The 81,367-nt window shown below is 71.7% G+C and carries 58 protein-coding genes and 1 pseudogene; 28 read left to right on the top strand and 31 right to left on the bottom strand.

Features of this window, described 5'->3' with window-relative positions:
- Positions 1–680: 680 nt before the first annotated feature.
- Positions 681–1,496 carry a DUF3105 domain-containing protein gene (locus tag MXD61_RS09915; RefSeq protein ID WP_248812544.1) on the top strand — a complete coding sequence of 272 codons (816 nt, stop codon included), beginning with the start codon at positions 681–683 and terminating at the stop codon, positions 1,494–1,496.
- Between the two features lie 241 nt (positions 1,497–1,737).
- On the opposite strand, the gene dnaN is transcribed toward MXD61_RS09915, so the two are convergent.
- The 9 genes from dnaN to MXD61_RS09960 form a co-directional block, all read right to left on the bottom strand.
- Positions 1,738–2,961, bottom strand: a complete 1,224-nt coding sequence (dnaN, locus tag MXD61_RS09920) for a DNA polymerase III subunit beta (protein ID WP_248812545.1) — start codon at positions 2,959–2,961, stop codon at positions 1,738–1,740.
- 197 nt (positions 2,962–3,158) lie between these two features.
- The gene (locus MXD61_RS09925; RefSeq protein ID WP_248812546.1) at positions 3,159–4,232 is read right to left on the bottom strand and encodes an NDP-sugar synthase; all 1,074 of its coding nucleotides are present in this window, start codon (positions 4,230–4,232) and stop codon (positions 3,159–3,161) included.
- A 303-nt stretch (positions 4,233–4,535) separates the two neighbouring features.
- Positions 4,536–5,468: a glycosyltransferase family 2 protein gene (locus tag MXD61_RS09930; RefSeq protein WP_248812585.1), complete on the bottom strand. Its 933-nt coding sequence runs from the start codon at positions 5,466–5,468 to the stop codon at positions 4,536–4,538.
- A gap of 205 nt (positions 5,469–5,673) precedes the next feature.
- Positions 5,674–6,804, bottom strand: a complete 1,131-nt coding sequence (locus MXD61_RS09935; protein ID WP_248812547.1) for a glycosyltransferase family 1 protein — start codon at positions 6,802–6,804, stop codon at positions 5,674–5,676.
- Positions 6,805–6,886: 82 nt separating this feature from the next.
- Entirely contained in the window at positions 6,887–8,188 is a 1,302-nt protein-coding gene (locus MXD61_RS09940; RefSeq protein ID WP_248812548.1) for a glycosyltransferase family 1 protein, read from the bottom strand.
- A 116-nt stretch (positions 8,189–8,304) separates the two neighbouring features.
- On the bottom strand, positions 8,305–8,622 hold the full coding sequence (locus MXD61_RS09945; protein ID WP_248812549.1) for a hypothetical protein: 318 nt from the start codon (positions 8,620–8,622) through the stop codon (positions 8,305–8,307).
- 5 nt (positions 8,623–8,627) lie between these two features.
- Positions 8,628–9,341, bottom strand: coding sequence for a class I SAM-dependent methyltransferase (locus MXD61_RS09950; protein WP_163549044.1), 714 nt, complete (start codon positions 9,339–9,341; stop codon positions 8,628–8,630).
- Positions 9,338–10,576: a glycosyltransferase gene (locus tag MXD61_RS09955; protein ID WP_248812550.1), complete on the bottom strand. Its 1,239-nt coding sequence runs from the start codon at positions 10,574–10,576 to the stop codon at positions 9,338–9,340. The genes MXD61_RS09950 and MXD61_RS09955 overlap by 4 nt, the downstream gene beginning before the upstream one ends.
- A gap of 4 nt (positions 10,577–10,580) precedes the next feature.
- Positions 10,581–11,564, bottom strand: a complete 984-nt coding sequence (locus MXD61_RS09960; protein ID WP_248812551.1) for a glycosyltransferase family 2 protein — start codon at positions 11,562–11,564, stop codon at positions 10,581–10,583.
- A 311-nt stretch (positions 11,565–11,875) separates the two neighbouring features.
- Here MXD61_RS09960 and MXD61_RS09965 point away from each other — a divergent pair, with 311 nt between their 5' ends.
- From MXD61_RS09965 to MXD61_RS09980, 3 genes are all read left to right on the top strand, one after another.
- Positions 11,876–12,550: a DapH/DapD/GlmU-related protein gene (locus tag MXD61_RS09965; RefSeq protein WP_163549041.1), complete on the top strand. Its 675-nt coding sequence runs from the start codon at positions 11,876–11,878 to the stop codon at positions 12,548–12,550.
- A 192-nt stretch (positions 12,551–12,742) separates the two neighbouring features.
- Positions 12,743–14,887 (top strand): DUF2142 domain-containing protein, encoded by a 2,145-nt coding sequence (locus MXD61_RS27990; protein WP_285223216.1) that lies wholly within the window; start codon positions 12,743–12,745, stop codon positions 14,885–14,887.
- 753 nt (positions 14,888–15,640) lie between these two features.
- Positions 15,641–18,037 (top strand): WD40 repeat domain-containing serine/threonine protein kinase, encoded by a 2,397-nt coding sequence (locus tag MXD61_RS09980; RefSeq protein ID WP_374628722.1) that lies wholly within the window; start codon positions 15,641–15,643, stop codon positions 18,035–18,037.
- Positions 18,038–18,121: 84 nt separating this feature from the next.
- Here MXD61_RS09980 and MXD61_RS09985 read toward each other — a convergent pair whose 3' ends face one another.
- The gene (locus tag MXD61_RS09985; protein WP_248812552.1) at positions 18,122–20,371 is read right to left on the bottom strand and encodes a class I SAM-dependent methyltransferase; all 2,250 of its coding nucleotides are present in this window, start codon (positions 20,369–20,371) and stop codon (positions 18,122–18,124) included.
- On the bottom strand, positions 20,368–22,956 hold the full coding sequence (locus tag MXD61_RS09990; RefSeq protein ID WP_248812553.1) for a haloacid dehalogenase: 2,589 nt from the start codon (positions 22,954–22,956) through the stop codon (positions 20,368–20,370). Before MXD61_RS09990 ends, MXD61_RS09985 begins: the two co-directional genes overlap by 4 nt.
- A gap of 357 nt (positions 22,957–23,313) precedes the next feature.
- Here MXD61_RS09990 and MXD61_RS09995 point away from each other — a divergent pair, with 357 nt between their 5' ends.
- From MXD61_RS09995 to MXD61_RS10015, 5 genes and pseudogenes are all read left to right on the top strand, one after another.
- Positions 23,314–24,258, top strand: coding sequence for an ABC transporter permease (locus MXD61_RS09995; RefSeq protein ID WP_248812554.1), 945 nt, complete (start codon positions 23,314–23,316; stop codon positions 24,256–24,258).
- A gap of 387 nt (positions 24,259–24,645) precedes the next feature.
- Positions 24,646–25,818 (top strand): annotated as a pseudogene (locus MXD61_RS10000) (ABC transporter ATP-binding protein); the annotation flags it as partial.
- Positions 25,815–27,272, top strand: coding sequence for a glycosyltransferase (locus tag MXD61_RS10005; RefSeq protein ID WP_248812556.1), 1,458 nt, complete (start codon positions 25,815–25,817; stop codon positions 27,270–27,272). The pseudogene MXD61_RS10000 and the gene MXD61_RS10005, both read left to right, overlap by 4 nt.
- Positions 27,269–28,888, top strand: a complete 1,620-nt coding sequence (locus MXD61_RS10010) for a glycosyltransferase (RefSeq protein ID WP_374628724.1) — start codon at positions 27,269–27,271, stop codon at positions 28,886–28,888. The genes MXD61_RS10005 and MXD61_RS10010 overlap by 4 nt, the downstream gene beginning before the upstream one ends.
- Positions 28,889–28,901: 13 nt before the next feature.
- Positions 28,902–30,077, top strand: coding sequence for a glycosyltransferase family 1 protein (locus MXD61_RS10015; protein ID WP_248812557.1), 1,176 nt, complete (start codon positions 28,902–28,904; stop codon positions 30,075–30,077).
- A 1,743-nt stretch (positions 30,078–31,820) separates the two neighbouring features.
- Here the strand turns inward: MXD61_RS10015 and MXD61_RS10020 are convergent.
- The 3 genes from MXD61_RS10020 to MXD61_RS10030 form a co-directional block, all read right to left on the bottom strand.
- Positions 31,821–33,419, bottom strand: a complete 1,599-nt coding sequence (locus MXD61_RS10020; RefSeq protein ID WP_308222717.1) for a hypothetical protein — start codon at positions 33,417–33,419, stop codon at positions 31,821–31,823.
- Between the two features lie 258 nt (positions 33,420–33,677).
- A complete protein-coding gene (gene rfbD, locus MXD61_RS10025; RefSeq protein WP_248812558.1) occupies positions 33,678–34,586 on the bottom strand; it encodes a dTDP-4-dehydrorhamnose reductase in 909 nt (302 codons plus the stop codon).
- An 89-nt stretch (positions 34,587–34,675) separates the two neighbouring features.
- Positions 34,676–36,472, bottom strand: a complete 1,797-nt coding sequence (locus tag MXD61_RS10030) for an LCP family protein (RefSeq protein WP_374628726.1) — start codon at positions 36,470–36,472, stop codon at positions 34,676–34,678.
- A 261-nt stretch (positions 36,473–36,733) separates the two neighbouring features.
- Between MXD61_RS10030 and MXD61_RS10035 the strand changes: the two genes are divergently transcribed.
- Positions 36,734–37,813 carry a glucose-1-phosphate thymidylyltransferase gene (locus tag MXD61_RS10035; RefSeq protein ID WP_163548194.1) on the top strand — a complete coding sequence of 360 codons (1,080 nt, stop codon included), beginning with the start codon at positions 36,734–36,736 and terminating at the stop codon, positions 37,811–37,813.
- 41 nt (positions 37,814–37,854) lie between these two features.
- Here the strand turns inward: MXD61_RS10035 and MXD61_RS10040 are convergent, their stop codons facing one another.
- Entirely contained in the window at positions 37,855–39,786 is a 1,932-nt protein-coding gene (locus tag MXD61_RS10040; protein ID WP_248812559.1) for a glycosyltransferase family 39 protein, read from the bottom strand.
- A gap of 1,112 nt (positions 39,787–40,898) precedes the next feature.
- On the opposite strand from MXD61_RS10040, the gene MXD61_RS10045 reads away from it, so the two are divergent.
- The 3 genes from MXD61_RS10045 to MXD61_RS10055 all read left to right on the top strand — a co-directional run bounded on the left by MXD61_RS10045 (position 40,899) and on the right by MXD61_RS10055 (position 45,420).
- Positions 40,899–42,707, top strand: a complete 1,809-nt coding sequence (locus MXD61_RS10045; RefSeq protein WP_248812560.1) for an LCP family protein — start codon at positions 40,899–40,901, stop codon at positions 42,705–42,707.
- On the top strand, positions 42,704–43,693 hold the full coding sequence (locus MXD61_RS10050) for a TIGR03089 family protein (RefSeq protein WP_248812561.1): 990 nt from the start codon (positions 42,704–42,706) through the stop codon (positions 43,691–43,693). Before MXD61_RS10045 ends, MXD61_RS10050 begins: the two co-directional genes overlap by 4 nt.
- A gap of 254 nt (positions 43,694–43,947) precedes the next feature.
- The gene (locus MXD61_RS10055; RefSeq protein ID WP_308222718.1) at positions 43,948–45,420 is read left to right on the top strand and encodes a UDP-glucose/GDP-mannose dehydrogenase family protein; all 1,473 of its coding nucleotides are present in this window, start codon (positions 43,948–43,950) and stop codon (positions 45,418–45,420) included.
- On the opposite strand, the gene MXD61_RS10060 is transcribed toward MXD61_RS10055, so the two are convergent.
- Positions 45,361–45,987: a carbonic anhydrase gene (locus tag MXD61_RS10060; RefSeq protein WP_248812562.1), complete on the bottom strand. Its 627-nt coding sequence runs from the start codon at positions 45,985–45,987 to the stop codon at positions 45,361–45,363. The two genes, MXD61_RS10055 and MXD61_RS10060, sit on opposite strands and share 60 nt — an antisense overlap.
- Positions 45,988–46,326: 339 nt before the next feature.
- Here MXD61_RS10060 and MXD61_RS10065 point away from each other — a divergent pair, with 339 nt between their 5' ends.
- From MXD61_RS10065 to MXD61_RS10080, 4 genes are all read left to right on the top strand, one after another.
- Positions 46,327–46,836, top strand: coding sequence for a GtrA family protein (locus MXD61_RS10065; RefSeq protein WP_163548189.1), 510 nt, complete (start codon positions 46,327–46,329; stop codon positions 46,834–46,836).
- 319 nt (positions 46,837–47,155) lie between these two features.
- Entirely contained in the window at positions 47,156–48,565 is a 1,410-nt protein-coding gene (locus MXD61_RS10070; RefSeq protein ID WP_248812596.1) for a hypothetical protein, read from the top strand.
- A 1,261-nt stretch (positions 48,566–49,826) separates the two neighbouring features.
- The gene (locus tag MXD61_RS10075) at positions 49,827–50,684 is read left to right on the top strand and encodes a hypothetical protein (RefSeq protein WP_248812563.1); all 858 of its coding nucleotides are present in this window, start codon (positions 49,827–49,829) and stop codon (positions 50,682–50,684) included.
- An 84-nt stretch (positions 50,685–50,768) separates the two neighbouring features.
- Complete coding sequence (locus MXD61_RS10080; RefSeq protein ID WP_248812564.1) at positions 50,769–51,362, top strand: hypothetical protein; 594 nt, start codon at positions 50,769–50,771, stop codon at positions 51,360–51,362.
- 36 nt (positions 51,363–51,398) lie between these two features.
- On the opposite strand, the gene MXD61_RS10085 is transcribed toward MXD61_RS10080, so the two are convergent.
- Positions 51,399–51,962, bottom strand: coding sequence for a PH domain-containing protein (locus MXD61_RS10085; RefSeq protein WP_248812565.1), 564 nt, complete (start codon positions 51,960–51,962; stop codon positions 51,399–51,401).
- 140 nt (positions 51,963–52,102) lie between these two features.
- Positions 52,103–52,993 (bottom strand): biotin--[acetyl-CoA-carboxylase] ligase, encoded by an 891-nt coding sequence (locus tag MXD61_RS10090; protein ID WP_248812566.1) that lies wholly within the window; start codon positions 52,991–52,993, stop codon positions 52,103–52,105.
- 345 nt (positions 52,994–53,338) lie between these two features.
- Here MXD61_RS10090 and MXD61_RS10095 point away from each other — a divergent pair, with 345 nt between their 5' ends.
- From MXD61_RS10095 to MXD61_RS10110, 4 genes are all read left to right on the top strand, one after another.
- Positions 53,339–54,934 (top strand): acyl-CoA carboxylase subunit beta, encoded by a 1,596-nt coding sequence (locus MXD61_RS10095; protein ID WP_283097180.1) that lies wholly within the window; start codon positions 53,339–53,341, stop codon positions 54,932–54,934.
- Between the two features lie 170 nt (positions 54,935–55,104).
- Positions 55,105–55,272: an acyl-CoA carboxylase epsilon subunit gene (locus MXD61_RS10100; RefSeq protein WP_374628741.1), complete on the top strand. Its 168-nt coding sequence runs from the start codon at positions 55,105–55,107 to the stop codon at positions 55,270–55,272.
- Between the two features lie 115 nt (positions 55,273–55,387).
- The gene (locus tag MXD61_RS10105; RefSeq protein ID WP_248812569.1) at positions 55,388–57,151 is read left to right on the top strand and encodes a biotin carboxylase N-terminal domain-containing protein; all 1,764 of its coding nucleotides are present in this window, start codon (positions 55,388–55,390) and stop codon (positions 57,149–57,151) included.
- A gap of 60 nt (positions 57,152–57,211) precedes the next feature.
- Positions 57,212–57,628 carry a DUF5313 family protein gene (locus MXD61_RS10110; RefSeq protein ID WP_248812570.1) on the top strand — a complete coding sequence of 139 codons (417 nt, stop codon included), beginning with the start codon at positions 57,212–57,214 and terminating at the stop codon, positions 57,626–57,628.
- Between the two features lie 19 nt (positions 57,629–57,647).
- On the opposite strand, the gene MXD61_RS10115 is transcribed toward MXD61_RS10110, so the two are convergent.
- Together MXD61_RS10115 and MXD61_RS10120 are read right to left on the bottom strand one after the other, a co-directional pair.
- Complete coding sequence (locus MXD61_RS10115) at positions 57,648–58,952, bottom strand: HNH endonuclease signature motif containing protein (RefSeq protein WP_248812591.1); 1,305 nt, start codon at positions 58,950–58,952, stop codon at positions 57,648–57,650.
- Positions 58,953–59,500: 548 nt separating this feature from the next.
- The gene (locus tag MXD61_RS10120) at positions 59,501–60,982 is read right to left on the bottom strand and encodes an NAD(P)H-quinone dehydrogenase (protein WP_248812571.1); all 1,482 of its coding nucleotides are present in this window, start codon (positions 60,980–60,982) and stop codon (positions 59,501–59,503) included.
- A gap of 191 nt (positions 60,983–61,173) precedes the next feature.
- Here MXD61_RS10120 and MXD61_RS10125 point away from each other — a divergent pair, with 191 nt between their 5' ends.
- On the top strand, positions 61,174–61,614 hold the full coding sequence (locus tag MXD61_RS10125) for a gamma-glutamylcyclotransferase (RefSeq protein ID WP_163547987.1): 441 nt from the start codon (positions 61,174–61,176) through the stop codon (positions 61,612–61,614).
- A 37-nt stretch (positions 61,615–61,651) separates the two neighbouring features.
- Here the strand turns inward: MXD61_RS10125 and MXD61_RS10130 are convergent, their stop codons facing one another.
- The 4 genes from MXD61_RS10130 to MXD61_RS10145 all read right to left on the bottom strand — a co-directional run bounded on the left by MXD61_RS10130 (position 61,652) and on the right by MXD61_RS10145 (position 66,785).
- Entirely contained in the window at positions 61,652–62,890 is a 1,239-nt protein-coding gene (locus tag MXD61_RS10130) for an amidohydrolase (protein ID WP_374628733.1), read from the bottom strand.
- Positions 62,891–62,932: 42 nt separating this feature from the next.
- Positions 62,933–64,168 (bottom strand): glutamate--cysteine ligase, encoded by a 1,236-nt coding sequence (locus MXD61_RS10135; protein WP_248812572.1) that lies wholly within the window; start codon positions 64,166–64,168, stop codon positions 62,933–62,935.
- A 111-nt stretch (positions 64,169–64,279) separates the two neighbouring features.
- Positions 64,280–66,199 (bottom strand): aspartate--tRNA ligase, encoded by a 1,920-nt coding sequence (gene aspS, locus MXD61_RS10140; protein ID WP_248812573.1) that lies wholly within the window; start codon positions 66,197–66,199, stop codon positions 64,280–64,282.
- 190 nt (positions 66,200–66,389) lie between these two features.
- Positions 66,390–66,785 carry a hypothetical protein gene (locus MXD61_RS10145; protein ID WP_248812574.1) on the bottom strand — a complete coding sequence of 132 codons (396 nt, stop codon included), beginning with the start codon at positions 66,783–66,785 and terminating at the stop codon, positions 66,390–66,392.
- A 197-nt stretch (positions 66,786–66,982) separates the two neighbouring features.
- Between MXD61_RS10145 and MXD61_RS10150 the strand changes: the two genes are divergently transcribed.
- Positions 66,983–67,480, top strand: coding sequence for a hypothetical protein (locus tag MXD61_RS10150; protein ID WP_248812593.1), 498 nt, complete (start codon positions 66,983–66,985; stop codon positions 67,478–67,480).
- Between the two features lie 179 nt (positions 67,481–67,659).
- Positions 67,660–69,486: a phospho-sugar mutase gene (locus tag MXD61_RS10155; RefSeq protein WP_248812575.1), complete on the top strand. Its 1,827-nt coding sequence runs from the start codon at positions 67,660–67,662 to the stop codon at positions 69,484–69,486.
- Between the two features lie 74 nt (positions 69,487–69,560).
- Here MXD61_RS10155 and MXD61_RS10160 read toward each other — a convergent pair whose 3' ends face one another.
- Both MXD61_RS10160 and upp read right to left on the bottom strand, forming a co-directional pair.
- The gene (locus MXD61_RS10160; protein ID WP_248812576.1) at positions 69,561–70,367 is read right to left on the bottom strand and encodes a methylenetetrahydrofolate reductase; all 807 of its coding nucleotides are present in this window, start codon (positions 70,365–70,367) and stop codon (positions 69,561–69,563) included.
- A 169-nt stretch (positions 70,368–70,536) separates the two neighbouring features.
- Positions 70,537–71,175 carry a uracil phosphoribosyltransferase gene (gene upp, locus MXD61_RS10165; RefSeq protein ID WP_248812577.1) on the bottom strand — a complete coding sequence of 213 codons (639 nt, stop codon included), beginning with the start codon at positions 71,173–71,175 and terminating at the stop codon, positions 70,537–70,539.
- Positions 71,176–71,236: 61 nt separating this feature from the next.
- Between upp and deoC the strand changes: the two genes are divergently transcribed.
- Positions 71,237–71,989: a deoxyribose-phosphate aldolase gene (gene deoC, locus MXD61_RS10170; protein WP_374628736.1), complete on the top strand. Its 753-nt coding sequence runs from the start codon at positions 71,237–71,239 to the stop codon at positions 71,987–71,989.
- 147 nt (positions 71,990–72,136) lie between these two features.
- On the opposite strand, the gene MXD61_RS10175 is transcribed toward deoC, so the two are convergent.
- The 3 genes from MXD61_RS10175 to MXD61_RS10185 form a co-directional block, all read right to left on the bottom strand.
- Positions 72,137–72,718, bottom strand: a complete 582-nt coding sequence (locus MXD61_RS10175; protein WP_308222719.1) for a DNA-3-methyladenine glycosylase I — start codon at positions 72,716–72,718, stop codon at positions 72,137–72,139.
- Positions 72,715–73,860: an adenosine deaminase gene (locus tag MXD61_RS10180; protein ID WP_248812578.1), complete on the bottom strand. Its 1,146-nt coding sequence runs from the start codon at positions 73,858–73,860 to the stop codon at positions 72,715–72,717. The genes MXD61_RS10175 and MXD61_RS10180 overlap by 4 nt, the downstream gene beginning before the upstream one ends.
- 122 nt (positions 73,861–73,982) lie before the next feature.
- A complete protein-coding gene (locus MXD61_RS10185; RefSeq protein WP_248812579.1) occupies positions 73,983–74,417 on the bottom strand; it encodes a cytidine deaminase in 435 nt (144 codons plus the stop codon).
- 187 nt (positions 74,418–74,604) lie between these two features.
- On the opposite strand from MXD61_RS10185, the gene MXD61_RS10190 reads away from it, so the two are divergent.
- The 3 genes from MXD61_RS10190 (at position 74,605) to MXD61_RS10200 (ending at position 80,395) form a co-directional block, all read left to right on the top strand.
- The gene (locus MXD61_RS10190) at positions 74,605–77,259 is read left to right on the top strand and encodes a serine/threonine-protein kinase (protein ID WP_248812580.1); all 2,655 of its coding nucleotides are present in this window, start codon (positions 74,605–74,607) and stop codon (positions 77,257–77,259) included.
- Between the two features lie 93 nt (positions 77,260–77,352).
- The gene (locus MXD61_RS10195) at positions 77,353–79,437 is read left to right on the top strand and encodes a serine/threonine-protein kinase (RefSeq protein ID WP_248812581.1); all 2,085 of its coding nucleotides are present in this window, start codon (positions 77,353–77,355) and stop codon (positions 79,435–79,437) included.
- A 694-nt stretch (positions 79,438–80,131) separates the two neighbouring features.
- Entirely contained in the window at positions 80,132–80,395 is a 264-nt protein-coding gene (locus MXD61_RS10200; protein WP_248812582.1) for an SCO4848 family membrane protein, read from the top strand.
- Here MXD61_RS10200 and MXD61_RS10205 read toward each other — a convergent pair.
- Together MXD61_RS10205 and MXD61_RS10210 are read right to left on the bottom strand one after the other, a co-directional pair.
- Complete coding sequence (locus MXD61_RS10205) at positions 80,368–80,736, bottom strand: hypothetical protein (protein ID WP_248812583.1); 369 nt, start codon at positions 80,734–80,736, stop codon at positions 80,368–80,370. The two genes, MXD61_RS10200 and MXD61_RS10205, sit on opposite strands and share 28 nt — an antisense overlap.
- Before the next feature lie 377 nt (positions 80,737–81,113).
- A partial coding sequence (locus tag MXD61_RS10210) for a hypothetical protein (protein WP_248812584.1) occupies positions 81,114–81,367 on the bottom strand: 254 nt, incomplete at its 5' end.

The raw sequence follows: 81,367 nt of genomic DNA on the forward strand, positions 1-81,367 counted from the left end.
ACCTCCCCACCTCCCCACCGCACCGCCGGCCGCACCGCCGATTTCTTCACCAAGTCTCGACAGTGTTGGATCACGGACATTCTGACGTCCGATATGAACCAAATAAGCGTTTAGTGCGCCTCGGTGGCGGATGGCCGCCGCTTTGACGTGCCCAGATCGCGGCCAAGATCACGAGATGCCGAGGCTTCTTCAAGGATTTCGACCTCCCACGCCTAACAAGCCTCGGCATGCGACCGAACAACCCTCGGCACGCGGCCTCGCCAGTGAACGCACCCACCACGAGTGGCCGAACAGTAACCATCGGACGGCAACATTCCGACGAACCCCACCGGACGGCAACGGCCGGACGGTGGTGACCAGGCGACAACGGCCAAGCAGCGGCCGCCGGACAGCGGTGGGGTCCGGCGGCCGCCGGGCAGCGGCGACCGGGCAGCGGCGACCGGGCAGCGGCGACCGGGCAGCGGCGACCGGGCAGCGGGCGGGCAGGCAGTGGGCGGGCAGGCAGTGGGCGGGCGGTGATGGGGTCCGACGGGGCGACAGAGGGGCGATGGAATTGGTATGAAATGTTCGTATTCTGGACTTACCGTGTGCAGCCGAAGCAGGTGTTCCGGGTGTCGGCCCGCGGGTCGGATGCATCCTGACGGTGATAACTGGTTCGACACTTCGTAGGATCAGCCACCGTGGGGAAGAAGAGCACCGAACGCAACGCCCGACTCGAGCAGCTGCGCCGCGAGCAGAAGCGCAAGGCACGCCAGCGGGCACTGCTGATCTACGGCACCACGGGTGTCGTGGTGATCGCGCTCCTGGTCGGTATCGTGATCTACTCGATCGCCGACTCGAACGCGAAGAGCAAGACCCACAAGGTGGGTTACGTGGCGGGCGGGTCGTCCGCGGCGGTCGCCGCCGGCTGCACCGGCACGGTCAACGATGCGTCGCAGGGCTCCGCGCACGTCTCCACGACCGTGAACTACAAGGTCTCCCCGCCGTCGTCGGGCAGCCACAACCCGGACCCGCTGCCGGATGGCATCTCCTTCTACAACCCGGCCTCCGGCATCCCGACCGAGCGTGCGGTGCACAACCTCGAGCACGGGTTCGTCGTGGGCTGGTACGACACGAGCCTGCCCGCCGCACAGGTGGAGAAGCTGCGCTCGCTGGCCAAGGATGCCGGCCCGCGGTTCATCGGCGTGCCCTGGACCAGGGGCGCGTTCCCGGACGGCAAGCACTTCGTCCTGACCGGCTGGGACCGCACCCAGCGGTGCACGACCGTGTCCGCGGATGTCATCAAGCAGTTCGTCGACAAGCACGCCAACCCGAGCCTTGACGGCGCGACCTGGGACTCCCCGACCGCTCCCGAGTCCGGTGCGGCCGGCGGCACCCTGGACGTCTCCGCGGACGGCCCGCTGACCGCGGCCGCCGCCGGCTCGGCGGCCTCGGGCGACGCGGCGACCTCAGGTGCCGGCACCACGACGACCGCACCGACCACCCCCGCCCCCTGACCTCCACCCCGCGGGACACCCGTCCTTCGGGACCTCCACCGCACACAGCACGTCCACCCTCAGGACGTCCACCCCTCAGGACATCCACCGCACGAGACCAGGGCGTCCACCGCACGGGACCTCGACCCTCAGGACATCCACCGCACGAGACCAGGGCGTCCACCGCACGGGACCTCGACCCTCAGGACGTCCACCGCACGGGACGTCCGCTCTCCGCGGCGTCCGGAGCAGCGCCCGCCGCTTAGGAGGGCGAGGTTGAAGAGGGCGAGGTTGAGGGGGGCGGCACGGGCTGGGGGTCGGTGCGGATGGGCATGAGCAGGTAGCGGAAGGCGCCGCCGCCCGGGCGGCCGTCGGGGTCGCCCGGGACCTTTCCGGTGAGGACGGCGGGACGGGCGTAGGCCTGGGCCGGGTCGGTGTCGACGAAGCCGATCGTCGACTCGTCGTCCTCGATGGCGCTGAGGCCGTCCAGCAGGTAGGTGGGGTTGAACAGGACCGACAGTTCGGGGCCGGTGTAGTCGACCGGAATGATCTCGCGGCCCTGCGCGCCGGTGCCGTCACCGGCCTCGGCGACGATCTGACCGTCGCTGACTGTGAAGCGCAGCGGGGCGGTGCGGGTGGCGACGACGGCGACCCGGCGGACGGCGGCGGCCAGCGTCGCCGTCGCGGCGGTCAGCGTGTACGCGGCGGTCTCGGGCAGCAGCTTGCGGTAGTTGGGGAAGGCGCCTTCGATGAGCCGGACGATGGTCTGGCGGCCGGCGGCGGCGAGTCCGAGCCGGGCGCCCGCCGGGTCGGCCAGATCGAGGCCGACCACGATCCGGGACGCGGAGGTGGGGCTGCGGGCGACCTCGGCGAGCACCTTCGCCGAGACGTGGGCCAGGGCCCAGGGGTCCTCGACGGTCGGCTGCCAGCTGATGCCGCGTACGGCGAGCCGGTAGCGGTCGGTGGCGGCGAGTGTCAGGCCACGGCCGGAGATCTCCAGCCGGATCGCCGTGAGCACGGGGACGGTCTCGTCGCGGGCGGCGGCCGGGGCGACCTGACCGATGGCAGCGGCGAAACCGAGGGTGTCGACCTCACCGATCGGGGTGGGGAAGCTCGGCAGTTCGGGATAGTCGGCGACATCCATCAACGGGACGGTGAACCGCACGCTGCCGCAGCGCAGCACCATCCGCTCGCCCTCCACCGCCACCGTGATGATGGCCGCGGGCAGACTGCGCACGATGTCGGCGAGCAGCCGGCCGGGCACCAGCACCCGGCCGGCCTGCGCGACGTCGGCCGCGACCGGCGCCCGCACGGCGACCTCGGTGTCGAAGGCGCAGACCCGAAGGCCCGGGGTGGCCGAGGTGGCATCCGCCTCCAGCAGCAGGCCGGCCAAAGCGTTCGGGGCCTGGCCGGGACGGCTGGGCAGGTGCCGCGCGGCCCAGCCGGTCGCGTCGGCGAACACGTCGCGTTCCACGCTGAACCTCATGGGCCGATTGTCCTCGTCACAGCGCGGAAATCGCCGCATTCACCGGCCGGTGTCCGTGTTCTGCGTACCAGCAGGCGCTTTGGACAACATCCGGACCACGCCCACAGGCGCCGGCGGGCCAGGCGGGCCAGGCGGGCCAGGCAGTCAGGTGGGTCAGGCAGTCGGCTCGGCTCGGGTGGTCGGGTCGGCTTGGTGCGTCAGGTGCGGTCCGAGCTGAACCGGACGGCTCCGGCGGCGAGTCGCGCGCCGGGGAACACGCGGGCGCCGGCACGCAGTTCGTTACCCGCCTCGACGACGGCACCGTCGCCCACGACCACACCGTCAAGCACCACACCGGCGCCGACGACGGCGGCGCGGCCGATGACGCTGTCGCGGACCGAGGCGCCCGCCTCGATGACGGCCCCGTCGAACAGCACCGCGCCGTCGACCGCGGCGCCGGCACCCACCCGGGCACCCGCGCCCACGGTGGCACCGCCGCTGATCTTGGCGTCGGGTGCGACGACCGCGCCCTCGAGGACGAGGCAGTCACCGATCGGGCCGGGCAGCGCCGAGGAGACCATCCGGCCGGTGACCAGGTCGCGGCTGCCCTGGACGAACGCGGCGGGGGTGCCCAGATCCAGCCAGTAGGTGCTGTCCGGGTAGCCGAACACCGGGGTGCCGGCGGCCAGCAGGCCGGGGAAGGTCTCGCGTTCGACCGAGACGGGTCGACCGACCGGGATCGCGTCGATCACCGACCGGCGGAACACGTAGCATCCGGCGTTGATCAGATTGGTGGGCGGGTCGGGCGTCTTCTCCAGGAAGGCGATCACCCGTCCGGCGTCGTCCGTCGGCACGACACCGAAGGCTCGCGGGTCGACGACCTTGGTCAGGTGCAGGGTGACCGCCGCGTCCGTCTCGGTGTGCCGGCTGACCAGCGCCGTGATGTCCAGACCGGACAGGATGTCGCCGTTGAAGATCACGACGGGCTCGTCCGGGTCGCCGCGCAGCCGTTCGGCGACGTTGCGGATCGCGCCGCCCGTGCCCATCGGCTCGGTCTCGGTGACGTACTCAAGCCGCAGGCCGTGGGCCGATCCGTCGCCGAAGTACTGCTCGAACACCTCCGCGCGATAGGAGGTGGCCAGCACGACCCGGTCGATTCCCGCGTCACGCGCACGGGCCAGCATGTGCGCGGTGACCGGCACCCCCGCCACCGGCAACATCGGCTTGGGAGCCGACATCGTGAGTGGGCGTAGACGGGTCCCCTGACCGCCGACAAGCATCACTGCGTCCATGCAGCGCAGTGTCGCAGAACACGGGGGTAGCCCATAAAGGGAGCCGGAAGCGCGCACCCGACCGACAGCTCACGGTAACCCTGACAGTGCGTTTCGTATATTCTCGGTGTCCGCACGTCAGGGCGTTCAACACCGATACATCATGATCCGCCCGGTTTCACGTGAGATCCGCGCAGACCACGACATACGCTGCACAACCCGCATTCGCCGTGACGCGAACCTCACGCTCGGCCAGACTCCCCCGGGACCGGGTGTGTCGCGAGCGGCGGGACCAGCGAGCGGCGGGATCAGCGAGCGGCGGGATCAGCGGCCGGCGGTAGAGCCGGCGGTGGGGCCGCTGGAGGGAAGCAGGCCGGCGGAGCGGGTGGCCCGGGCGCCGGCGCTGTCCTTGGCGAAGGCGAGCACCAGCAGCAGGCGCAGGCCCAGCCCCACTCCGAGCAGCAGCCGCAGCGGGGCCCTGGCCGGGCCGGGGTACTGCCGGGAGAGGTAGCGGAACATGCTGCGGTGATGGGCCAGCACCATCCGCCGGGACGATCGTTTCGTCGAGTGCCCGCCCAGGTGCTCCACCACGGCGGACGGCACGTACACCGACTCCCAGGCGGCCGTCCCGAGGCGCTGCCCGAGGTCGACGTCCTCCATGAACATGAAGTAGGACTCGTCGAAGCCCCGGACGGCCTCGAACGCCTCGCGGCGCAGCAACTGGCAGGAGCCGGACAGCCAGCCGGCGCTCATCTCCCGGGGGGCGCCCCGCTCCCGGCGGTAGGAGACCGTCCAGGGGTTCGTCGGCCAGCACCAGCCGAGCAGCGCGTGGCCGATGCCGCGGCCCAGTGAGGGCAGGTTACGGGCGGACGGGTAGAGCGCCCCGTCGGGGTTGGTGATGCCGGGGCCGAACGCCCCGCCGCGGGGCCACCGCTCGGCGGCGGCGATCAGTTCGTCGAGGGCGCCCGGCGAGAACGCGATGTCCGCGTTGGAGATGACCAGCCACGGCCCGGGAGCCCCCCGGGCACCACGGTTGATCGCGCTGCCGTACCCGAGGTTGCGCCCGGGCCGCACCAGTTCGACGCGCTCACGGTCGCCGGCGGCACGGGTGCCCGCGTCCAGCTGGGGGGAGTTGTCGACGATGACGACCTCGACGGGCCGGCTGGTGGCCTTCTCCAGGGTGTCGAGGAACGGCCCGATGATCTCCCCGGAGTGGTAGGTCACGACCACGACCCGGATCTCCGGCCCCACATCCATGCGCACGCCCGCCCGTCTCACCGACCCGCCTGACCGGCGCCCCACGCCCGCTGCCGAGCCGTCGCGGTCCTCACGCGGCCCGAGGGCGCCGCCAGCGGCCAGGATGCCGGGCGACGGGTACGCCACAAAGACCGTAGCGCGGCCTTTGTGACCTCCCTTGCGCCGGGGGTGGCGGTTTCCCGCCGGCACCCGAGCGCGACCAGCCTCAGCGTTCGGCGACGGCCCGGGCGTAGCTGGCCAGGTGTGCCTCTGCGCTGGCCGCCCAGGTGAACTCCCGGGACCGGGCGAGGCCGGCCCGGCCGAGCACACCACGGCGCTCGGCGTCGTCGAGCAGGGCGCCCATCTCCCGGGCGATGGAGTCCGGGTCCGGCTGGGTGTAGGCGACCGCGTCGCCGCCGACCTCCGGCAGGGACAGCCGCGGCGTGGTCAGCACCGGGGAGCCGCACGCCATCGCCTCGAGTACGGGCAGGCCGAAGCCCTCGCCGTGGGAGGGGTAGGCGACCAGCGTCGCCCCGCCGAGGTAGCCCGGCAGATCGGAGAAGCGCAGGTAGCCGGGGCGGATCACGCGCAGGTGGCTTGGCACGGAGGCGACGGCGGCATCGACGTCGTCGTCCCAGCCGGAGCCGCCGGCGAGCACGAGCGCGGGTGGTTCGTCCCGCCAGTGCACCGCCTCGGCCCAGCCACGGATCAGGTTCGGGACGTTCTTGCGCGGCTCGAGCATGCCGAGGAACGCCACGTAACGGGAGTCCCCGAGGCCGAGGCGGCGGCGCACCCGCAGCCGGTCCTCCTCGGTCGGCGGGTGGAAGGTCGACGTGTCGACGCCGTGGTAGGCGACGTCGGTGGTCGTCGACTCGGCGTCGAGCACCCGGACGAGCTCGTCCCGGGTCGCCTTCGACGGCACGATGATCCGGCCCGCGCGACGCACCGCGGTACGCATCGCGGAGCGGAAGAACGTGCCCTTCACCGCGGTGTGCATATCCGGCTCGGTGAAGAACGTGACGTCGTGGATCGTCACGCACACCGGCTGGTGTGCCCGCAGCGGCATGGTGTAGTGCGGCGAGTGGATGACGGCGGCGCCGACCTGTTCCGCCACCAGTGGCAGGCCGGTCTGTTCCCACGCCAGCCGCGCTGGCCGGTGGGCGATGGCCGCTGGCCCGGACAGAACGGTGGCATGAGGCGCCATCCGGCTGTACCGTTCCTCATCCGACCGCTGGCAGACCAGCGCCATGTCCGCACCGGCCGCGCCCAGCGCCGCGACCAGCCCGTCGACATAACGCCCCACGCCACCACGGTCTGCCGGGACCGAAGTCGCGTCGACGAGCACCCGGGGTCCCACGGCGCTCCTTCCCTGACGCGCCACCCTGGTAGGGGCGGCGGATCGCTTCACGGTGACCGCTTGCTACTCAACGGGGGCAACACTACGCCGGCCCGTCGTCGGCGACGGACACGGCAGGTGAACCGCAGACTCGACGGTAGAGCGCCCACGTTTCCCGCGCTGCCGCATTCCAGGTAAACATCTGGGCTCGGGCCTGTCCGGTGCTCGACAGCCGGGCCCGCAGCGCCGGGTCGCCGACGAGCCGGCGCACCGCGGCGGCCAGGGCCGCGACGTCGCCGATCCCGGTCACCAGCGCGGCCGGGCCGGCCACCTCGACCAGCGCCGGCGTGGTGGAGACGATCACCGGCACGCCGTGCGCCATCGCCTCCACCACGGGCAGGCCGAATCCCTCCGAGCGGCTCGGTGCGAGCAGCGCTCCGGCCCGCGACAGGACCACCGCGAGATCCTCGTCACTGATCCGCCCGAGAGTGCGGACCCGGTCGCCACCAAGGCCGAGCCGCGCCGCCTCGGAGCGCACGTCCAGCCCGCCCCAGCCGGGCGCCCCGACATGCACCAGCGGCAGGCCGGGATCATCGGGATGACACAGGGCGGCGAGCGCGGTGTCGAGTCCCTTGCGCGGCTCGCAGGTGGCCAGGGTCAGCAGGTACCCGCCGGCCGGCGGCAGGCCCAGCCGCATCGCCCGGGCCTCCGCGTCCGCCGGGACCCGCACGACCGCTTCGGTGACGCCCTCCCCGATCACGTGCAGGCGCTGCGGGTCCAGCGGCAGGTGCCGGGAGATCTCCGCGGCCACGGCCAGGGTCGGCACGACCACCGCGTCGGCCAGCCGCGCCGCCCGCTCGCCCATCTGCCGGTGCCAGCGCGCGCCGTGTGCGGTCAACGTCTCAGGATGGGTCCAGGGCACCGCGTCGTGGATCGTGACGACCAGCCGGGGCCGGGGCCGAGCCCGCTCGAGGGAGTCCGCCAGCGTGCCCAGCAGTGACCGCCGAATCCGCCGTGCCGCCGCGCTCGGCTCCGCGCCGGACCCGCCACCGGCGGGCCCACCGCGCATCCGCTCGGCGGCCAGCCGGACGGCCTGACCGCTGGTGCCACCGGCCGGCGGGAGCAGCAGCGTCGGCGCGTGCAGGACGTCCACCCCGCGGGGCGCGGGACCCACACCACGGGACCAGGTCGCGGCCAGCGCCCGCCTGGGCAGCGGCAACCGCATCGGCCCGAGCACCCCGGGTAGCGCCGCGGCGTCGAACCCCCGGTGCGCCGCGCACCAGCCGGCCACCACGTCCGGGGGCTGCGCCGTCCGGGCGAGCGCGGCGGCGAGCTCAGCGCTGTACCGCCCGGTTCCTCCCGGCACGGGAGCGAGCAGTTGCTCGACCACAAAGCCCACACGCACGGTTCACAGTCTGCCCGCGTCCGGTCGCCCTGTCGGGACGACCCCCCTGCGACTACCCACCGTCGCGACCATCCGCCGCGCCGCTTCCGACCGCCGCGCCGCTTCCGACCGCCGTGCTACTTCCGACCGCCGCGCACCGCGCCGATCACCATCAGCACGCAGAACAGTCCGCCGATCGCGTAGCCCCACCAGCGCTCACCGAACGTCGCGGTGGCGGCGCCCATACCGAACACGACCAGACCGAACACCAGCACCGTCATGAAGACGGCCAGGAACCGCTGCGCCACCCGCGAGGACGACGGCGGTGGCGGACCGGTGCGCGGTGGCAGCGGGGCGGCGGAACGTTTCCGGCTCGGTGGTGTGCGCCGCGGGCCCTCGCCGGACGAGGACGAGGACGGGGACGGGGACGGATCGTCGGTGCGTCGGGCTGCCATGGACGTCAGCTCGCGCGCTTGCGGGCGTGGGTGAGCACCACGCTGCCCGCGTCGTCGGGTGTCCGCCGGTCGGCCAGCGCGATGGCCGGGGAGAGCACCGCCGCCGCGTTCCACCCGGCCCGTCCACCTCGGGCGGACAGCGTCAGGTAGAGCCGCTGGGCCCGCTCGCCGCGGAACATGTACGTCTGGCGGACGACGTCCATCCCCGCGTCGTCGAGCAGGCCGCGCAGGACCTTGCCCGGGTAGAGGTGCTTGACGTGGTAGCGGGCCCGGTGCCGTTCGAGCAGCTCCGGCCACTGCGCCGAGCCGGTCAGCGCGTCCGCCGACATCACCAGGTCGCCGCCGGGGCGCAGCACCCGGGACATCTCGGCGAGGGCGGCCGGGCCGTCGTCGAAGTGCTCGATGGCGCACACCGACATGATCACGTCGAAGGTGGCGTCCGCGAACGGCAGTGCGAGCGCGTCCCCCTCGACCAGCCCGGGGTGCCCGCGCAGGCGCCGGCCGAACTCCAGCTTGTGCCGGGCCAGGTCCAGGCAGACCGCGCGGGCGCCACGCCGGACGGCCTGCCCGGCCCAGTAACCGTCACCGCCGGCCACGTCCAGCACGGTGCGCCCGGCGAGCTCGCCCGCCCAGGACAGCAGCGTGCCCACCTCACGCCGGCGCATCACGTGGACCTGATGGCCCACATAGGCGAGGGCGTCGTCTCGTACGGGACTCACCGGTCCACCTTTCCATCACGATGTTCGGTTTCGCCGGCGAGGGCGGCGAGCGTCACGTCCAGGTACCGGGCCCAGGCGGCCGGCACGTCCGGCGGTGCGACCTTGGCGCGCAGGTCAGCGAGCACACCTGGCGCGTAGAGCCGGCGTAGTGCCTCGGCGAGCGCCTCGGCGTCGTCCGGCGGGACGAGCAGGCCGTCCACCCCGTCGCGGACGGAGCTCGCGAGCGTCCCCACCGTGGTCGCGATGACCGGCAGCCCGTGCAGCCGGGCGAGATCGACGTTCTGGGACGCGGTACCCGCCCGATACGGCAGCACCAGCGCGTCGGCGGCGGCGAACAACGCCGGGACGTCCGCGGCGTCGACATAGCCGGCCCGCAGATCCACCCGGTCGGTCAGACCCAGCTCGCCGATCAGGCTCTCGGTGGCCGCCACATCCCCCCAGAACTCACCGGCCACGGTCAACCGCACATCGCGGGGCCCGGCCGCGAGCGCCCGCAGCAGCACGTCGAGCCCCTTGTACGGCCGCACCAGCCCGAAGAACAACAACCGCCGGGACGTCTCGCCGCCCCCGCCCTCCGGCTCGAGGACGGCGTCCGCCGGACGGCGGCGGGTGGGCGAGGACCACAGATGCGGGGCCATCTCGGCGGTCACCACCGGGACGTCGGCGAGTTCGGCGGCGAGCTCGGCCTGCGCCGGGGTGTGCACCAGCACAGCCGAGGCCCGGCGCAGCACGGCGCGCACCAGTGGCACGTCGATCCGACTCCGCTCGTGCGGCAGCACGTTGTGGCACAACGCCAGCACCGTGGGCCTCGCCAGCACCGTGGGCCTCGCCAGCACCGTGGGCGTCCCAGCCGCCACCCGGCTCCCCCGCCGAGCGCGCCCGCGCCTGCCACCGACCCCGCGCAGGCCGGCGAGGATGGCGAGGTAGGCGGGGGCCTGTACCGGCGTGACGACGACCAGCACCACCGCGTCCACCGTGCGGCGCAGCCGGCGGCCCAGCCGCAGCCAGCCGTCCGGCCGGCGCCAGGACAGCGGGTAGCTCGTCGCCCCGAACGGCTCCATCTCGGGTTCGCTCACCCGGGCCTGGCCGGGGTACAGCCGGGCCGGATACTGCTCGGACCAGGACTCGATGACCACCTCGTGGCCGCGTTCGGCCAGCCGGTGGGCGAGCTCGGTGGTGTGCTGGGCGATGCCCCCCTTGTAGGGATGCGTCGGGCCGATCAGGGCGATCCGCATCCGCTCAGGTACCGCTGCGGGACCTGGCCACCAGGTCCCCGATGAGCGCCAGGACCGCGATCTGGAAGCCGACCAGGATCGCGAGCAGGGTGGAGGTCGCGACGTGGAAGTCGTAACGGACCAGGTCCACGACCAGCTTGATGAAGCCCAACCCCATGATCCACAGGGCCAGCGGCATCAGTACCTTGAGCGGGTCGAAGTACATCACCATCCGCAGGACCTGCAGGATGTAGCGCCGCGCGTCCTTGAACGGGTGGAACTTCGAGGTCCCGGCCCGCTTGGCGTAGTCGATCGGGATGTAGTCGACCGGGTGCTGGTTGGACAGGAACGACATCGTGATCGTCGTGACGCAGCTGAACCCGGGCGGCAGCAGACGCAGGTACGGCAGCGAGACCTCGCGGCGGAAGGCCCGCAGCCCCGAGTTCAGGTCGGGGATCCTCATCCCGGACAGCCGCTGCGCGATCATCCGGATCAGCCACTTCGCCGGCACCCGCGCCCACTTGTGGGTGCCCTCCTCGGTGAGGCGGGCCCCGACGACCTGGTCGACGTCCAGGTTGTCGTCGAGGTGGCGGACGAACTCGGGGATGCGCTCGTTGGGGTAGGTCATGTCGGCGTCGGTCCAGACGACGATCTTCCCCCGGGCATCCTGGGTGCCGATCCGCCGGGCGGTGCCGGAACCGCCGTTGCGGCGGAACGCCATGATCCGCATCCGCGGGAAGCGGGGGGCGGCCTCGCGCAGCACCGCCAGGGTGTTGTCGGTGGACTTGTCGTCGATCGCCAGGATCTCGTAGGCGTATCCGCTGACGTCCATCGCGGCGCTGATGCGTTCCAGCTCGCGCACCACATGGTCCTGCTCGTTGTAACAGGGCAGCACGATGGTGACGTAGGGAACGCCCGGGGCGGACCCGGGCTGCTCGTCACCGGCCCCGGGCTGCGTCGGGGTGCCGCTGTGCGGATGCTCGGGTATGTGGATGGCGCTGACACTCACGTCGGTGTGGCTCCCGCTCCTCGTTCCCGGCGGTGAGCGCCGCCGGCCCGACGGTCCTTACCGCCGGGGTCTGGCACGCCCCGCCGGTCCTGCGGCCTGGCCGCCCAGAACTGGTCTGCGGGCGGCCCGAGGTCGTGATGTACCGGCAGCGGCCGGCGGCATGGCGGTGGTCGCGGCGGCTCGTCCCCCCCGAACCGCCGCTCTAGAGTGGCACGCCGCACCCCACCGGCCGACCACCGGCCCACCTCCCGGCCACCCGTGGCCGCCTGCCGGCGGGTGGTCGTACCACGCCTGCGCCTACTGTTGCGGAGGTGAACGCGTACAGAAGTGATCTCCGTGAGTATGTTCGGCACGTCCGGGCGCTGCGTGCGGCGCGGGAGACCTCGGCCCGCTCCTTCGTGGCCGGCCTGCGCTACCCGTTCGCCCACCGCCAGCCGATCTGGATCGGCTCGCCGACCGTCATCCAGGGGCGGGAACGGATCGAGTTCGCCGACGGCGCCGCCCTGCGGGTCGGTCTCGCCCCGTTCGGTCTGACGTCCAAACGGGACACCTCGATCATCCGGGTGCATCCGGAGGGACGGCTGCGCTGCGAGGGTGTCGTGTCGTTGCAGCGTGGGGTGCGGGTCGTCGTCGACTCCGGGGTCCTGGAGCTCGGCCCGTACGCGAACGTCAACGGCTTCGCCAAGATCCTGGTGCGGGAGCGGGTGTCCATCGGTGCCTACTGCAACGTCTCCTGGGACACCCAGCTGCTCGACAACGACTTCCACCCGATGATCGTCGACGGTGTGGAGCAGCCGATGAGCGGGCCGATCATCCTGGAGGACCGGGCCTGGATCGGCGCCGGCGCGATCGTGCTCAAGGGCGTCACCGTCGGGGAGAGCGCCGTGGTGGCGGCCGGTTCCGTGGTGACCCGGGACGTCCCGCCGAAGGCCGTGGTCGCCGGTTCACCGGCGAAGGTCGTCGGCCACATCGACGCCTGGCGCTGACCCCGCGGGCAGCCCTGACGCCGACCGCGGGGACTAACGGCGCCGACCGGTGGGAACCACTGTCCGGGACGTGCCCGGAACGCACGGGCTGACGTGCACGGACACCCGGCGGCGACACACGGGGGGTGGCCGTCAACTGGATGGGGGTGTCCGTAACATGACACCACCTTCGTCCGATGGGACTGCGCAGTCTTGGCTGACAAGCTGGAACCGACCGCGGCGGCCCGTTCCGCCACCTCCGGATCCCTCGCCGGGATCTTCCCGCCGGGTACCCACTTTCGGCCATGGCGCATCGTGCGGTCGGCGCCACCCGTCATCTGGATCCTCACGCTGCTGTTCACCGCGATGCTGGCCAGCTGGTCCGTTCTGGTGCCGCAGTACCACGCTCCGGACGAGCCCAACCACGTCGACGCCGTCATGCGGCTGGTCGAGGGGTACGGCTGGCCGCATCCCGGCCATGCGAAGGTCACCCGCGGCGGCGTCGGGGCGATCATGGTCTCGCCGTACGGGGTCGACGACGCGCCCCGCGAGCTGTCCGCCGGGCCGTTCACCGCCGAGGACGCCGAGCCACGCGAGTACCGGCCCAGCTGGCGGACCCTGGAGCGGACGCCGGCTCCGGTGGGCGGAATCCAGCAGATCGTCCAGCATCCGCCGTTGTACTACTGGGTGAACGCGACGGTCCTCAAAGCCCTCCCGGGCGATGCCGACGACCTGCGCTGGGATCAGATCATCGGCATTCTGCGCCTGGTCAGCGTGCTGATGGTCGCCCCGCTGCCGTTGCTCGCCTGGGCCGGGGCGCATCGGCTGGCAGACGGCAACCGGATCGCCGGCACCTGCGCCGCCCTCGTCCCGCTCACGATCCCGCAGCTCACCCACATCGGGTCCAGCGTCAACAACGACAACCTGCTCGTGCTGACCGGGGGCCTGGCCACCGTCGCGGTGGCGTACGTGCTGCGAGGGGACACGTCGCTGCGGACGGCGGGGTACACCGGGGCCTTCGTCGGTCTCGCCCTGATGACGAAGTCGCTGGCGATCGTGCTCGTGCCGATGGCCGCGCTCGCCTATCTGGTGGCCTGGTCCCGAAGCCGACGGGACGCCCGCGCCGGCGCGGCCCGGGTCGCCGACGATCAGCGGCCGGTGCGCCTCGGGCTGTCGACCCAGCCGGTCGGGGCGGCCGCGGCGGCACCGCGGGTGCCGTGGCGGCCGATCGCACTCGGCGGTGTGATCATGGTCGCGCTGGGCGGCTGGTGGTGGATCGTCAACGTCGTGCGCTGGGGTGCCTTCCAGCCCGAGACCCCCGGCTTCCCCCTCGGCCAGTACCTGGGGGACGACTGGGGCGCCTACACCGAGGTCCTCGTCAACGGCACGATCCTGCGCTGGTGGGGGTCGATCGGCTGGTTCGAGGTGAACCTGTCGACGATCCCGGTGCGGGTCGCGTCCGCCCTCGTCGTCGCGCTGTTCGCGCTCGCCCTGATCCGGGCGCGCAGTGGGCGCTCCCGGGTCGACCTGCTGTTCATGCTCTGGGTGACCTGGGGCCTTTTCGCCCTGATGACCCTGCAGTCGGCGAAGAACTTCGACCGGCAGTACCACGTCAGCGGGATCTCCGGGCGCTACCTGTACGCGGGCCTCGCGGCGCTGGCGATCGGCGTCGGGATGGGTGCCGCGGCGCTGGGCCGCCACCTGTCCCGGGTGATGCCGCTGCTCTTCCTCGCGGGCGCGGCCACCTTGCAGTTCCTCTCCGTCCGCCGGGTGTTCCCGCACTTCTGGAAGCCCGAGAACGGCGACCTCGGGGACGCCTGGACCGATATGGCGGCCTGGTCGCCCTGGCCCGAGTGGATCCTGATCTGCTTCGCGGTGGCCGTGTGCGGGCTCGCCGTCGCCGCAGTGGTGGCCTGCGGGTGGCTCGCCGTCATCGGCCCCACGGCGACCACCCCGGACTCGACGGACCCCGACGCCGCCGTGTCCGCCCGGTTCACGGCCTTCGCCCCCGGCGCGGCCACACCCGGCGCGACCCGCTCCGTCGACCGCGGCGACCCGACCGGACGAACCACCGCGGACACTCTGACCACCAAGGACACTCTGACCACCACGGACACTCTGACCACCACGGACTCCCGGACCACCACGGACTCCCGGACCACCACGGACTCCCGGACCACCACGGACTCCCGGACCACCCTGGACGCCAAGGTCACCGCGGGTGCCCGGGCTGGCACCGCCCGGGCGCCCGGGCTGCAGGACACCACCCGCCGGCGTGCCGCCGAGGTCCTGCGCGGCCCGACCCGCGACCCGCGACGGACGACTACGAACCGGCCCAATACAGATCACCAAGAGTAACGATCTATTATAATCCGTGAATATCCATCGCGGAGCGTGCGCGCCACTGCGGGCGGCGGCAGACTGACACTGACTCCGGGCGCCTGCGACGGGCACGGCCCCCGTCGGCGCGGACCCGCGCTCGGCGGGTCGTCCTGCCGCGGCTGCACCCGAGCGGCCAACCCACCGTTTGGTGGGTTCGGCAGATCATGAAACACTGATCGCGCGGTTCGGCCCCGCAGGGCCACCGGCCGGGCTCGGGGGGACATCGTGCGCCGCAAGCGGGAGACGGACGAAGGGCGCTCCGCGTCCTCCCCGTCCGCGCCGCAGCCGGTCGCTCCGCAGCCGTTGACCGCTCCGCCAGCGGCCGCCACGCCGGCCGCTGCGCCGCTGGCCGCCCAGCAGCGCCCGAGTGGCGCCACCGGCCCCTCACGTGCCGCGCCCTCCTCTCCCGTCCCCACCGGTCCGGCGCGTACGCCGGCAGGGGCCGAGCAGGTCCCACCAGGCGGGCCACCGGCGCCGCGTACCGACACTCCCGCTGTCACGTCCTCCGCCGCCAGTCCGGTCACCGCCGGGCGGAACGCGGCCACGCCGGGCCCGGCGACACACGGTCCGGCGACACACGGTCCAGCGACACACGGTCCAGCGACGCACAGCCCGACGACGCGTGGTTCGACGACATCCGGTCCGGCGACGCACGGTGGCGCGGGCGCGGGCGCGGGTTCGGCGGGTCAGACCGGTGGGGGGCGGTCGGGTTCGGCGATCCCGGTGGGTGTGGCTCCGCTGGAGCCGGGTGATCTGACCGGGCTGGACCGGGTGGAGCTGCTGGGGCGGCTCGGCGAGGGCGGGATGGGCACGGTCTACCTCGGCCGGGGGCGTGAGCACGCCACCGGGTACGCCGGCAGGCTGGTCGCGGTGAAGGTCATCCGGCCGGATCTGGCCCGGGTGCCCGAGTTCCGGGCCCGGTTCCGCCGGGAGGCCGACATCGCCCGTCGCGTCGCCAGGTTCTGCACCGCCGAGGTGCTCGACGTCGTCGATCCGCCGGGTGGGCTGCCCTACCTCGTCACCGAGTACATCGACGGGTTCACCCTGGCGCAGACCGTCGCCGCCGAGGGTCCGCTGCGCTCAGCGGATCTCGAACGGCTCGCGGTCAGCGTGGCGGCGGCGCTCACGTCCATCCACGGCGCCGGGATGGTGCACCGGGATCTCAAACCATCGAACGTGCTGCTGTCCTCCCTCGGACCGCGGGTGATCGACTTCGGGATCGCGCGGGCGATGGACGCCCCGACGATGCTCAGCCAGGAGATCCAGCGGATCGGCACGCCGGCGTTCATGGCGCCCGAGCAGGCCAACGGTGAACCGGTCTCCGCGGCCGCCGACGTCTTCGCCTGGGGTGGGCTGGTCACCTACGCGGGGACCGGATCGTTCCCGTTCGGTGACGGGCCGACGCCGGTGCAGCTCTACCGGGTCGTGCACCGCGAGCCACTGCTCGACGGGCTGGACCCGAACCTGCGTCCCATCGTCGAGGAGGCGATGCGCAAGGACCCGGCGGCCCGTCCGACCGCCCGCGATCTGTTCCTCCGCCTGGTGGCCATGGGCCCGCCGACACATCCCGACCCGGACGTGACCAGGGTCATCCACTCGGCCGCGCCGCTGGCCGCGCCGCCGCAACGGTCCGCGCGGACCGGCGAGGCCTTCCCCGCCTCGACCGGCGGCGCGACCGCTGGTGGGACCGCCGGCAGCATCCCGGGCGGCGGTGGTGGGGACGGGCCGGCAGCGCATGGCACCGGGGCGGGTGCTGTCACCAGGCCAGGCCGAACGGGCGTGGGGGCCGAGGTCGGCGCCGGCGACGGGGGCCCGGCGACCCGGCCGCGGCGCAGGTGGGGCCGGCGGCGGATCGCGTTGCTCGCCGCGCCACTGCTGGCGGTCGCACTGATCACCGCTCTGGTTCCGCTGGCGCTGACCTCCGGCGGTGGGGACCGGCCAAGCCACGAGGAGGTCGCCGAACGGGTGGCGCTGGCCGCCGAGGCGGTCCGTACCTCGGACACGGACCTCGCCGCCCGGCTGTCGCTGGCCGCCTACCGGATCGACCCGGACGCCGAGGCCCGCGCGGCCCTGCGGACCTCGTTCGCCGCCGCGACGGCGACGGTGCTGCGCGGGCACACCGCGTCCGCCCTGGGCGTCAGCATCAGCCCGAACGGACAGCTGCTCGCCTCGACCGGTGCCGACAACCTCGTCCAGCTGTGGGACATCGCCGACCGGGCCCATCCGGTGCGCCTGGCCACCCTCAACCGGCACCGTTCCTGGACGTTGGACGCCGCGTTCAGCCCGGACGGCACCATGCTCGCCACCGTCAGTTACGACCGTAGCGCGATCCTGTGGGACCTCAGCGACCCGCGTCATCCCGTCGAGGTCGCCGACATCCTCGGGCATGACGGCTGGGTACTCGATGCCGCCTTCAGCCCCAACGGCAGAATCCTCGCCACCAGTGGCTACGACAACACCGCCCGGCTGTGGGACGTCAGCGATCGGCGCCATCCGCGGGAACTGTCCGTCCTCGACCGGCACACCAGCTGGGTGAACGAGGTGGCCTTCAGTCCCAACGGCCGTCTGCTGGCCACCGCGAGCGCCGACCGGACCGCCCGCATCTGGGACATCTCCGACCCGAGCCATCCCCGTCCGCTGGCCGCGATCACCGCACACACCGACTACGTCTGGGCCGTGGCCTTCAGCCCCGACGGACGGCGCCTGGCCACCGGCAGCTACGACGGGACCGCCCGCATCTGGGACATCACCGACCCCTCCCGCCCGGAGGCCGTCGCCTCCTTCCCCGCGGACGAGAAGTGGGTCTTCGACGTCGCCTTCAGCCCCGACGGCCGAACCCTCGCGACCGCCGGCTGGGACACCACCGTCCACCTGTGGGACGTCACCGGCTCCGGACGTCCCCCCGCCGCCGGCACGATCAGCGGCCACGGGGACTGGATCCAGGCCCTCGCCTGGACACCGGACGGCCGCGGCATCGCCACCGCCAGCGACGACTACACCATCCGCATCAGCAGCATCGACGACGCCAGCCTGATCGCCGCCGCCTGCGCGGACCCGTCCCGCCAGATCACCGAGACCGAGTGGCAGCGCTACATAGCCGACGTCCCCTACCAGCCGGTCTGCTGACCCCCCGCCGATCATCTGTATCGGGGTGCGGGGGGTGGTCGCAGGACCTCGAGCCCGTCAAGCCGACGCTCTGGTGACGCCGGGTCAGCGGGCTGGTGGGCTCGGACGACGGCGCAGGGCGGGCAGGGTGGTGCGGGTCGGACCGGCGACGTCGACGACGCGGGCCTGGACCCGGGCGAGGCGATCCTGGCCGGTGGGACCGAGCCGGGCGCGCAGGGCGGTGCCGGCGACCCGTGCGACCTGGGCCAGTCGGGACTCGTCCCCCGCTGGCCCGCCGCCCGGCGAGCCAGCGCTACCGTCCGTGCCGTCGACATCGAGCAGTCCGGATTCGGCTGCCCGCCGACGCAGCTCACCGAGTTCACGTTCGAGTTCGGCGATGCGGGCGAGCTGGTCCAGGTCGGTCGCGGCGAGCCGGCTGCGTTCCTCGTCCAGCCGGGACCACTCGCGCTGGCGGACGCGGGCGGCGGCGGCCGCGGCGTCCTGTAGTCGTAGGACGTGCAGGTAGAGGTCGATGCGGTTGCGCTCCAGGCGGGACAGCAGCGGGTTGGAGACCCACGGTGTGAGCAGGTCGGCGACGCGGCGCGCCCAGGGCGCGCGCCGGTCGACCACGACACCGAGGCCGAAGACCGGCGCGACGGTGAAGAACCGCAGGTCGGGTTGTTCGGCGATGAAATCCTCGATCGCGGTGCGGACCCCGTTGCGCGCCCCGCCCTCGGCCAGCGCCCAGGCGAACGCGCCCATGCCGCGGAAACCGCCCCGCACCGTGCCGGGATTGTCGATCTCGACGCCGACGTCCCACGAGTGGGGTTGACGGTCGTTGCCGGCGATCCGATCCGGCGCGTAGTACTGGTCGCGCCGCCCGGCCGGCCAGCCGACGTCATGCAGGATCACCAGCGGGAACGACGATCGGCCGAACCGTTCGACGGCCCCGGCGATCGCCTCCAGTTCACCGCGCACCGTGGCGTAGTTGTGATCGCCGTCGAGGAGGTAGGCGTCGGTCGGGGCGTGGTCGTCCAGGGCCTGCGGGCTGTGACCGCGGATGACCTGCACGTCCAACCCGCCGCCGGAGGTCGGCTCCACACCGGGATTCGGGTCGACGACGACGAGCCGGCCGCCCCCGCCGCGTCGGAGCAGGTCGACCAGCAGCGAGGTGGTGACGCCGCTCTCCGAGCCGATCTCGGCGACACTGCGCGCTCCGGACGCCTCGACCAGCGGTACCCAGATCTCCCGCAGATCGGCCAGCGAGTGCAGCAGGAGTGGCGCCCGGGTCCGCGGGGCCGCCTCGGTCACCTCGCGGGTGTGCTCGTCGCCGCGCGCGGGCACTACCCGCGCCCCCTGCGACCGAGCCACACCCCGTTCCTGCGTGACCCGCTCTCCCGCGGCCGGTTCCCCCGCGGCCGGTTCCCCCGCGGCCATGGCCGCGAGCTCGGCGAAGCTGTCTCGCACCGCGCCACTGTCCGCCTCCGTCGGGTCCCCCGTGCCGGACGACACGGCATCCCTGGACGACACGGCATCCCTGGACGGCACGGCATCCCTGGATGGCACAGCCCCGGCGGAGGCCACCGCGACGACGGAGGGAGTGACCTCGGACGGCGACGCGACGGCGGTGGGCACCACGTCCACGGTGGGAAGCGACGTCTCGACGGACCTTTCGTCCGCCACCAGGGCTTCGTCCGCCGCTGAGACTTCGTCCGCCACATCAGACATCACCGGCGGTTCGGTCCCTACCAGCGGTTCAGCCGCCTCCGAGGATTCGTCCCGCACCGAGGGTTCGGCTGCCAGCGACAGCTCGGCCTGCGCTGACGGTGCCGTGGCGATGAACGGCGCTGTTTCGATGGACGGGCTGGTTTCAGCGGACGAGGTGGCCTCGGTGGACGAGGTGGCCTCGGTGGAGGGAGGCGGGGCAGGGGTGGTGCGTGGCTGGTCGTCGGCCGGCGGCGCGGCGGGGTACTGGAAGGCGGCGGCGAGGGCGAACGGGCGGGCCCCGGCCGCGCGGCCCAGCGGGCCGGTGAGCGGGTCGGTGAGGGGATCCCATGCCTGGCCATCCGGGCGGGTCCACGCCGGGAGTCGCCCGGACGTGGACGGACCGGTGGGCGTGGACGGACCGGTGGGCGTGGTTGGTGGCGGCGTCCCGGGTCCGCCGCGTACCTCGAACGGCCCGCGCACGGGCTGCTCGTCGGCCTCGGCCGACGCCGGCTCCGCGGCCTGGAAGGCCGATGGTTCGGGAGCCTGGCGGGCGTGCGGTCGGGTGGTCCGGGACGAGGCCAGCTCGCCGCCTTCGGCGGTCGGCCCGGCCCCGGCGGGGTCGGGAGCGGGATCCGCCTGTTCGGTCACCGCAGTCCTCCCAGCTCGCGCCGGATCTTGCGGGCGGCCCGCACCGGCAGCCCGTCGCGGGCCGGACCGGCCGCGGGCAGTGCCAGCGGATCGCCGCGGATGCCCATCCAGCCGAAGGCCATCTCGACCTCCAGAGCGTAGACCCCGGCGAGCTGTGGCTGCGACGTCAGATCGATGGTGTAGACGAACTGTGGGTCGTCACCGACGATCTCGACCAGGTTGGATTGCAGCAGTCGCAGACCGACCAGCGCGAGCTGCTGGGCCGGGTCGTCCAGCGAGGTGATCGTCACCTTGTAGGGCTCGCTGATGTTGTTGATGTGAAAGGACAGCGTCAGCCAGTCCAGGCGCAGCAGACCGCGCCGGCCGGCCGGGTCGATCCGAATCCGCCGGGCGCCCACGGCGTCCACGTGCAGTCGTACCAGCGACAGCCCGTCGCGGGCCGAACGGGTGATCGCGGTGTCCTTCGTCCCGTTGACGAAGTCCGCGCCGGTGTCGACGTAGACCTCCACCGGGCCGGCCGCGGCCTCGGGTGAGACCTCCTCGGACGGGACGCCCGCGGCGGCGGCGAGCCCGGCGACGATCGCCAGCGGGCGGTTCGCCACCCCGGCGACCCCGGCCGGCCAGTACAGCTCGCGCATGGAGATCTTGTCGACGTCCGCCGGGGTGAGGTAGGGCATCCGCCGTACCAGTTCCGGGGGTAGCAGACCCTCGCTGGAATCCGAGCCGAAGTTGTCGTCATGCGCCCAGGACCCGAACGCGGCGGCCTCCGCGGCGGTCGGTCGGGCGATGAACCGGGTCAGCGTGCGCAGACCGGCGTGCCGGGCCCCGGGGGCTGACAGCGGCGGCATCGGCGTCTCGGAGCGGCGGTAACGCAGCCATTCCCGCTGGAAGGCGAGGATGCCGTCCTGGACTGCGGCCCGCTGGGCGACCTGGGTGCGTGAGGTGCGGTCGATGCTGAGCACCGGGTTGCTCATCTCGTCGAAGGAGACGAGCGAGCCCACATCGGGCATGCACAGCTGCTCGAGCACCTCGGGGCTGCGCATGAGCTGGTTGGCCAGCATCTCCGGCTGGCCGCCGGAGGCCAGGTAGCCCTCGAGCTCGAGGCCGCCGAGCCGGTGGACCAGCGCCGCCTGGTTCGTCGCCAGGTACAGGCCGAGGATGTCCAGCCGGCGCCCGGTGGAGGCGAGCAGCCGGGCGAGCAGGGCCTGGATGGTGCCGCCCCAGCCCAGGTCGAGCACGACCATCCGCCCCGACTCGGGCAGCTGGCTGTCCAGGTAGTTGACGTAGCGTTCGCGCAGGCGGGTGGCGGTGAGCACGATCTCGCTGCGAATCCGCTCGTCCGAGCACAGGGCCTCGAGCGTGTCGTCGAGCAGACCGGGCACGTCCAGGCGGCGCTCGGCCAGCGCCGAGATGCCGGCGACGTTGTCCAGTCGGACGCCGAGCTGGCGCAGCAACTGCCCGACGCTGGGGGCGTGCCGGCGGACCAGGAAGCTCTTCAGCTCCTCCGGGCTGCCCTCGAACACGTTCGACAGCGCGCACACCTGCCGGGACGCCCACACCGTGGACGTGGTGATCCCGATGTCCTCACCGGGGTCGACGAGCAGCCGGGACAGGAAGTCGCCCTCACGCATCAGGCAGTGGATGTGGTCGGCGCCGAAGTCCCGGGCCCGTTCCACCGCCCATTCGGCGAAGCCGGCGAAGACCGGGCCGAACACGGTCGCGCCGGTCTCCCAGTAGCGCCGCAGCCCGGCGGGGACGGCCAGCGCGTCGGAGCGGTGCAGCGTCCGGGCGCGCAGGGCGGTCATGCCGTAGTCGCCGTCCACGGGGTCGATCGCGGTGTCGTCCCCGGGCTGCCCGCGCAGCCCTTCGAGTTCGAGGGTCTGGCGCAGCGAACCGGAGTACTTGGGGTAGTGGATGGCGACGAGCCCGTGCTCGCGGGCGCCCTCGACGTCGGCCACGGGATGGTCACCGAGGTGGACGACGCGGGACGGCTGCAGCTTCGAGGCGGCCAGCATGTGCTGGAACAGCCCGTCGCTCTTGGACGTCCCGGCGTCCGACGAGGTGAAGATCCGGGTGAACTGCACGCCGGCGATCTCCGGGCGGTTCAGCAGCCGCTCGAGCTGGCCGGCGGAGAAGTACGTGTCGGAGAGCAGGTACACCGGCAGGCCGAGTTTGGTCATCGCGAGTTCGGCGAGTTCCACGACGGCGAGGTCGGCCCGGCACAGCTCGCGCTCGACGGCGACCTCCGCGTCGATCAGGTCCTGCACGCCGGCGGTACCCGGCAGCGCCGGCAGCAGCAGCTGCCAGATCTCGTCGAGGCGGACCTCGTGGGTGCCGCGGGTCTCGTGCGCGTGCACCCGGGCGAGGTGCTCGGCGTGTACCCGCAGCCGGGCGAACTCGCCGGGGGACACGCTCGCCGGGAGGTGCCCGGCGTCGGCGAGCCGGTGGCCCAGCAGCAGGAACGCGTGCGTGGGTTCGGGAACCATGCGCCAGAGCAGAGTGTCGAACACGTCCAGGGTCAGGGCCTGTGCCCCGCCCGACTCCAGATGCGACCACACTTCGCGTAGTCGGACGTCGGTGAACACGGCCGTCCCCTCCATGCGGCCCTGGGAGCGGCCGCCTTTTGCCGGGTGGCCCTCGACGGCACACCGCACGTCGAGTATTCCCGAGCGGCATCAGCCGGCCGAAGCCAGATGGACGCCATCGATACTATGGAGCACGCTTCGACCGCCCACCACCGGACCGGATGGTGACACCCCGGACAGGCGGCGTCGTGCTCCTGACAGTGGCACGGTAGCGTCAGTTTTCCGGCCGGATGCGGGACGCTTCATCATCGTTCACCAATGGTTGTGCTCCTACCACCATGTCGCCCACGTGCCGGGCCAGGTCAGGAGGAAGGGGTCGGGCCGTGCTGGTCGGGTCCAGTGAGGAGCGGACAGGCTGTGTCACATCTCGCTGACGCTCCGGCGCCGGCTGTGGGTCCGGTGACGACGTCACCGCCACCCGCCCCGCACGGTGAGCCGAACCACGCCGCGGATCCGAGCCGTCTGGCCCGTCGCAGCCGGGCGCAGACAAAGGTCCGCTGGGAGCTGCTGCGCAACCTGGTCCGCAAGGACCTGAAGGTCAAGTACAAGGGCTCGTCGCTGGGGTTCGCCTGGTCGCTGGCGAACCCCATGCTGCTGCTGGTCGTGTACACCTTCGTCTTCCAGGTCGTGCTGAAATCCGGCATTCCACGGTTCGGCATCTACCTGATGTCCGGCATGCTGATCTGGAACGCCTTCTCCGGCAGCGTCTCCTCGGCCTGTGGAAGCGTGGTGGCGAACGCGAACCTGGTCAAGAAGGTGCGCTTCCCGCTGGCGGTGCTGCCACTGTCCGCGGTCGGTTTCGCCGCCGTGCACTTCCTGTTGCAGCTGCTGGTGCTGTTCGTGGTGATCCTTGGGCTCGGCTATCACCTGCTCGGGCCGAACCTGCTGCTGCTCCTGCCTGCGGGCGCGGTGGCGCTGGTCTTCACCATCGCGATGTCCCTGCTGGTCAGCGCACTCAACGTGCGCTACCGCGACACCTCGCACCTGCTCGACGTCGCCCTGCTCGCCTGGTTCTGGCTCAACCCGATGGTCTATGCCTTTGGTCTCATCCAGAACCAGCTGGGCGAATGGACCTGGGTCTATCTGCTGAACCCGATGGCGGTGGTGATCATCTCGTTCCAGCGGGCGATCTACGATGCGCCGGCGAACAACTCCACCGGGAAATCGGCCATCCTCGCCCATGACGGGTACGGGTTCTATCTGGAGCACCTGGCCATCGCCGGCGCGATCTCCGCCGTTCTGCTGCTGATCGGGATGCGGGTGTTCCGCACCATGCAGGCGGACTTCGCCGAGGACCTGTAGATCGAGCCCCGGTGACGTGCCCGCCCCGATCCGGCGCCCCGGAACCAGCCCCCCGCCAGGACGATGCGATCATGGATATCGGCACCCGGCGGCCAGCGAGGAGTTGCAGTGGCACGACACTCGTCCGCACATCAGCGCGGCGCGGCGACATCGCTGCCCGCCCCTACCGAGCGCGCCCCCGAACCGCGGGCCGCGGGGGCCGCGGGCGCCGCCTTCCCCGGCTCCGGTGGGGCCGGGGGGACCGGGGGGACCGGGGGGCCTGACACAGCCAGCGGAGCCGTCGGCGTTCACGGAGCCGGCAGACCTGGCGGCGTCAGCGGAGTCGGTGAGCCTGGCGGGGCTGGCGGCGCCGTCGGGGCCGGCGCGGGCGGTGGGCCCGGCGGCGAGTCGACCGTGGTGATCCAGGCAAGCACGGTCAGCAAACGGTTCGTCTCCTATCGCAACCGGGCGACCAGTCTCAAGGAGCGCTTCGTCCGGCGCGGCGGTCCGGCCGGTGAGGACTTCTGGGCCCTGCGCGACATCGAGGTGACCATCGGCCGCGGGCAGACCGTCGGCCTCGCCGGCGCGAACGGCTCGGGCAAGTCCACCCTGCTCAAGGTGCTCGCCGGTATCCTGCGCCCGAGCAGCGGCTCGGTGACGGTGCACGGTCGCATCGCCTCGCTGCTGGAGCTCGGCGCCGGGTTCAACGGCGAGCTGTCCGGACGGGACAACGTCTACCTCAACGCCTCCCTGCTCGGCCTGTCCCGCCGGGAGATCGATCGGCTGTTCGATTCCATCGTCGACTTCGCCGAACTTCGGCACAAGATCGATGATGACGTGAAGCACTACTCGTCCGGCCAGTACGTGCGACTCGGCTTCGCCGTGGCGGTCCACGTCGACCCGGACGTGCTCCTGGTGGACGAGGTGCTCGCCGTCGGCGACGAGGCCTTCCAGCGCAAGTGCCTGGCCAAGATCGCCGAGTTCCGCGCGCAGGGGCGCACGATCCTGTTCGTCACGCACTCGCTCGATCTGATCGAGCAGATGTGCGACCGGGTCCTCGTCCTGGAATCCGGAGAGATGATCTTCGATGGGCCGCCGGCGGTCGGCACGAAACTGCTGCGCCAGAAGCTCGGCAGCCTGCCCTCCGACGGCCCGGTGGACTGGCAGTACGCCACGGTGCGCCCGCGGTCGGTGGGGTTCAGCCGCCATCCCGACGGCCCGACCACAGTGCAGTTCGATCCCGGCGAGCAGCTCGTCGTCAGCGTCGAACTCGACCTCGGTGAGGGCGCCCCCGAGGCCGTCTACCTGCACGCCTACATCGTCGGGCAGGACGAGATCCCGATCTGGCTGATGGAGACACCCCCCGGCGGGTTCCGGCTGGGGCCCGGTCGTCATGTGGTCGACTTCGCTGTGCCGCACCTGCCCGAGCTGCTCGGAGCGTTCGCCGTGAAGGTCCACGTCTCGGACGCCGCCACGGGCGTCCCGGTGACGACCCGCCGCTTCGAGGAGCTGTTCGGCGTCAGCGGGACCCATGCGGGTGGACTTCTCAAGGTCGACTACGAGGCGAGGCTGCGCGGATGACGGACCAGACGACCAGCACTCCTGCTGCGGTCACCCCGGACACCACCCCCTCCACCACCGCGACGGGGGCGACGGGGGCCGCGCAGCCGCTGGCGACCATCGTGATCGTCAACTGGAACGGCGCCCATCTGCTGGCGGCCTGCCTCGACGGCGTCGCCAAGCAGGACGCGTCCTTCGCCTACCGGACCTGGGTCGTTGACAACGCCTCCACCGATGGTTCCCGGGAGCTGCTCGCCGAGCGGTACCCGTGGGTGCAGGTGATCGCCGCCGAAAGCAATCTCGGCTTCGCCGGCGGCAACAACCTGGCGTTGCGTTCGGTCACCACCGAGTACGCGGTGCTGCTGAACAACGACGCGGTTCCCGAGCCGACCTGGCTGACCGCCATCCTCGCGCCGTTCACCGAGCCCGGCGGCCAGCACCTGGGCGCGACCACCGGCAAGGTCGTCTTCCTGCCGCGGTTCCTGCGGCTGCGGCTGCACACCGCGACCTTCGTCCCCGGCCCGCACGACTCCCGCGAGCTCGGGGTGCGGGTGTCGTCGGTGACGGTGGACGGACGTGAGGTGCTCCGCGAGGTCCTGTGGGAGAAACTCACCTACGGTGCCGAGGGGCCCGTGTCCTCGCCGTACTTCTGGACCCGCGGGGACGGCGAACTGTGCGTGCCGATCCCCGAGAGCGGCCCGGCCACCCTCGGGTTCACCTGGGCGGCCGAATCCCTCAAACAGGTGACCCTGAGCTGGGACGGTCCGACGACCGGCGCCGACACCGCCACCACGGGCGGGCGCGCGGAGCTGTCGGTCAGCCCCGAGTCGGCCACGGTGACCGTCACCGTCGGTGGGGACGCCCCCCGCGTCGACGTGATCAACAATGTCGGCGGGATCGTCCTGGTGGACGGCTACGGCGCCGACCGTGGCTACCAGCAGGTCGACACCGGCCAGTTCGACCAGCCCGAGGACGTGTTCACCGCCTGCGGCAACGGCATGGCTATCCGCAGCTCGCTCGGCCATGAGCTCGGCTGGTTCGACGACGCGTTCTTCCTGTACTACGAGGACACCGACCTGTCCTGGCGGATTCGGACCCGGGGCTTCGCGATCCGCTACGTGCCCGGCGCGGTGCTGCGGCACGTCCATTCGGCGTCCAGCGTCGAATGGTCACCGTTGTTCGTCTTCCATACCGACCGTAACCGGCTGCTGATGCTCACCAAGGACGCCACCGCCCGCCTGGCGCTGTCGGCAGTGCTGCGTTACCCGGTGACGACCGCGTCGATGGCGCTGCGCTCGCTGCGGCAGGCCCGCGCCGCCCGTGGCCGTCCGGCGCTCCGCCCGACGCTGCTGCGCCTGCGGGTGATCGGGTCGTACCTGCGACTACTGCCCACGATGCTGCGGGCCCGCCGACAGATCGCCGCCACGGCCACCGAGCGCCGCGGCAGCCTGCAGAGCTGGCTGGTCTCCCGATGAGCACCGACAACCCGGGGCCCGACGAGCCGGAGACGGGGGCGGGGGCCACGCCGAGGCCGGGGGCCGGGGTGCGCGCGGCGGTCTACAACCGGTTCTGGCACTCGATGGGCGGCGGCGAGCGGCACAACGGGATGATCGCCCAGGTGCTGGCCGCCGACGGCGCGGACGTCGATATTCTCGGGCATTCCGACGTCGACCTGGCCGCCCTCGGCAGCCACCTCGGCCTGGACCTGCGCGATTGCCGCTACGTGCGGCTACCCGACCGCGGCGAGCAGGCCGTCGCGGTGCTCTCCGCCGACTACGACCTGTTCGTCAACGGTTCGTACATGAGCCGGATCGAACCGCAGTCGGCCCGCTCGGCGTACCTGTGTTTCTTCCCGACGCCGTTCGACCACGACATGGCGCCCTGGCGCAAGGCCGCGGTGCGCACCGCCGGCCCGTTGCTGCGCGGGATCCGTCCGGCGGTGAGCTTCGGTGTCGGCTGGTACCCACCGGAGGGCGGTCGCCGTCGCCAGTGGACATGGACGAACGGGTCGGCGATCCTCGCGGTGAGCCCGGGTGAACGCCGGACCCTGCGAGCCGACATCGGCCGGCCGGGCGCACCCGGTGGCACGTCCCTGCGGGTGCTCGACGCGGGCGGCCACGTGCTGGCCAAGCTGGAGATCGGCCCGGATTTCGCCCCGTTCGAGGTGCCGTTGCCCCCGTCGGCGGACGGCACCGAACTGACCCTGGTCAGCGACGCCTTCTCCCCCGGTGCCGCGGACGTGCGGGAGCTCGGGGTGGCGGTGAGCCGGCCACGGGTCACCGACGGTGGCGAAGGGCCGATCGCCCGGCTGCCGCTGCGTTTCCCCTGGCTGCTACGTGACCCGGCGGATCTCACCCACCTCGACCACTATGACGTGATCATGGCCAACTCGCGGTTCACCCGCGGCTGGATCGCGAAGCTGTGGAAGCGGGAGGCCGACGTGCTGTTCCCGCCGATCCAGGTCGACCGGCTGCATCCGGCGCCGGTGCGGGAGAAGGCCGTCATCACCGTCGGACGTTTCTTCGCCCCGGGACTGGGCCATGCCAAGCGGCAGCTGGAGATGGTCGAGTGGTTCGGCGCGCTCTACCGCGCCGGCGAGCTGCCCGGCTGGTCGATGCACGTCGTCGGTGGCTGCGAGGAGTCGCAGAAGCCGTACCTGGAGCAGGTCCGCGCGGCCGGCGCCGGGCTCCCGGTGCACCTGCATCCGAACGCGCCGCGGGCCGAGGTGGAGCGGCTGCTCTCGACCAGCTCGGTGTTCTGGTCGGCCACCGGCTACGGCGAGGACGACCGCCGCCGCCCCTGGACGGCCGAGCACTTCGGGATGACCACCGTCGAGGCGATGGCCGGTGGCTGCGTGCCGGTGGTCATCGACCGCGCCGGTCAGCGGGAGATCGTCCGCCACGGGGTGGACGGCTACCGGTGGACCGGTCCCGAACAGGTCGCCTCGTTCACCCGCCGGCTCGCCGCCGAGGACGGCCTGCGCTCCCGGCTGGCCCGCGCCGCCATCGACCGGGCCGCGGCGTTCTCGGACGCGGCCTTCGCCGACCAGTGGGCCGACATCGCCACCCGTCACCGCCTCTACCAGGGCTGAGCGGACCCGCCGGATGAGGATCGTGCTCGACGCGACACCGCTGCTCGGCCGGCGCACCGGCGTCGGGCGTTACACCGAGTACCTGCTCTCCGGTCTCGCCCGGCTCGTCGCCGAGGCCCGCGGCCACAGCGGGGACGCGGGCGCACCGGCCTACTGGGAGCTGGCCGCCACCGCCTTCACCTGGCGTGGGCTGGACGACCTCGCCGACGCCCTGCCTCCCGGGGTGCGTCCGGCCGCCCGCAGGGCCCCGGCGCGGTTGTTGCAGGAGGGCTGGCTGCGTGGCGAACATCCCGCCGTCGAATGGCTCACCGGCGCCGCCGACGTGGTGCACGGGACGAACTTCGTGCTCCCGCCGCTGCGCGCCGCCCGCGGTGTGCTGACCATCCACGACCTGTCCTACCTGCGCACCCCCGACACGGTCAGCGCCGCCTCCGCCCGCTACGCCGACCTGGTGCCCCGTGGTCTGCGCCGGGCCGACGCGGTGCTCACCCCCAGTCAGGCCGTCGCCGACGAGGTGATCGCCGCCTACCGGCTCGACCCGGCGCTGGTCACCCCGACCCCGCTGGGCGTCGACGACGCCTGGTTCACCACCGACCCGCCGACCGCGGCCTGGCGGGCGGCCCACGGCCTGCCCGAGCGGTATCTGCTGTTCGTCGGCTCGGTCGAGCCGCGTAAGAACCTGCCGGTGCTGTTGGCGGCGGTTCGCCGGCTGCACGCCACCGACGCCGACGCGCCGCCGCTGGTCCTCGTCGGCCCGCCCGGGTGGGGTCCCACCCTCGACCTGGCCGGGATGCCTCCCGGTAGCGTGATCACCGCCGGCTATCTGGACGCCGGTGAGCTGCGCTCCACCGTGGCCGGGGCGAGCGTGCTGTGCTTCCCGTCCCGGTACGAGGGTTTCGGCCTACCACCGCTGGAGGCGCTCGCGGCCGGCGTGCCGGTCGTCGCCGCCGACATCCCCACCGTGCGCGAGGTCACCGGCGAGCTGCTCGACTCCCCGGCCAGCCCGCTGCGCCTGGTTCGCCAGACCGGCTGGGACGCCTTCGCCGACGACCTCGCCAGCGCGATCCTCGACCTGCTCACCGCCCCCGGCGACGCCGACGCCGGTCGCCGCCACGCCCGCACCTTTACCTGGCGACGCACCGCCGAACGCACCGCCGCCGTCTACCGCCGCGTCGCCGAGACGTCCTAGCGCGACCGCGAGCAGCGCCACCCCGACCAGCACGCAGCCGGCCAGCAGGCCCAGCCCCGGGCGGGCCGGGCCCGGTCCGGCGATCGACCAGGCCGCCCGCAGCCGGTCGAACCCGTCATAATGGCCAAGCGCATGGCGTTTCCACGCCAGTTCCCGCGTCAGGACCGCCACGGTGCTCCACGCCAGCCCCACCACCACGGCCACCGTCGGCACCCCCCAGCGGCCCAGCGGCAACGCGTTCACCGCCAGCGCCATCACCACCGCGAGGACCGGCACCATCGGCAACAGGTAGCGGGCGAACGGCGCCCCGCCCGCGGCCATGTAGCCCACGAGCGTCACCACCACGAGTACGCAGTGCCCGCCCACCATCAGCCAGGCCACCCAGCCACATCCCGCGACCCGGCCACTTCCCGCGGCCCGGTCAGCGGAGGGCACCGGGTCGCGGGGGCCCGGCGGGGGGGGGGGGGGGCCGGGGCCGCCCCCCCCCCCCCCCCCCCCCCCCCCCGGCCCGCCCCCCCCCCCCCGCGCGGGGGGGGGGGGCGGGGGGGGGGGGGGGCCCCCCCCGCCGGGCGGCGGCTGTCGCCGACAGTGCCACCACCACACCGCGCGCAGCGCCGCGGCGGCCAGTCCCACACCGGTCAGCACGCCCACGGCGACCTCGATCCGCGCCGGCCATCCGGTCACCAGCATCGGCCGTCCCAGCAGGCCGCGGTACAGCCGCCACCACAGCTGCCCGTCGTGGAGGACATGCTCCACCGTCGGTCGTGGACCCGCGATCGGAAACATCCGGGCGATCCGCCCCGACGCCGTGGGATCGCCATAAAGATGGTCGTTACGCAGGTAGAACCAGCCGATGGCGGCGATCGTCACGCCCAGCGGTACCCCCGCCGACGCGACCCCGACGCCCAGCCGCCGCCACCGTCGTCCCGACGCGCCCAGCGCGGCCCCCACCCCGACGGCGGGCAGCACCACCGCGAGCGCCACCGCTCCACTGGCCCGGCTGGCCGCCGCCGCCGCCGCCAGCACCGCGACGCCGACGACAAGCCACGGACGTGGCCCCCGTCGGATCAGGGCGACCGCGGCCGCGAGCAGCCCGGTGATGGTCGCCATCGCCACCACGTCGTTGTAGATCTGCCCGGACGTCGTCACCACCAGCCCGAGCACCGCGACGATTCCCGCCGCGCCCACCGCCACCGCCGGCCGCCGGGGCAGCAGCTCCCGCGCGAGCGCCGCGGTGGCCACCACCAGCCCCACCCCGAAAACCACGTTGAGCGCCCGCGCGGCCGCGAACCCGACCCGCGGCCGGCCCAGGCTCGCCCCGATCCGCAGGGGCACCGACTCCGCGACGTAGAACAACGGCGGATGGTTCGCCGTGTAGATCAGGTCGAAGCTCGTCACCGGCCGCGCGAGCGACACCCCGCACAGCTGTCGGGCCCGGGCCTCGACCGCCGCCCGAACCCGCGCCGCCGGCACCTCGCAGTCCACCGGCAACCCGGGCATTCCCGGGATTCGGGCCCGCATCGGCGTGTCGATGGTGGGTAGCGATCCGTGCCCGATCTCCAGGGCATAGGCCGTGTGCTGCGCCTCATCCCCGCTGGTGAAGGGGGCGATGACGGCCGCCACGAGCAGCCCCAACGAGGTAAGGATCAGCCCCGCCCCCACGACGCCGGCCACCAGCCAGCGCCGCGTCGACGCCCCCCACGTCACCGATCCCCCCGATCCCAACGGCCGCGCCGGGGACGGTCACCCACCCTGGCCGGGCAGCCGATCCACCCACCTTGACGGCCCACATCGCACAACCCGGACGAACGCGATCACACCCATCATCGCTGCCAGCCCAATCAGCCCGATCACCGCACCCAGGTAGCGGTAGTCGAAGCCCGACGTGGCCGCCGACAGCACCAGGGTCGTGCCACCCGCGCCAGCCGCCAGGCAGTACAACCGCAACAATGCGCCGCCTCCACCATCGGCCGCGCCACTGCCCTCGGCCGCCGGTGTGGCCGCGTGCGCCGCCACCGGTTCCCCCGATGTCCCCGATGTCCCCGATGTCCCCGGTGCCGCCACGGCTCTGCCTCGTCGACCGGGGCGTGCTCGCCAGGTCCGGACGGCCCCGACCGCGGCGGCGGCCAACCCGGCGACCAGACCAACGCCGACCAGCGGCATCAGCGGGTAGGACACCCGGGACCAGGCGGCGAGCAGCCCGGCCGGCGCGCGCACCGTGGTCGCCACGAAATAGCCGTCATCGGCATGCGGATCGTCCGGCGGCAACGCGTTCGTCCGGTCGGTGGGCAGCTCCCAGGTATCGGCCCGGGAGGTCTTCGTCGTCACGTGCGGTACCGGCGAGAAATAGCCGAGGAGATAGCGGGCCGAGGAGGTGACAAGCATCCACGGCTGGTCGCGCACCACCTCATGGGCGAACCGGCCGGCGAGCTCCTCCCGACCGGGCGGAACACGCCGGTTTCCCTGCCGCAGGGGCGAGTCCGCGGGCCACAGATAGCGCACCGGGGCACCTCGCTGATCGACCGGTCGCGGGTCACACAACGAGCGCAGTTCGGCCCCCGCGATGTCGGTGCAGTCGGCGAACGGCGCGACCCGGCCGTACAGAAAGAAACCCGAGTGCGCCGACACGGTGAAACCCGCCCCCTCCGCGGCGCTCCACCCCGCGTACGCCCCGGCGGGCACCGCCGCGCCCAGCAGGAGCGCCAGCACCGGCAGCATCCGCCGCCCCGGGCGCACCCACCGCCACGGCAGGCGGGACGCCCGCCCCGCGCAGGACTGCCCCGCCCCGGCCCGGGCGGCGTCGAGAACCAGGACGATCAGGGCGACGGCGAGCGGCCCGTACCCGACGGTCCGCACGCACAACGCCGCACCCAGCAGCGCTCCGGCCGCCGCCGCCACCGGCGCCCGGACGCGCCGCGGCCAGGCCAACAGGACGACCCCGGCCCCCACAAGCACCCCGAACAGCGAGTCAGCCAGCACGAACTGGCCCAGATCCAGCACCCAGGGAGCGAGCAGGGCGGGCGCCGCGGCCAGCGCGGCGAGCCACGGCCGGCGCACCACTCGCAGGGCGGACGCGTAGAGCCCGGCCGCGACGACCAGCGTGAGCCCATGCTGGATCAGCACGATCCGGGTGATGTGCTCCGGCCCATCCACCAGCCGCAGGAAGATCGGATAGCCGGATGGCCGCCAGTCCCCCGGCCACAGACCACGCCAGGCCTGGTCAAGGTAGGCGCCCGAATCCCCCAGATACATCAGCCCCGGTGGGTAGGCGACCATCACCAGGACCCGTGCGACCACCCCCAGCAGCACCAGCGCGCCGAAGACACCATGGCGCCGGACCACCTGTCGAATCCGGCCAACCGGCGCGGCGATGCCTGCCGAAGAGGGCCCGGTGCCAGCCGGAGGTGCGGCGGTGCCAGCCGGAGGTGCCGCGGTGTCGCCGTCCATCGTCTGCCAGTCTCGCAGGCACTCCGGCGTTCACCGGCAGTCGGGTCACGGCCATCACGGCTCGCCCGACCCGCGGCAGCTCACCCGTGGAGCGAAGGTGATCGCCCACCATCCGCGCGGCGGTCGCGGATGCCAGGAGCTGACGGCCGACGCTCAGCCGCGTAGATCGGCTCCGGCGGCGTCGAAGGCCGCGCGCAACGCGTCCCGCCAGGAGCGCGACGGGGGTAGTCCGACGTCGAGCCAGGAACGGGCGGACAGCACCGAGTACGCCGGACGGGCCGCCGGCCGGGGGAAGGCGGCCGTGGTGGTGGGCGACACCACCCGCGGATCGAGACCGACCTCGGCCATGATCGCGCGGGCGAAGTCGAACCAGGTGGTCTCGCCGGCGTTGGTGTAGTGGTAGACCCCGGGCGGCGGCTGGGCGGCGGCGAGGTCGAGCAGCCCGGCGGCCAGATCCGCGGACCAGGTCGGCGAACCCGCCTGATCGTCGACGACCGACACGGCACCGCGTTCCCGGGCCAGCCGGCTGATCGTCTTGACGAAGTTCCGCCCGGTCTGGCCGTAGACCCAGGCCGTCCGCACCACGTAGGACGACGTCGGCAGCAACGCGCGGACGGCCTCCTCGCCGGCGAGCTTGGTCCGTCCGTACGCACCGGCGGGGCCGGTCTCGTCGTCGGTCTCGTACGGCTTGTTCGCCGTCCCGGCGAAGACGTAGTCGGTGGAGACCTGCACCAGGATGGCGTCGGCCTCGGCGCAGGCCGCCGCCAGATGCGCGGGACCGGCGGCGTTGATGGCGTAGGCCGCGGACTCGTCGGCCTCGGCCGCGTCCACATCGGTCCAGGCTGCCGCGTTGATGACGACCAGCCCACCCTGCACCTTCGCCGGACGGGCCTGATCGCGTATCACCGCGCGCACCCGCGCCGGATCGGCGATGTCAAGCTCGGCCCGGCCAAGACCCGCGTAGGCGTGGACAGCGGAGTCAGGATCGGCCATTCGGACCTCGAGCAGTCGGCACAGGTCTGCCCCCAGCTGCCCGGCCGCACCGGTCACGAGAACGCGCACGGCCCGAGTCTGGCAGACCCACCCGCCGCCATCGCCACGCCACTCGAGACACCTGGTCATGTCCGATGCCGCACCGGCCTGAACACCGATCAGTAGGTGCAGGTGGCGGTGAGGGAGCTCGCGGTGGTGGGTGGGTCCGAGCCGTCCGTGCCGTCGGAGGTGCCGGGCCATGTGCTGCCCGCCGCCGGGTCGGAGGTGGCGGTGGGTGTGGCGACGGTGGTGGGTGTCTCGATGGTGCTGGGTGTCTCGATGGTGCTGGGTGTCTCGATGGTGGTGGGGTCGAAGTCGGCGCCGAGAACGAGGGTGATCCGTCCGGCGGGGGCGTCGGGATCGGCACGGGTCTGACTGTCGGGGATGGCGGCCCGCACCGATTCGGCGGCGGCTCGACCGCCCGAGGCACCCTCGGCTCCGGCGGCGCCCGCGCCCCTGGCCGTACCAGCTGTCCCGGCCGTGCCAGAAGGACCAGCGGTACCAGAAGGGCCAGAAGAGCCGGTGGTCGTGGAGGTGCTGGTGTCGCCGGGGCGGTAACGGATCTGGGTCCGGGTGAGTCTGCCGCCGGGCCAGTCCCGCACTGACCTGACCCGAAAGCCGGCTCGGGTCAGCGTCGAGGATGTCGTGGTGGCCAGTCCCGGTACGTCTGCGGCGTTGTAGACGTCGATGGTGATCTGCCCGGGCGGCACCGTCCCGGCGGCGCCGGAAGCCGAGGACGAGCCCGGACTCGGACTGGCGGTGCCGGTGGAGCTTCGGCCGGGACGTCCGCGCAGGGGAGCGAGGAACTTCTCCAGGGCGAGCGGATCATAGAGCTGGACGGCGCCGAACCGGGGCAGTTCGCCGATCGCGTTGCCGCCTTCCGCGGGTGTCGGGGTGTGCACGGGGATGGTCTCGAACCGGATCTGGTCGCTGGACAGGCCGCGCAGCCGGGTCGCCAGCGCCCGCAGGTCGTTGATGCCCGTGCCGTCATCGACGGTGAGCGCGCCGGTCGCCGCGTGCAGCAACGACTCGAGTTTCACCGGGTTCGTGAGCACGCCGGTGGAGGTCGCCTGGGCGAACACGGCGCCGATGAACTGCTGCTGGCGGCGAATCCGGTCGAAGTCGTTGTCCGGCAGGCCGTGGCGTTGACGGACGAACGCGAGCGCCTGCTCGCCGGAGAGCCGGTTCGCGCCGACATGGCCACGCCACTGCGACCACGGGTCGTACAGGTTCGCCTTCGACCCGCTGGGCAGCGCCTTCACACAGACGGTGACCCCGCCGAGCGCGTCCGTCATCGACTTGAAGCCGGCCAGATCGATCGAGACATAGTGATCGATCCGGATGTCGGTGAGATCCTCCAGCGTCCTGATCAGCAGGCTGGGACCACCGAGCGTGATCGCCGAGTTGAGCTTGCCCCGGCCGTGGCCGGGGATGCGCACCAGGGTGTCGCGGGGGAACGAGACCATGGTCGTCGTCCCGTCCGCGTCGAGATGGGCGAGGATGGCGGTGTCCGAACGTTCGTCGGTGACGGCGCCGCCGCGCTGGTACTCGTTGCCGGTGCCGGCCCGGCTGTCCGAGCCGACCAGCAGATAGTTGCGGGTGCCGCTGGCGGCGTCGGCCGGGCGATCATCGCCGAGCCCGAGCCGAATCCGGTGGATCTGCGCGCCGAAGTACTGGTAGGCCGTCCAGGCACCGGCCGTGGTCACCAGCACCACGGCCGACATCGCCGCCGCCAGCACCAGTGTCAGGCGTCCCAGCGTGGAACGCGATGGCGCCGGACCGGCCGGGCGGGCCGGAAGCGTCAGACGAAACAGGTGCGCCGAGCGAACCGGGTGGGCCGGCGGGGCCGGTGTCTCGGACGTCGTCAGCGGCGACGGCGGCAGATCATCCGACGGGCGCGACGGCGCATCGGTCACCGCTCCCCCTCCCCGACGGCCAGGCGCGACCTGCTGCGATGCGACGATGACCTACTGTGCGGTAGCACGTCTTTCGACTACTCAACGTACCCGCACTGAGCCACCCGTACCCGGCACCGACCCGATGGCGCCCGAAAGGCGGCCAGCAAAGCACATGGTCAGCGTGGACGCCGCCCACCCGACAGAGACACGACTGGTGATGGATGCCACACCGGACGTGACTTTCCGTACGTTCAACTACACGCGATAGGGTTTCGGATCATGAAAGCCCTCGTCCTTGCCGGTGGCTCGGGAACCCGTCTGCGGCCGATCACCCATACGTCCGCCAAACAACTGGTACCGGTGGCGAACAAGCCGGTGCTCTTCTACGGCCTGGAGGCCATCCGGGACGCCGGGATCCTTGATGTCGGCATCATCGTCGGCGAGACCGCCACGGAGATCGAGACAGCGGTCGGCGATGGATCGACGTTCGGGCTGCGCGTCACCTACATCCGCCAGGAGGCCCCGCTCGGCCTGGCCCACGCGGTGCTCATCGCGCGGGACTTCCTCGCCGACGAACCGTTCGTCATGTACCTCGGCGACAACCTGATCATCGGTGGCATCGCCGGTCTCGTCGAGGAGTTCCGCCGCACCACACCGGACGCGCTGATCCTGCTCACCAAGGTCGACAACCCGTCCGCGTTCGGCGTCGCCGAACTGGGCGCCGAGGGCCGGATCCTCCGGCTGGTCGAGAAGCCGCTGGTCCCACCGAGCGACCTCGCCCTCGTCGGCGTGTACATGTTCGGCACGGTGATCCACGAGGCGGTGCGCTCGATCAAACCGTCGGCCCGCGGCGAGCTGGAGATCACCGAGGCCATCCAGTGGCTGGTCGACGGCGGGCGGGAGGTGTCCTCCCACCTCGTCGAGGGCTACTGGAAGGACACCGGTCGTCTCGACGACATGCTCGAGACCAACCGGCACCTGCTCGAATCGATCGAGCCGGCCATCCACGGCAGCGTGGACGCGGACAGTTCCATCGTCGGCCGCGTCATCATCGAGGAGGGCGCGTCGCTGGTCCGCTCGACCGTGCGTGGCCCGGCCATCATCGGCCGTGGCACCAGCCTCGTCGACACCTACGTCGGCCCTTTCACCTCGATCTTCCACTCATGCACGATCGAACGCACCGAGATCGAGTACTCCATCGTCCTGGAGCGGGCGACCATCCGCGGCATCGGTCGCATCGAGGACTCCCTGATCGGACGGGACGTCGAGGTCATCCCGTCCGCGGCACTCCCCAAGGCCCACCGCCTCATGCTCGGCGACCACTCCCGCGTCTCTGTGGCCACCCTCCCCGGCAACTGACCCCGCACCCACCGCCCGTTCCCCGCGGCCAGGACCACGAGTTACCGGGAGTCGGCCTCGGTCGGAGCGGGTTCCGGTTGGACGGCGGCTGGTTGCGGCTGGGCCGGGACAGTACCGGGTGTGGTCCCAGTCCGGCTGGCCGCGACGGTCACGCCCGCCGCTGTTCGGTCAGGCTGGAGGGACCCGATGGTCGCGGCGGCGAACAGGGCGGCGACGAGCGACACCGCGGCCAGGACGAACGTGGCGATGGTGACGCCGGTCGGGAACGGCGCCCAGCGGCCGATCGCGGACACCACGTCCGGGATGCGGGCGGGTGTGAACGACACCTGCCGGGGCAGCCAGTAGTAGCTGCAGACCGCGAGCAGGGCGGCGCCCTGCATGAGCACCGCGCCGATCAGGACGACGAGCGGGCCGAACCGCTCCCGAGCGCGCAGCACCCGACTCAGCCCGAGCGCGACGACCACGCCGAGCCCGACGAGCCCGAGATAGAGATAGCGGCCCTGCACCGCGATCCCCCGGGTGTAGACCTTGTAATCCCCCCAGCTGCGCTGGCCGACCGACAGGTAGGCGAAGGCCACCGGCAACAACAGCACCACCACCGACGCCGCACCCCACAGCCGCACCCCGCGCCCCACCGCGTCATCCGGCCGGGCACCGGCGCCGCCCCCCTCGGGACGGGCCAGCCGCCGCTGACCACCACCCACCACAGCCACCACGCTGAGCCCGACGACGACCACCGTCGCGAGGACGATGGCGATCGGCGACAGCTGCGGCGGCTCGAACATGCCGAGCCCACCCCAGAACCGAGAGATCATCGTCCGGACGAAGTACCAGAACCACGTGAAGAACGAATCGGGCAGCAGCAGCGGTTCCCGCCGCGGCGGATTCGTCGCCCATCCGTTCGGCTGGACGGCGTCGTACAACACGTAGTTGCGCACCCACCACCAGCCACCGACGGCGAGCCCCAGCCCGACCGCCAACGCCCCGGGAACCCACGGCAACGACCGCACCAGCCCCCAGCACGATCCCAGCCTCGACCGCACCCGCCCGGTCCGGATGCCGCCACCGCCCGGTCCCTCCGAGGCGACCTGGACATCCGGCCCTGCCTGGAGATCCGAGGTGCCGCCGGCACGGCGCACCCGCCACCAGCCGACGAGATAGGCGGCCACGATGATCACCGGCGTGGTGAGCGCGAAGGCCTTCGACAGCAACGCGAGCCCGAACCACAGCCCGGCCCAGACGGCGGTGCGCCGACGCAGGTCACCGCGCATCACACCGGCCAGGACGACGGTGAGCGCGCCGGTGGTCAGCATGAGGATGCCGTCGTTGTTGAACGTGGCACCCACCCGGGTGAAGCCGGGGATCGCCAGGGGCAGCGCCGCGGCCGCCAGCGCGGCGGGTTCACCGAGACCGAACCGCCGGGCGGCGAGAAAACCCAGCACCGGCAGCGGCCCGACGACCAGGATGTTCAGCAGACGCAGCACGAACACCTGCTGGTCATACGACCAACCGTCCGACCCGGGCAGGGCGTCGAGCAGGAGCGCGCCGGCAGCATAGATCATCGGCGGGTGCTGGACCATCTGGTTGGACAGTCGTCCGTCGTCGACCGGGGTGGGACCACCGAGTTCGTCGAAGGACCGGCGTTCACCGCGCGGGGTGGGGTCGATCTCGGCGAACGGCTCGGCGCCCCGACGTTTGCCGCCGGACTGGAACATGTCCGCGTAGCGGCCTCGGTCGAAGTCGTCGGACGTCGCCGCGACCCCACTCGCGATCATCTTCCGGCCGGGCGCCGGCCAGCCGTCACCGTGCTGCAGCCCGTAGACCATGTCGACGTGCTGCGCCTCGTCGTAGCCCGCCCACGTCGGGTAGACGAAGGCGTAGCTGAGCAGCATCGCCAGATGAGCGGCGGTGATGAGCAGGAGAAGCAGGGGGCCGCGCCGCACCCGCCGCCTCGTCGGTTTCGGGGCATCCATGGTTGACGTCAGGGTAGACGACCCAGCTGGGCGCCCCGCCGGGACGGTTCGTGGCATCGCCCGGTCGGGGGATGGCCCGGTCGGGTAGGTGGCCGTTCCCCGCCCCCACCGATGGGCCACGACCATCGGGTCTGATTGACCGTTCCAACCCCGTTCCCGGCCGCGAGACGCCCTCGGCGGACGTCCGAATCGCCGGATCTGTGCTGAAGTGAAATCACGACGCAGGCCGCAGACGCGATCACCAGGCTGCCGCTCAGAGCCGCCCGACCAAGGAGCGCCAGCGACCCGTGACACCCCATTCCCGGCCGGCGCCACCGCCGTCAGCGCCGGAACCGGCCCGCCGCCGGGGGTCGGACGAGGATCCGCCGGCGGCCTGGCCGCTGCCCACCCGTTCGCGCGGCCATCGGCGGGACCGCCCGACGATTCTCGTCCTGCGGCCGCACGAGAACGCTGACCTTGACGCGCCCCAGACCGCCGCGCCCACCCAGGCGCTCGGCATCGTGCCCTCCTCAGGTGCCCCGTCCTCAGGCGTCGGGCCGTCCTCAGGTGCTGGGCTGTCCTCAGGTGCTGGGCTGTCGCCGGACACCATGCTGTTGTCGGGCACCGTGCCGTCGTCGGGGAGCACCACCCAGACCCATGCGCTGGGTCATGCGCAGACCGCGTCGCCCACCCAGGGACTGGGTCGGCACCGGGCGCAGCGAACGCCGCCGCCGCTATACCACCCGTCCGCACCGGCCCGCCGGGCACACGTGACGTGGCACCAGCCGACGGACCACTTTCCCGCGATCGAGTCCCCACCGATCCCGCCGCTGCCACCGCCTCCCTCGGTGCCACCGCCACGCTCGGTGCCACCGCCACGCTCGGTGCCACCGCCACGCTCGACTCGTTCGGCCCGCTCGGCTCCGCCACTGCCGTCGGTCCTGCCGCCCGGACCGGTGCCGCCACTTCCGTCGGTACCACCGCCTCCATCGGTACCACCGCCACGTTCGGCGCCGTCGGGCCGTTCGGTGTCGTCGGGCCGGGAGGCCTGGTCAGTGCCGCCGCCACGGTCTGGCCGGCCGGTTCCGGTGGGATCCTCGGCGCGCTCAGCTCCCGCTGGACGGTCCGTTCCCGTGGGGCGGTCGGCTTCCGCTGGACGGTCGACCGCCGCGGTCACCGCCCGGACGCCGGTCCACACGCCGCAGACCCGGATTCCCGATGCGCGGCCGGGCTCCCGCACTGCCCCCACCCACGCCCTGAGGTCGCCCGTCCGGGGCCGGGACACGACCGGATGGGAGACTCCCCGCCGGTCACGCCGTCCGCTTCCGCCCCACCTGGACCCCCGCCGGCCTCGACGCTATCGGCCGTTCTCGCAGCGGCTCCTGCTCGCGGCCTGCGCGACGCTGTCCACCCTCGTGCTCGCGGTCACCTCGCTCGGCTGGGTGGCCTACCGGCACTTCGACAGCGCCGTCACCCGTGAGGACTGGAAGATCGCCGGGACACGGCCGGTCGCGGCGGCGGGCGCGGAGAACATCCTGCTGCTCGGTGACGACAGTCGGGACGGCACCGACGGCGAGTACGGCACGGTGGACGGCGTCCGGTCGGACACGACGATCATCGCGCACCTGGGCCCGGACGGCTCGGCGACGCTGCTGTCGTTCCCCCGCGACATGCTGGTCCCGGTGCTGCCCAAGGCCAAGGCCAACGCCCGCGACGGGCACGCCAAGCTCACCGAGGTGCTCCAGCTCGCCGGTGTGCCGGGGCTCGTCACCACGTTGGAGTCACTCACCAATCTCAAGATCGATCACACCATCTCGATCAACCTCGCGGGCTTTCGGGCCATGACGGACGCCGTCGGTGGTGTCACCGTCTGCGTGACACCGTTGCCGGACGGCTCCACCCGCAACCTGCACGACGCGATGTCCGGCTGGAGCGGCCGCCTCGGCGAGAACCGGTTGGACGGACGGGGCGCCCTCGCCTTCGTCCGGACCCGCTACGCACTCGGTGACGAACGGCTGCGCATCCTGCGTCAGCAGCAGTTCCTGGACCGGCTGCTGACCGCCGCCACCAGCGCGGGCGTCCTGACCAACCCGGCGAAGATCTCCGCGCTGCTCGGGGCGGTCGGTGGGGCGCTGCGGGTCGACTCGGGCCTTGACCAGGCCGCGCTGCTCAGCCTGGCCCGCCGCGCCAGCGAGGCCGGCAGCGGCGGGATGCGGTTCCTCACCGTCCCGACCCACATCGCGCTGCCCGCGGACGGCGCCGTCGACGACCATGGCACCGTCCCCCCGCACGGCGCGGTGCTCATCGCCGACCAGGCCGGACTGAACCGCATGCTCACACCGCTGCTACCGGACGGGGTGTCGCCCCCGAACACGTCCTCCACCGGCGGCACCACCACCGCTGGCTCCGGGGGCTCAGCCACCACGCCGGTCGGGTCGCCGTCCTCGGTGAGCATCGCGGCCGTTCGTAACGCCACCAGCCGCACCGGACTCGCCGCCCGGACGGTCGACGGTCTGCGCGCCCTCGGATTCACTGGTCCGATGACGACCTCGACGACGACCGGTCAGGCCCAGACCGGGATCTACTATCCGCCGCGGCTTCGGGAACAGGCGAGTGTCCTCGCCAGCCGCATCCCCGGCAGCCAGCTGGTCGCCACCTCGCCACCAACCCCGCTGCCCCCCACCACCTCGGCGCCGGGCGAGTCGTCCACCTCCGGACGCACCACCGCCGGCACCGGAAGCTCCGCCGGCACGGATGGCATCGTCCTCGTTGTGGGCACCGACTTCAGCGGGCTGGTCAGCGCCTCGAACACGCCCACCTCGACCGTCGGCTCCACTGGTGGCGGTGTCACCGCAGGCGCACCGACCGATCCCGCGTCGGCGATCAGTGGCGTGAGCTCCGCCGCCGCCGGCACGCCCGCCAACACCTCCTGCACACCGTGAGCACCCCGAACGCGACGAGCGCCACGTCCTCGCGGCTGGTCCGCGCCGCGGACCTCATCCTCGCGGCACCGGCGGTGGCCGACGACGAGGCGACGGCGGCCACCGGAACCGGCCTGCCGGGGATGGGGGCGCGGGGCATCGCCGACCTGCTGGCACGTCGTCTGGCGGCCGACCCGTCCCGTCCGCTGGTGACGTTCTACGACGACGAGACGGGCGAGCGGGTCGAGTTCTCCGCGACGACGTTCGACAACTGGGTGGCCAAGACCGCGAACATGCTGGTGGACACGCTCGGTCTCGGCCCCGGCGACCGGGTGGGGATGGACCTGCCCCCGCACTGGCTGGCGCTGGTGATCGCGCTCGCCACCTGGTCCGCCGGCGGCGACCTCGTCGTCGCCCAGCGGCCCACGGACCAGCGGCCCACGGACCAACCGAGCGCGAGCTCGAAGGTCGCGGCGCTGGCACCGACGACCCCGCTGCACGCGTTGTTCGTCGCGCAGGACCGCCTCGACGCGGCCGTGGATCTGGACGTCGACGAGACGGTCGCGCTGTCGCTGCGTCCGCTGGGTGGCCGGATGACCCGGTCCATCCCCGGTGTGCTCGACTACGCCGTCGAGGTGCCCTCGCACGGTGACCGCTTCGGGGCGCCGCCGCCTCCCTCGGTGCAGGCCGACCTCGTCCGGCGCGCGCTGCGCACGGCGGTGGGGTGGCGGCTTGGGGCGTCCGACCGGCTGTTGGTCACCGCCACGCCGAGCAGCACGACGGGGCTGCTCGGCGGGCTGCTCGCGCCGCTTTCGGCGGGGGCGTCCGTGGTGCTGTGCCGCCGGCTCGATCCGGACCTGCTGATCCGCCGGATCGAGGCCGAGCGCGTGACCGCGATCGTCACCGACACCCCGACGGTGGACGGGCCCGCCGTGGACGCGCGATCGGGATGGCCGGGGGAAGCCGCGGCCGGTGTCCGAGTGCTCCGGTTGCCCGCCTCCGCCTGAGACCGTCCACCTGAGGCGACCGTGACCCGCCGAGCGACGGTCTGCCGGACGACGGTCCGGGCCGCCCTGGTCCGGGCCGCCCTGGTCCGGGCCGCCCTGGTCCGAGGGTGCGACCCGGCCGGGTGAGGTGGGTGACCCGGCCGGGGTGAGGCCCGATCGTGGCCTCGTGGCGGCCGACCTCCGAGGGTAGCGACTACTGTCAGGAAGCGATTGGTCGCTCAGGTCGCTCAGGTCGCAGTGGGGAGGTGTCGAGCGTGCGCGCACAGCCGCGTCCGACGATCAGTGTCATCGGCACCGGCTACCTGGGGGCGACCCACGCGGTGTGCATGGCCGAGCTCGGGTTCGAGGTGCTGGGTGTCGACATCGACGCGAACCGGATACGTCAGCTGTCCGCCGGCGACACCCCGTTCTACGAGCCGGGACTCGCCGCCCTGCTGCGCAGCAACCTCGAGGCGGGCCGGCTCTCCTTCACCCGCTCGATCGCCGCGGCCGTCGACCATGCCGACGTGCACTTCGTCTGTGTCGGGACACCGCAACGTCCCGACTCTCAGGCCGCCGACCTGCGTCACGTCGACGCCGTCATCAGCGGGCTGATCGCCGCGGGACTCGGGCCGCGATCCCTGGTGGTGGGCAAGTCGACGGTGCCGGTGGGGACGGCGGCGAGGCTCGCCGCCCGGATCGCCGCGGCCGCACCGGGGGCCGAACTCGCCTGGAACCCCGAGTTCCTTCGCGAGGGCTTCGCCGTCGAGGACACCCTGCACCCCGACCGGCTGGTCTTCGGGGTCACCTCCGGCGGCCGGGCCGAAGCTGTGCTGCGCGCGCTGTACAGCCGGATGATCGACGCATCGACGCCCGTCATCGTCACCGACTACGCCACCGCCGAGCTGGTGAAGGTCGCCGCGAACGCCTTCCTCGCCACGAAGATCTCCTTCATCAACGCGATGTCCGAGGTGTGCGACGCCACCGGCGGGGATGTCGTGGAGCTCGCGGACGCCCTGGCCCACGATGATCGGATCGGGCCGCTGTTCCTGCGGGCCGGCATCGGCTACGGGGGTGGCTGCCTGCCCAAGGACGTCCGGGCGTTTCAGGCCCGCGCTCGGGAACTCGGGGTTGGTCCGGCGCTGTCCTTCCTGGGCGAGGTGGACGCGGTGAACATGCGCGCTCGGGCCCGGGCGGTGCGGCTGGCGCACGAGCTGCTGGGTGGAGATCCGATGAACCGGGCCGTCGCCGTGCTCGGCGCCGCCTTCAAGCCGAACTCCGACGACATCCGTGACTCACCGGCGCTGGACGTCGCCACCGCCCTGCGCCGGGACGGCGCGCATGTCGCCGTCTACGATCCGGCGGCCGCGGCGAACGCTCGGGACCGTCATCCCAACCTGCACATCGCCGACTCGGTGATCGGCGCGGTGGCCGGCGCCGAGATCGTCCTGGTCCTCACCGAATGGTCGGAGTTCCGCGCGCTCGATCCCGCCGCGCTGCGCCGCCATGTCGCCCGGCCGGTCGTCATCGATGGACGTGGCGTCCTGGACCCCGACGCCTGGCGCGGCGCCGGTTGGACCTACCGGGCTCTCGGTCGGCCACCGCGCCCGGCCACCGTCCGCCACCACGCTCCGCGGCACCTCGCGGAACGCCCCCTGCCGGAGCGGCCCACGTCAGAGCGGCCCACGTCAGAGCGGCACCTCCACCAGGGCGCCGGTCTCCACGTCGTAGACAAAGCCGCGCACTGACGTCGTGGCCTGCAGAAAGGGGGACGAACGCAGAATCCGCAGGGAGAGCCGGACATCATCGGCGACGTCCGTGAAGGCCTGCACCGACCATTCGGGACGGACCCCGGTGTCCCGCTCCAACTGATCGCGGAAACCCTCGTCGGTGATCTTCTCCATGCCGCACCCGGTGTGGTGCAGCAGGATGATCTCCTTCGTGCCGAGGGCGTTCTGACTGATCGCGAGGGAGCGGACGACATCGGTGGTGACAACGCCGCCGGCGTTGCGCAGAATGTGCGCGTCGCCCTCCCCGAGGCCAAGTAGTGCCTCGACGTTGAGCCGCGCATCCATGCAGGCCACGACGGCCACTCCGAGCTCCGGCGGCGCCGGTAGCGCGCCCTGCAGGCCGGCCTCCTGGCGACGCGCCGGGTTACCCGCGGCGTAGGTCAGCAGCACGTCCGTCGCCGTCGCCGCACCGGCCACGTCACCTGCCGGGCGACGCCCGCCCACGCCCGGCGCCGTCGCCGCCGCCGGCGCCCTCACCGCCGCCGTCACTGTTGCCGTTGCCGTTGCCGTATCCGTGCCGTTCATGGTGTCCGTCCCTCCCGATCGATGGTGCCGTGCCCCGCAATGTCAGGATGCCGCCCCGCCGCCCGAACCGGCCATCGTTCCCCACATTCGCCAGCGTCGCGACCGCCACGTTGCCTGGCATTACGAGTCGGATGCATCACTCACCGTAGAGTAGGGAACACCACTACGGTGGATCGAGCGCACAGAGTCGAGGATTCGATCACTCTTGGCGACAGGACGCTCGGGCGGGCAGCGGTCCCGACGTCCGCGGGGACGCTCGAGGGAGGGGGTGGCGAAGCGACGGGTTCCGGCCAGCCGGTACTCTCCTCGGGTGGTAAGAATCGATCGAGGTCGCCTGTGGTGAAGCACCGACAGGGACGGTCGCCGCTGCAGCTACTCATCCACGAGCTGGGCAAGTTCGGCCTCGTCGGTGGCGTCTGCTACGCCATCGACTTCCTGGTTTCGAACCTGTGCCACACGCTTCTGGGAATGGGTCCGCTCAGCGCGAAGACGATCTCCACCGTCATCGCCGCGACCTTTTCCTATATCGGAAACCGGCAGTGGTCCTTCAACCACCGCGCCCGGACCGGTCTGCGCCGCGAGTACACGCTGTTCTTCATACTGAACGTGGTCGGCCTCGTGATCGCGCTCGGATGCCTCGGGTTCGCCCGGTACGTGCTCGATCTGCGCGGAGTGCTCGCCTTCAACCTGTTCGGCAACGTGCTCGGCACGGGGCTCGGCACGGTGTTCCGCTTCTGGGCCTACAAGAAGTGGGTCTTCCTGCACCCGGACGACCCCAAGGCCGCACCGCGCGCCGACCTGCCCACCGAACTGCCCGCCCGGGTGCCAGAGCACGCCGGCCGGATCTGACCCGCGCACTGACCTGAGCTGACCTGCGACGACCGGGCGCCCACTGGGCTGCCCGGTCGTCGTCGTCTCACCGGAGGGGCCGGGCCCGCAGCCGGTCGGCCTCCTGTCTGTCGAGAAGGCGACCGGGTGTCCCGTTCGACGGGAAAGCCCCTACCATCAGTACCAAGCCCGGTCTGAGAGGTTGGTCGCCTTCGGCGTATCCCGCCGGGCACCGACGCAACGGAGTGGCCGTCCGATCAGGATGCCGTTCCCTCCGGCGCGACGACAGCGCGCGGCGCGACGACAGCGCGCGGCACCGGCGGCACAGGAGGAACGCATCATGCAGTCACCGGGCTCCAGCACTCCGGACCCGGACGCCGAGACCCGGCGGGTCGACGGCGCGCCCGGCTATTCGGGAGGCGTCGACCCGTACGACGAGCAGACCCGGATCGCGGGCGACGAACGCGGCGGCTGGCCGGCCGGCGGTTCCCCGAACAACCCGTCCGGCGGCGGCTACTCGCAGGGCTCGTCGGGCTACGGCGACCCGGCCGGCTACGGCGGCAACTCGGCCGGCTACGGCAGCCCGGCCCAGGCGGGCGACCAGGAGCCACAGACCCAGATCCTGCCGGACGGCTACGCCACGAACGCACACTCGGCACCCGGCCAGCCCGGCGGCAGCGGCTCCTACCCGCCCCCCGGGAACAGCGGCGGCACGTCCGGTGGCTACGGCCAGGACCAGCGCGGCGGGCAGCGCGAGGCCTACGGTGCGCCGGCGGCCGGTTATCCGCAGGGCGGCTACCAGCAGGGTTCGGGTGACAGCGGCCAAGGCTACGGTCAGCAGAGCTACGGTCAGCCGGGGTACGGCCAGCCGGGGTACGGCCAGCAGAATTACGACCAGCAGGGTTACGGCCAGCCCGGCTACGGCCAGCAGCCGGGCTACCCGACTGGCGGGCAGTATCAACAGCCCCACGACCAGCAGGCGTACAACCAGCAGGCGTACAACCAGCAGGGTTACGGACAGCAGGGTTACGGACAGCCTGATGCCTACGGCAACTACGGCGGCTACCCGCCCGCCGGCGGCGGCTCCCCCCAGGGCAACGGCTCGGGGCGACGGCGGGCCCTGATCATCGGTGCGGCCGTGGCCGCGTTGCTCCTGCTCATCATCGTCCCCGTGATCGTGCTCACCGGCGGCTCGGATGACGACAACCCGTCGGCCAGAGCCTCGGCACCGCCGGTCGTGTCCTCGTCGGCCTCGGCCACCACCACCCCGTCGCCGTCGACCACCCCGGGCTTCTCCCCGAGCCCGTCTCCGAGCGCGTCCAGTGGGTTCAGCCCGGCGGAGAGCACGCTGCTGGCCAAGCTCAAGAGCTCCGCGATGACCGACTGCCAGCCGAACAGCACCGCCGAAGGCGGTCACATCCTGGCCGCGCTGGTCTGCCACTCCGACGACGGCAAGGACGTCGCCGCGTTCTCCTATGCCACCCGCAGCGATCTCGACGCGGATGTCGATGTGCGCAAGGCGCAGGTGACGTCCACCAACGGCAGTTGCAAGAACGGCGAGAACGAAGTGTTCACCTGGAACTTCCACGAGGGTCAGACGGAAGGCACCGCCATCTGCAGCACCCAAAACGGCGCTCCGGCCATCTACTGGTCGTACAACACCAAGCTGGTCGCGTTCACGGCGACCGGAAGTGACGGCGCCGGGCTCTACGAGTGGTGGAGCGGCTTCGACCCGGTACCGCAAAGCTGAACCGAAAAGATCCACATCCAGACGGGATCTCGGCCCTATCCCGGCCGGCCGGGATAGGGCTGCATTTGTTTGCCAGTAGCCCTGTACCGGCTGTATCCGCACGGTAGTGCGCCTACTCTGGTGACCGGATACATCACCACACTCGGGAGGAACCGTGCCGAGTCCCGGCAGCGGCGACGACGAAGCGCCACGCTCCGCCGAGCAGCCGCCACCCCAGCCGTTCATCGGCGACGGGCTGCCGGGTCCAGACGCGGATCTCGACGACTCCGAGCGCACCATCCTGCAGCCCCCCGGGCAGCGTCCGTTGGTGCCAGGACCTGGCCCTGGGTCCGGGCCCCGGGTGGGCTCGCCCTACGAGCCGCCGCGCCCACCCGGCCCGCCGGCATCCGCCGCGCCGCCGTGGCTGGGCGGTCCGCCCGGGCCGCATGGGCAGCCCGCCGGGCCGCCATCCGGCTTTCAGGGTGGGCCGCCGCCCGGGCCGCGTGGCGGGCCGTTTCGTCCCGGCGGGCCATCCGCACCGTCGGCGCCGCCGCTTCCACCGGATTGGCAGTCGCCGTATCTGGCCGGCGGACCGCCGTCCGGGCCGCAGCCACCCATGGCACCGATGGTGCCCATGGTGCCGCCGGGTTCGATGCCGCCTCGGCCGCCGATGCCACCCGGTCCGCCTGGACAGTTCACATCCCCGGGGTCTCCGGGACGGCCGGGGCCGCCCGGGCCTTCCGGGCCTTCCGGGCCTTCCGGGCCCCCCGGCTCCTTTGGTCCACCACCTCCGCCGACCGGGTCTCGAGGCATGTCCGTCCCGCCGGGGCAGTCGGGACCGGCGGGTGGTTCCGGCTCGTTGGCGGGTCCGCCGGGACCGCTCTACTTCGCGCCACCCGGCCAACCGCCGCGTGCCGCGGGCCCCTCGCCCGTCCCGCCGCCTGGCAATGCGTTGTCACCAGCAGGATCGCCGCCAGCTGGATCGGCGCCCGTTGGCGGCTCCGCCCACGGCGGCGCTGCCAGAGCAGACAACGATGATCTCACCTACCGGCTGACTCCGCCGCCGGTCACGCTCGCGTCCGCGCCACCGCTGTCCCCGCCTGGCCCCGTACCAGCACCGGCAGGGGGTCGACCCGCACCGGGAGCACCGATTCGGCCCACCGGACCCACCGGGCCTGGTCTGTATGGCGGTCCCGCTGGTCCTGGGGGTCGGCCTGGGCCTCTGCCCGGTCTTGCCGCGCCGACGGCGAACCCCACGGATGAGCAGGACGACGAGCGGGAAGTGACATCGGGTTTCACCAGCCTTCCGCTGCCGGTGGTACCCGACGCCGCGGCCCCGGGCTCGTTCGCACACCCGGTCACCCATCCGGTCGCGCGTCCGGCGCCGCCCGACCTCGGCTTCGACGCGGACCCCGAAGAAGAGGATCTGCTGCCCGGGCTGCTCCCCGGGCTGCCAGCTCCCCCGGCCCCGCTGCTGCCCGCCCCCGGCGGACCGTACGGCTCTCCGGGGGCCGCCGCCAATGGTCTGCCGCCGGGGTCGGGCGGGCCTGACCGGAACAACCGACACAAGATCCTCGTCGACCGGCGGCTGCTGTTCGCCGGTGTCGGCGCGCTGGTCGCGCTCGTCGTCCTGTTCGGCGCCCTCGCCCTCGCCGCTGGAGAGTCCGACTCGAGCATCGACGCGGCACCGGCCATCGCGACGGCGAGCCCGGTCGGAGGCCCCGTCGGCGATGCCCGTGAGGCGCTTCGGGCCATGCTCAACCCAGCCGTGATGTCCGGCTGCACCACACCGACCCGCAGCGACAGCGCCTACGCCGACGCCACACTCACCTGCAAGGCTCCCGGTAACCGTCAGGTCGCCGCGTTCCACTTCGCCAACCGGTCGGCGCTCGACCGGCAGATCGGTGCCCGCGAGGCGTTCTACTCGGACGAAGGGTCCTGCGACGACGGGCAGCAGAGCTCGGAACGGTGGACCTCCCCCACCGACAAGCCCGGCGGCACCCGGCTCTGCTACTTCTTCGCCAATCACTTCTACGAGTTCTGGAGCTCCGACACCCAACTGGTCGCGTTCTCGGTCGATGATCCGGACCCCGCCCGGCTCAACTCCTGGTGGCACTCGTTCGATCCGTTGCGCCACTAGATGCGTGCCGGCGAGGACCCGGGCCCGTCACAACCCGGGCCCGGTGCGGATCAGGATGGTCGACCCGGCCTTGCGCGGCGCAGGATGCTCATCGCCATGGGGGTCGTCCTCGTCCTCGCGGCCGTCGGCATCGTCGTGGCTGTCACAGCCGGTGGCGGTTCGGACAGCGACCGAGATGACCCCCCCGCCGCACCCCCCTCGGTGACAGGTACGGCGGGGGGTGGCGGTGCGACGTCCACGCCGAGCCTGGAGCCGGCCGACGCCGACCTGGTCGCGGCGCTGCTCCCCTTCACCGTCACCGACTGCCGCTCGGCGCCGCGGGACGAGGATGGGGTGGTGGCGGCGGTGAGCTGCGCACCGGGCAGCTCCACCGCGGCGAGCGCACCCGAGCAGCTGTCCGTCATCAGCTACGGGACCGCCGAAGCTCTCCAGGCCGACCTGCGCAAACGCGCGGTCGGACTGACCGGCTCCGATCCCGGTACCACCTGCGCCCACGGCCGCAGCGGGGTGGAACGCTGGGCACGGACCGCCCACCGCCGCGGCAGCTTCGTCTGCCGGGTCACCCCTGGCCGTTTCGCGGTCTACTGGACGGTGGACGACTCCCGGCTCGGCTTCACCGCCGAGCTACCCGACGCCGACCAGTTCCTCGCCTGGTGGCGCGCCTACGACCCGATCTGATCCGTCGCTCGCTGGCTGCCGCGCGCTGGCCGCCGATCACTGGCCGGAGCTCCATCCGCCCCGCCGAGGATCACCTGAGCCGCGCCCCTGATAGGGCGCGGCGAGCTCGGCCAGCATCTCCTGCATGCGTTCGACATGCGGCATGCAGGACAGCGTGATCCGGCCCCGCTGGCCAGCCGTCTCGACGACGAGTCGCCCTGAGCCCACCCACTGCTCGAACAGGCTCTGCTGGACGGTCGTGCCGACGAGCCAGGAAACCGGAACATCGCGGCCGACCCGGGTCAGCAGACCCTCGCGCACCACGAGGCGCTGGCTGGTGATGACGTAGTGCGTGGTCAGCTGCCGTAGCCAGGGCAGCGCACCCCGATAGCCGATGAGCCCCAACGCCACGATCAGCACCAGGTACTGGATTGGTTTCTGGAGAAAGCCACCGGGCGCGAAGAAGACACCGAGCACCGCGAAAAGCAGGGCCGCCACCGTCCACAGTGCCGGACCGACCAGACTGACCCAGTGCGGATGGAGGTGGACGACCACCTCTTCGTCCGGGGCGAGGATATCGTCGGGAAACGCCACGCCGACGATCGTCGCACCTTCCTTCATCGGACCACACGTGACCCTCCCGCGCGTTGCCCACCGGGCTCACCAAACGAGATCGCCGAACCTCGCGGGCCTGCTTCCTGGCGGCCCGCGTCCCGCCTGACCGGCCCGCGTCCCGCTTCACCCCGACGTTGCCGACCCGGTCAGCGCAGGTGGACGACGTCTCCCGCGCTGAAGGGGTGGCCGTCGACGACCAGTCGCCCCTCGGCGTCCACGTCCATCGCCGTGCCGAGATGAGTCCGTCCACCAGGCAGTTCGACCCGCACCCGGCGACCGATCGTGGCACAGACGGCCAGATAGTCGGCGCGGGCCGACATCGGGTCACGCTCCCACCGGAGCAGGGCGCCGGCGAGCTCGGTGAGGAGCTCGCCGAGCAGCGTGGTGCGGTCGAGCGCGCTCGTGGGGGCGCCGCACAGGCTCAGGCTCGTCGACCGTGGTGGCAACTCGTCGGACTGCGCGTGGACGTTCAGACCGAAGCCGATCACCGCGGCGGGCGGTATCGCCGGGGCTGGCACCAGTTCCACCAGGATGCCGGCGAGCTTCGCACCGTCAACGAGCAGATCGTTGGGCCATTTCAGCGAGGCCGTGACGCCGGTCACCCGGCGCACCGCTGACACCAGCGCGGTGCCCACCACCATCGGCAACCAGCCCAGGCGCGCCGGTTCAACCATGGGACGCACGAGCAGCGACACGGTGAGCCCGGAGCCGACCCGCGACTCCCAGCTCCGATCAAGCCGACCACGACCCGCCACCTGCCGCTCGGCGACCAGCACATGGCCACGCGGCGCGTCCACCTGCCGCCACCGGCGGCCCACCTCGGCAAGCTCCGCCTCGGTCGGACTGGCCGGGCTGCTGGTCGGGCTGGTCTCGTTGGGTGCCGTGGCGGCGATCTGCGCACGGGCCACCCGCACCAGGGCGGCGTTCGTGGAGTCGATCTCGGACACGACCGTAAGCCCGAAGTCGGTGCCGGCCGCGGAGAGGAAGTCCGCCAGCCGGGGCGCATCAAGCAGCGGACGGGCCGGCGTCGCGTCCACGATGCGCTTCGGCGCCGCGCCTACCCGGGCAGCTCCCCCGTCGGACGCGCGTGGGGCGACGGGGGCATCGGGACTGATGGCATCCGAAGGCACGTGCACCGGCACAGCCTGCCAGAAGCGACCCGTGCCACGCCCACCCATCGGTGGCCGCGGGCCGGGTTCCGACGGTCCCCTCCGGCAAGCCACCCCACTAGTTGTTCCAGCACCACCGACGACAGCAAAACGCGCATACTGTGACGCGCGATACGGCCGGACGGCCCTGGTCAGAGCCAAGTAGCGCAATCGATGAGATCAACTCCACATGTCTCGAGCGCGTGGACGCGCAGGGGTCGTACGCTGCGGCCTATGGCTCTTCCCGTGTCCGCTGAGGATTCCGCTCCCGACCCGCGCAGCACCGCAGGGCGACTTGCTCAACTGCGGCGTGTGAACGATGAGGCTGTCCACGCTGGATCCCAGCGGGCCGTGGATGCGCAGCATGCCAAGGGCAAAATGACGGCACGAGAGCGGATCGAGGCCTTCCTTGATCCCGGCTCGTTCGTGGAGACCGACGCGTTCGCCCGCCACCGGGCACATGATTTCGGTGTCCAGGCCAACCGTCCGTACGGGGACGGTGTCGTCACCGGCTACGGGACGGTCGAGGGCCGGCAGGTCTGCGTGTTCAGCCAGGACTTCACCGTCTTCGGCGGCAGCCTGGGCGAGGTCTTCGGCGAGAAAATCGTCAAGGTCATGGACCTGGCACTCAAGACCGGTTCCCCGGTCGTCGGCCTCAACGACTCCGGCGGCGCCCGCATCCAGGAGGGAGTCGTCTCCCTCGGTCTGTACGGCGAGATCTTCTACCGCAACGTCATGGCGTCGGGTGTCGTCCCCCAGCTCTCCCTGATCATGGGCCCGTGCGCGGGCGGCGCGGTGTACTCCCCCGCGATCACCGACTTCACCCTGATGGTCGACCAGACGAGCCACATGTTCATCACCGGCCCGGACGTCATCAAGGAGGTCACCGGCGAGGACGTCGGGATGGAGGAGCTCGGCGGAGCCACCACCCACAACTCGCGCAGCGGCGTCGCTCACTTCCAGTCCGCGGACGAGGCCGAATGCCTTGAGCTGGCTCGGGCCCTGCTGTCCTACCTCCCCTCGAACAACCTCGAGGAGGCACCCGCCTACGAGCCCGTGGACGACCTGGACGCGGAGCTCGATCCGGATCTCGACACCTTCATCCCGGACTCGCCCAACACGCCGTACGACATGCACCTGATCATCGAGCGACTCACCGACGACGGTGACTTCCTCGAGGTCCACGCGCAGTTCGCGCAGAACCTGATCGTCGGCTTCGGCCGGATCGACGGCCGTTCGGTCGGCGTGGTCGCCAACCAGCCGATGCAGTTCGCCGGCACCCTGGACATCGACGCGAGCGAGAAGGCCGCCCGTTTCGTCCGCACCTGCGACGCGTTCAACATTCCCGTTCTCACGCTCGTCGACGTGCCGGGCTTCCTGCCGGGTACATCCCAGGAGTGGAACGGAATCATCCGCCGCGGCGCGAAGCTGATCTACGCCTATGCGGAGGCGACGGTCCCCAAGGTCACCGTCATCACCCGCAAGGCCTACGGCGGCGCCTACGACGTCATGGGCTCCAAGCACCTGCGGGCCGACATCAACCTGGCCTGGCCGACCGCGGAGATCGCGGTCATGGGTGCCCGCGGCGCTGTCAACATCATCTACCGTCGCGAGCTGGCCAAGTCCGAGTCCTCGGACACCCGCCGCGCCGAGCTGATCGAGGACTACACCGATCACTTCGCCACTCCGTACATCGCGGCGGAACGTGGCTACCTCGACGCCGTGATCAACCCGTCGGAGACGCGCCGTGCCATCATCCGGGCGCTCCGGCTGCTGCGCACCAAGCGTGAGTCGCTGCCGCCGAAGAAGCACGGAAACATCCCGCTCTAGGGCACGGACCGAGCGTCGCGACGACGACGCGTGCACTCCAGCGCCGGCGTTTTCGCCGGTACACGTCGAGCAGGGAGAGGAACGTGGCCCAGGACCAGGACGGGCAGCCGGATCGGCCGACGCTTCGGCTCATCCGCGGAAACGCCACTCCGGAGGAGATCGCCGCGGTGGTGGCGCTGCTGGCGGCCCAGGCGACCGCCGCCGCACCGCCGCCGCCCCCCGTCCGGTCCCCGTGGGCCGATCCCACGCAGGGTCACCGCTGGCCGCTCCACGTTGGAGCAGGCGCGTGGCGTCTTTCCGGGCTGAGCCCGGGTGTGCGCACCCGCGCGGGATGGTGAGCGGATGCCATCACTCACGTGACATGTCCATGGCATCACATCAGGGTTGAACGACAGCGAGCAGCGCGGACCGACTCGCCTAACATCAGGCAGGCCGGAAGAGGACGGGAGCAGCGTGCGTAAGATCCTCATTGCCAACCGAGGTGAGATCGCGGTCCGGGTGGCTCGCGCCTGCCGCGACGCCGGATACACCAGCGTCGCGGTCTACGCGGAACCGGATATCGACGCACTGCACGTGCGTGTCGCCGACGAGGCATTCGCCCTCGGCGGGAACACTCCCGGCGACTCTTACCTGCGTATCGACAAGATTCTGGATGTCTGTAAGGCATCGGGTGCCGACGCCGTCCATCCGGGATACGGCTTTCTTTCCGAGAACGCCGACTTCGCCGAGGCCGTGATCGCCGCCGGCCTCACCTGGATCGGCCCGCCGCCCGAGGCCATCCGACGCCTCGGCGACAAGACCGCCGCTCGTCACATCGCGCTGGAGGTCGGCGCCCCGCTGGCACCTGGCACCGCCGATCCGGTGGCGGGAGTCGGCGAGGTCATCGAGTTCGCCAACCAGTACGGCCTGCCAGTCGCGATCAAGGCGGCGTTCGGTGGTGGCGGGCGGGGTCTCAAGGTCGCCTGGACCGCGGAGGAACTGCCCGAGCTGTTCGACAGCGCCGTGCGTGAGGCGGTTGCCGCCTTCGGCCGCGGCGAGTGCTTCGTCGAGCGTTACCTCGACCAGCCACGGCATGTCGAGACCCAGGTGCTCGCGGACACCCATGGCAATGTGGTCGTCGTCGGCACCCGTGACTGCTCGCTGCAACGGCGCTACCAGAAGCTGGTCGAGGAGGCCCCGGCGCCCTTCCTCTCGGAAACGCAGCTCGCCGCGCTCTATGACGCCTCGAAGGCGATCTGCCGCAAGGCCGGCTATGTGGGGGCTGGCACGGTCGAGTTCCTGGTCGCCCGCGACGGCATGATCAGCTTCCTTGAGGTCAACACGCGCCTGCAGGTGGAGCATCCGGTGACCGAGGAGGTCTCCGGTGTCGACCTGGTTCGCGCCCAGTTCCGGATCGCCGAGGGCGAAGCCCTCGACTTCACCGATCCCGCTCCCCGCGGCCACTCGTTCGAGTTCCGGATCAACGGTGAGGACCCGGGGCGCAACTTCCTGCCCGCACCCGGCACCGTTACCACGTTCGTCTCACCGGCCGGCCCCGGCGTGCGGCTGGATACCGGCATCGAGAGCGGCAGCGTCATCGGGGGCGCGTTCGACTCGCTGCTCGCCAAGCTCATCATCACCGGTGCCACCCGCCAGGAAGCGCTCGAGCGCGCCCGGCGCGCTCTCGACGAGATGGTCGTCGACGGCATGGCGACTGCCCTGCCGTTCCACCGCGCCGTCGTCCGGGATCAGGCTTTCGCCCCGGATGACACCGCGGAACCGTTCCGCATCCACAACCGGTGGATCGAGACGGAGTTCGACAACACCATTCCCGCGTTCACCGGCGGCACCGACGCGGACACCACCGCACCCGAACGGCAGACCGTTGTCGTCGAGGTAGGTGGCAAGCGCCTCGAAGTGGTGCTCCCGGCCGGCCTCGGCGCCGCGACGGCCGCCGCGGGAACCGGCAGGGGCGCGGCACCCAAGCGACGCTCCCGCGGGGCCGCGGCCGCGAAGGTCACCGGGGACGCGCTGACGAGCCCCATGCAGGGCACCATCGTGAAGGTGGCGGTCAGCGAGGGTGACACGGTCGCGACCGGCGACCTCATCGTCGTCCTGGAGGCAATGAAGATGGAGCAGCCGATCAACGCCCACCGGGACGGCAAGATCACTGACCTCGCCGCGGCCGTCGGCTCGGTTGTCACCAGCGGGGCTGTCCTTTGTGAGATCAAGGACTAGATGCCACCTGTTCGCCGGTCGCTGTCCTCGCTCCGCCTGGCCGCTTCGTAAGCTGCGGGTATGAGCGGCAGTGAGGACAGCTCGCCGGTGGGCGGTCGGGATGGGGCTACGGCGGTGGACGGTGCTGGCACACCCGGTGCTGGCACACACCGGCCGCCACTGACCGGCCGAATCCACTACCTTCTCGGTGGCACGTTGCCGCCGACGTACCGCGCGTGGGTCTCGCATGATCTGACCGGGCCCGGGTGGCGGGTCCGGCAGGCCATCCGCCCGCCCCTTCTTCTCCTGCCCTTCGCCGTGGTCTTCGCGCTGCTTCCCGGCCAGCCGGCGGTTCGTGGCATCGCCGTCGGGCTCCTCCTGGCCGCAGGTCTGGGTCTTGGCTTCGCCACCAGCAGCTACTTCCGCAACCGGCGCCTCGAACAGCACGGCTTCCCGCCCGTCCTCCCGCCACCGGATGACCCACAGGAAGCGGGCTGAGGCCGCCCGCCGCCCGCCACTACCTCTCTGTGTAGTTGTCAGGGTGCGTGTGGTACTCGCCCCCGGTAGGGGTCGTCCACGTCATGTGACCGGGCTCGCCCTGTTCGACGAGCCACCGCTGTCTCGCCCCGTGCTCCGACGCCTGGTCGGGCCGCTGCTTGTAGCGACCCAGCATTCGATGGTGTCTGCGGCAGAGGGGCGCAAGATTGCCGTTCTCGGTGAGCCCACCGTCGAACCAGGCCACCGTGTGATCAAGATCGCTGCTGCCCGCGGGGGTGTTGCAGCCCGGCAGGACGCACTGGCTGTTGCGCGCTCGCACATGCCGCGCCAGGGCGGCGGGCGGAAACCGGCGACGCCCGAGACCGACGAGTTCTCCGGTCTCCCGCCGGGTCAGCATCTGCCGCCAGGTGCACCGCGGGTCCTGGCTCATCTCCCGAACGATCTCCGCTGGGACGGGCCCGTATCCAGGGATCTCACCTGGGCGCTCCGCCAGCCCCAGCAGCGTCTCCACCGGGACGATCACCTGCATCTCCAGGTTGACACGGCCCAGGCTTTCGCCCATCAGCAGCGCGTACGCCACATCCGCCCGCCGCTGATCGAGGCTGCGAGCGTCGCCGGTACCAGCCTGCCGGGCCAGCCGGTCGATGCGCGCCCACACCGCCAGCATGCGCAGCGCGGGCAGGAACATCGCCAGACGGCCCATGCCGTCGGGCTCCGTGCGTGCCTCGACGCGCCGGGTACCTTCGGCCGCCTTCTGACGCCGCGCCGCCCCATCCGGATCGACCACCAGGACCCGGCGGCGCACCGCCTGCTCGAACGCCTTCAGGCTCGGCCGGCCACCCTTGGCCAACACCGGGCCGGCAACCTGCGCGACGAGCGAGCCGTCGAGTGGGGCGGTCAGCCGGTCCAACGCCACAAGACGGGCCAGATCGATCCGCCCGTCCCACAGCGCCTTCACCCCGGCGGGCAGCCGCCGTACGACCCGAACCGCGAACGCCGTCTGCCTCCCACCTTCGGAAGGTGACAGCCGCGCGCGGAGCGCGACCTCCTCGCCGACGAACTCGTCGTAGCCCCACCGGCCCGGCTCGGCCCACATCCCGCCGGCGCCGGCCTGCTCGCCGCCACCCTGCGCACCACCATCGGGCTGCTCGCCGTACTCCTGCGACGTCCCCGCATCCACCGGAGCGGGGCGTAGCTCGGTCAGGCGCGCGCGGACCAGCAGGCGCTCCGCTTCCGCCCGCGCCACCCGCCGCCCGACCTCCTCATCCCACGCAAGACAGTCCACATCCATCAGATCCGCCACCCGGCGACCGCCGACCTCCACCGATGCCAACCACGCCCGCTCCTCCTCATCCGACGCTGCTGGCGCCGCACGTGTTCCAGCCACCATCACAGCCTCCATTCAAAAGACGACGACAGCGGATACCGGACCGCAGAAACCAGAAAGAGAAAGCCGACGCAAGGACCGGATTCCAGAATCGCTGATCGAACGTACATTCGAATAGTAGATGCCGACCGGCCGCCTGGCAACCCCCGATCGCACTTGAGGATATGCACACGACTCCATCTGGCGCTACGACCACAGCACCAGCGGCAGTCCGAATCCCGGCCGTCCCACACGGCCCGACTGCAGGTTCGAGGAAATGGCGACCACACGGTCGAGGTAAATGAACTCCAACCGATGGTGGATCTCAGGGAACATCTCGCCTATGCTGAGGAGGCCATCGGACAACCAGCATGGCGCCACACCCAGCTCCGCCATGCTGACCGATGATGATGTGCACCACCCACACTTCTTCAGAAGCCCCCGCGACCCTTCAGGAGCCAGGGAGATTCTTCAGGAGCCAGGACTGCAGGCGCCCAGGCCACGTCTCAGGAAGGTTTGTCGAATCCAGCAAAGAAGTCACGTGGTCGCAGGACCCGCGCCGCTTCGGTGATCGAGCCGGAGAGCGAAGGATAGATGGAGAACGTATGGGCGATCTGGTCGACCGTGAGTCCGTTTTCAACGGCAAGAGAAACGGAGAGAATGAGCTCGGATGCCCGTGGCGCCACGACGACACCGCCGAGAACGCTGCCGCTTCCGGGTCGACAGAAGAGCTTGACGAAGCCGTCCTGGATACCCATCATCTTGGCGCGGGGGTTTCGCGAAAGTGGCACGGTGGTTACTTCCGCAGCGACCGCGCCGGCGTCCTTCATGACCTGGCTCATGCCCACGGTCGCGATCTCGGGCTCGGTGAAGATGTTCGAGGAGACCGTTCCGAGCCGCAGCGGGCTTACCGCCTCACCGAGTGCGTGCCACATGGCGATTCGGCCCTGCATGGCCGCGACCGAAGCCAGTGGCAGAACTCCGGTGCAGTCGCCGGCGGCGTAGACACCGGGTACCGAGGTACGCGACATCCGGTCGACACCGACATGGCCACCCGGCCCGAGCCGCACACCCACGTCAGTAAGGCCAAGATCCCGCGTTCTCGGCACGGAACCGACGGCCATGAGAGCGTGGCTACCTGCAACAGTCCGACCATCAGAAAGCTCGACGATGACTCCGTCACCTATCCGCCGCACCGAGGAGGCCCGTGAACGATTGAGCACCTCGATTCCCCGGCGGACAAACACGTCTTCGATAACCCGGGCCGCGTCGAGGTCCTCACCCGGCAGGACCCGATCTCGGGAGGACACCAGGGTGACCTCCGCGCCCAGAGCCCGGTACGCGCTCGCGAACTCGGCGCCGGTCACCCCGGAACCGACAACGACAAGATGTTCCGGAATTTCCTTGAGGTCGTAGAGATGACGCCAGGTAAGTATCCGCTCACCATCCGGCTGTGCGCTGGACAGGATTCGGGGTGCGGCACCCGTCGCGACAAGCACGGCGTCGCCCACGAAGGTCTCACCGTTGCTCGCCTCGATCGCATGCGGGCCGACGAGGCGACCGGTGGCGTGCACGATCTCGACCTTCTCGCGTTCGAGTCGCCGCTCGATGTCCAGGGACTGCGCCTTGGCGAGTTCCCGGACCCGCTCGTAGACCTGCACGGGGTCGACTCCGACCACTTCGGGTGGAGTGAGAGCGGGCGTACCCGAATCCGAGCCGCTCGGCATCCCCCAGGCGACCGCCGGGCTCGAGGTGTCCGCAGTCACACCGGGACCGTGCGGGCGGATACCCAGGCCCGGAGCAAGTGCGAGATTTGTCATGGTCTCCGAGGTCGCGATGAGCGCCTTCGAAGGAACGCAGTCCGTGAGCACACAGGCGCCACCGATGCCGTCCGAGTCAACAACTGTCACGGAGGCGCCCAGGGATGCCGCGACCAGTGCCGCCTCGTAGCCCCCTGGACCTCCACCGAGAATGACAATGCGTGTCACGAGCCCTCCGATCCCGACCAGTCCTGCTCTTATCTTCCCCCTCCTGGATGACACTGCTCCTCCTGGTACGGACAGCTCCGTAGGATCGCAGGCGGAGTCTCCGCGGGGAGAGTGCCGTAGATCGCGAAGGTTCCAGCACCGACCAGCAACCTGTAGCCCTGGCAACGCACCGTCACTCCCGAGAGACCACAATGACCTTGTACGCGGCATACGCCGGCAACCTCGATCCGGCGCAGATGAAGAAACGGACGCCCCACTCGCCCGTTACCGGAACCGGATGGATCAACGGGTGGCGGTTGACCTTTGGCGGCGAGGACGTCGGGTGGGACGGTGCCCTTGCGACCATCGTCGAGGCGCCGGGCGCGCACGCCTACGCCCTTCTCTACGATCTTGATCGTTATGATCTGGAGCGGCTTGACATCTGGGAGGGAGCGGACACCGGCCTCTACACCCGCATCCGTGTCCGCGTGCACACCCTTGACGGCGAAGCCCTCGCCTGGACGTACGTGTTGAACTCCTACGAGGGCGGGCTCCCGTCCCTCTGGTATCTGAACATGATCGCCGACTCGGCGGAGAAGGCTGGTGCGCCTGCCGACTACGTCAGCGAGCTGCGTTCCCGGCCGACCGCGTAGCGCGGTCGCGGCGGGGGCGTACTCAGCCGGGGGGTACTCAGCCGGTGGCCGGCGGCCGATGGCGCCGCAGCAGCTCGAGGGCGGACCCGGCCAACAGGCGCACCCCCACGCCGATGGCCCGCTCGTCCACGTCGAAGGCGCCCTGGTGAAGATCGTAGGTGGGTCCGCCGGGCACACGGGTACCCAGCCGGGCCAGGGCGCCCGGGACGTGGTTGAGATACCAGCCGAAGTCCTCGCCGCCGAGTGACTGCGCCACCGTGGCCGAGGCGCCGTGCCCCAGCGAGACATCGACGACCTGCTGAAAGACGTCGACGACCTGGGCGCTGTTGACCACCGGGGGCACGCCGCGGCGGTAGTCGACCACGATCTGCGCGCCATACGGGGCGACCAGCTCCTCCGCGAGCCGGGTCACCAGCTCCGGAACCGCGTCCCAGGTCTCCCGGGACAGGGTGCGCAGGGTGCCGCGCAGCTGGCCGGAGCGTGGGATGGCGTTGGCGACGGTACCAGCCTGGATCTGCCCCCAGACCAGGGACAGTGCTGACCGTGGATCGACCAGGCGCCCGAGCGCGGCCGGCAGGTCCGCGGCCAGACGCACCATCGCGTAGATCAGGTCCACCGTGTTCTGCGGGCGCGAGGTGTGGCCACCTGGCCCCGCCAGGGTGATCTCGAGAGCGTCCGCGGCCGAGGTGATCGGACCGGTGCGCAGTCCGATGGTGCCCACGTCCAGAGCCGGATCGCAGTGAACGGCGATGGCCGCGGACACGGGTTTGAGCACGCCCGCGTCGATCACGTCCAGGGCACCACCGGGCATCAGCTCCTCGGCGGGTTGGAACACCAGTCGCACGGTCCCGGGCAGCGCGACGGCACGTGCGTACTCGGCGAGCGCCAGGCCCACCCCGAGGGTCACCACCGTGTGCACGTCGTGACCGCAGGCATGGGTGACGCCGGGCACCGTCGAACGGTAGGGCACATCCTTGGAGTCCGGCAGCGGCAACGCATCCATGTCAGCCCGCACCAGCACCACCGGAACCGCGGGATCGCCCTCCGCGTCGGCCCCGATGTCACACCACAGACCGGGAACGTCCGGCAGCCGCCGCGGGTCCAACCCGACCGCCTGCAGCCTGGCTTCCACCTGCCCGGTGGTGCGGCGTTCCTGTCGGCCGAGCTCCGGATGGGCGTGCAGATCCCGGCGCAGCGCGATCAGCTCGGCTTCGTGGACGGCCAGCCACCTGGTGACCGCGGCGATGCCATCCGCCTGTATCTGCTGGTCGGGCACCTCCCTGCCACTCCCCAATCCTGTTACCCCCAGAGCCACTCGTCACAGACCCAGGACCACACCGGAGGCAGGTACCGGACCGGACGGCGATACCGGACCGGACGGCGGTGAGGTCACCCGGGACGCGACCGGTCGGTCCACGATCGGACGGCCGGCCTCCATCTCCGCCAGGAGGGTATCGACGACCGGAAGGAGATCCCCGCCGGCCCGCCGGGCGACCTCGCGCTGGCGGGTGGAACTTCCTCCGATCTCGACGATCGCCAGGACGTCCGCCAGCTCCCCGGCGCAGCCGAGCCGATGCGCGACCGGAAGAAGATCTTCCACCAGGTCGATGATGTCGTCGCGGACGGATCGGACCGCGCCCTGCGCGTCGATCATGATCTGCGCGTCGAGTCCGTAACGCGCCGCGCGCCACTTGTTCTCCTGGACGAGCCAGCGCTTCGGCGCGGGCAGTCGGTAGCCGCGGTCGATCTGGGTGTTCATCCGGTCCACGAGGCACTGGGCGAGGGCGGCGACCGCCCCGACCTCCATCAGGGTCGGCAGCCCGTCGCAGATGCGCAGCTCCACGGTGCCGAAGTTCGGATGTGGACGGATGTCCCACCAGATCTCACGGATCGTCTCGATGGTCCCCGAGGCGATCAGTGTTCCCATGAAGGCCTCGAACCCGGGCCAGTCGTCGAGCGGGTAGGGCAGCCCGGCGGTCGGCAGGCTCGCGAACACCTGCGACCGGGATGAGGCGAGCCCGGTGTCGTCACCCAGCCAGTAGGGCGACGAGGCGGACAACGCCAGAAAGTGTGGGATGTAGGCCATCAGAGCGTTCACGATGGGCATGGCCTTGTCCGGCGATCGCACACCGACGTGCACGTGCACCCCGAAGATCAGCAGCCGCCGGGCCATCCACTGCATCTGCGAGACAAGCGTGGCGTATCGCTCGTCCTCGGTGATCCGCTGACTGGCGTAGTCGCTGATCGGATGGGTGCCGCTGCACATCAGGCCCACGCCGCGTCGTTCCGCCAGGTCGCGCAGCACCGAGATGGTGCCGGCAAGATCGGTGGTGGCCTCACCCACCGAACCACAGACGCCGGTGATCACCTCGATCGTGGAGTCGAAGAGCTCGTGCTTGGCCTTCGCCGCCTCCCGCTCGCCGACCTTGGCGCGTAGCTCGTCGAGGATCACCGCGGCGTCGCCGCGCAGCTGCCGGCTCTGATAATCGACCAGCTGCAGCTCCCACTCGATGCCAAGACTCGAGCTCGTGGACGATGAGAAGGGGATCCGCACGCGGGCTCCTCGGATCGGGGCCGATCTCGGCCTTGGGCAGCCGTCGCCGATCCGCCACGCACGCGGATGGCAGGTGGTGACTACCCCTTCGGCCCCCCGTTATCCGCCCGACTACACCCCAGATCCAGCCGAGGCCCCACTTCCAGCCGAAGCAGCGGATCCAGCCGAGGCGGTGGGTCGATCCGATGCCCCGGCCCCGGCCACGACCCGAACCCCGAGCTCACGCAGCTGACGGTCGGCGACCGGCGTCGGCGCGCCGGTCAGAGGGTCCAGACCCGACTGGGTCTTCGGGAAGGCGATCACCTCGCGGATGTTCTCCTCCCCCGCGAGGATCGCGACCAGCCGGTCGATGCCGACGGCGAAGCCGCCGTGCGGCGGGGCGCCGTATCCGAACGGGGTGAGGAAGAAGCCGAAGCGGGCGTTGGCCTCCTCGGGGGTGATGCCCAGCAGGCCGAAGATGCGCTGCTGCAGCTCGCTCTCGTGGATCCGGATCGAACCGGAACCGAGTTCCCACCCGTTGAGCACCAGGTCATAGGCCCGGCTACGCACCGAGAGCGGGTCGGATTCCATCTTGTCCAGGTCGTCGGGATGCGGTCGAGTGAAGGGGTGATGACCGGGTTTGGGCCGTCCGGTCGCCGCGTCGATCCCGACGAACAGCGGGAAGTCGACCACCCAGACGAACCGCAGCGGCCCCTGGCCGGCGGGGGGACGTCCGAGATCGTTGCGGAGCTGCCCGAGTACCTCGCAGGTGGTGGCCCATGCGTCGGCGACGAGGAGCAGCAGGTCGCCTTCGGCCGCCGAGGTCGCCTCGACGATGCCGGCGGCCTCGGTGTCAGAGAGGAACTTGCGCACCGGCGACTCGAGCGCGCCCTGCGCGCCGACCCGCATCCACACCAGTCCCTTGGCACCCAACGACTTGGCCCGGTCGGTGAGGTCGTCCAGGCGCCGGCGGTTGTGGCTCGCCGAGCCGCCGGGCACCCGGATGCCCTTGATCGAGGCCGCGCCGGCGAACGCCTTGAAGCCGCTGTCCGCGAAGATCGCGGTCAGTTCGACCAGTTCCAGGCCGAAACGCAGGTCCGGCTTGTCCACCCCGAACCGGTTCATCGCCTCGTGCCAGGTGATCCGCTCGATCGGCGGCACCTCACCGCCCGCGCCACCCCCGTCGCCCGTGTCGCGGCGGCCCACCACCGTGCGGGCGGCGGCGAGGACCGCGGCGCTGATCACGTCCAGCACGTCGTCCTGGTCGACGAAGCTCATCTCGATGTCGAGCTGGGTGAACTCGTACTGCCGGTCGGCGCGCAGGTCCTCGTCGCGCAGACAGCGGGCGAACTGGAAGTAGCGGTCGGTGCCGCCGACCATGAGCAGCTGCTTGAACAGCTGCGGCGACTGCGGCAGCGCGTAGAAACTGCCCGGGAACTGCCGGGACGGGACGATGAACTCCCGCGCCCCCTCCGGCGTGGACGGCATGAGCAGCGGCGTCTCGACCTCGACGAAGTTCAGCGGCGCCAGCGCAGCCCGCATCGCGCCCAGCACCGCCGAGCGGGTACGCAGGTTGCACTGCATCCGCTCGCGCCGAAGGTCGAGGTAACGGTAGGTCAACCGGGTGGACTCCTCCACCGCGTCGGCCCGGTCGTCGAGCGGGAACGGCGGCGGGGTGGCGGTCGAGAGGATCTCCACCGCGCAGTCACGCAGCTCGATCTCGCCGGTGGCCAGCCCCGGGTTCGACGTTCCCTCGGGCCTGATCACCACGGTCCCGGTGATCCGCAGCACGTACTCCGAGCGGACGTCGACCGAACCGTCGACGACGACCTGGACGAGCCCGGAGTGATCCCGCAGGTCGACGAAGGTCAGCGCCGCGCCGTGCTGGCGGCGGTGCGCCACCCAGCCGCAGACCGACACCGTCTCCCCGACATGATCGGCCCGCAGATCACCGCACAGGTGGGTGCGCATGGCGGTGCGCCGCCCGGCTGCCTGGGAATCCTGCGATCCCGCGGTCGGTAGCTCGCCGGTGGCCGGCTGGGTTGTAGTCATCGGTCCGTCGTTCCCATCGCTGTCCGGTTCGGCCCACCGGGCCGCGGACGTCCGCCGCCGACGGCTCGGACACCGGCACGGTGCGCGGCGCCGTCCTCCGTGGCGACATCGTCACGCCCGCCGTGGGTTCCCCGCTGACCCTATCGGCCGGCAGGCGACATCGGTCCGCCACGCCCACCCTTCGCCGGCTTCACCGGCGCAGCGCCCGGATGAATCGGGCGACCTCCGACCGCAGCCGAGCTGGAACCCGCAGCACCTGTGGTCCGCGTGGCGAGGTCAGCTCCACGGTGATGACATCCCCATGCCGAACCCCACGGGACGCCGTCACCTCCCGGCGGTCGAACACGACGTCGAACCAGTCGCCCTCGCGGGGAAACGGTGCGACGACCAGCAGCCGACGATCGGTCAGCACGATCCAGCGGGACGCGCCCACCCGACGTCCGACGAAGGTCTCCGCCCTGGCCACGAACCGACCCGCCCCCTCGGGGTCGGTCAACCGGCCACGCAGCACGACTTCGGTGAACTCGCCCGGTTCCAACGGAATATCCGGCAGACGACGATGGGAGGGCAGCAAAGGCACGGACATCAGTCTCCCCCACCACCCCGTACAGTCGCCGCGTGCAGGACCAGCCGCGGCTCACCGACCAGCCGGACCGGGTAGTCCAGCCGGGCCACACACCACCCCCCAACGGGCCGACCCCGCCCAGCCGGACCAGTGGGACCAGTGGGACCAGTGGGACCAGCCGGCCGGATGCGGCGGCCTCGGCGCTCCGGCTCGCCGAACTGACCGGTGTCGGACGGCACGAGGTGGCGATCACGATGGGTTCCGGCTGGCGTCCGGCCGCCGACATCCTGGCGGCCGCGGCCGATGAGGTCGTCGATCTGACGTTCGCGCAGCTCGGCGGCTTCCCCACCAGCACCGCCGTGCCCGGGCACCGCCCGTCGGCCCGGTCGATGCGCTTCGGTGGACGCCGGCTGCTCGCCGACCACCTGAACCTGACCGGACGGTCCCCGCTGACCGGACCGATCTTCACCGACCTGACCGACGCCTACGCGCCACGGCTGCGCGCTCTCGGTGCCGACGTGGTCGGCATGTCCACCGTTCACGAGACGATCGCCGCCCGAACCGAAGGCGCCGAGGTCCTCGGCCTCTCACTGGTGACGAACCTCGCCTCCGGCCTGACCGATGTCCCGCTCGACCACCGCGAGGTCCTCGCCGCCGGTGCCGCCTCGGCCCAGCGCATCGGTCACCTGCTGGCCGACCTGATCACCCGTTTCTGACGCGTCCTGTCCGCCTCGCCGTTCCAGCGCGCCGAGGGTGCTGGCGTGATGCGAGTGTGACGTCAGATGACCCAGGCCAGATGACCCAGGTCAGGCGAGCCCACCCCGCGTGCGGGGCGGCCGCGGCCCGATGAGGTGACGTATTGCCGCCCGCTGAACTACCGTCGGCGCTCGCTGGGATGGTCCAGGCCTGGCTGGCCGCGGATCCCGATCCGGACGACCGGCGGGAACTGGCACGGCTGCGTGCCGAGGTCGGCACCGACCCGACCGCGCTCGATCGGCTGCGGGAGTGCTTTCGGACCCCGCTGCGCTTCGGCACGGCCGGTCTGCGCGGTCCCCTTCGGCCAGGCCCCGCGGGGATGAACACCGCCGTGGTCCGCCGGGCCACCGCGGGACTCGCCCGCTGGCTCCTGCCACTGCCAGTCGGCCCGCCATCGCCGACGCCGCTGGTCGTGATCGGATACGACGCGCGGCATCGCAGCGAGGCGTTCGCGCTCGACGCCGCGCGGGTGGCCGCCGGCGCGGGACTGCGGGTTCTGGTGCTGCCCGAGGCGCTGCCGACCCCGGTGCTGGCGTTCGCCGTACGGCGGCTGCGCGCCCACGCCGGCATCATGATCACGGCAAGTCACAACCCGGCCGGCGACAACGGTTACAAGGTGTTCCTCGGTGGAAGCCGAACCGTGGACGATCCGGGCTGGGGTGCCCAGCTGGTCGCTCCGGTCGACCAGGAGATCGAACGTCATATCGCCGGGACCGGCCCGGCCGCCACCCTCCGCCTGCGCGACCACTGGCAACGTCTCGATCAGGGCATCGTCGCGCAGTACGTCCGCGCCGCCGCGTCCACCGTGCTCACCCTGACCGCGCACACCCCGGTTGCGCGCACCCCGACAGCGCAGGCCCGCGCGACCACCGGTCCGGCGGACCCGGCCGGTTCCCGGGCCACCGGGGTCGGGGTCGGGGTCGGCGATGGTGGTCGGCCTGTCGTCGTCCACACGCCGTTGCACGGGGTGGGTGGACGGGTGCTGGCCGAGGTCTTCATGGCCGCCGGGCTCGCCGCCCCGATCGTCGTCGACGAGCAGGCCGAGCCCGACCCGGATTTTCCTACCGTCCGCTGGCCGAACCCGGAGGAGCCCGGCGCGTTGGACCTGGCGCTGGCCCTCGCCGACCGCGTCGATGCCGACCTGGTGATCGCCACCGATCCGGACGCGGACCGGTGCGCCGTGGCGGTCGATGGCCGGCTGCTGACCGGCGACGAGATCGGGCTGCTGCTGGCCGACCTGGTCCTGGCGCACCTGCCGGGACCGGTGGCGACGACCGTGGTGAGCTCGCGCGGCCTACGCGCCCTGGCCGACGAGCGGGGCGTCCCGCACCGGGAGACCCTCACCGGGTTCAAGTGGATCATGCGGGCTGACCCGCGGCTGGTCTTCGGCTACGAGGAGGCCCTCGGCTACGCCGTCGCCCCCGAGCTCGTCCGCGACAAGGACGGCATCACCGCCGCGCTGGCCCTCGCCCTGCTCGCCACCGCGGCGAAACGGCGTGGACGGACCCTGTCCGATCTGCTCGACGACCTGGCCGCCCGTCTCGGCGTCCATGTCACCGCGCAGCGCTCGGTCCGCCTCGCCGACCCGAACCGGATCGCCGCCGTGATGCGTCGGCTGCGCGCCACTCCGCCGTCCAGCCTCGCCGGCCTACCCGTGACCACCCATCGTGACCTGCTCCGCACGGAACCAGCCCCGGGCGCGGGCCCCGGCCTCGGCCCGGCCGCCGGTATCAGGACCGGACTGCCCCCGGCGGACGTGCTGGTGCTCCACCTCGGCCCCGATCGAGTGATCTTCCGCCCGAGCGGGACCGAACCGAAGCTCAAGGCCTATCTCGAGGTCGTCGAGCCGGTACCGGGCGCCGCGCCGGCCGCCGTCGGCCCGGCCCGCACACGCGCACGGACCCGCCTGACCGCGCTGGCGGCCGCCGTCGACGCGTTGCTGACCGACCTCGACGACGCTCACTGACCGCTTTCAGCGGAGGGTTACGGCCGCGCTGTCCGGCAGGGGGTACCGGGGACCCGCGAGAAACGGCCCGGGGATCAGAGAAGATCCTCAAGTCGGGTGGCGACCTGGCGGTAGCGGCTGACCGGAACGAGGTGCACACCGGCGAAGGCGCCGCTGTCGCGCAGCCGTAGCACCTGGTCGCAGGCCGCTTCGACCCCGGCCGCCGGGTCTCGTTCGACCGCTTCGACAAGGTCGTCGGGGATGTCGATGTCGGGGATGGTCGCGGCGAGGCGACGGGCCATCCCGGCGCTCGCGAGGACCATCACGCCGGCGTAGACCGGTAGTTCGACCGGATGGGCGTCGCGCCAGCGCAGCAGGGCGTCCACCGAGTAGCTGACCTGCACGAACAGGAAGTCGGCCGCTCGTTTCCAGACGGGCAGTGGACGTAGGCCGGCCGCGGCGCCGACCCGGAACGCCGGCATGTCCGCGAAGACCGGATCCTCGCTGGCCGCGCGGGCCTCGTCCATCATCGCGCGCACGGTCAGGTCGCTGGTCCGGTTCCCGGCGGTGGGTTTGTCGCCGTGGACGAACAGGAACTCCTCGACGCCGTAGGCCGCGGCGGTGAGCAGGTCGCGGCGGAAACCGAGCAGGTTACGGTCGCGGGAGTTCACGCAGGCGATGCCGTGTCCCCCCATCGTGCGCACCTCGTGGGCGACGGCGATGCTCGACACCGTCGCGCGTCCGATGTGGTTGTCGGGGATCAGGAACGCGTCGGCAACGGGACTCAGCACACCGATCTGGTGGCGGACGTGGGTCAGGTCCGGCCGGGTCGGCGGCTCGATCTCGCAGATCAGCTCGAAGCCGCCCGCCGGACGTTCGTCACCCGCCGTGGATTTCCGCATCTGGACAGGATAGGACGCCACGATCCTCTGACCACAGCCACAGCCACAGCCACAGCCACAGCGCGCCGGTGCGCCGCGCCGCTGTGACGCGTCGACGCCCACCGGGGCAGTGGCAGGTCCGCCGTGTGTGTCGTCGCGCGCTCAGCCGGCCGTCGCTCTCGCCGGCCGTTCAGAAGACGCCGTAGATGCGGTCCCCGGCATCGCCGAGGCCGGGGACGATGTAGGCGATGTCGTTGAGGCGTTCGTCGACGGCGGCCACGACGACGGTGAGGTCGGCGGCGGCTTCGGCCGGCAGGCCGGACTCCAGCGCTGCCAGGCCCTCGGGGGCGGCGACGACGCAGACAAGTGTCACCGCCCGGGCGCCGTTCTCGTGCAGCAGGCGCAGGCAGTGCAGGGCCGAGCCACCGGTGGCGAGCATCGGGTCGAGCAGCAGCACGGGTCGGCCGGCCAGCTCGGCGGGCACGGCCTCGAGGTAGACCGTCGGCTGGTGGGTGGTCTCGTCCCGGGACAGGCCGAGGAACGCCGTGTGCGCGTCGGGCAGCAGCGCGAGGGCCGCGGGCAGCATCCCGAGGCCGGCGCGCAGCACCGGCGCGACCACCGGTTCGGCGGCCAGACGCACCCCGGCGGTGGTGGCCAGGGGGGTCGTCACCGTCACCGGCATGGTGGGCAGGGTGCGGGTCGCCTCGTAGACCAGCATGGTGGCGAGCTCGTGCAGGGCCGCTCGGAAGCGGGCGCGGCTGGTGCGCTCGTCGCGCAGGACGGCCAGCGACGAGGCGACCAGCGGATGGTCGACGACGTGCAGGTGCACGGACTGACTCCTCGGGCGAGCGAATCGGCAACGGGCTGGTCGGTCGGCAATGATGCAACGTATGACAGACGTTCCCGCCAGCCCCGATCATCCAAGCAGGGAGTCCGGGAACTCCTCGCCCGCGGTGAGCCCGCGGCGGGCCGAGGTCGCCCGGATCATCGACCACACGCTGCTGGCGCCGGCGGCCACCGGCGAGGAGGTACTGGCGCTGTGCGCCGAGGCGGCCAGGCTCGGTGTCGGCGCGGTCTGCGTCGCCCCGACCCATGTGTACCTGGCGGCGGCCAGCGCCCGTCGGGACGGGCAGCCGGAGCAGCCGGCCTTCGCCGTCGCCTCGGTGGTCGGGTTTCCGCACGGCAACCACCTGACGGTGATCAAGGCCGAGGAGGCCCGGCGGGCCGTGGCGGACGGCGCCACCGAGATCGACATGGTGATCGACATCGCGAACGCGATGGACGAGAACTGGCGCGCGATCGAGACCGAGATCAGCGAGGTGCGGCTGTCCGTGCCGCCGCACGTGGTGCTCAAGGTGATCCTGGAGACGGCGCTGCTGCCCGACGCGAACATCGTCTCCGCCTGCCGGGCCGCCGAGGCCGGTGGGGCGGAGTACGTCAGGACCTCGACGGGTTTCCATCCCGCGGGTGGGGTGAGCGTGCGGGCGGTGCGCTCGATGGCGGGCGCGGTCGGCGGCCGGCTGGGGATCAAGGCCTCGGGCGGAATCCGGACGGCCGAGCAGGCCCGCACGATGCTCGAGGCCGGAGCGACCCGGCTGGGCCTGTCCGCCTCCGCCGACGTCCTGGCTGGCTTCCCCACCTGATTCGCCCCACGCCGACTGGCCTGGCCGCCGCACCTGCCCCGAACCGGACGTGTGGACGGACCGGACGGGCGTATGGACGGACCGGACGGACCGGACGGACCGGACGGACGAATGGGCTGGACTGCCCGGACGGGCCGGGACGGGCGGTCAGTCGGTGGGGGCACGTGGCACCCAGCAGGCGGCGAGATGGTCGTCCACCAGGCCGCAGGCCTGCATGAGTGCGTACGCGGTGGTCGGGCCGATGAAGACGAACCCGGCCGCTCGCAGGGCCTTCGCCAGCGCGATCGACGCGGGCGTCTTCGCCGGGACGTCGGCGGTGGTGCGCGGGCGGGCAGCCGCGGGTGGTTGATGGGCCCACACCAGCTCGCCGAGTGGCGTGCCGAGATCGAGCACGGCCTGGGCGTTGACGATCGTCGCCTCGATCTTGCGGCGATTACGGACGATGCCGGCGTCGCCGAGGAGCCGTTCGACGTCGTCCGGCCCGTAGCCGGCGACCACCGCCGGGTCGAAGTCGGCGAACGCGGCCCGGAACGCGGGCCGTTTCCGCAGGATCGTCAGCCAGGACAGACCGGACTGGAACGCCTCCAGGGTGAGCCGCTCGTACAGCCCGACCGTGTCCCGCACCGGCTGGCCCCATTCGCCGTCGTGGTACTCGATGTACTCGGGTGTGGACAGCCCCCAGGGGCAACGGGCCTGCCCGTCCGCACCGACCACCGCACCTTCGCTCACCGGGCGATCTCCTCCTGTAGGTCGGGTGCCACATACGGCGCGAAACCGGGTTTGATGACGGTGTTGATGAGCTCGAGCCGCTCGTCGAACGGCAGGAACGCCGACTTCATCGCGTTGAGGGTGAGCCATCGGACGTCCGACCAGCCGTAGCCGTGTACCTGGGCGAGCGTCGCGAACTCACTCGAGAGCGACACCCCGCTCATCAGCCGGTTGTCGGTGTTCACCGTGACCCGAAAACGCAGTCGGCGCAGCAGCGCGATCGGGTGATGTTCGATGCTCGGCGCCGCGCCCGTGTGCACATTGGACGACGGGCACATCTCCAGCGGCACCCGCACGTCACGGACATAGTTGGCGAGATCACCGAGAACCGCCGTGCCATCACGTTCGACGGTGATGTCGTCGACGATGCGCACGCCGTGCCCAAGCCGATCGGCGTTGCACCACTGCACCGCCTCCCAGATGGACGGCAGCCCGAACGCCTCACCGGCGTGGATCGTGAAATGCCCGTTGGCCCGTGCGATGTACTGGAACGCGTCCAGATGCCGGGTGGGTGGATAACCGGCCTCGGCGCCGGCGATGTCGAACCCGGCAACGCCGGCGTCGCGCCACCGCACCGCCAGCTCCGCGATCTCCAGCGACCTCGCCTGGTGGCGCATGGCCGTGAGCAGCGCCCGAATCCGCAGCGCTGTGCCCCGCGCGCCGGCCCGGAACCCGTCGAGCACCGCCTCGACCACCGCATCCAACGACAGCCCCCGCTCGACGTGCAGCTCGGGAGCGAACCGCACCTCGGCGTACACGACCCCGTCGGCGGCGAGATCCTCGGCGCACTCCCGGGCCACGCGGCGAATCGCCGACGGCGTCTGCATCACCGCGACCGTGTGGCGAAACGGCTCGAGATACCGGACCAGCGAGCCGCTGGACGCCCCCTCACGAAACCAGCCGCCCAGCGCCGACACATCCGTCGTCGGCAGCCCCCGGTAGCCGATCTCATCCGCGAGCTCGATCACCGTGGATGGCCGCAGCCCACCATCCAGATGATCGTGCAGCAGCACCTTGGGCACCCGCCGGATCTCCTCGACCTCGAGCGCCACACCAGCCAGCCCAGCGGTTCCAGCCGACGCGGCCGCTGCCGTGGTCGTCATTGTCGCCTCCGTCTCCGGCATCTCCTCCGGCTCCGGCCCGACGGTAGGCCACCCGTCCGACAGAACCGGCCCTGCCGCGCGGACGACGCGACGGCGGTCCGGGCACCGCCGACTCAGCCGACTCAGCCGGCGCCCGCGTCCGTTGGCAGGTCCGCGGGGCCGAAGGCGTCGGGAAGCAGCTCCGCCAGCCGGCGCGCGCCCTGCGCACCGTCGATCAGGAGTTCCGGGCCGCCGTGTTCGTAAAGCACCTGTCGACACCGTCCGCACGGCGCCAGCGGCCGCCCGGAGGCGTCCACACAGACCAGTGCCGTCAGCCGGCCACCGCCCTGGGCGTGCAGTGCGGCGACCAGCCCACATTCGGCGCACAGCGTCAGACCGTAGGAGGCGTTCTCGACATTGCAGCCGGTGACGATCCACGGCTCGCCCGCCCGAGGTCCGGTCGTGGTCGCCACGACCAGCGCCGCGGCACCGACCCGCAGACCGGAGTAGGGCGCGTAGCCCCGCGCCGCGACCCGCACCGCGGCGACCCGCAGCCGCTCCCAGACCTCGCCGCTCACCGGAGAACCATGTGGGAGATCCGCCGGGAGATCTGTCGTTTCCGCCACTATGTCGTCCACACCCAGTCCCAATCCTTCCGCTCACCGGATGGTTCCCGGCGACCAGCGGCCTGCCCCAGCGCGGTGGACCGGCCACGATGTGATCCCATGGACGCGAGCCTCACTGGCGATCGGAAGGGACGAAGGGATGGCAGGCGAGTCCAGGTCTCCGGCGGTGCTGGTCGGCGGACGGTATCAGCTGACAGGCGTGCTCGGCCGGGGTGGTTTCGGGGTCGTGCACCGCGCCACGGACGAACTCCTGCGACGGCCGGTGGCCGTCAAGGAAGTGCGACTTCCCGTGACGGAGAACGGAACCGAGCGGGACCGGGCTCGGCAGCGGGTGCTGCGGGAGGCCCGCGCGGCGGGTCGGTTGCACCACCCGGGCGCGGTCTCCGTCCTCGACGTCATTGACGACGGCGATCTGCCCTGGATCGTCATGGAGTACGTCGAGGGGCAGTCGCTGGCGCGGATCATCAGCGACCTCGGCGCCCGGCCCGTCGAACAGACCTGCCAGATCGGCATCACGCTCGCCTACGCCCTGGAGGCCGCGCACCGGCTCGGCATCGTGCACCGCGACGTCAAACCGAGCAACGTGCTCATCACCGCGGACGGACGAGCCCGCCTCACCGACTTCGGGATCGCGGTCAGTCATGGTGACGCCCGTCTGACCAACACCGGCATGGTGCTCGGGTCACCGGCCTATCTACCGCCCGAGCGTGCCCGGGGTGGCACCGGCAACGCCGCCGGCGACCGGTGGGGCCTGGGCGCGGCGCTGTTCGCCACCGTCGAGGGATGCCCGCCGTATGGCGGTGGCGATCCGGTCGCGGTCGTGTCCGCGGTGATGCGCGGCGACCGGCGGCCCTTCCGCCTCGCCGGTCCGTTGGCGCCGCTCATCGACGATCTGATGAGCCCGCATGAGACGAGCCGCCCCCCGCTGTCCGCCGTCCGCCGTCGGCTACGTGACATTCTGCGGTCCTTCGGCGATACCGCGGGCGGCCGCGGTGGGAGCCGGTCGGCACGTGCGCACCGTCCCGGTCCGCCCCCTGCTCCCGCGTCCGACCCGGACCCGTCGGCCTTCGAAGCCGCGCCGGCCGCGGCGGCGGCCATCACGCCCGCGCTCACCAGACCGACATCGACACCCACGCCGACCGGCGACACGACGGCGGTGGACGGGCCGCGGCCGAGCGGACCGGAAGCGACCGTGCCGGGCACACGGACCGTTGCGGCGGCGATCGACACAACGACCACGGTCGGTTCGACGGTCGCCGATGCCGATACCGACGCCGGTGCGGACACGACGGTCGCTGTTGATACTGCTGTCGAGGCCGACGCCTCGTCCGCGGACGATCTCGACCACCCGGCGGACGATCCCGCCGAGGTCGCCCTTCCCGTCACCGTCGAAAACCCACCGGCGACGCCCGAAGCCGCTGACGATCCGGGCCCTGTCGGGCTGTCCGAGACAGACCACTCGACGACCGTCGCCACGGTCGCCACAGTCGCGACCGCTGCGACGGTGGCCACCATGGCTTTGATGGCCGGCAGCACCATCCCGCGTTCCGGTGGCGGTGACGCGCACACCGAACCGCGCGATCCGCGTCCCAGCGCGACACCGGACCCCCCGTCGGCCACCTCGACTTCGCCGACCACATCGGCCACGCCGGCCCAGTCCGGCCTACCGAGCCGAGGCGCGCTGTCACCCCGACGCGCCCCGGATGCCGCCCGCGGCCGCCCGACGCTGCCCGCGGCCGCCCGCGCCCGGATCGCCCGTCCAGTGGAACGGTTGCGCCAGGTCGACCGCACGCGCGCGCTCGGCGGGATTCCGGCCCGGGCCCGCCTGATCAACCGCGACACCGACGATCGGGCGACTCCGGACTCCCCCCGGCCGACCGAACCGGCCGACCTGGCCGAGACCGTCACCTCACCACCACCAGCACCAGCACCACCAGCACCACCCATCACGCCAGCACCGCCAGCACCGCAGCCACCGGCACCGCAGCCACCGGCACAGCCGCAACAGCCGCAGCCGCAGCCGCCGGCCATGGGCGGCGCGGGCACGGACGCCTCAGCCGCGGCCGTCGCACCGGACCCAGCCGTCCAGAGCGCGGCCACCCGGAGCCCGCGGACCGTGGGCGCGACGCGTGGGCCTGGGCGGGTTCGCCCACTCGTCCTGGTGTCAGTGCTGGCGGTGTTCGCGGCGGTCGCCGCGGTGGCCGTGCTGCTGTTGATAAGTCGGGACGACACCCACACCGGCGATACGAAGAGTGATCGTTCGATCGCACAGAACACCGACAGCGGCACCCGCGCGGCGACCGTCAACGACCCGCTGGCGACCAGTTCCGTGGTTGCCATACCCCCGCCAGGCTGGGCCTCCTATACTGATCAGGCGGCCGGATGGTCGTTGGCCTACCCGGCCGGCTGGCGGTCCCAGCCGGGTCCCGGCGGGGCCGGTAACGTCGATTTCATGGACCCGGCTACCGGCTCGTTCCTCCGGGTGGGTAGCGTCAGAGAGGCAAACACCTCCGCGATCGGCGACTGGCGGCGCATCGAAGCCAGTTTCGTTCGGAGCGTGCAGGACTACCGACGCATACGGCTGACTCCCAGCGACGGTGGGGATGGCACGAACCAGGCCGACTGGGAGTTCGCGTACCGCAGGTCGGACGGGGTCATGGTGCATGTGCTCAATCGGGGCGCGATTCGCAACCGCCACGGATATGCCCTCTACTGGCATACCCCCGAAGACCTCTGGTTGCAGGATCAATCACTGATGGCAAGCCTCTTCGAGACCTTCCGGCCGGGGCCGTGATGTACACATTCGCCGGATTCACGCCTGTCAAGGCGATCGGAAACACGCAGGCCATGCTGTCTGCGGAACCCTCCGTCTGTCAGACTTGACACGATGGCCAAATCGGCAAGCGTGCCCCGGGACACCGACCGGCATGGCACGCCTCGTTACGTAGCTCAGCGCTACCGACTCGACACCCCCATCGGGCGTGGTGGAGCCGGCGTCGTCTGGCGCGGTGAGGATGAGCTCCTCCAGCGGCCGGTGGCCATCAAGGAGATCCTGGTCCCGATGGCCGGCGCGCAGAACGAGCGCGACGCGATCCGGGCCCGGGTGCTGCGGGAGGCCCGTGCGCTCGCCCGACTGCACAGCCCGGCCATCGTGTCCGTGTACGACGTGGTCGAGGAGCACGAGCGGCACTGGATCGTCATGGAGCTCGTCGACGCGGACTCGCTCGGCGACGTGATCCGTAACCACGGTCCGCTCCCGTTCGACCAGGTGGCCGCGATCGGCCTCGCGCTGACCGACGCGCTCGCCGCCGCGCACTCCGCCGGCGTGCTGCACCGTGACGTCAAGCCGGGCAACGTCCTGCTCGGGCGGGACGGCCGGGTCCGACTCACCGACTTCGGCATCGCCGCCACCGAGGGTGACGTCACCCTGACCGGTACCGGCGCGCTCGTTGGTTCCCCCGCCTACATCGCCCCCGAACGCGTGCGCGGCTCGTCCGGAAGCCCGGCCAGTGACCTGTGGGGTCTCGGCGCCACGCTGTACTCCGCGGTCGAGGGTCAGCCTCCGTTCGAAGGCCCGGAGACGTACGCGGTGCTCACCGCCGTCGTCGAGGGCCGCCGCCGCGCCTTCCGGCTGGCCGGCCCGCTGCGCAACCTGCTCAGCGACCTGATGGACCGCCCCGCAGAGGAGCGTCCGGACGTCACCGAGATCCGCCGCCGGCTCATCCCGGTGGCACGTAACGCCACCCCCGTCCCGGCAGCCGTGATGCACGCCCGCTCCAAGGGCGACGAGAACGACGAGCAGCCCGGGCGGGGCAGCGCCGACGTCGGCCTGGAGAACCTGGACGACTCCCACCCGTCGGCCCCCTCTGGGCGGGACGGACGCGGCGGCCGGGGCCAGTCCAAGCGTGGCACGGCCGCGGGCGTCGCCGCGGGCGGTGCCGCGGGCGTCCTCGGCGCGGGCGCGGGTTCGGACGGCCGCACCAGCGGCACCGGGCCACGTGCGGGCGGTGCCCCGTCGACCCCACCCACGGCCCCCGCCACCTCGACGCCGCCCTGGGGGTCCACGCCCTACGGGCCGTCCCCGACCGGCCCGAGCGCGGACTGGTCGACCGCCGACGCTGACGCTGGCCCGGCCGACACCGAGATCACCGCCGATCCGATCCCGAACGGCCTGGACGAGACCGCGATCTCCCCGGCGACCGGCGGTCTGCGCCGCGCCCCGGCGACCCCCCCGGCCTCGGCACGCAACCGCGGCCCGGTGGGGCACGACGAGCCGACCAGGATCGGACGCGCCGGTCAGGCCACAGGTCCGGTGCGCGGCGGCTCCGACGACGAGACCCGCATCGGCACCACCCCCCTGATCGCCGCGACCGATCTCGGCATGTTCGAGGACGACGAAGCCGCCGGCCTGGTGCACCTCGACGACTCGGGTCGACGTGCCATGGTGGGTGGCGGCGGCGCGGCGGCCGGAGCCCACGGCGGCCGGAGCCGGGCGGACGAGCAGAACCACCGGCGCCGCATCGTGGCCATCGCCGCCGGCGCGGTCGCGGCGCTCGCCGTCGTGGCTGTCGCGCTTGCCCTCACGCTGACCGGCGGGGATTCACCGAACGGCAACGACGTCTCGGCCCAGCAGACGACCGGTACACCGGCCACGCTGATTCCCGACCAGGTGACCGGTCCGTCGCAGCCGGCCAACGACTCGCCGGCCGTGGTGGTGCCACCGACCTCGCGTTACAGCTACCGGCCGCGGCCGACAAGCCCTGCGCCGCGCGCGACGACCAGCCCGACCACGCCGCCGACCTCGGCCCCGGCGACCCAGCAGCCCACGCCCAGCCCGACCGTGCCGGCGACGACGACCCCGAGCAACAACGCGCCGACCACGACCCCGCCGGCCACGACCCGCCCGCCCACCTCCCCCACCGCCCCGGCGCCCACCACCCCACTGACCACCCCGCCACCGCCAGCCGACTGACACCCGACGGGGCATCGACCTTCTCGCTTACGGCCTGGGTGCTGGGGGTGGTTGTGGCGGTCGTGACAGCAGAGGGTCGCGAGCGGTCGGTGGTGGATCGGTTCGTGGTGCGCGACGCGGTTGCGGAGCCGGACGAGGCTGTCGACAGGCCGGCTCTTCGCTGGCGCTGATGCCGCTGTTCCACTCGTACAGGGCCACGGCCTGCTCAAGGTCATGATTGCAGGCCCGTTCGTACGGATCGAGGCGCTCGGCGCTCAACCCGCGCCGGAGCTGGAGCGCGAAGGCATGCGGCGGGGTCACGGCGTTCGACATCGGGCTACCGGTCTTCTGGACCGTGCGGTGGACACCCCGGATGGCCTCTACCGCTGTACGGCCTTACGCCTGAAGCGGCAAGCCCCTGGGGTTTTTCTGCCCGTCCACTTTATGGTGATCAACGTGTCCGAACTCGCGACCCCACGGAGAGACCACAACTCGTGGCCGGTGCGAGGCTGATCGGTGCGAGGCTGATGAGGTGAGCCTGTCAAGGCGCGCCTCTGGTTCCTGATCGCGGTGGGTGTGGACGTGGGGGATCTGGCCGAACTTGTGGACCATGCGCTTATGACCTAGGTACTACTCCCGCCGGGTGTGTCCAGCTCCACGCTGCGTGACGGGTCTCGGTGGGCGCATCCGCTCAGCTGGGTGCGAAGCTGGAGAGGTGACCCTTTCGAAGCGTGCGTCCTGGTTCCTGATCGCAGTCGGCGTGTGGACGTGGGCCATCTGGCCGAATTTCCTTCGCAACGTCTGGAAGGATGATCGTTCCTGGGACCACGGCCCGACCGGCTTCTTCACGGTCCATCTGGTCCTGACCGTGGTTTCCCTGGTCATCGGCTCCGCTGTCGGCTGGCTCGGCATCCGCGGTGTGCGCTCGCTCAGATCGAGGGAGCGGCTTGACTACGCAAACACGAAGCTCGTGAGCTGAAAGAGCGCCGTGGCGGTCGAACTGCTGTCACGCAGACTCTGGGTCGTGGCACCGATCAAGCCAGAGGTGAAACCGAAGAAGATGAGTACGGCGCTGGCCTTTATTCCTTCGCGCAACCCTTCGCGCATCCAGTCTGAATCTTCTTTTTTCGGCAAAACTTCTTCGCTTGACCCTCGAAACCCGATCGCCTCGCGAAGCGGCAGGCTGCGGAGATCTCGAAAACGGCGCCGAAGATCCCCAGGAATATTACGCAGGCCAGGCGCAACGTCACCAGGCCTCTTCGCTAGACCCTTATAGAAGAGCAGAGTCTCCCTGTTTGAAAACAGCATGACGAATCCCACACCTCGGATATCATCTCGCTCCACTCTCCTTCGCCCTCTGTTTTGCCGGTCTACGGCTGGCTGTAGCGCCATCCAGCGTGGCAATTCGGGATCCACGACATGTCCGTCACTGTGTCTTCTTGCTCGATTATGACTGCGACAGTAGTACCACTCGCCGGCGACCGGAGTCCTGCAAGGCTTATCGACCCGCGCCTGTTGCGTATGGAAATATTTACACTCCGCCAGTACGAAATCGCCGGTTAATGACCTCCCGATCCGTGGTCACCCCGCCCGGCTGTCACCGCGCCCAGCGACCACGGATCACACGAACGGGCTGATCGCGGATGGTTTGGGATCGAACCCTGACCGCGCCGGCTCCCCTGATCCACGAAAGCCGCCTAAAAGGTGCTGCCCCGAGCGGGAGCCGCGGCCGCGATCTGGACGCGCAGTCGACTGGCCGCCCGCGGGCCGCGCAGCACGTAGCAGGTGGCGCCACTCGCGTGGATGGCGATCGCGTCCTTGACGTCCTCCCCTGCCTGAAGGCGGGAGATTCCAGCTCCTACACACCCGTCAGGAGAGGAGGTGCGCGGTGTTGGGGTTCGCGGTTCGCGGGCTCCGGCGACCCGGTGCCTCCCCGCGCGGTCACGGCCCG

The sequence above is a fragment of the Frankia sp. AgPm24 genome, assembly GCF_023243055.1.
Lineage (GTDB): Bacteria > Actinomycetota > Actinomycetes > Frankiales > Frankiaceae > Frankia > Frankia umida.

What these genes read in the sequence shown, in the direction of transcription:
- dnaN (WP_248812545.1), bottom strand. Translation starts at nt 2,961, where the DNA reads ATGAGGTTCAGCGTGGAACGCGACGTGTTCGCCGACGCGACCGGCTGG.
- MXD61_RS09925 (WP_248812546.1), bottom strand. Translation starts at nt 4,232, where the DNA reads ATGGACGCAGTGATGCTTGTCGGCGGTCAGGGGACCCGTCTACGCCCA.
- MXD61_RS09930 (WP_248812585.1), bottom strand. Translation starts at nt 5,468, where the DNA reads ATGGATGTGGGGCCGGAGATCCGGGTCGTGGTCGTGACCTACCACTCC.
- MXD61_RS09945 (WP_248812549.1), bottom strand. Translation starts at nt 8,622, where the DNA reads ATGGCAGCCCGACGCACCGACGATCCGTCCCCGTCCCCGTCCTCGTCC.
- MXD61_RS09955 (WP_248812550.1), bottom strand. Translation starts at nt 10,576, where the DNA reads ATGCGGATCGCCCTGATCGGCCCGACGCATCCCTACAAGGGGGGCATC.
- MXD61_RS10005 (WP_248812556.1), top strand. Translation starts at nt 25,815, where the DNA reads ATGACGGACCAGACGACCAGCACTCCTGCTGCGGTCACCCCGGACACC.
- MXD61_RS10010 (WP_374628724.1), top strand. Translation starts at nt 27,269, where the DNA reads ATGAGCACCGACAACCCGGGGCCCGACGAGCCGGAGACGGGGGCGGGG.
- MXD61_RS10015 (WP_248812557.1), top strand. Translation starts at nt 28,902, where the DNA reads ATGAGGATCGTGCTCGACGCGACACCGCTGCTCGGCCGGCGCACCGGC.
- MXD61_RS10035 (WP_163548194.1), top strand. Translation starts at nt 36,734, where the DNA reads ATGAAAGCCCTCGTCCTTGCCGGTGGCTCGGGAACCCGTCTGCGGCCG.
- MXD61_RS10040 (WP_248812559.1), bottom strand. Translation starts at nt 39,786, where the DNA reads ATGGATGCCCCGAAACCGACGAGGCGGCGGGTGCGGCGCGGCCCCCTG.
- MXD61_RS10060 (WP_248812562.1), bottom strand. Translation starts at nt 45,987, where the DNA reads ATGAACGGCACGGATACGGCAACGGCAACGGCAACAGTGACGGCGGCG.
- MXD61_RS10070 (WP_248812596.1), top strand. Translation starts at nt 47,156, where the DNA reads ATGCAGTCACCGGGCTCCAGCACTCCGGACCCGGACGCCGAGACCCGG.
- MXD61_RS10080 (WP_248812564.1), top strand. Translation starts at nt 50,769, where the DNA reads ATGCTCATCGCCATGGGGGTCGTCCTCGTCCTCGCGGCCGTCGGCATC.
- MXD61_RS10085 (WP_248812565.1), bottom strand. Translation starts at nt 51,962, where the DNA reads ATGAAGGAAGGTGCGACGATCGTCGGCGTGGCGTTTCCCGACGATATC.
- MXD61_RS10095 (WP_283097180.1), top strand. Translation starts at nt 53,339, where the DNA reads ATGGCTCTTCCCGTGTCCGCTGAGGATTCCGCTCCCGACCCGCGCAGC.
- MXD61_RS10110 (WP_248812570.1), top strand. Translation starts at nt 57,212, where the DNA reads ATGAGCGGCAGTGAGGACAGCTCGCCGGTGGGCGGTCGGGATGGGGCT.
- MXD61_RS10125 (WP_163547987.1), top strand. Translation starts at nt 61,174, where the DNA reads ATGACCTTGTACGCGGCATACGCCGGCAACCTCGATCCGGCGCAGATG.
- aspS (WP_248812573.1), bottom strand. Translation starts at nt 66,199, where the DNA reads ATGACTACAACCCAGCCGGCCACCGGCGAGCTACCGACCGCGGGATCG.
- MXD61_RS10145 (WP_248812574.1), bottom strand. Translation starts at nt 66,785, where the DNA reads ATGTCCGTGCCTTTGCTGCCCTCCCATCGTCGTCTGCCGGATATTCCG.
- MXD61_RS10155 (WP_248812575.1), top strand. Translation starts at nt 67,660, where the DNA reads ATGGTCCAGGCCTGGCTGGCCGCGGATCCCGATCCGGACGACCGGCGG.
- MXD61_RS10160 (WP_248812576.1), bottom strand. Translation starts at nt 70,367, where the DNA reads ATGCGGAAATCCACGGCGGGTGACGAACGTCCGGCGGGCGGCTTCGAG.
- deoC (WP_374628736.1), top strand. Translation starts at nt 71,237, where the DNA reads ATGACAGACGTTCCCGCCAGCCCCGATCATCCAAGCAGGGAGTCCGGG.
- MXD61_RS10180 (WP_248812578.1), bottom strand. Translation starts at nt 73,860, where the DNA reads ATGACGACCACGGCAGCGGCCGCGTCGGCTGGAACCGCTGGGCTGGCT.
- MXD61_RS10190 (WP_248812580.1), top strand. Translation starts at nt 74,605, where the DNA reads ATGGCAGGCGAGTCCAGGTCTCCGGCGGTGCTGGTCGGCGGACGGTAT.
- MXD61_RS10195 (WP_248812581.1), top strand. Translation starts at nt 77,353, where the DNA reads ATGGCCAAATCGGCAAGCGTGCCCCGGGACACCGACCGGCATGGCACG.